The sequence below is a fragment of the Pseudomonas oryzihabitans genome (assembly GCF_014522265.1).
In the GTDB taxonomy this organism is placed as follows: domain Bacteria; phylum Pseudomonadota; class Gammaproteobacteria; order Pseudomonadales; family Pseudomonadaceae; genus Chryseomonas; species Chryseomonas aestiva.
In genome coordinates, this window is the sequence record NZ_CP017024.1 from 114301 (window position 1) to 227768 (window position 113468).

General features: G+C 66.4%; 97 protein-coding genes and 13 pseudogenes (2 of these 110 only partly in view). 50 read left to right on the top strand and 60 right to left on the bottom strand.

The window, feature by feature from the left end:
• Positions 1 to 319 carry the end of an MFS transporter gene (locus BGI51_RS00550; protein WP_187979993.1) on the top strand. 962 nt of this gene lie to the left of the window's left edge, so 319 of the gene's 1281 nt are visible here — the last part of the coding sequence; the start codon falls outside the window, past its left edge; it ends in the stop codon at positions 317 to 319.
• Here the strand turns inward: BGI51_RS00550 and BGI51_RS00555 are convergent.
• Positions 292 to 1602: an MFS transporter gene (locus BGI51_RS00555; protein ID WP_187979994.1), complete on the bottom strand. Its 1311-nt coding sequence runs from the start codon at positions 1600 to 1602 to the stop codon at positions 292 to 294. The genes BGI51_RS00550 and BGI51_RS00555 overlap by 28 nt on opposite strands.
• Positions 1603 to 1870: 268 nt before the next feature.
• On the opposite strand from BGI51_RS00555, the pseudogene BGI51_RS00560 reads away from it, so the two are divergent.
• The 8 genes and pseudogenes from BGI51_RS00560 (at position 1871) to BGI51_RS00595 (ending at position 11188) form a co-directional block, all read left to right on the top strand.
• Positions 1871 to 2625 (top strand): annotated as a pseudogene (locus BGI51_RS00560) (FadR/GntR family transcriptional regulator).
• A gap of 29 nt (positions 2626 to 2654) precedes the next feature.
• Positions 2655 to 3341, top strand: a complete 687-nt coding sequence (locus tag BGI51_RS00565; RefSeq protein ID WP_133862728.1) for a FadR/GntR family transcriptional regulator — start codon at positions 2655 to 2657, stop codon at positions 3339 to 3341.
• Positions 3342 to 3421: 80 nt separating this feature from the next.
• A complete protein-coding gene (locus BGI51_RS00570) occupies positions 3422 to 4291 on the top strand; it encodes an SMP-30/gluconolactonase/LRE family protein (protein ID WP_187979995.1) in 870 nt (289 codons plus the stop codon).
• Positions 4292 to 4512: 221 nt separating this feature from the next.
• Positions 4513 to 5517, top strand: a complete 1005-nt coding sequence (locus BGI51_RS00575) for a substrate-binding domain-containing protein (RefSeq protein WP_187979996.1) — start codon at positions 4513 to 4515, stop codon at positions 5515 to 5517.
• Positions 5518 to 5576: 59 nt separating this feature from the next.
• Complete coding sequence (gene araG / locus BGI51_RS00580; protein ID WP_133862725.1) at positions 5577 to 7103, top strand: L-arabinose ABC transporter ATP-binding protein AraG; 1527 nt, start codon at positions 5577 to 5579, stop codon at positions 7101 to 7103.
• Positions 7104 to 7129: 26 nt separating this feature from the next.
• Positions 7130 to 8098, top strand: a complete 969-nt coding sequence (gene araH, locus BGI51_RS00585) for an L-arabinose ABC transporter permease AraH (RefSeq protein ID WP_166655940.1) — start codon at positions 7130 to 7132, stop codon at positions 8096 to 8098.
• Positions 8099 to 8179: 81 nt separating this feature from the next.
• A pseudogene (locus tag BGI51_RS00590) lies at positions 8180 to 9918 on the top strand (IlvD/Edd family dehydratase).
• A 122-nt stretch (positions 9919 to 10040) separates the two neighbouring features.
• Positions 10041 to 11188: pseudogene (locus BGI51_RS00595) on the top strand (aldose epimerase family protein).
• A 360-nt stretch (positions 11189 to 11548) separates the two neighbouring features.
• Here the strand turns inward: BGI51_RS00595 and BGI51_RS00600 are convergent.
• Together BGI51_RS00600 and araD1 are read right to left on the bottom strand one after the other, a co-directional pair.
• Positions 11549 to 13126, bottom strand: coding sequence for an aldehyde dehydrogenase (NADP(+)) (locus BGI51_RS00600; protein ID WP_187979997.1), 1578 nt, complete (start codon positions 13124 to 13126; stop codon positions 11549 to 11551).
• 151 nt (positions 13127 to 13277) lie between these two features.
• Positions 13278 to 14273, bottom strand: a complete 996-nt coding sequence (gene araD1 / locus BGI51_RS00605; RefSeq protein WP_187979998.1) for an AraD1 family protein — start codon at positions 14271 to 14273, stop codon at positions 13278 to 13280.
• A gap of 102 nt (positions 14274 to 14375) precedes the next feature.
• On the opposite strand from araD1, the gene BGI51_RS00610 reads away from it, so the two are divergent.
• Entirely contained in the window at positions 14376 to 15299 is a 924-nt protein-coding gene (locus BGI51_RS00610) for a LysR family transcriptional regulator (RefSeq protein ID WP_187979999.1), read from the top strand.
• Between the two features lie 270 nt (positions 15300 to 15569).
• On the opposite strand, the gene cysB is transcribed toward BGI51_RS00610, so the two are convergent.
• From cysB to BGI51_RS00625, 3 genes are all read right to left on the bottom strand, one after another.
• The gene (gene cysB / locus BGI51_RS00615; protein ID WP_007160555.1) at positions 15570 to 16544 is read right to left on the bottom strand and encodes an HTH-type transcriptional regulator CysB; all 975 of its coding nucleotides are present in this window, start codon (positions 16542 to 16544) and stop codon (positions 15570 to 15572) included.
• Between the two features lie 112 nt (positions 16545 to 16656).
• Positions 16657 to 17139: a universal stress protein gene (locus tag BGI51_RS00620; protein ID WP_133862718.1), complete on the bottom strand. Its 483-nt coding sequence runs from the start codon at positions 17137 to 17139 to the stop codon at positions 16657 to 16659.
• A 116-nt stretch (positions 17140 to 17255) separates the two neighbouring features.
• Positions 17256 to 17582 (bottom strand): thioredoxin family protein, encoded by a 327-nt coding sequence (locus BGI51_RS00625; RefSeq protein ID WP_187980000.1) that lies wholly within the window; start codon positions 17580 to 17582, stop codon positions 17256 to 17258.
• A 165-nt stretch (positions 17583 to 17747) separates the two neighbouring features.
• Here BGI51_RS00625 and BGI51_RS00630 point away from each other — a divergent pair, with 165 nt between their 5' ends.
• Positions 17748 to 18827, top strand: coding sequence for a 3-deoxy-7-phosphoheptulonate synthase (locus BGI51_RS00630; protein ID WP_187980001.1), 1080 nt, complete (start codon positions 17748 to 17750; stop codon positions 18825 to 18827).
• A gap of 241 nt (positions 18828 to 19068) precedes the next feature.
• Here the strand turns inward: BGI51_RS00630 and BGI51_RS00635 are convergent, their stop codons facing one another.
• The gene (locus tag BGI51_RS00635) at positions 19069 to 19350 is read right to left on the bottom strand and encodes a GNAT family N-acetyltransferase (protein ID WP_187980002.1); all 282 of its coding nucleotides are present in this window, start codon (positions 19348 to 19350) and stop codon (positions 19069 to 19071) included.
• 444 nt (positions 19351 to 19794) lie between these two features.
• Here BGI51_RS00635 and BGI51_RS00640 point away from each other — a divergent pair, with 444 nt between their 5' ends.
• Complete coding sequence (locus BGI51_RS00640) at positions 19795 to 20046, top strand: Lpp/OprI family alanine-zipper lipoprotein (protein WP_059315705.1); 252 nt, start codon at positions 19795 to 19797, stop codon at positions 20044 to 20046.
• A 122-nt stretch (positions 20047 to 20168) separates the two neighbouring features.
• Here the strand turns inward: BGI51_RS00640 and BGI51_RS00645 are convergent, their stop codons facing one another.
• From BGI51_RS00645 to BGI51_RS00655, 3 genes are all read right to left on the bottom strand, one after another.
• Positions 20169 to 21146 carry a L,D-transpeptidase family protein gene (locus BGI51_RS00645; RefSeq protein WP_133862714.1) on the bottom strand — a complete coding sequence of 326 codons (978 nt, stop codon included), beginning with the start codon at positions 21144 to 21146 and terminating at the stop codon, positions 20169 to 20171.
• Positions 21147 to 21220: 74 nt separating this feature from the next.
• Entirely contained in the window at positions 21221 to 21502 is a 282-nt protein-coding gene (locus BGI51_RS00650) for a hypothetical protein (protein ID WP_007160562.1), read from the bottom strand.
• Between the two features lie 98 nt (positions 21503 to 21600).
• On the bottom strand, positions 21601 to 22155 hold the full coding sequence (locus tag BGI51_RS00655; protein ID WP_178083933.1) for an arylesterase: 555 nt from the start codon (positions 22153 to 22155) through the stop codon (positions 21601 to 21603).
• Between the two features lie 148 nt (positions 22156 to 22303).
• Here BGI51_RS00655 and BGI51_RS00660 point away from each other — a divergent pair, with 148 nt between their 5' ends.
• From BGI51_RS00660 to BGI51_RS00675, 4 genes are all read left to right on the top strand, one after another.
• Positions 22304 to 22978 (top strand): ABC transporter ATP-binding protein, encoded by a 675-nt coding sequence (locus tag BGI51_RS00660; RefSeq protein WP_187980003.1) that lies wholly within the window; start codon positions 22304 to 22306, stop codon positions 22976 to 22978.
• Positions 22975 to 25485: an ABC transporter permease gene (locus tag BGI51_RS00665; RefSeq protein ID WP_187980004.1), complete on the top strand. Its 2511-nt coding sequence runs from the start codon at positions 22975 to 22977 to the stop codon at positions 25483 to 25485. The genes BGI51_RS00660 and BGI51_RS00665 overlap by 4 nt, the downstream gene beginning before the upstream one ends.
• Before the next feature lie 3 nt (positions 25486 to 25488).
• Entirely contained in the window at positions 25489 to 25992 is a 504-nt protein-coding gene (gene greB / locus BGI51_RS00670) for a transcription elongation factor GreB (protein WP_187980005.1), read from the top strand.
• A 167-nt stretch (positions 25993 to 26159) separates the two neighbouring features.
• The gene (locus BGI51_RS00675) at positions 26160 to 27236 is read left to right on the top strand and encodes a GGDEF domain-containing protein (protein WP_187980006.1); all 1077 of its coding nucleotides are present in this window, start codon (positions 26160 to 26162) and stop codon (positions 27234 to 27236) included.
• Here the strand turns inward: BGI51_RS00675 and BGI51_RS00680 are convergent.
• The gene (locus BGI51_RS00680) at positions 27220 to 27525 is read right to left on the bottom strand and encodes a hypothetical protein (protein ID WP_187980007.1); all 306 of its coding nucleotides are present in this window, start codon (positions 27523 to 27525) and stop codon (positions 27220 to 27222) included. The genes BGI51_RS00675 and BGI51_RS00680 overlap by 17 nt on opposite strands.
• Positions 27526 to 27678: 153 nt before the next feature.
• The gene (locus BGI51_RS00685) at positions 27679 to 29109 is read right to left on the bottom strand and encodes a transglycosylase SLT domain-containing protein (RefSeq protein ID WP_187980008.1); all 1431 of its coding nucleotides are present in this window, start codon (positions 29107 to 29109) and stop codon (positions 27679 to 27681) included.
• Between the two features lie 88 nt (positions 29110 to 29197).
• Here BGI51_RS00685 and BGI51_RS00690 point away from each other — a divergent pair, with 88 nt between their 5' ends.
• The 3 genes from BGI51_RS00690 (at position 29198) to BGI51_RS00700 (ending at position 31717) form a co-directional block, all read left to right on the top strand.
• Positions 29198 to 30028 carry a TatD family hydrolase gene (locus BGI51_RS00690; protein WP_187980009.1) on the top strand — a complete coding sequence of 277 codons (831 nt, stop codon included), beginning with the start codon at positions 29198 to 29200 and terminating at the stop codon, positions 30026 to 30028.
• Between the two features lie 160 nt (positions 30029 to 30188).
• Positions 30189 to 31463, top strand: coding sequence for a methyl-accepting chemotaxis protein (locus BGI51_RS00695; protein ID WP_187980010.1), 1275 nt, complete (start codon positions 30189 to 30191; stop codon positions 31461 to 31463).
• Between the two features lie 74 nt (positions 31464 to 31537).
• Positions 31538 to 31717, top strand: a complete 180-nt coding sequence (locus BGI51_RS00700) for a hypothetical protein (RefSeq protein WP_133862705.1) — start codon at positions 31538 to 31540, stop codon at positions 31715 to 31717.
• On the opposite strand, the gene BGI51_RS00705 is transcribed toward BGI51_RS00700, so the two are convergent.
• From BGI51_RS00705 to BGI51_RS00725, 5 genes are all read right to left on the bottom strand, one after another.
• On the bottom strand, positions 31699 to 33708 hold the full coding sequence (locus BGI51_RS00705; RefSeq protein WP_187980011.1) for a transglutaminase TgpA family protein: 2010 nt from the start codon (positions 33706 to 33708) through the stop codon (positions 31699 to 31701). The genes BGI51_RS00700 and BGI51_RS00705 overlap by 19 nt on opposite strands.
• A complete protein-coding gene (locus BGI51_RS00710; RefSeq protein ID WP_187980012.1) occupies positions 33705 to 34661 on the bottom strand; it encodes a DUF58 domain-containing protein in 957 nt (318 codons plus the stop codon). The genes BGI51_RS00705 and BGI51_RS00710 overlap by 4 nt, the downstream gene beginning before the upstream one ends.
• Positions 34658 to 35575: an AAA family ATPase gene (locus tag BGI51_RS00715; protein ID WP_007160574.1), complete on the bottom strand. Its 918-nt coding sequence runs from the start codon at positions 35573 to 35575 to the stop codon at positions 34658 to 34660. Before BGI51_RS00715 ends, BGI51_RS00710 begins: the two co-directional genes overlap by 4 nt.
• A 103-nt stretch (positions 35576 to 35678) precedes the next feature.
• A complete protein-coding gene (gene pyrF / locus BGI51_RS00720; protein ID WP_187980013.1) occupies positions 35679 to 36377 on the bottom strand; it encodes an orotidine-5'-phosphate decarboxylase in 699 nt (232 codons plus the stop codon).
• A 90-nt stretch (positions 36378 to 36467) separates the two neighbouring features.
• A complete protein-coding gene (locus tag BGI51_RS00725; protein WP_187980014.1) occupies positions 36468 to 37343 on the bottom strand; it encodes a LysR family transcriptional regulator in 876 nt (291 codons plus the stop codon).
• 82 nt (positions 37344 to 37425) lie between these two features.
• On the opposite strand from BGI51_RS00725, the gene BGI51_RS00730 reads away from it, so the two are divergent.
• Entirely contained in the window at positions 37426 to 37881 is a 456-nt protein-coding gene (locus BGI51_RS00730) for a multidrug/biocide efflux PACE transporter (RefSeq protein ID WP_187980015.1), read from the top strand.
• Between the two features lie 48 nt (positions 37882 to 37929).
• The gene (locus tag BGI51_RS00735; protein ID WP_007160578.1) at positions 37930 to 38097 is read left to right on the top strand and encodes a DUF2897 family protein; all 168 of its coding nucleotides are present in this window, start codon (positions 37930 to 37932) and stop codon (positions 38095 to 38097) included.
• 61 nt (positions 38098 to 38158) lie between these two features.
• Here the strand turns inward: BGI51_RS00735 and BGI51_RS00740 are convergent, their stop codons facing one another.
• The 5 genes and pseudogenes from BGI51_RS00740 to BGI51_RS00760 form a co-directional block, all read right to left on the bottom strand.
• A complete protein-coding gene (locus BGI51_RS00740; RefSeq protein WP_187980016.1) occupies positions 38159 to 39268 on the bottom strand; it encodes a Gfo/Idh/MocA family protein in 1110 nt (369 codons plus the stop codon).
• Positions 39269 to 39381: 113 nt separating this feature from the next.
• Positions 39382 to 39909, bottom strand: a complete 528-nt coding sequence (locus BGI51_RS00745; protein ID WP_252977182.1) for a hypothetical protein — start codon at positions 39907 to 39909, stop codon at positions 39382 to 39384.
• Between the two features lie 107 nt (positions 39910 to 40016).
• A pseudogene (locus BGI51_RS00750) lies at positions 40017 to 41449 on the bottom strand (PLP-dependent aminotransferase family protein).
• Positions 41450 to 41666: 217 nt separating this feature from the next.
• Positions 41667 to 42596, bottom strand: a complete 930-nt coding sequence (locus BGI51_RS00755; protein WP_133862695.1) for an electron transfer flavoprotein subunit alpha/FixB family protein — start codon at positions 42594 to 42596, stop codon at positions 41667 to 41669.
• Positions 42596 to 43348, bottom strand: a complete 753-nt coding sequence (locus BGI51_RS00760; protein ID WP_187980017.1) for an electron transfer flavoprotein subunit beta/FixA family protein — start codon at positions 43346 to 43348, stop codon at positions 42596 to 42598. The genes BGI51_RS00755 and BGI51_RS00760 overlap by 1 nt, the downstream gene beginning before the upstream one ends.
• Positions 43349 to 43640: 292 nt before the next feature.
• Between BGI51_RS00760 and BGI51_RS00765 the strand changes: the two genes are divergently transcribed.
• Complete coding sequence (locus BGI51_RS00765; protein WP_187980018.1) at positions 43641 to 45290, top strand: electron transfer flavoprotein-ubiquinone oxidoreductase; 1650 nt, start codon at positions 43641 to 43643, stop codon at positions 45288 to 45290.
• Between the two features lie 31 nt (positions 45291 to 45321).
• Here BGI51_RS00765 and BGI51_RS00770 read toward each other — a convergent pair whose 3' ends face one another.
• From BGI51_RS00770 to BGI51_RS00785, 4 genes and pseudogenes are all read right to left on the bottom strand, one after another.
• Entirely contained in the window at positions 45322 to 45882 is a 561-nt protein-coding gene (locus BGI51_RS00770) for a DUF1285 domain-containing protein (RefSeq protein ID WP_187980019.1), read from the bottom strand.
• Positions 45883 to 45893: 11 nt separating this feature from the next.
• Positions 45894 to 46507 (bottom strand): annotated as a pseudogene (locus BGI51_RS00775) (DUF4823 domain-containing protein).
• Between the two features lie 87 nt (positions 46508 to 46594).
• Entirely contained in the window at positions 46595 to 47563 is a 969-nt protein-coding gene (locus BGI51_RS00780; protein ID WP_133862690.1) for a GTP 3',8-cyclase MoaA, read from the bottom strand.
• 65 nt (positions 47564 to 47628) lie between these two features.
• Positions 47629 to 48270 (bottom strand): TetR/AcrR family transcriptional regulator, encoded by a 642-nt coding sequence (locus tag BGI51_RS00785; protein ID WP_007160588.1) that lies wholly within the window; start codon positions 48268 to 48270, stop codon positions 47629 to 47631.
• A gap of 171 nt (positions 48271 to 48441) precedes the next feature.
• Between BGI51_RS00785 and BGI51_RS00790 the strand changes: the two genes are divergently transcribed.
• On the top strand, positions 48442 to 49572 hold the full coding sequence (locus BGI51_RS00790; RefSeq protein WP_187980020.1) for an aminotransferase class V-fold PLP-dependent enzyme: 1131 nt from the start codon (positions 48442 to 48444) through the stop codon (positions 49570 to 49572).
• A 216-nt stretch (positions 49573 to 49788) separates the two neighbouring features.
• Here the strand turns inward: BGI51_RS00790 and BGI51_RS00795 are convergent, their stop codons facing one another.
• The 13 genes from BGI51_RS00795 to BGI51_RS00855 form a co-directional block, all read right to left on the bottom strand.
• Positions 49789 to 50571 carry a TatD family hydrolase gene (locus BGI51_RS00795; protein ID WP_187980021.1) on the bottom strand — a complete coding sequence of 261 codons (783 nt, stop codon included), beginning with the start codon at positions 50569 to 50571 and terminating at the stop codon, positions 49789 to 49791.
• Positions 50572 to 50626: 55 nt separating this feature from the next.
• On the bottom strand, positions 50627 to 50983 hold the full coding sequence (locus BGI51_RS00800) for a PilZ domain-containing protein (protein WP_017641886.1): 357 nt from the start codon (positions 50981 to 50983) through the stop codon (positions 50627 to 50629).
• A gap of 39 nt (positions 50984 to 51022) precedes the next feature.
• Positions 51023 to 52006, bottom strand: a complete 984-nt coding sequence (locus BGI51_RS00805) for a DNA polymerase III subunit delta' (RefSeq protein WP_187980022.1) — start codon at positions 52004 to 52006, stop codon at positions 51023 to 51025.
• Complete coding sequence (tmk, locus tag BGI51_RS00810; RefSeq protein ID WP_133862686.1) at positions 51999 to 52637, bottom strand: dTMP kinase; 639 nt, start codon at positions 52635 to 52637, stop codon at positions 51999 to 52001. Before tmk ends, BGI51_RS00805 begins: the two co-directional genes overlap by 8 nt.
• A complete protein-coding gene (mltG, locus tag BGI51_RS00815) occupies positions 52634 to 53692 on the bottom strand; it encodes an endolytic transglycosylase MltG (RefSeq protein ID WP_187980023.1) in 1059 nt (352 codons plus the stop codon). The genes tmk and mltG overlap by 4 nt, the downstream gene beginning before the upstream one ends.
• A 3-nt stretch (positions 53693 to 53695) precedes the next feature.
• On the bottom strand, positions 53696 to 54508 hold the full coding sequence (gene pabC / locus BGI51_RS00820; RefSeq protein ID WP_187981245.1) for an aminodeoxychorismate lyase: 813 nt from the start codon (positions 54506 to 54508) through the stop codon (positions 53696 to 53698).
• Positions 54508 to 55752 (bottom strand): beta-ketoacyl-ACP synthase II, encoded by a 1245-nt coding sequence (gene fabF / locus BGI51_RS00825; protein WP_183628885.1) that lies wholly within the window; start codon positions 55750 to 55752, stop codon positions 54508 to 54510. The genes pabC and fabF overlap by 1 nt, the downstream gene beginning before the upstream one ends.
• A gap of 137 nt (positions 55753 to 55889) precedes the next feature.
• The gene (gene acpP / locus BGI51_RS00830; RefSeq protein ID WP_007160597.1) at positions 55890 to 56126 is read right to left on the bottom strand and encodes an acyl carrier protein; all 237 of its coding nucleotides are present in this window, start codon (positions 56124 to 56126) and stop codon (positions 55890 to 55892) included.
• Between the two features lie 168 nt (positions 56127 to 56294).
• The gene (fabG, locus tag BGI51_RS00835) at positions 56295 to 57038 is read right to left on the bottom strand and encodes a 3-oxoacyl-ACP reductase FabG (RefSeq protein WP_133862682.1); all 744 of its coding nucleotides are present in this window, start codon (positions 57036 to 57038) and stop codon (positions 56295 to 56297) included.
• Between the two features lie 15 nt (positions 57039 to 57053).
• Positions 57054 to 57989, bottom strand: coding sequence for an ACP S-malonyltransferase (gene fabD, locus BGI51_RS00840; RefSeq protein ID WP_187980024.1), 936 nt, complete (start codon positions 57987 to 57989; stop codon positions 57054 to 57056).
• Between the two features lie 82 nt (positions 57990 to 58071).
• Positions 58072 to 59061, bottom strand: a complete 990-nt coding sequence (gene plsX, locus BGI51_RS00845; RefSeq protein ID WP_437179462.1) for a phosphate acyltransferase PlsX — start codon at positions 59059 to 59061, stop codon at positions 58072 to 58074.
• 6 nt (positions 59062 to 59067) lie between these two features.
• Positions 59068 to 59250 carry a 50S ribosomal protein L32 gene (gene rpmF, locus BGI51_RS00850; RefSeq protein WP_007160601.1) on the bottom strand — a complete coding sequence of 61 codons (183 nt, stop codon included), beginning with the start codon at positions 59248 to 59250 and terminating at the stop codon, positions 59068 to 59070.
• A 10-nt stretch (positions 59251 to 59260) separates the two neighbouring features.
• On the bottom strand, positions 59261 to 59788 hold the full coding sequence (locus BGI51_RS00855) for a YceD family protein (protein WP_133862679.1): 528 nt from the start codon (positions 59786 to 59788) through the stop codon (positions 59261 to 59263).
• A gap of 99 nt (positions 59789 to 59887) precedes the next feature.
• Between BGI51_RS00855 and BGI51_RS00860 the strand changes: the two genes are divergently transcribed.
• Positions 59888 to 60466 carry a Maf family protein gene (locus BGI51_RS00860; RefSeq protein WP_187980026.1) on the top strand — a complete coding sequence of 193 codons (579 nt, stop codon included), beginning with the start codon at positions 59888 to 59890 and terminating at the stop codon, positions 60464 to 60466.
• A 21-nt stretch (positions 60467 to 60487) separates the two neighbouring features.
• On the opposite strand, the gene sppA is transcribed toward BGI51_RS00860, so the two are convergent.
• From sppA to rluC, 3 genes are read right to left on the bottom strand one after another with little or no spacing between them, the layout of a single operon-like run.
• A complete protein-coding gene (sppA, locus tag BGI51_RS00865; RefSeq protein ID WP_133862677.1) occupies positions 60488 to 61480 on the bottom strand; it encodes a signal peptide peptidase SppA in 993 nt (330 codons plus the stop codon).
• Positions 61473 to 62159, bottom strand: coding sequence for an HAD-IA family hydrolase (locus BGI51_RS00870; protein ID WP_187980027.1), 687 nt, complete (start codon positions 62157 to 62159; stop codon positions 61473 to 61475). Before BGI51_RS00870 ends, sppA begins: the two co-directional genes overlap by 8 nt.
• Positions 62152 to 63105 (bottom strand): 23S rRNA pseudouridine(955/2504/2580) synthase RluC, encoded by a 954-nt coding sequence (gene rluC, locus BGI51_RS00875; RefSeq protein ID WP_133862675.1) that lies wholly within the window; start codon positions 63103 to 63105, stop codon positions 62152 to 62154. Before rluC ends, BGI51_RS00870 begins: the two co-directional genes overlap by 8 nt.
• A 704-nt stretch (positions 63106 to 63809) precedes the next feature.
• Between rluC and rne the strand changes: the two genes are divergently transcribed.
• The gene (gene rne, locus BGI51_RS00880) at positions 63810 to 67088 is read left to right on the top strand and encodes a ribonuclease E (RefSeq protein ID WP_187980028.1); all 3279 of its coding nucleotides are present in this window, start codon (positions 63810 to 63812) and stop codon (positions 67086 to 67088) included.
• Positions 67089 to 67657: 569 nt separating this feature from the next.
• Here rne and rpsI read toward each other — a convergent pair.
• The 6 genes and pseudogenes from rpsI to BGI51_RS00910 all read right to left on the bottom strand — a co-directional run bounded on the left by rpsI (position 67658) and on the right by BGI51_RS00910 (position 72523).
• Complete coding sequence (rpsI, locus tag BGI51_RS00885) at positions 67658 to 68050, bottom strand: 30S ribosomal protein S9 (RefSeq protein WP_017640910.1); 393 nt, start codon at positions 68048 to 68050, stop codon at positions 67658 to 67660.
• A gap of 15 nt (positions 68051 to 68065) precedes the next feature.
• Complete coding sequence (rplM, locus tag BGI51_RS00890) at positions 68066 to 68494, bottom strand: 50S ribosomal protein L13 (RefSeq protein WP_007160609.1); 429 nt, start codon at positions 68492 to 68494, stop codon at positions 68066 to 68068.
• Between the two features lie 207 nt (positions 68495 to 68701).
• On the bottom strand, positions 68702 to 69403 hold the full coding sequence (nfi, locus tag BGI51_RS00895) for a deoxyribonuclease V (RefSeq protein WP_187980029.1): 702 nt from the start codon (positions 69401 to 69403) through the stop codon (positions 68702 to 68704).
• A 54-nt stretch (positions 69404 to 69457) separates the two neighbouring features.
• A complete protein-coding gene (gene zapE / locus BGI51_RS00900) occupies positions 69458 to 70588 on the bottom strand; it encodes a cell division protein ZapE (protein ID WP_187980030.1) in 1131 nt (376 codons plus the stop codon).
• Positions 70589 to 70637: 49 nt separating this feature from the next.
• Positions 70638 to 71984: a tryptophan--tRNA ligase gene (locus tag BGI51_RS00905; protein ID WP_187980031.1), complete on the bottom strand. Its 1347-nt coding sequence runs from the start codon at positions 71982 to 71984 to the stop codon at positions 70638 to 70640.
• 33 nt (positions 71985 to 72017) lie between these two features.
• Positions 72018 to 72523: pseudogene (locus BGI51_RS00910) on the bottom strand (alpha/beta hydrolase).
• Positions 72524 to 72837: 314 nt separating this feature from the next.
• On the opposite strand from BGI51_RS00910, the gene BGI51_RS00915 reads away from it, so the two are divergent.
• The 5 genes from BGI51_RS00915 (at position 72838) to BGI51_RS00935 (ending at position 76534) form a co-directional block, all read left to right on the top strand.
• On the top strand, positions 72838 to 73278 hold the full coding sequence (locus BGI51_RS00915; RefSeq protein WP_064307427.1) for a YhcB family protein: 441 nt from the start codon (positions 72838 to 72840) through the stop codon (positions 73276 to 73278).
• 131 nt (positions 73279 to 73409) lie between these two features.
• The gene (locus tag BGI51_RS00920; RefSeq protein WP_133862670.1) at positions 73410 to 73772 is read left to right on the top strand and encodes an ArsC family reductase; all 363 of its coding nucleotides are present in this window, start codon (positions 73410 to 73412) and stop codon (positions 73770 to 73772) included.
• A gap of 73 nt (positions 73773 to 73845) precedes the next feature.
• On the top strand, positions 73846 to 74880 hold the full coding sequence (gene dapD, locus BGI51_RS00925) for a 2,3,4,5-tetrahydropyridine-2,6-dicarboxylate N-succinyltransferase (RefSeq protein ID WP_158892591.1): 1035 nt from the start codon (positions 73846 to 73848) through the stop codon (positions 74878 to 74880).
• Between the two features lie 50 nt (positions 74881 to 74930).
• Positions 74931 to 76139 (top strand): aminotransferase class V-fold PLP-dependent enzyme, encoded by a 1209-nt coding sequence (locus BGI51_RS00930; protein WP_133862668.1) that lies wholly within the window; start codon positions 74931 to 74933, stop codon positions 76137 to 76139.
• Positions 76136 to 76534, top strand: a complete 399-nt coding sequence (locus BGI51_RS00935) for a SufE family protein (protein ID WP_187980032.1) — start codon at positions 76136 to 76138, stop codon at positions 76532 to 76534. The genes BGI51_RS00930 and BGI51_RS00935 overlap by 4 nt, the downstream gene beginning before the upstream one ends.
• Here the strand turns inward: BGI51_RS00935 and tadA are convergent.
• Complete coding sequence (gene tadA / locus BGI51_RS00940) at positions 76531 to 77034, bottom strand: tRNA adenosine(34) deaminase TadA (RefSeq protein ID WP_187980033.1); 504 nt, start codon at positions 77032 to 77034, stop codon at positions 76531 to 76533. The genes BGI51_RS00935 and tadA overlap by 4 nt on opposite strands.
• 251 nt (positions 77035 to 77285) lie before the next feature.
• Here tadA and BGI51_RS00945 point away from each other — a divergent pair, with 251 nt between their 5' ends.
• Entirely contained in the window at positions 77286 to 79508 is a 2223-nt protein-coding gene (locus tag BGI51_RS00945) for an ATP-binding protein (protein ID WP_187980034.1), read from the top strand.
• Between the two features lie 202 nt (positions 79509 to 79710).
• Positions 79711 to 80298: a LysE family translocator gene (locus BGI51_RS00950; protein WP_187980035.1), complete on the top strand. Its 588-nt coding sequence runs from the start codon at positions 79711 to 79713 to the stop codon at positions 80296 to 80298.
• 74 nt (positions 80299 to 80372) lie between these two features.
• On the opposite strand, the pseudogene BGI51_RS00955 reads toward BGI51_RS00950, so the two are convergent.
• A pseudogene (locus BGI51_RS00955) lies at positions 80373 to 81104 on the bottom strand (AraC family ligand binding domain-containing protein); the annotation flags it as partial.
• A 430-nt stretch (positions 81105 to 81534) separates the two neighbouring features.
• Between BGI51_RS00955 and BGI51_RS00965 the strand changes: the two are divergent.
• Both BGI51_RS00965 and mqo read left to right on the top strand, forming a co-directional pair.
• A pseudogene (locus tag BGI51_RS00965) lies at positions 81535 to 82442 on the top strand (AEC family transporter).
• Positions 82443 to 82581: 139 nt separating this feature from the next.
• Positions 82582 to 84091, top strand: a pseudogene (gene mqo / locus BGI51_RS00970) (malate dehydrogenase (quinone)).
• A 41-nt stretch (positions 84092 to 84132) separates the two neighbouring features.
• Here mqo and BGI51_RS00975 read toward each other — a convergent pair.
• The 4 genes from BGI51_RS00975 to BGI51_RS00990 form a co-directional block, all read right to left on the bottom strand.
• Positions 84133 to 85014 (bottom strand): NAD(P)-dependent oxidoreductase, encoded by an 882-nt coding sequence (locus BGI51_RS00975; protein ID WP_187980038.1) that lies wholly within the window; start codon positions 85012 to 85014, stop codon positions 84133 to 84135.
• A gap of 231 nt (positions 85015 to 85245) precedes the next feature.
• On the bottom strand, positions 85246 to 86001 hold the full coding sequence (locus BGI51_RS00980) for a molybdopterin-dependent oxidoreductase (protein WP_187980039.1): 756 nt from the start codon (positions 85999 to 86001) through the stop codon (positions 85246 to 85248).
• A complete protein-coding gene (locus tag BGI51_RS00985; RefSeq protein ID WP_133862660.1) occupies positions 85988 to 86614 on the bottom strand; it encodes a cytochrome b/b6 domain-containing protein in 627 nt (208 codons plus the stop codon). The genes BGI51_RS00980 and BGI51_RS00985 overlap by 14 nt, the downstream gene beginning before the upstream one ends.
• Before the next feature lie 63 nt (positions 86615 to 86677).
• A complete protein-coding gene (locus BGI51_RS00990; protein WP_187980040.1) occupies positions 86678 to 87289 on the bottom strand; it encodes a hypothetical protein in 612 nt (203 codons plus the stop codon).
• Between the two features lie 120 nt (positions 87290 to 87409).
• On the opposite strand from BGI51_RS00990, the gene BGI51_RS00995 reads away from it, so the two are divergent.
• The 3 genes and pseudogenes from BGI51_RS00995 to BGI51_RS01005 all read left to right on the top strand — a co-directional run bounded on the left by BGI51_RS00995 (position 87410) and on the right by BGI51_RS01005 (position 94737).
• Entirely contained in the window at positions 87410 to 88081 is a 672-nt protein-coding gene (locus BGI51_RS00995) for a heavy metal response regulator transcription factor (RefSeq protein WP_093254533.1), read from the top strand.
• Positions 88078 to 89458: pseudogene (locus BGI51_RS01000) on the top strand (heavy metal sensor histidine kinase). The gene BGI51_RS00995 and the pseudogene BGI51_RS01000 overlap by 4 nt, the downstream one beginning before the upstream one ends.
• Before the next feature lie 140 nt (positions 89459 to 89598).
• A complete protein-coding gene (locus BGI51_RS01005) occupies positions 89599 to 94737 on the top strand; it encodes a DUF4011 domain-containing protein (RefSeq protein ID WP_187980041.1) in 5139 nt (1712 codons plus the stop codon).
• A gap of 670 nt (positions 94738 to 95407) precedes the next feature.
• On the opposite strand, the gene BGI51_RS01010 is transcribed toward BGI51_RS01005, so the two are convergent.
• Complete coding sequence (locus BGI51_RS01010; RefSeq protein WP_187980042.1) at positions 95408 to 96763, bottom strand: OprD family porin; 1356 nt, start codon at positions 96761 to 96763, stop codon at positions 95408 to 95410.
• 153 nt (positions 96764 to 96916) lie between these two features.
• Between BGI51_RS01010 and BGI51_RS01015 the strand changes: the two genes are divergently transcribed.
• Positions 96917 to 97855 carry a DNA/RNA non-specific endonuclease gene (locus BGI51_RS01015; protein ID WP_187980043.1) on the top strand — a complete coding sequence of 313 codons (939 nt, stop codon included), beginning with the start codon at positions 96917 to 96919 and terminating at the stop codon, positions 97853 to 97855.
• 139 nt (positions 97856 to 97994) lie between these two features.
• On the opposite strand, the gene BGI51_RS01020 is transcribed toward BGI51_RS01015, so the two are convergent.
• Positions 97995 to 99176, bottom strand: a complete 1182-nt coding sequence (locus BGI51_RS01020; RefSeq protein WP_187980044.1) for an MFS transporter — start codon at positions 99174 to 99176, stop codon at positions 97995 to 97997.
• A gap of 95 nt (positions 99177 to 99271) precedes the next feature.
• Here BGI51_RS01020 and BGI51_RS01025 point away from each other — a divergent pair, with 95 nt between their 5' ends.
• Positions 99272 to 99829, top strand: coding sequence for a TetR/AcrR family transcriptional regulator (locus tag BGI51_RS01025; RefSeq protein WP_187980045.1), 558 nt, complete (start codon positions 99272 to 99274; stop codon positions 99827 to 99829).
• 97 nt (positions 99830 to 99926) lie between these two features.
• Here the strand turns inward: BGI51_RS01025 and BGI51_RS01030 are convergent, their stop codons facing one another.
• Positions 99927 to 100940 (bottom strand): YrzE family protein, encoded by a 1014-nt coding sequence (locus BGI51_RS01030; protein WP_133862652.1) that lies wholly within the window; start codon positions 100938 to 100940, stop codon positions 99927 to 99929.
• Between the two features lie 124 nt (positions 100941 to 101064).
• Entirely contained in the window at positions 101065 to 102411 is a 1347-nt protein-coding gene (locus BGI51_RS01035) for an Nramp family divalent metal transporter (protein ID WP_187980046.1), read from the bottom strand.
• A gap of 218 nt (positions 102412 to 102629) precedes the next feature.
• Here BGI51_RS01035 and mntR point away from each other — a divergent pair, with 218 nt between their 5' ends.
• From mntR to BGI51_RS23930, 3 genes and pseudogenes are all read left to right on the top strand, one after another.
• Positions 102630 to 103079: a manganese-binding transcriptional regulator MntR gene (mntR, locus tag BGI51_RS01040; RefSeq protein WP_017640022.1), complete on the top strand. Its 450-nt coding sequence runs from the start codon at positions 102630 to 102632 to the stop codon at positions 103077 to 103079.
• Between the two features lie 101 nt (positions 103080 to 103180).
• Positions 103181 to 103957 (top strand): annotated as a pseudogene (locus tag BGI51_RS23925) (PAS domain-containing protein); the annotation flags it as partial.
• Positions 103958 to 104056: 99 nt separating this feature from the next.
• Positions 104057 to 104494 (top strand): annotated as a pseudogene (locus BGI51_RS23930) (methyl-accepting chemotaxis protein); the annotation flags it as partial.
• A gap of 20 nt (positions 104495 to 104514) precedes the next feature.
• Here BGI51_RS23930 and BGI51_RS01050 read toward each other — a convergent pair.
• Together BGI51_RS01050 and BGI51_RS01055 are read right to left on the bottom strand one after the other, a co-directional pair.
• A complete protein-coding gene (locus tag BGI51_RS01050) occupies positions 104515 to 105675 on the bottom strand; it encodes an MFS transporter (protein WP_187980048.1) in 1161 nt (386 codons plus the stop codon).
• Positions 105675 to 106208: a GNAT family N-acetyltransferase gene (locus BGI51_RS01055; RefSeq protein WP_187980049.1), complete on the bottom strand. Its 534-nt coding sequence runs from the start codon at positions 106206 to 106208 to the stop codon at positions 105675 to 105677. Before BGI51_RS01055 ends, BGI51_RS01050 begins: the two co-directional genes overlap by 1 nt.
• A gap of 65 nt (positions 106209 to 106273) precedes the next feature.
• Between BGI51_RS01055 and BGI51_RS01060 the strand changes: the two genes are divergently transcribed.
• The 8 genes and pseudogenes from BGI51_RS01060 to BGI51_RS01095 form a co-directional block, all read left to right on the top strand.
• Entirely contained in the window at positions 106274 to 107197 is a 924-nt protein-coding gene (locus BGI51_RS01060; protein WP_187980050.1) for a LysR family transcriptional regulator, read from the top strand.
• A gap of 69 nt (positions 107198 to 107266) precedes the next feature.
• Positions 107267 to 107590, top strand: coding sequence for an ArsR/SmtB family transcription factor (locus BGI51_RS01065; RefSeq protein ID WP_187980051.1), 324 nt, complete (start codon positions 107267 to 107269; stop codon positions 107588 to 107590).
• Positions 107591 to 107674: 84 nt separating this feature from the next.
• The gene (gene arsB, locus BGI51_RS01070; protein ID WP_187981246.1) at positions 107675 to 108721 is read left to right on the top strand and encodes an ACR3 family arsenite efflux transporter; all 1047 of its coding nucleotides are present in this window, start codon (positions 107675 to 107677) and stop codon (positions 108719 to 108721) included.
• Positions 108718 to 109143 carry an arsenate reductase (glutaredoxin) gene (arsC, locus tag BGI51_RS01075; RefSeq protein WP_187980052.1) on the top strand — a complete coding sequence of 142 codons (426 nt, stop codon included), beginning with the start codon at positions 108718 to 108720 and terminating at the stop codon, positions 109141 to 109143. The genes arsB and arsC overlap by 4 nt, the downstream gene beginning before the upstream one ends.
• Before the next feature lie 10 nt (positions 109144 to 109153).
• The gene (gene chrA / locus BGI51_RS01080) at positions 109154 to 110329 is read left to right on the top strand and encodes a chromate efflux transporter (protein WP_187980053.1); all 1176 of its coding nucleotides are present in this window, start codon (positions 109154 to 109156) and stop codon (positions 110327 to 110329) included.
• A gap of 177 nt (positions 110330 to 110506) precedes the next feature.
• Complete coding sequence (locus tag BGI51_RS01085; protein ID WP_187980054.1) at positions 110507 to 111757, top strand: hypothetical protein; 1251 nt, start codon at positions 110507 to 110509, stop codon at positions 111755 to 111757.
• A gap of 146 nt (positions 111758 to 111903) precedes the next feature.
• A complete protein-coding gene (locus tag BGI51_RS01090; RefSeq protein ID WP_187980055.1) occupies positions 111904 to 112581 on the top strand; it encodes a type 1 glutamine amidotransferase domain-containing protein in 678 nt (225 codons plus the stop codon).
• A 413-nt stretch (positions 112582 to 112994) separates the two neighbouring features.
• A pseudogene (locus tag BGI51_RS01095) lies at positions 112995 to 113468 on the top strand (putative bifunctional diguanylate cyclase/phosphodiesterase) (it continues 1472 nt past the right edge of the window).

Sequence of the window (113468 nt, forward strand, 5' to 3'; positions counted from 1 at the left end):
CGGGCCGGGCACCTTCCTGCTGACCCTGGCGGTGCTCTCCGGCCTGCACGGCATGAGTGGCGCCGCCCTGATCGTGCTGCTGGTGGAAAGCTTTCCGCAGCGGGTGCGGGCGACCGGCTTCTCGCTGGTCTATGCGCTGGGGGTGGCGGCCTTCGGCGGCACCGCCCAGATCGTGGTGACCTGGCTGATCGGCGCCACCGGCGACCGTATGGCGCCGGCCGCCTACCTGCTGGTGGCCAACCTGGTGTGTCTCGGCGCCGCCTGGTTCGCCGCCGAGACCTGTCCGGGGCGTCAGCCGGCGGAACGCTCCGCGGCATAACCCTCTTCCCGCCGATTCTTGCGCTCCAGGCGGACGTAGACGAGGCCGGTGAGCAAGAGGCCGAACAGCAGCACCGCGGCCAGCAGATAGAGCCCCGAGGCCAGGGTGCCGGTGGCCGCCTTGAGCGCGCCGATACCATAGGGGCCGAGATAACCGCCGAGATTGCCCACCGAGTTGATCAGGGCGATACCGGCGGCGGCGCTGGCCCCGGCGAAGAAGCGCCCCGGCAGGGTCCAGAACAGCGCGGTGAGGGAAAACAGACAGAAGGCCACCACCGACAGCGCCGCCAGTTGCAGCACGGCAGTGCCGAACCAGGCGCTGCCGGCCATGGCCAGGGCACCCACCCCATAGAGCACGGCCAGGTGGCCATAGCGATCGCCCAGGCGATCGGAACTGCGCGGCACGATGAGCAGGCCGAGAATGCCGAAGGCGTAGGGAATGGCGGAAATGAAGCCCGTGGTGAGATCGCTGCCGCCGAACTGGTGGATCAGCGTCGGCAGCCACAGCCCCAGGCCATAGATGCTCAGGGTCACCGGCAGATAATAGAGCGCCAAGAGCAGCACGCGGCGATCCTTGAGCGCATGCAGGGGATTGCCATGGCGGGTCTGGTCGAAGAGGTGCAGGTCCTTTTCCAGCTCCGTTGCCAGCCAGCGCTTTTCATCGGCGTCCAGCCAGGCGACCTGTTGCGGACCATCCGGCAACCGGGTCAGGGTGGGCCAGGCCAGCAGCACCGCCGGCGCGCCGATGCAGAGGAACAGCCACTGCCAGCCGTGCAGACCGAGTGCGCCATCCAGTTGCAGGAGCATGCCCGATAGCGGTCCCGTCACCAGCATGGCGATGGGCTGGGAGAGGATGAACAGCCCCATGATCTTGCCGCGATGGCGTACCGGGAACCACTGGGTGAGGTAATAGAGCACGCCGGGAAAGAAGCCGGCCTCGGCCGCACCCAGCAGGAAGCGCATGACATAGAAGCTGTTCGGTCCCTGGACGAAGGCCATGCCCATGGTGATGGCACCCCAGGTCACCAGGATGCGGGCGAACCAGCGGCGCGCACCGAAGCGCTCCAGCAGCAGGTTGCTGGGCACCTCGCAGAGGAAATAACCGATGAAGAACAGTCCGGCACCAAGGCCATAGGCGGCATCGCCGATGCCGATGTCGGCGCCCATGTGCAGCTTGGCAAAGCCCACGGCAGAGCGGTCGATGTAGGCGACCAGATAGAGCAATACGAGAAAGGGGACCAGCTTGAGCGTGATCCGACGGATGAGGGCGGATTCAGGGTGCATGGCGTTCTCCGACTTGTTGTTGTTGTGCGGTTGAAGCGCAGATCGCTCAAAATTCTAACGTACTATCATTGAATCGTTAAATACCCTGATCAGGCCATTAATCGGCTCTTAAGGTTATTTTGATAATACTAAAATATTGTTACGAAGTGGGAGATCTTACCTCTTGATTTCCGCTGATCCCCGTTACAGAGCCGCTTGGCCCGCGATAACATCGGTTATCGCGCTGATGGTGTTATAGTGATGGCACGACGACTTCGGATGCCTTTCGATGAATTACAAGACACCGCTGCCGCGCAAAAGCAGACACGCTCGCATCGTTCATGAGCTCGGCACCCAGATCGTGTCCGGGCACTTCCTGCCAGAACAGCGCCTGCCCCCGAGGCGCAGCTGTGCGAAGAGTACGAAGTGAGCCGCCCCGTCCTGCGTGAGGCCACCCGGGTGCTCGTGGCCAAGGGTCTGGTCAGGTCCAAGCCCAAGGTCGGAACCGTAGTCAAACCACGCAACGAGTGGCATCTGCTCGATCCGGACGTGCTCCATTGGCTGCTGGAGAGCGATTCGCGGCACAGCTTCTACGAGACCCTGGTCAAGGTGCGCAACATCATCGAGCCGGAGGTCGCCGCCATGGCGGCTGCCAACGCCCAGCCCGAAGACGTCAAGGCCATCGAGGACGCCTACCAGCGGATGGAGCAGGCGGCGGACATCGCCAACATGGCCGAGCCGGACATGGCCTTCCATCTGTCCATCGCCACGGCCACCCACAACGAATTGCTGACTCACCTCTACAGCATCATGCTGCTGCCGGTGCGGGACTATCTGGAACGCTCCTCGGCGCTGTTCGCCGCCGGAGACAGCCTCAACCTGCTGGTCTCCCGGCACAAGGCGATCCTTACCGCGATCCAGCACCGTGATCCGCTGACCGCCCGCCACGCCGCCATCGCCCAGTTGGCCGGTGTCGATGACATGGTCGCCGAAGCCTTCCGGCCGCAGCCCTTGTCTGAAGGTGAAATTTCGTATGATCATTGAGGGCAAGAACCCACTCGCGGTATGCCCTTATGTCCAGCAGCTACCATGCCTCTACCGTAGAACAACTCGGCCAGCGACTCGCGGCCGGGCAATTTCCACCCGGTAGCGCCCTCAAGGTAGAGGCGGACCTCTGCCAGGAACTGGGTGTCAGTCGCACCATCCTGCGCGAAGCGATCAAGACCCTGGCGGCCAAGGGCATGCTGGAAGTCGGCCCCAAGGTCGGTACCCGGGTCCTGCCGCTCAGTCGCTGGAATCTGTTCGATACCCAGGTGGTGGGCTGGCTGGCCACGGGCGGTCTGCCCGCCCATTTCGTCAAGGACCTGCTGGATCTGCGCCACGCCATCGAGCCGGCAGCAGTGCGCTGGGCCTGCGAAAGGGCCACCCCCGAGCAGGTCCAGGCGATCCAGGTCGCCTACCAGCACCTGGAAGCGTCGCTCGATGGCGGCGACTACAATACCGCCGACCAGCGCTTCCACGAATGCGTCCTGGCGGCCAGCCACAATCAGTTCATCGAGCAGATGGTGCCCGCCCTGGGCGCGCTGCTGGCAGCCTCCTTCACCCTGTCGTCGGCCGATCCCGACGAATTGCGGCGTACCCTCCCCCTGCACAAGACCCTGGCCGACGGCATCGCCTCGCGCGATGCGGCGCGTGCCGTCTGGGCCTGCATGATGCTGATCGACAGCGCGGCGGTGACCCTGGCGCGCTATACCGACTGACGTTTCGGTCGGCAACCTTGGCGTCTCTCCAGGTTCCCATGCCTGGATTTCCCGTCCTGCCACAACAAGAGAGGTGAACGATGGATTGGCAGCCGCTGCTTCCCCAGCGCTTCAAACTGGCCGAAGGTCCCTTCTGGGACCAGGAGACCCAGGCGCTCTACTGGGTAGATATCGCCGGCTTCAAGGCCTGCCGCCTGCGCGGCGAGCAGTATCAGGAATGGCAGCTGGATCGTCCCTGCTCCGCCTTCGTGCCCACGGTCCGCGGCGATGCCCTGGTGACCCTGCCGAACGGCGTCTTCCGCCTGGATCTCGATTCCCCGCTAGAACGTCCCGCGCTGGAACTCTTCTGCGTCGCCGATCCCGATCCGGGCAATCGCGGCAACGAGGCCCGCTGTGACGCCCAGGGGCGTCTGTGGCTGGGCACCATGCAGAACAACCTCGATGCCCAGGGCGGCGACGTGGCCATCGACCGGCACTCGGGCGGTCTGTTTCGCATCGATCCCGACGGCAGCGTCAGCCGGCACGCCAGCGACCTCGGCATCGCCAATACCCTGGTATGGAGCGCGGCGGACAACCACGTCATCAGCGCCGACACCCTCAAGGACACCCTCTATCGCTATCCGCTGGATGCCAGCGGCAACCTGGGTGCACCCACCGTCTGGGCCGGTCCCCACGAGCGCGGCTCGCCGGACGGCTCGGCCATCGACAGCGAAGGCTGCGTATGGAACGCACGCTGGGACGGCAACTGCCTGCTGCGTTTCTCGCCGGAGGGCGAGCTGCTGGAGATCGTCGAGCTGCCAGTGCAGCGGCCCACCAGCTGCGTCTTCGGCGGAGCGGATCTGCGCACCCTCTACGTCACCAGCGCCGCCGCCGACGGTACCCTCGACGGCGCCCTGCTCAAGGCCACCGCGCCGGTCGCCGGCATGCCCTGCCACAGGTTCGCCGGCTGATTCATCCTACCGGCCCAGGCGCCCTTCCGCGGCGCCTTTCCGCTTCGAGCCCTATGTAACAGCTTGGTGACAGAGATGACGAAAAATCTCGTCACCTTTTTCTTGCGCCCGCATCCATCCAATCATAATATCAATGCAGAGCGGCGTCGTCTGACCTCCACGACGGCAGCCCGCCGCCTCGCATTGCCTGGCCACACCAATAAAAACAAGGAGTTCCAGCTATGTTCCGTGTTCCGGGAGTTCGTTCTCTGCTGCGTGCCGCCCTCGCCGCCGGCGCTGTCAGCCTGTCCCTTTCCGCTTTCGCTGCCGATCCGGTCAAGATCGGTTTCCTGGTCAAGCAACCCGAGGAACCCTGGTTCCAGACCGAGTGGGCCTTCGCCGAGAAAGCCGCCAAGGACAAGGGTTTTACCCTGCTCAAGATCGCCGTGCCGGATGGCGAGAAGACCCTCGCCGCCATCGACAGCCTGGCCGCCAACGGCGCCAAGGGCTTCGTGATCTGCCCGCCCGACGTCTCCCTCGGCCCGGCCATCGTGGCCAAGGCCAAGCTCAACGACCTCAAGGTCATGGCCGTGGACGACCGCTTCGTCGACGCCAAGGGCAAATTCATGGAAGACGTGCCCTACCTGGGCATGGCCGCCTTCGAGGTCGGTCAGCAGCAGGGCGCCGCCATGGCCGCCGAAGCCGAGAAGCGTGGCTGGAAGTGGGATGACACCTATGCGGTGATCAACACCTACAACGAGCTGGATACCGGCAAGAAGCGCACCGACGGTTCGGTGGAAGCCCTGAAGAAGGCCGGCCTGCCCGCCGACCACATCATCTTCGCGCCGCAGAAGACCCTGGACGTGCCCGGCAGCATGGACTCCACCACCTCCGCGCTGGTCAAGCTGCCTTCAACCGCCAAGCACCTGATCATCGGCGGCATGAACGACAACACCGTGCTGGGCGGCGTCCGCGCCACCGAAAGCGCCGGCTTCAAGGCCGAGCAGGTGATCGGCATCGGCATCAACGGCACCGATGCCATCGGCGAACTGAAGAAAGCCAACAGCGGCTTCTTCGGCTCCATGCTGCCCAGCCCCCACGAAGAGGGCTACCAGACCGCCAGCATGATGTACGAGTGGGTGACTACCGGTAAGGAACCGCCCAAGTACACCGCGATGGACAAGGTCACCCTCATCACCCGCGCCAATTTCCAGCAAGAGCTGGAAAAGATCGGCCTCTGGAAGTGATGACCCCGGCGGCGCCGGTCCTGGCGCCGCCCTCCTCTTTCGTCTGACAGGAGTGCTTCATGGCAGCCCTGGAACACACCACCGCCCAGAGCGCCGACAGCCTCGGTTTCGTCGGCATCGGCAAGACCTTTCCCGGCGTCAAGGCGCTCGCCGACATCTCCTTCAACGTGCGTCCCGGCTCGGTGCACGCCCTCATGGGCGAGAACGGCGCCGGCAAGTCGACCCTGCTGAAGATCCTCAGCGGCTACCACGCCCCCACCACCGGCCACCTCAACATCGACGGCCAGGAACTGGTGTTCAAGAGCACCGCCGAAGCCATCCGCGCCGGCGTCGCCGTGATCCAGCAGGAACTGCAGCTGGTGCCGGAGATGACCGTCGCCGAAAATCTCTTTCTCGGGCACCTGCCGGCGCGCTACGGCATCGTCAATCGCGGCCACCTGCGCCGCCAGGCCCTGGACCTGCTCAAGGGCCTGGCCGAAGAGATCGACCCCAACACCAAGGTCGGGCGCCTGTCGCTCGGGCAGCGCCAGCTGGTCGAGATCGCCAAGGCGCTCTCCCGTGGCGCCCGCGTCATCGCCTTCGACGAGCCGACCAGCTCGCTGTCCGCCCGCGAGACCGATCGGCTGATGACCATCATCGCCCGGCTGCGCGACGAAGGCCGGGTGGTGCTCTATGTCTCCCACCGCATGGAAGAGGTCTTCCGCATCTGCGACGCGGTGACGGTGTTCAAGGACGGTCGCCACGTGCGCACCATCGAGCGTCTGGCCGACATCACCCCCGACCAGTTGATCACCCTGATGGTCGGCCGCGACCTCGCCGACATCTACGACTACCGCCCGCGCGAAATCGGCGGCGGCTGCCTCAAGGTCGAGGGCCTGCTCGGCCAGGGCCTGCAGCAGCCGGTGGGCTTCGAGGTCTGCCAGGGCGAGATTCTCGGCCTGTTCGGCCTGGTCGGTGCCGGTCGCACCGAGCTGCTGCGCCTGCTGGCGGGCCTGGAAAAGCACAAGGCTGGCAGCCTGAGTCTCAAGGGCGCCCCGATCAGCCTCAGGTCGCCGCGTGACGCCATCGCCGCCGGCATCCTGCTCTGCCCGGAAGATCGCAAGAAGGAAGGCATCGTGCCGCTGGCCAGCGTGGCCGAGAACATCAACATCAGCGCCCGCGCCCATCACGCCAGTCTCGGCTGCCTGATCCAGGGGCGCTGGGAAAAGGCCAACGCCGAAAAGCAGATTCGCGCGCTGAACGTGAAGACGCCCCACGCCGGGCAGAAGATCAAGAACCTTTCCGGCGGCAACCAGCAGAAGGCCATCCTCGGTCGCTGGCTGTCGATGCCCATGCAGGTGCTCCTGCTCGACGAACCCACCCGCGGCATCGACGTGGGCGCCAAGTCGGAGATCTACGCCATCATCCATGACCTCGCCGCCCGCGGCATCGCCGTGGTGGTGGTGTCCAGCGACCTGATGGAAGTCATGGGCGTGGCCGATCGCATCCTGGTGATGAGCGAAGGCGCCATCACCGGCGAGGTGACCCGCGCCGAATTCAACGACGAGCGCCTGCTGCAGCTCGCCCTGCCCCGTACCCGGGCCTGATGAAAACAAGAAAAGAGGTTCAGTCCATGTCCGCCCAACCCCACAGCCTGACCCCGCCGCGCCGCGGCTTCGACATGCGTCGCTTCCTCGACGACTGGGCCATGATGCTGGCCGCCGTCGTCATCTTCACCCTCTGCGCGCTGTTCGTGCAGAACTTCCTCTCCCCACTGAACATGCGCGGTCTGGGCCTGGCGATCTCCACCGTGGGCATCGCCGCCTGCACCATGCTGTTCTGCCTGGCCTCCGGCCACTTCGACCTCTCGGTGGGGTCGGTCATCGCCTGTGCCGGGGTGGTCGCCGCGGTGGTGATGCGCGAATTCGACAGCGTCTTTCTCGGCGTCGCCGCCGCCCTGGCCATGGGCCTGGTGGTCGGCCTGATCAACGGCCTGGTGATCGCCAAGCTCAAGATCAACGCCTTGATCACGACCTTGGCGACCATGCAGATCGTGCGCGGCCTGGGCTACATCTTCTCCGACGGCAAGGCCGTGGGCGTTTCCCAGGAGCAGTTCTTCGTGTTCGGCAACGGCCAGCTGTTCGGCCTGCCGGTGCCCATCGTCATCACCCTGCTGTGCATCCTGTTCTTTGGCTGGCTGCTCAACTACACCACCTTCGGCCGCAACACCATGGCCATCGGCGGCAACGAGGAAGCCGCGCTGCTGGCCGGCGTCCACGTCGATCGCACCAAGATCATCATCTTCGCCATGCACGGGGTGATCGGCGCCCTGGCCGGCGTGGTGCTGGCCTCGCGCATGACCTCCGGCCAGCCGATGATCGGCCAGGGCTTCGAACTCACGGTGATCTCCGCCTGCGTGCTGGGCGGGGTTTCCCTGGCCGGCGGCATCGGCATGATCCGCCACGTGATCGCCGGCGTGCTGATCCTGGCGATCATCGAGAACGCCATGAACCTGAAGAACATCGACACCTTCTACCAGTACGTCATCCGCGGAACCATCCTGCTGCTGGCCGTGGTCATCGACCGCTTCAAGCAGCGCTAAACCCAGACTGTGCCCTCCCCGCGGCGCCACGGGCGCCGTGCCGGGGACCGCTTTGCCCGTGAAATGCCCGAGGACAAGACAATGACCACGCCCAAACGCCCGCTCCGCTCCGCCCAGTGGTTTGGCAGCAACGACAAGAACGGCTTCATGTACCGCAGCTGGATGAAGAATCAGGGCATCCCGGATCACGAATTCCAGGGCAAGCCCGTCATCGGCATCTGCAACACCTGGTCCGAGCTGACCCCCTGCAACGCCCACTTCCGCAAGATCGCCGAACACGTCAAGCGCGGCATCTATGAAGCCGGCGGCTTCCCGGTGGAATTCCCGGTGTTCTCCAATGGCGAATCCAACCTCAGACCCACCGCCATGTTGACCCGCAACCTGGCCAGCATGGACGTGGAGGAAGCCATTCGCGGCAATCCGGTGGACGCCGTGGTGCTGCTCACCGGCTGCGACAAGACCACGCCGGCGCTGCTGATGGGCGCCGCCAGCTGCGACGTGCCGGCCATCGTCGTCACGGGCGGCCCCATGCTCAACGGCAAGCACCACGGCCGCGACATCGGTGCCGGCACCATCGTCTGGCAGATGCACGAAGCCTACAAGGCCGGTGCCATTGACCTCAACGAATTCCTCTCCGCCGAAGCCGGGATGTCGCGCTCGGCCGGTACCTGCAACACCATGGGCACCGCCTCCACCATGGCCTGCATGGCCGAAGCCCTGGGCACCTCGCTGCCGCACAACGCCGCCATTCCGGCGGTGGATTCGCGGCGCTACGTGCTGGCGCACCTGTCCGGCATGCGCATCGTCGAGATGGTGGAAGAAGACCTGCGACTGTCGAAGATCCTCACCAAGGAAGCCTTCGAGAACGCCATTCGCGTCAACGCCGCCATCGGCGGTTCCACCAACGCGGTGATCCACCTCAAGGCCATCGCCGGCCGCATCGGCGTGGACCTGGAGCTGGACGACTGGACCCGGGTCGGCCGCGGCACCCCCACCATCGTCGACCTGCAGCCCTCCGGACGCTTCCTGATGGAAGAGTTCTACTATGCCGGCGGCCTGCCGGCGGTGATCCGCCGCATGGGCGAAGCCAAGCTGCTGCCCCACCCGAGGCCCTGACCGCCAACGGCAAGAGCCTCTGGGCCAACTGCGCCGAGGCGCCCATCTACGGCGACGACGAGGTCATCCGCGCCCTGGACAACCCGCTGCGCGCCGACGGCGGCATCTGCGTGCTGCGCGGCAACCTGGCGCCCAAAGGCGCGGTGCTCAAGCCCTCGGCCGCGACCCCGGCGCTCATGCAGCATCGCGGTCGCGCCGTGGTGTTCGAGAACCTGGAAGACTACAAGGCGCGCATCGTCGACCCGGACCTGGATATCGACGAGACCTGCGTGATGGTGCTGAAGAACTGCGGACCCAAGGGGTATCCGGGCATGGCCGAGGTGGGCAACATGGGCCTGCCGGCCAAGCTGCTGGCCAAGGGCATCACCGACATGGTGCGCATCTCCGACGCCCGCATGAGCGGCACCGCCTACGGCACCGTGGTCCTGCACGTGGCACCCGAGGCCTCGGCCGGTGGCCCCCTGGCAGTGGTCCGCGAAGGCGACATGATCGAACTGGACTGCGCTTCCGGGCGCCTGCACCTGGATATCCCCGACGAAGAACTGGCCGCGCGCCTGGCCGACTGGCAACCGCCGGCCGACCAGCTGCTGGCCGGCGGTTATCGCCGCCTCTACGTCAACCATGTGCTGCAGGCCGACGAAGGCTGCGACTTCGACTTCCTGGTCGGTTGCCGCGGCGCCGAGGTGCCTCGCCACTCCCATTGACCGGCTCTACCCCCTCTCCCACCGGGAGAGGGTCGGGGTGAGGGGCTGGCGCAGCCTCTCTTTCCGGAACTCGGGCCCTCTGCCCCACTCTTGCACAACAACAAACCGAAAAGGTGGTCGAGATGAAACGCACGTTAGCCCTCACCGGACTTGGACTGTCACTCATGATCAGCACCCTTACCGCCCAGGCGGCCGGCCTCAGCAGCCAGCAGTCGAGCTTTGGCAAGCTGCCCGATGGCACCCCCATCGAAAAGTTCGTCCTGACCAACAGCCACGGCATGCAGGCCACCGTCATCACCTACGGCGGCGTGCTGCAGGCGCTCAAGGTGCCCGACCGCAAGGGCCACAGCGAAGACGTGGTCCTGGGCTTCGATGACGTCCAGGGTTATCTCGACAACCCCACCGTATTCTTTGGCGCCACCATCGGCCGCTTCGGCAACCGCATCGCCGAGGGCCGCTTCAGTCTTGACGGCAAGAGCTACCAGATCCCCCAGAACGACAAGACCAACGCCCTGCACGGCGGCCCCAGGGCTTCAATACCAAGGTATGGAAGGCCGAGCCGGCCAAGGGTGACGGCTGGGTCGGCGTGACCCTGAGCTATGTCTCCCCCGATGGCGAGATGGGCTTTCCCGGCACCCTCACCACCCAGGTGACCTACCAGCTGGACGAGCACAACCAGCTGACCCTCAAGTACCGCGCCACCACCGACAAGCCGACGGTGCTCAACCTGACCAACCACAGCTACTTCAACCTGGCCGGCGCCGGCAGTGGCACCGTGCTCAAGCAGGTGGCGATGCTCAATGCCGACAAATACACGCCAGTGACCGCCAAGCTGATCCCCACCGGCGAATTGCCGCCCGTGGCCGGCACGCCGATGGACTTCCGCAAGCCGACCGCCATCGGCAAGCACATCGCCGACGAAAATCAGCAACTGAAGTACGCCGAACCCAAGCAGGGTGGCTATGACTTCAACTGGGTGCTCAACACCGCTGGCGATCTGCAGAAAGCCGCTGCCGTGGTGACCGACCCCGGCTCCGGTCGCACCCTGACCCTCTACACCACCGAACCGGGCGTGCAGTTCTATACCGGCAACTTCCTGGAAGGGAACATCAAGGGCAAGGCCGGCAAGACCTACGGCCACTGGGGCGCCTTCACCCTGGAAACCCAGCACTACCCGGACGCCCCCAACCAGCCGAACTTCCCCACCACCCGCCTGGATCCCGGCCAGACCTACACCCAGACGACGATCTTCAAGTTCGCCGGCAAGTAGGGCCTGCTCCGACTCAAGCAAAGGCCGCTCCCGGGAGCGGCCTTTGCTTTGGTGCTCCCTCACCCCAACCCTCTCCCAGAGGGAGAGGGGCAGCAGCGGTGCGCCTTTCGCCTCCGTGCTCCGTGCTCCGTGCTCCGTGCTCCGTAGCGTGGAAAACGGCGCAGCCTTTTCCACTGTCCTGCCATTGGCCCTTTTCATCACCCAATAAAAAACCCGACGTCTCGCGACACCAGGTCTCTTCACCACTCAAGACCGCGCGATCAGCCTTTTCCACTGTCCTGCCACCGCCCCTTTCCATCACCCAATAAAAAACCCGACGTCTCGCGACGCCGGGTTTTTTACCACCTCAAAGCACTAGGATCAGATCGCGGCCTTGGTGTTCTCGCCGTTCACCAGACGCTGGATACCCAGCGGATTGGCGTTCTGCAGGGCTTCCGGGAGGAAGGCATCCGGATAGTTCTGGTAGCACACCGGACGCAGGAAGCGATCGACGGCCAGGGTACCGACGGAGGTGCCGCGGGCATCGGAGGTCGCCGGATAGGGACCGCCATGGACCATGGCATCGCTGACTTCCACGCCGGTGGGATAGCCGTTGAGCAACAGGCGACCGGCTTTCTGCTCCAGCAGGCCGATGATGGCCTCGAAACGCTGCAGATCGGCCGGCTCGGCCAGCAGGGTGGCGGTCAGCTGACCATGCAGGCCTTGCAGCGCCTGGTGCAGCTGGGCTTCGTCAGCCACCTCGACCACCACCGTGGTGGGACCGAAGACTTCTTCCTGTAGCAGCTCGTCGTTTTCCAGCAGCAGGCTCACATCAGCCTTGAACAGCTGCGGACGCGCCTGATTGCCTTCCTGGTTGGCACCAGCCAGGTGCTGCACACCGGAATGGGCCAGCAGCGCCGCAACGCCCTTCTCGTAGCTCTTCAGGGTGCCCGGATTGAGCATGGTCTGGGGCGCCTGCTCGTTCATGGCACCGGCCAGGCGCTCGAGGAAGCTGCTGAACTCGGGCGAACGCACGCCGATGACCAGACCCGGATTGGTGCAGAACTGGCCGCAGCCCAGGACCACGGAGGCCGCGAGTTCACCGGTGATAGCCTCGCCACGGGCCTTGAGTGCCTCGGGCAGGACCACCACGGGGTTGATGCTGGACATCTCGGCGAACACCGGGATCGGCTGCGGACGGGCCGCGGCCATGTCGCACAGGGCGCGACCGCCGCGCAGCGAGCCGGTGAAGCCCACTGCCTGGATGGCCGGGTGCTTGACCAGCTGCTCGCCCACGCCACCGCCATAGATCATGTTGAACACGCCCTTGGGCATGCCGGTCTTCTCCGCGGCGCGCAGGATGGCATCGGCCACGTATTCGGCGGTGACCATGTGGCCGCTGTGGGCCTTGAACACCACCGGGCAACCGGCGGCCAGGGCCGCGGCGGTGTCGCCACCGGCAGTGGAGAAGGCCAGCGGGAAGTTGCTGGCACCGAACACGGCCACCGGACCCAGGCCGATGCGGTACTGACGCAGGTCAGGACGCGGCAGCGGCTTGCGCTCGGGCAGCGCGGTGTCGATGCGTGCACCGTGGAAGTCACCGCGGCGCAGCACCTTGGCGAACAGGCGCATCTGGCCGCTGGTACGGCCGCGCTCGCCCTGGATACGGCCAGCCGGCAGTGCGGTTTCCTGGCAGACCAGCTGGACGAAATCTTCGCCCAGGCCGTCCAGTTCGTCGGCGATGGCATCGAGGAAGGCCGCGCGCTGCTCGGCGCTCAGCTTGCGGTACAGGGGCGCGGCCTGCTCGGCGGCACGGGCGGCGGCATCGACCTCGGCCGCGGACGCCTGGAAGAATTCGTAGGGCAGCTTTTCGCCAGTCGTGGCGTCGATGCTGTAGACCCGCACCTCGCCCTCGCCGCTGCGAGCGCCACCGATGTAGTTCTTGCCTTGGATCTGCATTGTTCTCGACTCCTTATACCTAGGGGTTCAGGGAAGACCACCCGACTGGGGTAGTCTTCGAAGGGGTGGCACGCTCAGTCTCAGAGCGGCCGGGCCAGCCTGTGCGATACCCACTCTAGCATTCGCATAGTCAGCAGTCATCATACAACTATCAGAGCTGCTGGACCTGCCCGGGCTGGAAGGCTGCCGTGCCGGCCTTGACGCCATTGCTCAGCGGCTCGCCGAATTCCGGCACCGCGATCTCGAATCTGTCGCCCGGCTCGACGCGCACACCGTCGGCGAAGGACAGGGTCGCCGTGCCGAAGAAATGCACATGGACATCGCCCGGCCGCAGGAACTGCGCATACTTGAAGTGGTGATACTCGAGGTTCTCCAGGCTGTGGCACATGTTGTCCTCGCCGGAGAGGAACTCCTTCTCCCAGATCACCTGCTCGCCGCGACGGATCCGGCTGGTGCCCGCCAGATGACGCGGCAGCTCACCGGTACGCAGCGCCGGACCGAAGCTGCAGTAGCGTAGTTTGGAATGGGCCAGATAGAGATAGTTCTTGCGTTCCATCACGTGGTCGGAGAATTCGTTGCCCACCGCATAACCCAGGCGATAGGGCATGCCGTCGTCGCCGATCACGTAGAGACCGGTCAGCTCGGGCTCTTCACCGGCGTCCTCGGCGAATTCCGGCAGCGGGATATCGGCACCGGGACGCACCAGGATGCCGCCGTCGCCCTTGTAGAACCATTCCGGCTGGGCACCGGCGCTACCCGCTGCAGGCCGACCGCCCTCCACGCCCCATTTGAACATGCGCATGGAGTCGGTCAGCTTGGCCTCCTCCTGGCTGTTCTGCTGGTGCATCTTGTCGCGGGTGGCGGCGCTGCCCAGGTGGGTCAGACCGGTCCCGGTGACCAGGCAGTGTGCGGGGTCCTCGTGGTCCAGCGGCGGCAACAGGCGGCCGCCATCGAGCAGCTCGGCATAGGCCGGTCCGGGCTCCAGGCCCAGGGTCTGCACCTGAGACTCCAGCGACACGCCAGCGCGGATGGCCTGCAGCGCCAGGGTCCGGGTGCTGGTCGCACCCCGGACCTGCTGGACTTCGCCGCGCTCGACCACGCCGACGCGGCGCTGGCCCTGTTGGTCTTCGAACTGAATCAGGTGCATGGCATTCTCCTTGTTGGTTATCGCCTGAAGGAGACTTTACTCGGCGCTACGGGGCCTGCCTAATGAGAGCTCCCTATCCCGCGATAACCAACGGTTATTCCCATGCTGCCATCCCTAGGCTCCATCGCCTCCCGTCTGCGCCTGCGGCAACTGCGCCTGCTGATCGCCCTCGACGAGGAAGGCTCGCTGCACAAGGCCGCCGAACGCATCGCCATCTCCCAGCCCGGGGCCACCAAGGCGCTGCACGAAATCGAGAGCACCCTGGGCGCCACCCTCTTCCTGCGCACCCACCAGGGCCTGCAGCCCAACGACCTGGGCCGCTGCGTGATTCGCTATGCGCGGCTGATCGAGAGCGACCTGGCCCATCTGCGCGAAGAGATGCTCGGCATTCTCCAGGGCGAAGGGGGCCGGCTGGCGGTAGGGGTGATCATGGGCGCCGTGCCCCGCCTGATCGCCGCGGTGTCGCGCCTGGGTGCGGCGCAACCCCAGCTGGGGATCGAGATCATCGAGGACACCAGTGTGCGTCTGCTCGACCTGCTCGACGCCGGCCGCATCGAAGTGGCCATCTGCCGCAGCAGCGTCAGCCGCCGGCCGGATGCCTATGACTGTCTGGAGGTGCGCGAAGAGCGGCTGGAGATCGTCTGCCATCCCCGCCATCCACTGGCGGAGTCGGAGACGCTGGGGCTGGCCGAACTGGTCGACAGTCGCTGGATCGTCTATCCGGCCAACCTGCCCATGCGCCTGACCCTGGAACGGGAATTTCGCGCCGCGGAACTGGAGTTTCCCCGCTATCCGGTGGAAACCTCCTCCACCTTCACCCTGCTCGGCCTGCTGCAGGAAGACGCCAATCAGGTGGCCATGCTGCCCAGCGACATCGCCCAGTTCGGCGAAAGACACGGCCTGCTGCGCCGCCTGCCGGTGGTCCAGCGCACCCGCAACGAGCCCTATTCCATTCTGGTGCGCCAGGGCGCGGGATTGTCGGCGGCCGCGCAGCTGCTGCTGGAGCAGTGGCGGCTGGAAGCGTGAAACATCTATCGCGGCCATGGCGGTCCGCCGATGCTGCCGCTCCTATAGATGAAAGCACTACGGCTTGTTGCGATTTCGCCGAGTCTGACGCGACTAAACGCCTACTCGGATAGCCCCCTCTCCCCTCGGGAGAGGGTTGGGGTGAGGGTTGTCCCCTTCAGCGCAGTCTCCAGTGGAAAGGCTACGCCGTTTTCCACGCTACGTACTGCTGCGGCCTGAAATGCATCGGCGGACCGCCATGGCCGCGATAAACCATCAAAAAAACCAACCTCAATACGTCGGCAACGTCACCCCGTGGAAGAGGGTCTCCAGCTCCTGTCGCGAGGGCGTCTGCATCGCTTCGGTGAGGACATCGCGGGTCAGGTGCGGCGCGAAGCGGCCGATGAAGTCGCACATGAAGCCACGCAGGAAGGTGCCGCGGCGCAGGCCGATCTTGGTCACGCTGGCCTCGAAGAGGTGGCTGGCGTCCAGGCAGACCAGGTCGGCATCGGCTTTGTGGTCCACCGCCATGTCGGCGACGATGCCCACGCCCAGGCCGAGGCGGACATAGGTCTTGATGACGTCGGCGTCCGCCGCGGTCAGCACCACATTGGGCTCCAGGCCCTGGCGGGCAAAGGCCTCGTCGAGTTTGGAGCGCCCGGTGAAACCGAAGACGTAGGTCACCAGCGGCTGTTCCGCCAGATGCTCCAGGGTCAGGTGCTCCACCTTGGCCAGGGGATGGCCCTGGGGCACGATGACGCAGCGGTTCCAGCGATAGCAGGGCATCATCACCAGGTCGTTGAAGCGCTCCAGCCCCTCGGTGGCGATGGCGAAGTCGACGGTGCCGTCGGCGGCCATCTCGGCGATCTGGGTCGGCGAACCCTGGTGCATGTGTAGGGCCACGTCCGGATACTGCTTGATGAATTCGCTGATCACGTCCGGCAGCGCATAGCGCGCCTGGGTGTGGGTGGTGGCGATGGACAGGGTGCCCTTGCGCTCGTTGGAGAATTCCTGGGCGATCTGCTTGATGCTCTCGCACTTGCGCAGGATCTCGCCCGCGGTCTGGATGATCCGCTCGCCGGCCGGGGTCACCCGGGTCAGGTGCTTGCCACTGCGGGCAAAGACCTCGACGCCCAGCTCGTCCTCGAGCAGACGGATCTGCTTGCTGATGCCGGGCTGCGAGGTATAGAGACTCTGGGCCGTGGCGGATACGTTCAGATCGTGGTGGGCGACTTCCCAGATATATCTCAACTGTTGCAGCTTCATGCCGGCTCCTCGCTGACCCCGTGCGCAAGCATATAACAGTAATGCAGCCCTTAAGCTTTTTCTAGACCGAAATCGAATTAAGTCGCGAAGGGGCAAGGCTGACGCTTATGGATCAGCCCTGACGCAGCGGAACCAGGTACACCGGGATGCGCGCGGTCTGCAGCAGGCAGCTGGCGGTCCGCCCCAGAGGTGTCACCTGGGCGTCGCCCTGGCTGCGACTGCCGATTACCAGCAGATCCGCGGCGAACTCCTGGGCCTGCCTGAGGATGGCCGCTGGCGGATCGCCCTGCACCACCCGCACGGCACGCACCAACCCCACGGTGGCGGGAGTTTCCAGCAGGTCCTCGCGCAGGGATTCGAACACCTGCTGCTCGATGGTCTCCAGCACCAGATCCAGACCGCCATTGCGCAGGCGGTCCAGGGATTCACCGTCCAGATGTTGCTGCAACAGGGTAGACGCCAGCAGGCCGAGCGGCTCCACCACATGGACGACATACAGCTGGGCCTGATGGATACGGGCGAGATTCAAGGCATGCTGAAAGACGTAGGGCGAACACAGGCCCAGGTCCGTGGCGTAAAGCAGCGAGCGGATCACGATTCCTCCTGGCCAGATCAGCCGATCAGGCCGGTACGACGCGGGATAGCCTCACCAGCGTAGCAGGGGATCACCGATTGCGCTGCAACCCGCGCCTTAGAGCCTGCTCAGGACGCTCAGGGCAGTTCCTCGGACGCGCGCCCATCCGCCGCCTGGATCGCTGCCACCAGGGCCGGCTCGCGTAGCGGCGCCTGTACCGGGCCGAGCAGCTCGCCGTCCCGGACCAGAAACAGCGCCGGCAGATGAAAGACGCCATAGCGCTGCACCAGGCCGCCGCTGCGCTCGGCGTCCACCCAGTACAGTCGGTCGACCGGCAGCCTCGCCGCAGGTAGCACCTGGCGCGCCAACCGGCAGGTGGCGCAACCGACGCTGGTGAAGATCAGCAGCGAGCGCCCGGGCGCCGCCAGCAGGACGGCATCCGCCGTCCCATCGTCCAATTCCATCGCTTCCTCGCCACGCTCATCGCCAAGGCGCGCCCTCAGGCTCGCCAATAGCGTCGTAACCATTGTGACCGGGCGGGACACGCGTTAAGGTGCCCCACCCTCTCCACCGTATTTTGCCTGCACGGGCCCCGTCCTGTCGCAGCGCCGTGACCGACGAGTAGCACCATGGCCGCACAGCCCCGCCTTAACGACCTCAACATCGAAGCCAACGAGCCGCTCATCACGCCCGAGCAGCTCAAGCAGGAGATCCCGCTGAGCGATCTCGCCGCCGACACCGTCGCCCAGGGCCGCCAGGTCATCCGCGATATCCTCGACGGCAAGGACCATCGCCTGTTCGTGGTGATCGGCCCCTGCTCGATCCATGACATCAAGGCTGCCCACGAATACGCCGAGCGGCTCAGGGCACTGGCCGCCCAGGTCAGCGACAGCCTCTATCTGGTCATGCGCGTCTATTTCGAAAAGCCCCGCACTACCGTGGGCTGGAAGGGCCTGATCAACGATCCCTACCTGGATGACTCCTTCAAGATCCAGGACGGCCTGCACATCGGTCGCCAGCTGCTGCTGGACCTGGCGGAAATGGGCCTGCCCACCGCCACCGAGGCACTGGACCCCATCTCCCCGCAGTACCTGCAGGACCTGATCAGCTGGTCGGCGATCGGTGCCCGCACCACCGAATCCCAGACCCACCGGGAAATGGCTTCGGGCCTCTCTTCCGCGGTCGGCTTCAAGAACGGCACCGATGGCAGCCTGACGGTGGCCATCAATGCTCTGCAGTCGGTCTCCAGTCCGCACCGCTTCCTGGGTATCGACCAGCGCGGCCAGGTCTCGGTGGTGATGACCAAGGGCAATGCCTATGGTCATGTGGTCCTGCGCGGCGGCAACGGCAAGCCCAACTACGATTCGGTCAGCGTCACCCTGTGCGAGCAGGCGCTGGTCAAGGCCAAGGTCAAGCCGAACATCATGGTCGACTGCAGCCACGCCAACTCCAACAAGGATGCCGCCCTGCAGCCGCTGGTGATGGACAACGTCGCCAACCAGATCGTCGAGGGCAACAACTCCATCGTCGGCCTGATGGTGGAAAGCCACCTGGGCTTCGGCAGCCAGCCGATTCCGGCGGATCTGTCGCAACTGGAGTACGGCGTCTCGGTGACCGACGCCTGCATCGACTGGGCGATGACCGAGAAGAGCATTCTCGACATGCACCGCAAGCTCAAGGATGTGCTGCCGCGCCGCGCGCGCAGCTGATCCGCCAGCGGATACGAAAACGCCGGGCTCAGCCCGGCGTTTTTCTTCCGCACCAGAGCCTGTTCAAAGTCTCGCGAGCTAGAGACAAACAAGGCGAAGCTGGCTGAGGAAGCAGATCGGACCCGCGCTCGGGTTTACGAATGGTAAATGAGCATTGCGACGGGGCCACCTTGGCCGGGCTGGCGACCCAGGCCAGTTTCAACGCCGTTTGGCCGACGCGCAGCAGACTTAGGACAGGCTCTCAGGCCAGCGGCGTCACCTGGCCACGCCGCTCCAGATAGTGCTCCACATAGGAACAGGACGGTATGACGCTGTAGCCGCGGCTCTCGGCGTAGTTCAAGGCGTGCTCGGCCAGCCTGGCGGCCAGGCCGCGCCCACGCAGGGCATCGGGGACGAAGGTGCGATAGAAATCCATCGTCTGCTTACCCAGATCCATGTAGGCGAGATAGGCGCGTTGACCGTCGACAGAAAGCTGGAATTGATGATTGGCCTCATCGTGTTCCACGTGCAGGGATTCGTTCATGACTACTCCTTGGCGGTTTGGCTCCGCCTTATCCATTGTTATCGATGATACCCGAAGACGAGAACGCACCCTTCCTGTGCGGGACTGAGCCACAGCGCGTCAGACCCCTCCGGAAGAAGCAGGTTCTGACCAGCCGTCGCACCGAGAAATCACACTATATCAGGGCTGTTCACGCGGGAGCAGGCGCGGCTTTGACCTTGACAACTTCCGGTCATCCTCTAACGTTTTGAAACGTTCGTGGCTTTCAGCCATCCAAGCAGTTGCTGGTACCGGGTGCGGGCATTCGGGGACAAACTCGGGGAGCGAAGCAGGATTTCCGCAAAAAATCTTTCTTCAACGGGTTTAGCTCAGTTTACTTACGACCGGTAATGAGTAGTATGTAGCCGCAATTTTCCACCTGGGAAATTGATCTTAAAACAGGATGTCTACCTCAAGGGGTTTACGATGAACAACGCTCTGAAATTCGCCGCCCTGGCTCTGGCCGCTGCTATGGCCACTGGTTGCAGCACCGCTAACAAGGAAAGCGAAGCTCGCCTGACCGCTACCGAAGACGCCGCTGCCCGCGCTCAGGCTCGTGCTGACGAAGCCTACCGTCACGCTGACGAGGCCCTGGCCGCCGCTCAGAAAGCTCAGCAGACCGCTGACGAAGCCAACGAGCGCGCCCTGCGTATGCTGGAAAAAGCCAGCCGCAAGTAAGCGCCTCGGCTGGAAAGGCGAGTGGCAACAGTCGCCTTTCCCGGAGCAAACAAAAAGCCCGCCATCTCAGATGGCGGGCTTTTTGTTTGTCTAACCGGCCGAGTGCGCTCGGCCGGTCGCGATCACAGGGTCTTGGCAGGCGCCTTGGCCACCGTACCGGTAACCATGCCGGCAGGCAGGTCGGCGATTTCCACCGGCAGGCCGTCCTGGCCCTGGACCACGTCCCGTACCGTGTTCCAGTTCACCGCGCTGTTGGCCTGCAGCAGGTCGTCACGCTTGATCAGCGCATTGACCACCGCGGCCTGACGGTCGATATCGGTCGGGTCGCCCTTGAGGTTGACCGGCTGATGAGCTTCCAGATAGAGCTTGCCCTGGCTCACGCCGAACTTGTAGGGCTCGTCGATGATGCGCACCGGCGTGCCGATTGGCAGCATGCCGACCAGTTCGGTGACGTTGAAGTTGTACATGCGGAAGCAGCCATGGCTGACCTGCATGCCGATACCGAACTTCTTGTCCGAGCCGTGGATGAGATAGCCCGGCAGGGTCAGACGGATCTTGTAGGGGCCAAGGGGATTGTCCGGGCCGGGCGGCACCACCTTGGGCAGCGGATCGCCTTCGGCGGCGTGCTCGGCACGGATGGATTCCGGCGGATACCAGGCCGGATCCTTGATCTTGTCCACCACCTTGGCCACGCCGACCGGCGAGCCCCAGCCATCACGACCGATGCCCAGCGGGTAGGTGAACACCGAATGACCACCCTTGGGGTAGTAGTACATGCGGTATTCGGCGATGTTGATGACGATGCCTTCGCGCGGCCCGGGCGGCAGGATGAACCGCGTCGGCAGCACGATCTCGGTGCCGGCGCCCGGCAGCCAGGCATCGACGCCCGGATTGGCGGCCACCATCTCGGTGTAGCCCAGATCGTACTTCTGGCCGAGATCGGCGAAGGTGTCTTCGTAGGCGGCCTTGATGACCTGAACCTCGCCGACCACGTCTTCACCGGGTGGCGGCAGCGGCAACTCCAGTGCCTGCGCCGTACCCGCGCTCAACAGACCAAACAGCGAGAGGGAACCGACCAGGGTCGAAACGCGCGCGGGCATGGGATGAATCCTTGCAAGAAGCAAAAAGGTGACGGCGCGAATTGTACACGCCTCGATCGGCGTCCGGCAGGGCCTCAAAAGACCTGTAAGGGATTCGGCAGGCCTCGTTTGGCACCCTGCAGCCGCTGCATGCAGGCCGGACAGAGGGTCTTGAGGCCGAGCGCCCGGCGATTCAGCGGATGCAAGCGGGGCCGCGCCGGCAACAGGGTGCCGCACAGGGTCCGGTCGGTGGGCGAGCCCAGCTCCAGCTGCCGGGCGACGATATGCACCCGCCCCTCGCGGCAGGCGAACAGGTCGAGCTGGGCATCGGGCTGGATCAGCTGATAGCCGTGCATGGACCGGGAAAGGCGGGACATCGGGATACTCCAGGGGCGGATCCGCCGGGCGGTAGATTGGCCGGACCGGCGGGGCGCGCAACCTTAGCGGAAAGCCCCGCCGGGGAAAAGTCCGACGTTCAGTCGCGCAGCAGCGGCTGCAACTGGGGCCAGGCGTTGTCCAGCAGACGTTGCTGGGCATTGGCCTGAGGATGAATGCCATCCGGCTGCATGAAGGCGGGATCGCCGCCCACTCCTTCGAGCAGGAAGGGCACCAGGGCCACCTGCTGGGCCTTGGCCACGTCGGTATACACCTGGGCGAAGCCGTCGGTATAGCGCGGCCCGTAGTTGGGCGGCAGGCGCATGCCCAGCAGCAGGACACGGGCGCCCCTGGCCTTGGCCTGCTCCACCAGAGCGGTGAGGTTGCGCTCGAACTGGGCCAGCGGCTGGCCCCGCAGGCCGTCGTTGCCGCCCAACTCGATGGCCACCACCGTGGGCTGATGATCGGCCAGCAGCTTTGGCAGGCGCGCCAGGCCACCGGCGGTGGTGTCGCCACTGATGGACGCATTCACCACCTGATAATCGAGCTTCTGCTCCTGCAGGCGCCGCTCCAGCAGCCGCACCCAGCCCTGGCCTTCGGCGAGGCCGTAGCCGGCGCTGATGCTGTCACCCACCACCAGCAGGGTGCGCGCCATGGCCAGGGGCGTCAGGGTCAGGCAAAGCACGGCCAGCAGCCAGGCAATGCCTTGGCGCAAAGGCGCACTGGACTTCGCCCGGCTTTTTGACTCTAACTCGCCACAGCCGCCCGCGTGCGGGCCCTTCGAATACGGCATCGGAATCCTCATGAGCGAAGTCATACTGCTGGCACGCGACCTTAGCAAGGTCGTCACGGGCGCGGAAGGCGCGCTGCCGATCCTCCAGGCGCTGGATCTGCAACTGGAGGCCGGCGACAGTTTGGCCATCGTCGGCAGCTCGGGTTCCGGCAAGTCCACCCTGCTCGGCCTGCTGGCCGGTCTCGACCTGCCCAGCGGCGGCGAGGTCCATCTCGCCGGTCAGCGGCTGGACACCCTCGATGAAGACGCCCGCGCCCGCCTGCGCGCAGAACGGGTGGGCTTCGTCTTCCAGTCCTTCCAGTTGCTGGACAGCCTCACGGCGCTGGAAAACGTCATGCTGCCGCTGGAACTGGAGGGCGTGCGCCAGGCCCGGGAACAGGCGGTGGCCCTGCTGGACCGGGTCGGCCTGGGCGAGCGACTGCGGCACTATCCGCGCCAGCTCTCCGGTGGCGAGCAGCAACGGGTGGCCCTGGCCCGCGCCTTCGCGCCGCGACCCAGCATCCTCTTCGCCGACGAACCCACCGGCAATCTCGACAGCCGCACCGGCGCCCATATCAGCGATCTGCTGTTCGAACTCAATCGCGAGCGGGGCACGACGCTGGTGCTGGTGACCCATGACGAACGCCTGGCCGCGCGCTGCGCCCGCCAACTGCGCCTGGAAGGCGGTCGGCAGGTCGCGGCATGAGGCGCACCGGTCTCCCCTTCGCCCGGCTGTTCGGCCTGGCCTGGCGGCAGAGTCTGAGAGAACTCCGCGCCGGCGAGATCCGCATGCTCTGCCTGGCGCTGGTGATCGCCGTCGCGGCCAGCGTCGCCATCGGCTACTTCACCGCCCGCCTCGGCGCGGGCATGGCAAATCGCGCCAGCGAATTCCTCGCCGCCGACCTGGTGTTGCTGGGCAGCGAACCGCCCCGTCCGGAACAGGTGGACGCCGGCCTGCAGCTCGGCCTCGAACACAGTCGTTCGCTCAACTTCAGCACCATGGCGGCAGGTGCCGAGGCCCTGCAACTGGCCAGCGTCAAGGCGGTCCAGGCCAACTTCCCCCTGCGCGGCGAGGTACGCAGCGCCGCGGTACCGGACGGTCCCGAACAGCCGGGCGGCGCTCCGGCGCCCGGGGAGGCCTGGGTCGAGCCGCGCCTGCTGCTGGCGCTGGATGCCAAGGTCGGCGATCGCCTGGACATCGGCCGCAAGGCCCTCACCATTACCCGGGTGCTCACCTATGAACCCGACCGCGCCGGTGACTTCTACAGCCTGACGCCACGAGTGCTGATCAATCTCGACGACGTGGCCGCCACCGGGGTCATCCAGCCCGGCAGTCGGGTGCGCTATCGCGAACTCTGGCGCGGCGAATCCCAGGCACTGGCCGCCTATCGCCAGGCCCTCACCCCGGCCCTGGCCGCCAACCAGCGCTTCGAGGGACCGGGCGACGGCAATCGGCAACTGGGCAACGCCCTGGAGCGCGCCCAGCGCTATCTCGGTCTGGCCAGTCTGGTGGCGGTGGTGCTGGCCGGTGTAGCGGTGGCGCTGTCGGCCAATCGCTTCGCCGCGCGGCGCTTCGACGCCAGCGCCCTGTTGCGCTGCCTGGGCCTGACCCGGCGCGACGCCCTGATGCTCTACGGCCTGCAACTGGGGCTGCTGGGCCTGGCGGCGAGTCTGCTCGGCGCCCTGCTCGGCTGGCTGGCGCAGCTGGTGCTGTTCGAGCTGCTGCACGGACTCTTGCCGGCGCGCCTGCCGGCCGCCGGGATCGGTCCGGCGCTGGCCGGCATGGGCACCGGGATGGTCGCCCTGGTCGGCTTCGCCCTGCCACCACTGGCCGCCCTGGGGCGGGTCCCGCCACTGCGGGTCCTGCGCAGCGACCTGCAGCCGGTGCCCCTGCGCACCTGGCTGGTCTATGGCTGCGCCCTGTTGGCCCTGGGGCTGATCATGTGGCGACTGTCGCTGGACCTGCGCCTGACCCTGGCGCTGCTGGTGGGCGGCCTGCTCGCCGGGCTGCTGTTCGGCAGCCTGCTGTACCTGGCCCTGCGTGGCCTGCGCCGGGGGATGCAGGGTGCGCCCCTGGCCTGGCGGCTGGGGCTGGGCCAACTGCTGCGCCATCCGCTGGCGGCGGTGGGCCAGACCCTGGCCTTCGGCCTGATCCTGCTGGCCATGAGTCTGGTGCTGCTGCTGCGGGGCGAGTTGCTGGAACGCTGGCAGGCGCAATTGCCGGCCGAGGCACCCAATCACTTCGCCCTCAATGTCCTGCCGGACGAGCGCCAGGCCTTCGCCACGGCGGTGGGCGAGCTCTCGCCCCACGCCAGTCCGCTCTATCCCATCGTGCAGGGGCGGCTGGTCAGCGTGAAGGGGCATCCGGCCCAGGAAGGCCTGGAAGACGACTCCCGCGGTGGCCGTGCCACCCGGCGCGATCTCAATCTGACCTGGTCGGCTGGGTTGCCGGACGGCAACCGTTTGGAAGCCGGTCAGTGGTGGGATGCGCTGCCCGCCGGCGAGCTGCCCGGCGTCTCGCTGGAAAGCGAACTGGCCCGCAGCCTCGGCGTCGGCCTGGGCGACACCCTGGGCTTCATCATCGGTGACCGCCAGATCGAAGCGCGGATCACCAGCCTGCGGCAGGTCAGCTGGGACAACTTTCAGCCGAACTTCTTCGTCATCTTCGCCCCGGGCGCCCTGAAGGACGTGCCCTTCACCTACCTGGGCAGCTTCTACCTGCCGCCCGGCCACGACCGCGAATTGCTGAACCTGGCCCGGCAATTCCCGGCGGTGACCCTGCTGCCCATCGATGCCCTGCTCGACCAGCTGCGCAGCATCCTGCGCCAGGTCAGCGTGGCCGTGGAATTCGTGCTGCTGTTCGTGCTGGCCGCCGGTATCGCCGTGCTGCTGGCCGGCCTGCAGGCGACCCTCGACGAACGCATCCGCCAGGGCGCCCTGCTGCGCGCCCTGGGTGCCCGGCGCGAATTGCTGCAACGGGCGCGGCGCACCGAATTCATCCTGCTCGGCGGTGCCAGTGGCTTGCTCGCGGCGCTCGGTTGCGAGATCGTCAGCGCCCTGCTCTACCGGCTGGCCTTCGACCTGGACTGGCAACCCCACCCCTGGCTGTTGCTCCTGCCGGTGCTGGGCGCGCTGCTGGTCGGCACGGCAGGCCTGCTGGGCACGCGGCGGGCCCTCACCGCCAGTCCGTTACTGATCCTGAGAGAAAGCTGATCCATGAGTCGCTACCGTCCGCCGCGCACCGCCGGCACGCCCCTGATCACCGCCGCCGGCGAAGCCCGGCTGCGCGCCGAACTCCACGAGCTGTGGAACGTGCGCCGGCCCCAGGTCACCCAGGCGGTGAGCGAGGCGGCCGCCCTGGGCGATCGCTCGGAGAACGCCGAGTACATCTATGGCAAGAAGATGCTGCGCGAGATCGACAGCCGAGTGCGCTTCCTGCGCAAGCGGCTGGAGAATCTCAAGGTGATCCGCGAGCGCCCGGCCGATCCGGGCAAGGTCTATTTCGGCGCCTGGGTCACCCTGGAAGACGATGACGGCGCCGAGAAGCGCTATCGCATCGTCGGCCCGGACGAACTGGACCTCCGGCAGAACCTCATCAGCATCGACTCGCCCCTGGCGCGGGCGCTGGTCGGCAAGGCGCTGGACGCGGAAGTCCGCCTGCAGACGCCGGCTGGCGAACAGCGCTGGTACATCGTCGAGATCGAATACCTCGATAACTGATCGAGTCGGCAGATACTCTCGTCCGAAAAACGTGATTTACATCACAAAAATAAGGCAACATCCACGGCGCATACGGCGGAGGACCGCCCCCTTCTCAAGCAAGGATTCGCGGCATGAGAGCGCCGACGCTCTACGCTTTGCCTAATCAGCCTGCACTACGTTGGCTCGTGACCACGCGGAACCCGCTCGACGAAAATCTGCAGCAGCAGCTGCTGGCCGGCCCGTTTTCCTCACGGAGCGCCATGTTCGTCGGCGCTCTGAACAGTCTTTTGATCAGTTGGACCTGCGCCTTCTTGCATCCCACGCCCTTGTTCCTCGGCTGGATGATTCTCGATACCCTGATCTGGCTCACCCGCCTGGTGCTGCTGCACTGCATCCAGCTGATGGACGGCCTGGCGCCGCCATGGCTCAGCGAGGTTTCACTGGTACTCGGGCTGCTCTGGACGGCTACCCTGGGTGTGGGCACGGCCGCCTGCGTTATCAGCGGCGATGGGGTGCTGCAGGTGCTGGGCTGCACCTCGGCAGTGGCCATGAACGGGGCCATCACCATGCGCAACCAGGGCATTCCACGCTATGCCTTCCTGCAGATCCTGCTCACCGACGTCCCGATGAAACTGGCCACCCTGTTCCAGCCCGAGCCCATGCTGCGGCTGTTCCTGCTGCAGGCACCGCTCTATCTCACGGCCAACTGGATACTGCTGGACAGGCTCAATCGCACCCTGGTCCGCGCACTGACGGCCGAACTCGATAGCCGCTGGCATGCCACTCACGACAGCCTGACCGGACTCTACAACCGTGCGGGCATCCTCGCGCTGCTCGAGGGCGCCCTGCACCGACCTCGTTCAGGGTCTGGGCGCGTGGCGGTCTTCTATATCGATCTGGACGACTTCAAGGGTGTTAACGACGCCCAGGGCCATGCCGCCGGCGATCGTTTGCTGCAAACCTGCGGCGAGGTATTGACTCTGAGCGTGCGGCAAAGTGATTTCGCCGGACGCCTGGGCGGCGACGAGTTCCTGCTGGTGGTGCAGGACGCCACCGAAAACGGGGCTCAGGATCTGGCCCGGCGTATCCTCGGCCGTCTGGTGCCTCAGGGTACGAGCGTGAGCATCGGCATCGCCCTGCAGCGGACCACGGAGGACAGTCCGGCCTTGCTGGCGCGGGCGGACCAGGCGCTCTACACCGCCAAGCTGGCCGGCAAGGGAGGCTTCAGTCTGGCTGATGCCCGCGCTAGCGCCGCCGGGTGATCACGCCCTGCCGCGCTACCCGCGTCAATTCCCGCACCAGGGGTGCGAGACCGGCCTGGCCGGGCGACTGCACCACGGCGAAGTCGAAGCTGTCGTCGGCAAAGCCACGCAGCTGTTCGGCGCGGTCGGCGAAGCGAATCTGCAGGGTACGGCTGTGGGGCCAGCGCCTCGGCCAGCCTTCGAGATAGCGCAGCAGGGTGGGCTGATCGGGACCGCCGAGCAGGATGGCGGGATGACTGGCGAGCTTGCCCTGGGTCAGGGGGGTAAGGCGTAGCGGGAGAGGTAGCATGGACGAAATTCCGCCTCGTGGATCCAGCTGGGCGGTAGTACGAGGCCTGTTCCGTCCAACGCTTTAGCGGTATTTGTAAGCGCCCCGCAAGTTGCTGTTTAAATCGGCGCAGGATCATCCTAGGGAGGGCCAGACTGCCCTGTCAAGCGGGCTTCACCCGTCTTCGCGGCGGATCGCCCTGGGGCTCGTCGCCGCCACGGCCGGTGCTTCCAGGCGCGCCCGTTCACGACTGAAGGCCACCCGGTACTTGTTGACGCTGGCCACGTAGTTGACCACCCCGATACCCACCTCCTCGGCGGCGATGCGTTCGACCTGGAAGAACCAGCGATCGCCGTCCAGACCCTGTTTGCGCGCCTTGGCCCGCAGCGCCTGGACGCGCTCCGGGCCGAGGTTGTAGGCCGCCAGGGTAAAGGCGCGGCGCTCGCGCTCGGCAAGCCGCGGACTGGAGAAGAATTCTCGCCGTAGGCGCGCCAGATAGCGGGTGGCGGCCTTGACGTTGTCCTCGGCGGAATGCAGGTTGCGTACCCCGACGCTGCGCGCCGCCCGCGGGGTGATCTGCAGCAGCCCCGCGGCGCGGCCGGCACCGCGGGCATGGGGATCGAGGCCGGATTCCTTGTAGGCCATGGCGGCCAGGGTCAGCCAGTCGAAGTCGTAAGCCTTGGCGTAGCGCTGCAGCAGCGGTCGCACCTGGGCCAGGCGCTTGCGGTCATGGGCCTGTAGCGGATCGCGCACCTGATAGCGGCGCGCATAGGCCTGGCGAAAGGCCTTGTCGTCGTCACGCGCCTGGGGTTGCCGGGCGAAGGCCCGTATCCGCTCGGCGAGCTGGTGCGCCGGGGCACGCAGATACCAGAGCTGCGCCTGGTCATGGGCCACCACCACCCGATCGGCGACCCGCAGGCGCGACAGCACCCGTGTCCAGCGATGCGCCAGGCCGGACTCGACGACGCTGAGCGGATAGATGCCGGCCTGGGTCAGCTCCAGTACGTCTTCCACCGCCAGGGTGGGATCGGCCCACTCGACCTGTACCGGCCGCAGCCTGCGCTTCTCCAGCTGGGCGTTGAGCCGTTCCAGGGCCGGGCCGGCGGCGCTGCCCTGGGGCAGCACCACCCGGCGCCCGGCCAGTTGTTCCAGATGCCGTGGCAGGCGCTGACCACGTCCGCCCACTACCACCAGGCTGGCAGGCGCCGCCACCGACGCGGCGATCAGGGCCGAATGCGGCGGTGGCAGCAGGGTTTCGCCCGGCGCCACCAGATCGCCCTCGCCTCTTTGCAGCGCCGCCAGGAGGTCGTCCTTGGCCTTGGGCACGAAGACCAGGCGCAGCGGCCGGCCGCCGGGCCGCTGCCGCAGGTAGCGGGCGAAGGCCTCCAGGCGCCGATACTCGATGCCCAGCGCCTGGCCGTTCCATTCGCCGGAGCTGTGCCGACTCTGGTTGACCAGGACGCGCAACTCGCCGGTACGCTCGATGGCAGTCAGGTCGCGGGCCGCGACATGCCGTGGTGCTTCGGGTGGCAGCGCGCCGAGCCGTGCCTGGGCGGAACCGGCGAGCAGGCAGCCGAGGATGACAAGGGTGAATCGAAACGGCATCCAGGACTCCTGACCTGGCCGGGACAGCGCCGATAGCACCCGGACTACGGATAGAATGATGGAACAAAGTCTGTAGAAGGTCCGCACCATGCAATTGATCGACATCGGCGTCAACCTCACCCACCCCAGCCTGCTCAAGGAGGTGGATGCGGTGATCGAGCGGGCCCAGGCCGCCGGTGTGATGCAACTGGTGCTGACCGGTACCACCCTGGAAGACAGCGAGAACGCCCTCAATCTCTGCCTGCGCCTGGACGCCGGCGAAGCCCTGTTCAGCACCGCGGGCGTCCATCCCCACGAAGCCTCGACCTGGAACGCAGCCGCGGCCAGGACCCTGCGTGACCTGGCCGGCCAGTCCAAGGTGCGGGCCCTGGGCGAATGCGGCCTGGACTTCAATCGCGACTTCACCCCGCGACCGCAGCAGGAGCGCTGCTTCGAGGAACAGCTGGCCCTGGCCGCCGAATTGCGCCGTCCGGTGTTTCTCCACGAACGCGACGCCAGCGAGCGGATGCTGGCGATCCTGCGCGACTATCGCGACCATCTGCCGGCCGCCGTGGTGCACTGCTTCACCGGCGAGCGCAAGGCGCTCTACGGCTATCTGGATCTCGACCTGCACCTGGGCATCACCGGCTGGATCTGCGACGAGCGCCGTGGCCTGCACCTGCACGAGCTGGTCGGGCAGATCCCGGTCGGTCGGCTGATGCTGGAAACCGATGCCCCCTACCTGCTGCCGCGTACCCTCAGACCCAAGCCGCGCCATGGCCACAACGAACCGGCCTTCCTGCCGGAGATCTTGCGCACCGTGGCGCGCCTGCGCAACGAAACGCCGGAGCAGACCGCCCTGCACACCACCGCCACCGCTCGTGCCTTCTTCGATCTGCCGGAGATCGCCGAGCCAGAGCGGGTGGAGGACTACGACTAGGCGCAGGACGCCGCTGCGCTAAAGTCGCGTAGGCCGGAGCCGTTAACCTCAGGGCTTGTTCCGCGGCGTCACCCTCCTCCCTGCAGGACGTTGACGCCAGTCAAGATCCGGGGCGCGCCGGCCTGCCAGGCTGTGCGGCCCCGCCGACTGGATGCCCCCTATGTTTGCCTGGCTGCGCGATATTTCCCTCAAGTACAAATTCTGGGCGGTCAACGCCGTCGCCTTCGTCACCAGCCTCTTGCTGGTGCTGTTCGCCATGCAGCTGGAAGTCTCCGGTCGCGCCGAACAGCTCAAGGCGGTCAAGGCCGCCGTGGGCGACGCGGCGGCCAGGCTGAGCGCCCCGACCTTCGGCGACATCTTTATCGCCCGGGCGCCGGAATACGCCCTGGCCGTGGGTGTGTTGATGCTGGTGCTGCTGGTGGCCTCGCAGCTCCTGATCCGCTTCATCCTCGGCAATCTGCAGCGCCTCAAGGACACCATGCTGCGGGTGGAGCGCGACGGCGATCTCACCGCCCGGGTCGAGGTGCGCGGGCGTGACGAGGTTGGGCAGATGACCCAGGCCTTCAACGCCATGCAGGACAGCTACACCCGCGTCGTCGGTACCGTGGCCGCCAGCGCCTCGCGCCTGGACGAAGGCGCCGGGCGCCTGGCCAGCGGCATGCAGGGCGTCCGTGGTGGCATGCACGATCAACAGCACGAGACCGACCAGGCCGCCACCGCGATCAACGAGATGAGCGCCACCGTGCAGCAGATCGCCGAGCACGCTGCCGGCACCCGCGACCAGTCCCAGGAGGCCGATCGCCTGGCCGGCGCCGGCCAGCAGGCGGTGGAGCGCGTCGGCCATTCCATCGCCGACCTGTCCCAGGGCGTGCAGCAGACCGCGGTGATGATCCAGGAGCTGGCCGAGAACAGCGAGCGCATCACCAGCGTGGTCAACGTCATCCACGGCATCGCCGAGCAGACCAACCTGCTGGCGCTCAACGCCGCCATCGAGGCGGCCCGCGCCGGCGAGGCCGGCCGTGGCTTCGCCGTGGTGGCCGACGAAGTACGCAACCTGGCCAAGCGTGTCCAGGGCTCCACCGACGAGATCACGCGCATGGTCGACAGCCTCCAGGCTGGCACCCGCGATGCCGTGGAATTCATGCGCGAGAGTTCGCTCAAGGCCGACGATTGCGTGGTCCAGGCCGGCGCCGCCGGGCAGGCCCTGGCCGACATCACCGCCGCCGTGACCCTGATGCGCGACAGCAACACCCAGATCGCCGTGGCAGCGGAGCAGCAGGCCCAGGTGGCGGAAGAGATGAGCAGGTCGGTTGTAGGCATCCGCGATGTCACGGAAAGGACCATGCTGCTGACGCAGGAGTCGGCCAGCACCAGCACCGAACTGGCCGCCCTCGCAGGAACCCTGAATCAGGCGATCCGCCAGTTGCGCCTATAGCCTTCATAGCGAGAGCGCATTCGCGCGGTTGCCCGACAGGCGGCAAGATGCCCGCACGTTTTTGGAGAACCGCCATGCGCTCGGTCACCACCCTCACTTCTGCCGTTCTGTTGTTACTGGGCCTGGGCTGCATCGCCCAGGCACTCGGCAATCCGCATCCGCAACCGCTGATCCTGGCGGCCGTCGTCTGTCTGGTGGCCTTCGCCCTGCAGGAACCCGACGCCCTCCCCGTGCCTCAGTCGTTGCGCGTCTGACGCTCACGCAGCTGGCGTTTCAAGGCTTTAAGCGCCCTCGATAGCGCCGCCGGATCCGCAGGTCGACCAGCATAGCGCTGTGCCTGGAACTCCGCGGAGAACGCCATTATCGCCGCGCGTGCCGCCGGCAATTCGGCCATGGCGCGCCCGGCGAAGCTGCCGGCAGGCTCCCCGCCTTGCCTCTTTATCCCCTGGCGCGCCAGCAGGCGCTCGAACTGGCCGAAGCGCGTCAGCAGGGGATCGCGGGTCCGCTGCCAGGGCTTGAGCACCAGCAGCGCCATCACCCCGAGAACGCCCAGCACCACCACTGCCAACAGCAGTCCCAGCCGTTGCAGCGAGCCCTCGCCGAGCAGTCGCTTGAACAGTTCGCCCTGGGTGTCTTCCTGGTAGTTGAGCACCCAGCGCTGCCAGCCGTAGTTGACGCGGTCCCAGCCCAGACGCAGTTCATCGAGCCAGGCCAGGTTGCGATAGCGATTGGCGGCGAAGGGATTGTCGGCGAGGAATTCACTGGCCGCGCCCTGGGCCGCCAGGGCCTCCTGCAAGCCGCGCTCGATCCGCTCGGGCGCTACCTGGGCGGTGGGATCGACGCTGATCCAGCCGCGCCCTGGCAGCCAGTATTCCACCCAGGCATGGGCATCGAATTGCTGCACCAGCAGATAGCCACCCGCCGCGTTGAATTCGCCGCCCTGGTAGCCCGCCACCACCCGCGCGGGGATGCCCGCCACCCGCAGAGCAAAGGTCATGGCGCCGGCATAGTGGGCGCAGAAACCGCGACGGTTGTCGAAGAGAAAGGCGTCGATGGCATCGACGCTCGCCGTAGGCGGCTGCAGGGTGTAAACGAAGGGCTGCTGGCGGAAATAGGCCAGGATCGCCTGGGCCAGGGCCTCGGGCGTCGACGCCTGGGTCTTGAGCTGGGCTACCCAAGCACGGGTACGCGGTTCGCCGCCACTGGGCAGCTGCAGCGCGCGCCGCTGGCTGGAGGCGGACAGCCGCTCCGGCTCGCGGATGGCCTGCGGCCAGCTGGAAACCCGGTAGAGCAGCGCCTGGTCCACCGGGCGGCGGCGCTGCAGGTGGAAGTCGCTGGCCAGGCGCACGTCGCGCTGATCGCTGCGCGCCACGTCCAGGCCATAGAGCCAGGGCCGACCACTCGGCTCCATGACAACCTGATAATCCAGTTGGAGTCCGCGCGGCGTCCAGGCCGGTTCCGGACTCCAGGCCGTGTCGGGATCGACCGACCAGCGCGCGCCATCGAAGCGTTCGTAGGTGGTGGCCCGCCAGTAGAGGTCACGCTGCGCGGGCCGGTCGCCGGCGAAGCTGACCCGGAACACCCGCTCGGCGGATTGCGACAGCTGGGCGATCTCGCCGGGCGCCATGCTGTCGCCCAGTCCGGTGCGCGCCTGGTCGCCCGGTTGCGGCAGCGACCACAGCGGACCGATGCGCGGAAACACCAGGAACAGCAGCAGCATCAGGGGCACCGCCTGCAGCAGCAGGGTACCGGCGACTTTCAGCGTCGCCAGCGGCCGACTGGCCAGGGCGCTCTGCTGCAGACCGATCAGCGCCGCCACCAAGGCGGTCACCGGCAGCAGGCTGTAGAGCGCGGCGAGCAGGCCGTCCTCGAACAGGTAGGCGATCACCACCGCGAAGAAACCCAGGTAGATCACCACCAGGGCATCGCGGCGACTGTGCATCTCGATCAGCTTGAGGGCGAAGGTCACCAGCAGCAGCACGGCACCGGCGTCCAGGCCGATGAAGGAGCCGCGCGACAGCCAGATGCCGCCCATGGTCAAGAGCAGCAGGCCGCCCTTCTCGATCCGCGTCGGCGCCCGCACCTGCATGCGGAACAGCAGCACCCGCCAGCCGGCGCACAAGGCCCAGAGCAATCCGACCCAGGGCGGCAGATGGGTGAGGTGCGGCAGGATCACCAGGGCCTGGGCCACCAGCAGCCAGATCAGGGCGATGCGCGGAATGGGTTGCGGCACGGCGGTGCTCATGTCGGCCGTCCGAACAGGGCCAGGGCCTGCAGCGCCGCGTCACGCTGGCTCTCGCCGGTGGCCGGCGCCAGCTCCACCCCGGGCAGGCGCAGGCCGAAGCGCAGCTGGCGGGCGCTGCAGTCCAGCACCGCCTGGCACAGCCAGGACAGCCGGGTCTCGGTGTCGCCATCGAGTACGCTGAAATCCAGCCAGAGTTCGCTGCCGGCCAGGGCGGTGAAGTCCTTGACCAGCAGGCCCTGGCCGCGGGAAAAGGCCTTCCAGTCCAGCCGCCGGCGCGAATCGCCGGGCTGATAGGGCCGCAGCCCCTGGAAGTCGTCGGCGCCCTGTCCGGCCTGGCGCTGGCCCTCCTCGCCGCCGGCATCCTGGCCGCTGCGTAGTGGCGTCGTGGTCGCCAGGGGCTGCGGATAGACCAGGGCGCGCACGTCCAGGTCCAGCCAGCTCCAGGCGACGAACAGGCCGAGGGGAAAGCGGCTCTCCACCCGCAGCCGTCCGGGTCTCAGCCAGCCGCGGCTCGGCGCCGGGTGAAAGATCTGCAGGGCGACGCTCTCCTCCGCCGGTACGTCGCTGAGCACCAGCGGCTCGTTACGCCAGCCCAGGGCGATGCCCTGGTGCGCGCGGCCACTGCTCTCCAGGCGCAGGCGAAATCCGGCGACCTCCCCGGCGAACACCGGGCTGGCGCCGCCGCCGACCAGTTGCAGGCCGGCCAGGTTGCGATAGGTGTGCAACATGGCCACCAGCGCTAGGGAAAACAGCAGGAAGGTCAGGCCATAGGCCAGGCTGTTCTGGTAGTTGATACCGGCCAGCAGCATCAGCAGCAAGGCGATGGCGAAGGCGCCGCCCTGGCGGGTGGGCAGGATGAAGATGCGTCGCTGATCGAGGGTGATGCGATTGGCCGGCGGAATCCGCCGTGTCAGCCAGCCGTCTCGATAGCGCTGCCAGGCGCCGCCGGTCACAGCGCCGGGACTTCGCGCAGCAGCCACTGCACCAGGGCGCCGCCACCGTGCCCGGCAGGATCGGCGATGTCGCGCAGGCGATGTCCGGCCACCGCCGGCAGCACCGTCTGGACGTCCTCGGGCAGCACGTGGTCGCGCCCCGCCAGCAGCGCCCAGGCCCGCGCCGCGGCCAGCAGCGCCAGGCTGCCGCGTGGCGACAGGCCGAGGGCGAAGGAGGTCTGGGTGCGGGTGGCCTCCACCAGGCGCAGCACATAATCCACCACCGCCTCGCTGGCGTGGATGCGCGGCACCTCGGCCTGGATCAGCCGCAACTGGGCGTGATCCAGCAGGGGCTCCAGCCGCGGCAGTTGCTCGCGTCCGGAACCGCCGAGCAGCAGCGCCCGCTCGGCGGCGCGCCCGGGATAGCCGAGCGACAGGCGCATCAGGAAGCGATCGAGCTGGGATTCCGGCAGGGCAAAGGTGCCGCCCTGGGAGATGGGATTTTGGGTGGCGATGACAAAGAAGGGATCGGGCAAGGGCCGGGTGGCGCCCTCGATGGTCACCTGCCCCTCCTCCATGGCTTCCAGCAGCGCGCTCTGGCTCTTGGGCGTGGCGCGATTGATCTCGTCGGCCAGCAGCAATTCGGCGAACACCGGCCCGGGATGGAAGACGAACTGCCCGCTGTCGCGATCGAACACCGAGGTGCCGAGGATATCGCCGGGCAGCAGATCCGAGGTGAACTGGATGCGCTGGAAGGACAGCCCCAGCACCTTGGCCAGGGCATGGCTGAGGGTGGTCTTGCCCATCCCGGGCAGGTCCTCGATCAGCAGGTGACCCCGCGCCAGCAGGCAGGCCAGCGCCAGCCTGACCTGGGTTTCCTTGCCCAACAAAACGCCGTCTACCGCCTTGAGACAGGCGTTCAACCTATCGTGCATGCCCTGAGGTCTCTCGCCTTGCGCCGACCCGAGAAGGGGTCGGCCTGCAGAACGAGAATAGCAGCACCTTTTGCCGGCGACCGCCGTCCCGGAGGTTTACCGCTTATTTCAGGGTGGCGAGGATCTCTTCCACGGCGCGGGCCGGATCGGCGGCGCGGGCGATGGGCCGGCCGATCACCAGGTAGTCGGAGCCGGCATCCAGGGCTTCGCGCGGGGTGAGGATGCGGCGCTGGTCGTCCAGGGCACTGCCGGCCGGCCGGATGCCGGGGGTGACCAGTTGCAGCGCCGGCTGCGCGGCCTTGAGCGCCGAGGCCTCCTGGGCCGAGCAGACCAGCCCGTCCAGGCCGGCGCGAGCGGCCAGACCGGCCAGGCGCAGGACCTGCTCCTGGGGATCCACGTCCAGGCCGATGTCGGCCAGGTCCTCGCGCTCCATGCTGGTCAGCACGGTGACACCGATCAGCAGCGGCTTGGGACCGCTCATGGCCTCCAGGGTCTCGCGGCAGGCGGTCATCATGCGCAGGCCGCCCGAGCAGTGGACATTGACCATCCAGACGCCCATCTCCGCCGCGGCCTTGACCGCCATGGCGGTGGTGTTGGGGATGTCGTGGAATTTCAGGTCGAGGAAGACTTCGAAGCCGCGCGTGCGCAAGGCTTCCACCACGCCGGCGGCGCTGGCGGTGAACAGCTCCTTGCCGACCTTGACCCGACAGGTGGCGGGGTCGAGGCGGTCGGCCAGCGCCAGGGCGGCGGACGACGAAGGGAAATCCAGGGCGACGATGATGGGGGACTGGCAGGCGGACATGGGAGCTCTCGGCAAAACGGCAAAGGCCGGCATTTTCGCAGAAAAGCGCCGCCCCGGCACTTGGCCGCTGTCGGCATGCGCTCCCCTCCTTTAACTCGGCTTGAGCAATCGCTCGCGCAGCCAGTTGCCCGCCGGACCCAGTGGCCGCCGCCGCGACCAGACCACATCCACCGCTACCCGCTGCGGCCAGCCGGGAACGGCCAGTTCCACCAGCCGTCCTTGGCCGAACGTAGCCACCAGCCAAAGCGGCAGCTCAGCCCAGCCGAACCCCTGCACCGCCATGTCCAGCAGCAGCAGATAGTCGGGCGCCGACCAGCAGCGACCGCGGGTGTCCGGCAGGCGACTGACCTGCTGGGAGGCTTCGGTCACGGTGCTCAGGCGCAGCAGGCGATAGGGCGCCAGGTCGGCGGGTGTGACCCTTTCCAGCGCCGCCAGCGGGTGATCGGCAGCCACGTACAGGCCAAAGGTCACCAGGCCATCCAGGGTTGCCGCCTCGATGTCCGCCGGATAAGGCGGCTGACCCGCCAGCAAGCCCAGGTCCGCCCGCCCCTGTACCAGGTTGAGCACATCGGCGTCTTCGGCGATCAGGCATTCGAATTCGAGATCCGGATAGCGCTGGTCCAGCTCGGCCAGGAGCGCCTCATAGCGGGTGGGCTGGTAGGTATCGGAAATCACCAGGGTCAGGCGCGGCTCCACCCCGGCCGCGAGCTGGGTGGCGCGATTGGCCAGGCGGTCATGGGCCGAGAGTACGGCGCGGGCCTGGTCGAGCAGTTGCTCGCCGGCAGCCGTCAGCACCGGGTAGCGGCCCTGGCGATCGAACAGCGGCACCCCTAGTTCGTCCTCCAGCCGGGCGATGCTCTCGCTGATACTGGACTGCCGCTTGCCCAACACCCGGGCCGCCGCACTGAAGGAGCCTGTCGCGGCTGCCTCGACGAAGGCCTCGAGGGCTTCGGCATTGGGATACATATCGGCTCAGCCTATGGATTCCATTTTGATCTCCCCAGCTTAACCGATGAGACTAAGGGCCTGTCCATTGTGGAGTCGTCTCATGTCCATTCCGCTCACCCAGCGTCCTGCGAGTGCTCGCGTGCTGCATGCCCTGCTTTTCGAAGGCCTCGCGGTGCTGCTCGCCACCCCGACCCTGGCCTGGCTGCTGGATCGCTCCCTAGGGCACATGGGCCTGCTCACCGCGGCCTTTTCCGCTATCGCCATGCTCTGGAATCTGGTCTTCAACCTGGGCTTCGATCGACTGCAGGAGCGCCTGGGCTTCACCCGTGGCCTGGGTGTGCGGCTGCTGCACGCCCTCGGCTTCGAAGGGGGATTAATCGTTGTGCTGGTGCCCCTGGCCGCCTGGTGGCTGTCCATCGGTCTCTGGCAGGCGCTGCTGCTGGACCTGGGACTGATCCTGTTCTTCCTGCCCTATACCCTGGCGTTCAATTGGCTCTACGACCTGGGTTACGCCGCCTGGGTCAGGCGCACGAATGCGAGCTGCCGGGCGCACTGACGGCCTCTCCCGTGGTCGAAGCGATATAGCCATTCAAGGAGAAGAAAGATGCCCTGGTATGCCTGGTTGATCCTGCTGGTTGCCATCGGCTCGGTGGTCGGCAGCCTGCTCATGCTCAAGGACACGGCGCGCAAGGTGCCCTTGACCGACGAACAGAAAACCAAGATCCGGCAGCGCAATGCCGAGATGGATGCCAAGGAGGCCCAGGACCGCTGATGGCGCTCCGGGTTGTCCAGACGAAGCCCTGCCGCGTCTCGTGCGGCAGGGCTTCATAGTCTCAGGACTCCAGCGGGACCTTGGTGTTGACGTATTCCGGCACTTCCGCCAGTGGCAGGCTGCGCACCTGCTCGCGGGTCGGTCCCTGGCGCTTGGGTAGCGGCTCCAGGGATTGCGGCTGACCGCTCTGCAGAGCGCGCTCGATGGCCGCCAGCACGCGCACGTCGCGCCAGCCCTCCTCCCCGTCCATCTCCGGCTGACGATCCTCGAGGATGCAATCGGAGAAATAGGCCGTCTCACCGCCGAAGTGATCCACCACCGGCGCCTTGAACTCTTCTGTCTCCCCATCCACCGTCAGGCGATAGCCAATGGCGACGCCTTCGCCGAAACCGAAGCACGGCGAGGCCTCGATCGCGCCCTTGCGGCCCACCAGCTGGAAGCGCTCGGTGTTGGGGCCGCTGAAGCTGACGGAGAACGTCGCCAGCCGCTCCTCGGGAAAGCGCAAGGTCACGGTCACGGCATCCCAGGTGGTGATGTCGCGCCCGGGCGTCTGCACCCCGACGGCACTGACCTCGATGGGCTCGTCACCAAAGAGCGCCCGCACGGCGTTGAGTGGATAGGGCCCCATGTCGGTGACGGGACCGGCCCAGAAGCCGCTCTGGGCACGGTGGTTGGCCGTGTCGACCGGCTGGGTGAAGGTCGAGGTAAACAGGCGCGGATCGCCGATCTCGCCGTTGCGCACCCGCTCGATCATCTCCACCGTGCCCGGCTCGCAGTGCAGTCGATAGGCGATCATCAGCTTGGCTCCGGAGCGCTCAGCCGCCGCGTTAATCGCCTGGCATTCTTCCTCGCTGATCGCCATGGGCTTTTCCAGCAGGACGTGAATGCCGGCGTCCAGCGCCGGTACGGCGAATTCCAGATGGCGAAAATTGGGCGTGGCCAGGTAGATCGCATCGATCTCGCCGGAAGACAACAGCGCCGGGAATTCTTCGTAGGTATAGCTCTTGAGACCGTACTTGGCGGCCAGATCCCGCGCCTTGACGGGATCGCCGGTGACCAGGGCGGTCATCTCGGAATTGCGGGTCTGGCCGACCCCGGGCATGAAGGCGCCCTGGGAAATCCAGCCACCGCCTACCACCGCATAACGAATCTTGCCTGTCGCACTGGGCATGGAACGCTCCCGAATCCGGGCAGACGTTGTGTCCGCCACCTGAACTGTCGGCAAGCGTTGCGGCGATGAAGTTCCGGGCCGATGTTCAGCACCGACCACCTGGCAGCCTCGGACTAGCGCCGAAAGCGCAATTCGACCTCCGCCCCTTCGAAGTCGTCGCTGCGATCCCGACTGATTACCCGACCGCCCAGTTCGAAACGACCGGGGTCGCCTTCCTTGCGAAACAGCTGCGGCAGCAGACCCGCCTCGGCGACGCTGTTGTCGGCCTTGCCCGAGCCCAGGCGACGAGCGCTCACCGACGGGGACGCCGCTTCACCGGGCACGCTGAGGTCGAGCGGATGGGCGACAGCCGGCGTCGGCTTGGGCACGGCAGGCTTCTTGAGCTGGCTGTTCCTGGCCAGGTCCTGTTTCTTGGGTGGCGGTGCAGGCAGCACGAAGGCCCTGGTCGGGAGCGGGTCCAGGCGGTAGGCGCGCAGATCGGCGGCGCTGCCCTGGGGCTCGGTTGCCACCGATGACTTCGGCGCCTCTGGCGCTGGCGCCGCTGCCGGAGGCGCCTTGGCCGTAGCGGGCGGTGACTTGTTATCGCAGCCCGCCAGCAGCAGGGTCACGGCCAGCACCGTCGTTGCCAGGTATCCACGCATAGGCTCACCACACTCAAGATATCGCCCCCGGAGCGAGGCACCAGGCGCGACAGGGCGAAGTCTCTACAACCGACTCTGCTGTCCCGTGGCGGGTTCCAGGCGTGCCGCTAGGCGGCCAGGCTTTCCTGGCAGAGCTGACGGGCGAGCAACCCGAGGATCATCAGCGCCCGTTGAGCGTCGCGCCCCCAGGGCAGACCGCAATTGAGACGGATGCAGTGATTGAACTGGTCAGTGTTGCTGAAGATCATGCCCGGCGCGATGCTCACCCCCTGATCCAGGGCACGCTGGTGCAGCAGGCGGGTGTCCACCCGCACCGGCAGGCTGACCCAGAGGATGAAGCCGCCATTGGGCCGACTCATCTGGGTGCCTTCGGGAAAGTGCTCCTGGATCGCCAGCTGGAAGGCGGTCATGTTGCGCCGGTATTCCTGGCGGATGGCTCGCAGGTGGCGGTCATAGCCGCCGTTCTCCAGATAGGCGGAGACCCCCATCTGGGTCACGCTGCAGGCGGAATGGGTGGTAAAGGTCTGCAGGCGGCAGATGTCTTCCTGGTAGGGCCCGGCCACCACCCAGCCGATGCGAACACCGGGCGAAAGGGTCTTGGAAAAGCTCGAGCAGTAGATGACCCGACTCTGCTTGTCGAGCGCCTTGAGCGCCTTGGAGCCGCTGTCGTAGGTCAGCTCGCCATAGATATCGTCCTCGACGATGGCGATGTTGCGCTCGGCCGCCAGCCTCAGCAGCTGCTTCTGCCGCGCCTCCGGCATGCTGCCCCCAGGGGATTGCTCAGCCGCGCGGCCACCACCAGGGCCTTGACCGGCCACTGGCTCGCGGCCAGCTGCAGCGCCTCCACGCTGAGCCCGGTCTCGGGATCGCAGGGGATCTCGATCACCTTGAGGCCCAGCACCTCGGCCAGCTGCAGCAGCCCGTAGTAGGACGGCGATTCGGTAGCGATCAGGTCGCCCGGCTTGGTCAGCACCCGCAGCGACATCTGCAGCGCATCCACGCAGCCATGGGTGATCACCACCTCTTCCGGACCCACCACCACCCCCGCATCGCGCAGGCGGATGGCCACCTGGCGGCGCAGGGGCTCGTAGCCCGGACTGTGCAGATAGGAAAAGGCCGCGCGGGCCTGGAAACGGGTCACCTTGGACAGTTGCTGGTGCAGGGCCCGCAAGGGCAGGTAGTCGGGCTGGGGGACCGCCATGCCGAGGGGCACCACGCCTTCCCGCCGCGATTCCGCCAGCACCTGGTTGATGATGCCCGCGCGGGTCACTAGGCTGGGCCGCTCCACCGTGGCGATGTCCGGCGTCGGCGCGGTCAGCGCCGGGGTCTGGTGCACATAGAAGCCCGATTGCGGCCGGGCCCGGATCAGCCCCTGGTCTTCCAGGGTGGCATAGGCCTGCAGCACGCTGGCATGGCTGACGCCCAACTGCTGACTCAGCTTGCGCACCGAAGGCACCCGTTCGCCGGGCTTGTAGACCCCCGTGCGGATGTCGTTCGCCAGTTGCTGGGCGATGCGCTGGTAGAGCAACAGATTGGTCATGGCGTCTTCCTGGACGAAAGCGGAACAGTAGCAGGCTACCCTGAAGGTATACCGGTACAGCTAGGCCTGACCTTAACCCTTCCCTTCCCGAGGCGGCAATGTCCAAAAACGACAAGGAACCGGCGCACCCCGCCTTGACGTCAGGGGCTCTGCCAGAGGCCTTGCCGCGCCCATGAAAAAGCCCGCCAAAGGGCGGGCTCTTGCACGGGGGTGGGCCTCAGATGGCCTTTTCCAGCTCGGGGATCAATTCGAACAGGTCACCCACCAAGCCGTAGTCGGCCACCTGGAAGATCGGCGCCTCCTCGTCCTTATTGATGGCGACGATCACCTTGGAATCCTTCATGCCCGCCAGGTGCTGGATGGCCCCGGAGATGCCGACGGCGATGTACAGCTGCGGCGCGACGATCTTGCCGGTCTGGCCGACCTGCATGTCGTTGGGCACGAAGCCGGCGTCCACCGCAGCGCGCGAGGCACCCACCGCCGCGCCCAGCTTGTCGGCCAGGGCGTAGAGGATCTTGAAGTTGTCACCGTTCTGCAGACCGCGACCACCGGAGACCACCACCTTGGCGGCGCCCAGCTCGGGACGGTCGGACTTGGCCAGCTCTTCGCCGACAAAGCTGGAGATGCCGGCATCCTTGACCAGGCTCACGGCTTCGATGGCGGCGGAACCGCCCTCGGCGGCGACCGGATCGAAACCGGTGGCGCGCACGGTGATCACCTTGACCGGCGCCGTGGAGCGCACGGTGGCGATGGCGTTGCCGGCATAGATCGGCCGCTTGAAGGTGTCGGCGGATTCGACGGCGATGATCTCGGAGATCTGGTCGACGTCCAGCAGCGCGGCGACGCGCGGCAGGAAGTTCTTGCCATTGGTGCTGGCAGCGGCCAGTACGTGGCTGTAGTTGGCGGCCAGCTCGACCACCAGCGGCGCGACGTTTTCCGGCAACTGGTGCGCGTAGGCGGCGTTGTCGGCCAGCAGCACCTTGCCGACGCCGGCGAGCTTGGCGGCGGCGTCGGCGACCGGCTGGGCGTTCTGCCCGGCGACCAGCACATGGATGTCGCCGCCGATGGCCTGGGCCGCGGCAACGGTGTTCAGGGTAGCGCCGAAGAGGTTGGCGTTGTCGTGGTCGGCAATGACGAGAATGGCCATCAGATCACCTTAGCTTCGTTCTTGAGTTTTTCGACCAGCTCGGCCACGGACTTGACCTTGATGCCCGCCTGACGACCCGCCGGGGCTTCCACCTTGACCACCTCGTAGGAGGCTTTCACCGCCACGCCCAGAGCGTCCGGGGTCAGGGTTTCCAGCGGCTTCTTCTTGGCCTTCATGATGTTGGGCAGCGAGGCGTAGCGCGGTTCGTTGAGGCGCAGGTCGGTGGTCACCACCGCCGGCAGCTTGAGCGCCACGGTCTGCAGACCGCCATCGATCTCGCGGGTCACGTTGAGGCCGTCAGCGGCCTGCTCCACCTTGGAGGCGAAGGTGCCCTGGGCGAAGCCGGTCAGAGCGGCCAGCATCTGGCCGGTCTGGTTGTTGTCGCTGTCGATGGCCTGCTTGCCGAGGATCACCAGCTGCGGCTGTTCCTTTTCCACCACGGCCTTGAGCAGCTTGGCGGTGGTCAGCGACGACAGCTCGGCGGTACCGGTGTCGATCAGCACGGCGCGATCGGCGCCCAGTGCCAGGGCGGTACGCAGTTGTTCCTGCGCCTGGGCGGGACCCGCGGTCACGACCACAATCTCGCTGGCGATACCCTTTTCCTTCAGGCGCACCGCTTCTTCCACGGCGATCTCGCAGAAGGGGTTCATGGACATCTTGACGTTGGCCAGGTCGACACCGGTCTGGTCGGCCTTGACGCGGACCTTGACGTTGTAGTCCACCACGCGTTTGACAGCTACGAGAACCTTCATGAATCCCTCGATTTATTCTGGTGAATAAACAGGACGCCAAGGCGACCTTGCGTTGGACACGACCCCTGCCGCTCCAAGCTTGTTGCAAATTCTTCTTATGTTGACCTCCACGGCAGCAGGGGTCAACGCGACAGTCCGTCAGGGGCTGGTAACTCCCGAGTCTAACAGGCTTGCAGAAAATTTAAACAAACGTTTGAATGGGTACCAGGGAGCACGCCGGATATAATGAAGTCTTTTGTTGCATCCCTACATAAATAACCAGATCGTGAGTTTTGCCTGAGGAGAGTGAGCCGTGGAACGCGAATACATGGAATTCGACGTGGTGATCGTCGGGGCCGGCCCCGCGGGCCTGTCCGCGGCCTGTCGCCTCAAGCAGCAGGCGGCCGAAAACGGCCAGGAGATCAGTGTCTGCGTGGTCGAGAAAGGCTCCGAGGTCGGTGCCCACATTCTCTCCGGCGCGGTCTTCGAACCCCGCGCCCTGGACGAGCTCTTTCCCAACTGGAAGGAACTCGGCGCGCCCCTGAACACCCCGGTCAAGCGCGACGACATCTACCTGCTCAAGGATGATCACCAGGCGACCAAGGTGCCGAATTTCTTCGTGCCCAAGCCCATGCACAACGAAGGCAACTACATCATCTCCCTGGGCAATCTCTGCCGCTGGCTCGGCCAGCAGGCCGAAGCCCTGGGCGTGGAGATCTATCCGGGCTTCGCCGCCCAGGAGCCGCTGATCGATGAGCAGGGCGTGGTGCGCGGCATCATCACCGGCGATCTGGGCGTGGATCGCGAAGGTCAGCCCAAGGAGGGGGTCTACACCCCCGGCATGGAGCTGCGCGGCAAGTACACCCTGTTCGCCGAAGGCTGCCGTGGCCATCTGGGCAAGCAGCTGGGCCAGAGATTCAAGCTCGGCGAAGGCGCCGATCCGCAGCACTACGGCATCGGCATCAAGGAGCTGTGGGAGATCGATCCGGCCAAGCACGAGCAGGGTCTGGTGATCCACACCTCCGGCTGGCCGCTGGACAAGGAAAACCCGGGCGGTTCCTTCCTCTATCACCTGGAAGACAACCAGGTGGTGGTCGGCCTGATCGTCGACCTGGCCTACAGCAATCCGCACCTCTCGCCCTATGATGAATTCCAGCGCTACAAGCACCACCCGGTGGTGGCCCAGTACCTGGAAGGCGGCAAGCGCGTCTCCTACGGCGCCCGTGCCCTGGTCAAGGGCGGCCTGAATTCCCTGCCGAAGATGGTCTTCCCCGGTGGCGCCCTGATCGGCTGCGACCTGGGCACCCTCAATCCGGCCAAGATCAAGGGCAGCCACACCGCCATGAAGTCCGGCATGCTCGCCGCCGACGCCATCGTCGCCGCCCTGGCGGCCGGTCGCGAAGGCGACGAACTCCAGGGTTACGTCGACGGCTTCAAGGGCAGCTGGGTGCAGGAAGAGCTGCACGCCAGCCGCAACTTCGGTCCGGCCATGCACAAGTTCGGTCCGCTACTGGGCCCGGCCTTCGCCTTCGTCGAGCACAACCTGCTGGGTGGCGCCCTGCCCTTCACCCTGCACGATCGGCGCATGGACCACACCTGCCTGAAGAAGGCCGACGAGGCGCCGCGCATCAGCTATCCCAAGCCGGATGGCAAGCTGAGCTTCGACAAGCTGTCCTCGGTGTTCCTCTCCAACACCAACCACGAGGAAGACCAGCCGGTTCACCTGAAGCTCAGGGATCCCTCGATTCCCATCGCGCAGAACCTGCCGCTGTACGATGAACCCGCCCAGCGCTACTGCCCGGCCGGGGTCTACGAGGTGGTCCGCGATGGCGGCGAGCCGCGCTTCCAGATCAATGCCCAGAACTGCGTCCACTGCAAGACCTGCGACATCAAGGACCCGGCGCAGAACATCACCTGGGTAGCGCCGGAAGGCAGCGGTGGTCCCAACTACCCCAACATGTAAGCGTAAAAAAGGGCCCTGCGGGGCCCTTTCGCTATTCAGCGGGCGCGACGGGAAAGAAGCTGCCGCGACTCCAGAGGCCGAGCCAGGAGCGGCCCTCATGGGTGCCTTCCTCGACCCTCTCCATCAGCCGATAGAACACCGCCCGATTGATCCGCGCCTCCAGCCCGCCGCGCACCCGGACATAAGGTGCAGGCTGGTCATCCTGTTCTTCGAATCGCAGCGGGTGCTGGGCGCCCGCTGCGACTCGATCCCCGACGTTGGTGAGGAAATCCAGGGCCTGCTCCCTGCCGCTGCCGCTCCATTCGACATCCACGGCCAGAAAGGGCACATCCTCGACCTGGATGCCCACGCACTCCACCGGCGTCACCAGTACATAGCGCTCGGGATCGCGCCTCAGGATGGTGGAGAACAGCCGGACCATGGCCGGGCGGGTGATGGGCGTGCCCTGGTGATACCAGGTACCGTCCCGGGCGACGCGCAGGTCGATGTCGCCGCAGAACGGCGGGTGCCAGAGCTCCACGGGCGGCAGCTTGCCGTCCTCGGCGGCTGGCAGCTGCGCCAGCAGATTCCGCGTCACGTCAACCTGGGTCACGCCCTTCTCCTCTATCGGGAGCCCAAACCGAGTAGGCGTTGGGCATATTCATTAAGCGCCGGCCCGAGCAGGTCTTCCGGGCGCTCGTCATAGAACGTCAGGAAGCCGCCACGACTGCGAATCCGCGCCGTGTCCACCAGACGGAAGGTAGCGGTCTCCACCAGCATCATCTGCACGACGCTGCGATCGCGCCCGACCCTCCCGATGTCGTCCTGATCTTCCCATTCCTCCCAGGTGCCGATGCGATCGTCCGCGCCGGCGAAGCGGGTATAGAGCACATAGTGAGCACCCAGCTGCCGGGCCTTGGCCATGGCCTCGTCGAAACCCTCAGGTTTGTCTGCCCGCCTTACCCGCGGGAAGTATTCCACAAAGCCTTTGAAGGCCTCTTCCGCTACCACGTTTGGACGGGCATAGGGATGGCCCACCGGCACGAAGGCCCCTGGGCTATGTAGATGTAGGAGTCGGCCTGTAGCCGAAAGTTGTTCAGCCGCTGGGTCCTGCTGTAGTCGAGCAGCCCCGCGTCGCGCAGGTGGTACTCGACACCGGACGCCATGTCGCTGACGTTCATGCAGCCACCCAGGCAGGCCAGCAGCACGGAAATGAAGAGAAAACGCAGTTTGACCATGAAGAGCAGACCCCTGTCCGGCGCCAAGTTGTCGTCGATACAGGGGCCTTAGCAGCTTTCGCGCCAGTTCGAGGCGCAGCTGCTAGATCAGCCGCCGATGATCTTCATGACGGTCACGCCCCCCGAGAAGGCCACCTCCTGCTTGTCGCCCAATGCCTTGACCAGCAGCCGCTGCAGCGCTGGCAATGCCAGGTGACGCGGCTTGTCCAGCAGATCGCCGACATAGTGGCGGTTGCTCGACGACAGGCAGCCATGCAGCCAGCCGGTGGACGACAGGCGCAGTCGCGAGCAGGTCCGGCAGAAGGGCACGCTTTCGTTGGCGATGACACCGAAGTGGCCGCCCGACTCGACGCGATAGCGCAGCGCCGTGGAATCCACCGGGGCATCGGCCTGCACATAGGCATGGCGCGAACCTATGATCTCCAGCAATTCGGCCAGGGGTACCAGCTGGTTGTTGAAGGTCGCGGGATTCTTGGCCAGGTGCCCCATGCGCATCAGCTCGATGAATCTGAGCTCGAAACCCCGCTCCAGGCAATAGTCCAGCAGCGGCAGCACCTGGTCGAGATTCTGGCCGCGCAGGGGCACCATGTTGAGCTTGATCTTGAGACCAGCGGCCCGCGCCGCTTCCAGTCCGGCCAGCACCGTGGCCAGATCGCCCCCCCGCGCCAGACGCGGGAAGGCTTCGGCATCGAGGGTGTCGAGGGAAACGTTGAGGCGACGGATACCGTGGTCGATGAGGAAGTCCAGCTTGCGCGGCAGCAGCTGACCGTTGGTGGTCAGGCTGATGTCCTTGAGGCCGAGCTGGGAGACACGGGCGAGAAAGGGTTCCAGCCGCGGCGTGACCAGGGGTTCGCCCCCGGTGATGCGCAGCCGTTCGATACCGGCGGCATCGATGAGGTATTCCACACCCCGGGCCATGGTTTCGGCACTGAGTTCGTCCTGCGCCGCCACGAGCCGCTTGCCGTCGGGCACGCAGTACGTACAGGCATAGTTGCAGGCCGCCGTGAGGCTGATCCGCAAGTTGCGAAACGCCCTACCCTGGCGGTCAACGATCATCTTGGGGGTACTCCAGTGGGACAAGAGAAAAGGGATGGCGCGGCATCCCTTGCCTCTATCGGACCCTAGGATCGGACAGGCGTTTCGACGTCTCGCTTGCGGCGGTTGCCCATGCGCACGCCGATCTCCATGAGGAACTGGAAGAAACCTTCCTGATCCTCCAGCACGTCGCGCCAGAAGGGCGAATGGTAAAGGGCCACGGCCCCGTGCACCAGCGCCCAGGCGGCGCAGTAATGGAAATAGGGCGGGACGTCCTCGAGCTTGCCTTCGTCGATCCGGCCTTCGATCAGGCTGGTCAGCCGCTGGAAGTTGGAAGTGCGGATGCTGTGCAGCTGCTCGACCAGTTCGGGCACCTGACGCGTCTTGACCACCTTCTCCTCGAGTCGATCGAACAGGCGGTAGCGCTGCGGATCGCTCATGCGGAATTCGAAATAGGCGCGGGAGAGCGCTTCGCGGTCACGGGCGACGTTGTCCGACTGGAACAGCTCGGCCAGGTCCCGCTCGTAATCCAGCATCAGGCGCAGATAGATCTCGGCCTTGGAATTGAAGTGCTTGTAGATGGTGCCTTTGCCGATACCGACCGCCTCGGCGATCATCTCGACGGTGACGCTGTCTTCTCCTTCGGAGAGAAACAGCTGCAGGGCGGTATCGAGGATTTCCTGTTCGCGGCGACGGAACTCGCGGACTTTGCGGGATTCTTTCTGCATGGCAGCCCACTTGTTGTTTTGAAAAGGGATAGGGCCTTCGAATCGCCAGTCACCCCTCGGCATACCGGCACTTCGTCACACCTTGGGCGAGCTGCACCGAAAGCATCGGTGAACCGCGCGGGCGCGCCCCTTATTATGCCCCATCACACCCAGATTGTACGGATCGAGTCAATGTCTTCCTGGAAGCACGAATTCCCTCAGGCCTACGCCATGAGATACCTCAACCACGCGGCCGTGGCCCCGTGGCCCAAGCGCGCTGCGCAGGCCGTCACCGAATTCGCCGCCGAAAACTGCCAATACGGTGCGCGCAACTATCCGACCTGGCTGGTCATGGAACAGCGCCTGCGCGATCGCCTGACCCGCCTGCTCAATGCGCCGTCCAGCAGCGACATCGCCCTGGTGAAGAACACCTCGGAAGCGCTCTCCTTCGTCGCCTTCGGCCTGGATTGGCAGAGCGGCGACCAGGTAGTGATCAGCGACGAGGAGTTCCCCTCCAACCGGGTGGTCTGGGAAGCCCTGGCCCGCTTTGGCGTCGAGGTGGTGGAAGTCAGCCTGGGTGACACCCCCGAGGTTAATCTGCTAGCGGCCTGCGGCCCGCGCACCCGACTCATGGCCATCAGCGCCGTGCAATACGCCAGCGGCCTGCGCCTGGACCTGCCCCAGCTGGGCCAGGGCTGCGACGCCAAGGGCGTGCTGCTGTGCGTCGACGCCATCCAGCAACTGGGCGCCCTGCCCTTCGATGCCCAGGCCTGCAACTGCGCCTTCGCCATGGCCGACGGTCACAAGTGGATGCTCGGCCCGGAAGGCCTGGGGGTGTTCTATTGCCGCGCCGATCTGCGCGAGCAGCTGAAGCTGCACGAGTACGGCTGGCACATGCTGGACAACGCCGGCGACTACAGCCAGCGCGAATGGCAACCGGCCAGGACGGCGATGCGCTTCGAGTGCGGCAGCCCGAACATGCTCGGTGCGGTGGCCCTGGAGGCGAGTCTGTCGCTGCTGGAGGATGCCGGCATGGAACAGGTGGGCAAGGACCTGCTGGCGCGGATCGAGCTGCTCGACAGTCATATCCGCCGCTTACCCGGTGCCGTCCTGCATTCGCCGGGCAACGTCGAGCGGCGCTCGGGCATCCTCACCTTCTCGCTCGAAGGCTGGGACAACCGCCAACTGTTCGAACGTCTCAAGACCGCCGACGTGGTCTGCGCCCAGCGGGGTCCGGGCATCCGCCTGTCGCCACACTTCTATACCAGCGAGCACGTCCTGGAACAGACGCTGGATCTGGTCGGGGCGCTGGCGCGCTTCTGATGGCCTGAAAGGCCCGGCATAGCCAGTGTCGGGGCAGCGCTATTCCAAAACTGTTTAAAAAACGTCCAATCCCGACTGGACCTTTCTCCGAGCTGACCAATACTCAAGTGACTGGCCGCGTCGACCCCCGCGGCGCGGGCCAGGGAGGCGGCTCTCCGTCCAGGCGAACCGCTGGTCCGGCCCGGGTATCCCTGGATACCCGGGCCATTTTTTTGCCTAGAGGGTGGCGCGGGGAAACAGCCGCCGGAAGTTGGCCGTGGTCTGCTCGGCCAGGGTCTCCAGACTGACGCTTCGCACGTCGGCCAGGCACTGGGCGACCTCGACCACGAATTGCGGCAGATTGGCCTTGCCGCGGTGGGGCACCGGAGCCAGATAGGGCGAATCGGTTTCTACCAGCAGGCGATCGGCCGGCACCTGGCGCGCGACGTCGCGCAGGTCGGCGGCATTGCGGAAGGTCAGGATGCCGGAAAAGGAAATGTAGAAGCCCAGGTCCAGCGCCGCCTTGGCCGTCGCCCAATCCTCGGTGAAGCAGTGCAGCACCCCGGCGCCTGGCAGGTCGGCGGCGCCCAGCATGGCCAGGGTGTCGGCCCGCGCCTCGCGGGTATGGATCACCAGGGGCAGCGCCGTGCGGCGGGCCGCCTCCAGGTGCAGGGCGAAGGACCGCTGCTGGATCTCGGCGGTGTCCGGCTGATAGTGATAGTCCAGCCCGGTCTCGCCGATGGCGGCGACGCGGGGATGGGCCAGCCGCGCGAGCAGCCAGTCGAGATCGATGGCACTGCCCTGGGCCGCATCCAGCGGGTGGATACCCACGGCGCAGTGGACGTCGGCATAGCGTTCGGCCAGGGCCTGCACCGTGGGGGCGTTGCCGGCATCGACGCCGATGCAGAGGAACTGGCTGACACCCCGGGCGCGCGCGGCATCCAGCGCTGCGTCCAGGGAGCCGTCGTGAAGGGAAAGATCGAGTCGATCCAGGTGACAGTGGGAGTCGACGAAGTGCACGAGAAATAGCCTTGAATCAGCAGCGACGCCCCGCCCCAGCGGGACGGCGCAGGCATCACATGGTATGGGTGGGACGGTCCGACTTCAGCGAGCCGGCCAGATAGGTTTCGATCTTGTTGCGCGCGGTATTGTCGCCTTCGTTGAACTGCACGCCGACCCCGGCGGCTCTATTGCCCTGGGCGCCCTTGGGGGTGATCCAGACCACCTTGCCGGCGACCGGGATCTTGTCCGGCTCGTCCATCAGGTTGAGCAGCATGAAGACCTCGTCGCCGAGCTTGTAGGTCTTGCCCGTCGGAATGAACAGGCCACCGTTGCGGATGAAGGGCATGTAGGCGGCATAGAGCACCGACTTGTCCTTGATGGTGAGGGACAGGATGCCATTACGGGGGCCCAGGTTCTGCGGCAAACTCATGAGATTCTCTCGAGACAGGCAAGACGAACGCGCGGATCGCTAGCGTCCGGGCACCAGGCCGGCCCAGCGGATCAACAGCGATTCCAGCAACAATACGCGGTTGAGGTTGGCTTTGCCCAGCACCTTCTGCCGCTCGGCATGCAGCCATTCCTGCAGGGTCAGCACCGCCTGCGGCGCGCTCTTCTCGGCCAGATAACCCAGCACCTTGACCATGTCCGGTGCGGCTTCGGCATCGGCTCCACCCCACTGCTGGCGGAGGACGCCATGGGTCCACTCGCAGAACCAGTCGAGCAGCAACGGCAGCGGCACGGCGTTCCAGCTCTCGGCCAGCTGACTGGGCGCCGCCTGGCGCTTGAGCAGGCGCTTCACCCCCTCCACCACCAGGGCCCGGCGGGCGAGCACGTCCTCGCCATGCAGGCGCAGGGCCGCCAGCGGCGAGCCGCCGGCCAGCACCAGCAACTGGATGCGGATCTCTTCCTCAAGCTCCGGCAGGCGCTCGCCCAGCCAGGCGAGACTCTCGGCGCGCGAGGGCACCGGACAGGCCTGCTGCACGCAGCGGCTGCGCACGGTGGGCAGCAGGCGACTCGGCTGGTGACTCACCAGCAGCAGCACCGTTGCGCCCGAGGGCTCCTCCAGACTCTTGAGCAGGGCGTTGGCGGCATTGAGGTTCATCGCCTCGACCGGCTCCAGCAGGATCAGCTTGCGCCCGCCCAGCTGGGCGGTCTGGGTAACGAAGTCCACCAGCCCGCGGATCTGGTCGACGCGGATAGGCTTCTCGGCCTCTTCCGGCTGGATCACGCAGTAATCGGGGTGGGTCCCGGCCCTGAGCAGGGAACAGGCCTTGCACTGGCCGCAGGCGGCATCCCCCTGGGGCGCCTGGCACAGCAGCAGGGCGGCCAGGCGTTCGGCCAGATCACGCTTGCCGATGCCGCGCGGGCCATGCAGCAGATAGGCATGGGGATGCTGCCGCCGGGGCGAGATCCGCGCCCAGAGGTCCTGCTGCCAGGGATAGACGTCAGCCACCAAACGTTGACTCCAGGGTGGCGACCAGGGCGCGCAGATCCGTCTGCACCTCGGCGAGGCTGCGCGAGGCATCGATCAGGCGATAGCGCGCCGGCACGGCCCGGGCGCGATCCAGATAGGTCTGGCGCACTGCCTCGAAGAAGGCGCGCTGCTCCTGCTCGAATCTGTCCAGGGCACCACGGCGGGCGGCACGGGCCAGGCCGATGTCCACCGGCAGGTCGAACACCAGGGTCAGATCGGGTTGCAGATCGCCCAGCACGAAGGCTTCCAGGGTGGCGATGCGCTCGACGGGTACGCCGCGGCCGCCGCCCTGGTAGGCATAGGTCGCATCGACGAAGCGATCGCAGAGCACCAGGGCGCCACGCGCCAGGGCGGGCCGGATGACCTGGGCCAGGTGCTGGGCGCGGGCGGCGAACATCAGCAGCAATTCGGTATCCACGGCCATGGGCTCGGCCGCCGGCGCCAGCAGGATCTCGCGGATGCGCTCGGCCAGCGGCGTGCCACCCGGCTCGCGGGTCAGCACCACCTCACGCCCGCTGGCGCCGAAAAGTTCGGCGAGATAGTCGCGGTTGGTGCTCTTGCCCGCGCCCTCGGGGCCTTCGAGGGTGATGAACAGGCCGTTTGCCGTCATGGGGTTTCCTTGGTTTCGGGCGTCTGCGGAGCGGGACTGGAGCGATAGTCGGAGCGCCGCTTGAGCTGGAAGTCGCGGACCGCCTGGTTGTGCGCTTCCAGGTCCCTGGAAAAGACATGGCTGCCATCACCACGGGCGACGAAATACAGGCTGTCGCCGTCCTTGGGATGCAGCGCCGCATGGATGGCCTCGCGACCGGGCATGGCGATCGGCGTGGGGGGCAGTCCCGCGTTGAGATAGGTGTTGTAGGGCGAGGGCTCGCGTAGATCGGCGCGGGTGATCCGGCCGTTATAGCGCTCGCCCATGCCGTAGATCACCGTGGGATCGGTCTGCAGCAGCATGCCGGCCGCCAGGCGCCGGACAAAGACCCCGGCGATTTCGTCGCGCTCCTCGGGGACGCCCGTTTCCTTTTCCACCAGCGAGGCCATGATCAGCGCCTGGTAGGCGTCCTTGTAGGGCACCGCGGGATCCCGCGCCTGCCATTCCTGATCGAGCACGGACTGCAGGCGCTGGTTGGCCTGGCGCAACAGGTCGGATTCGCGCTGGCCCTTCACATAGCGATAGGTATCGGGGAAGAAGCGCCCCTCGGGGTGCTGGCCGTCCAGCCCCAGGCGTTTCATCAGGGCGGCATCGTCCAGCTCGGCGGTGTCGTGCTCGAGCTTGGGCTGGCGCGCCAGCGCAGCGCGGACCTGGTGGATATTCCAGCCTTCCACCAGGGTGAGGCCGTATTGCACCACCTCGCCCTTGCGCCAGAGGCTGAACAATTGCTCCACCGTCATGCCCGGGGTCAGGCGGTATTCGCCACTGTGCAGCGTCTGCCCGGCCAGATTGAAGCGCCAGTACAGGCGCAGCCAGAAGGCGCCATCGAGCACGCCCTGCTCTTCCAGGCGCAGCAGACTGCCGCCCGGGGTCCCGCCCTTGGGGATCTCGATCAGTTGCTCGCCATCGACTTTCAACGGCTGAATCAGTGCCTGGTGCTGGCGCCAACCGGCCAGGACCAGCAGCAGGCCACCGGCGGCCAAGACCGCCGTAAGCAGAGCTCTCGCCTTGCGCATCGGCTATTCCAGAATCTCGTTTATCGAACCTTGCAGTTTACGGGTCACCGGCCCCACGGACCAGTTCGCGGCTGCGTACCGGCGCACGGGCCAGATACCGTACTGGCTGTTGCAGAGGAAAACTTCGTCGGCACCGAGCAGTTCGTCCAGCGCCAGCGGCCGGACCTCGCTCGGGATGCCTGCCTGAGCGGCGAGGTCGAGCAACAGACCGCGCAATACCCCGGCCACGCCACAGCGATCGAGCGCGGGGGTCTGCAGCCGCCCCGCGCAGACCAGGAACAGGTTGCTGAACACCCCTTCGATCGGCCGGCCATCCTGATCCAGCATCAGGCCTTCGGCATAGTCGGTGCTGGTCCATTCCCCACGCGCCAGGACCTGTTCGAGTCGATTCAGGTGCTTGAGCCCGGCCAGCAACGGCTGGGTAGCCAGGCGCGTCGTGCAGGGATGGAGGGCGATACCCTCGGTCGCGTGAGCCGGTGGATAGGCCGGCGTGGGCGAGCCCAGCAGCAGGCGCCGCACCGCGGGTTCGGCCGGCGGGGCGTAACCGCGTAGGCCATCGCCGCGGGTGAGCAGCAGCTTGGCCACGCCCTCCCCCAGCAGCGCCGCATAGGCGCGAATCTCGGCGTCCAGCTGGGCGATGTCGCAGGGAATACGCAGTCGCTGGCAACCGGTGGCCAGCCGCTGCAGATGACGGTCGAGCAGACGCGGCTGGCCCCGGCGTACGGCGATGGTCTCGAACAGCCCATCGCCATAGGCCAGACCCCGATCGCGTTGCAGACCGGGGTCCAGCGGTTGGCCGTTGAGCCAGTCCTGGATCAAGCGTCGAAGCGCCGGAACACCAGACTGCCGTTGGTGCCACCGAAGCCGAACGAATTGGACAGGGCCACTTCGATGGGCCGCTGCCGTGCCTCGTGGGGCACGAAGTCCAGATCGCAGCCGTCGCTGGGATTGTCCAGATTGATGGTGGGCGGCGCCACCTGGTCGCGCAGGGCGAGCACCGTGAAGATGGCTTCCACCGCGCCTGCGGCGCCCAGCAGGTGACCGGTCATGGACTTGGTGGAGCTCACACTCAGACGCTTGGCCTGCTCGCCGAACACCTGCTTCAAGGCCGCCACTTCGGCCAGGTCGCCGGCTGGCGTGGAGGTGCCATGGGCGTTGACGTAGTCGACCGCTTCCGGCGCGATACCGGCATCCTTGAGCGTCGCTCTCATGCAGCGAGCAGCACCCGCGCCATCTTCCGGCGGGGCGGTCATGTGGAAGGCGTCCGCGCTCATGCCGAAGCCGATCAGCTCGGCATAGATACGGGCGCCCCGCGCCTTGGCGTGCTCGTAGTCTTCCAGCACCAGGGCGCCGGCACCGTCGGACAGCACGAAGCCATCGCGATCGCGATCCCAGGGACGGCTGGCGCGGGTCGGATCGTCATTGCGGGTCGACAGGGCACGCGCCGCGCCGAAGCCACCCAGACCCAGACCCGAGGTCGCCATCTCCGAACCGCCGGCGACCATGACGTCGGCTTCGCCATAGGCGATGTTGCGCGCCGCCATGCCGATGCAGTGCGTTGCCGTGGTACAGGCAGTGGCGATGGCGTAATTGGGGCCCTGCAGACCCAAGTGGATCGACAGGAAGCCGGACACCATGTTGATGATGGAGCCCGGTACGAAAAAGGGGGAAATACGGCGGGGACCCTGGGCGAGCAGCGACTGGCAATTCGCCTCGATATTGGTCAGTCCACCGATGCCGGAACCCATGGCGACACCCATGCGCTCGCGATTGCCATCGTTGACCTCGAGACCGCTGTCACGCATGGCCTGGAAGCTGGCGGCGAGACCGTATTGGATGAACAGATCCAGCTTGCGGGCTTCCTTCGCGGACAGGTACTGCTCCACGTCGAATCCCTTGACCGATCCGCCGATCCGCGTGCTGAAGGCAGAGACGTCCATATGCTCGATCGGCGCGATACCGCTGCGACCGGCCAGGATGCCTTCCCAGCTGCTCGCCACATCGGCGCCAAGCGGCGATACCATGCCCATACCCGTGATCACGACACGTCTACGCGACACACCCAACTCCTCTTGTCCTTCCGGGGCGGCCACCCCTCTTAAAAACAGCCGATTGCATCGATCTTGACCCTGGACCTAAAGAAAAGCCGCACGCCCTACAGGACGTGCGGCTTCTTTTGTCCGAAACTGGCGACTACTTATTGCTGGTGAGCAACGATGTAGTCGATAGCTTCCTGGACGGTGGTGATCTTCTCAGCCTGCTCGTCCGGGATTTCGGTCTCGAATTCCTCTTCCAGAGCCATCACCAGTTCGACGGTGTCAAGGGAGTCGGCGCCCAGATCCTCGACGAAGGAAGCGCTGTTGGTAACTTCCTCTTCCTTCACGCCGAGCTGCTCAGCGACGATCTTCTTAACGCGTTCTTCGATGGTGCTCATACCGTGTTCTCACTCCTAAAGGAAAAATCCGCACAACGGATTGCGCGTAAGTGTATAGAAAGGGATTTCCGTATTTCAAGCTGACGCGACATCAAGACGTATGCGCGGCCATTGCTGGTCCGACAGTTTACCAGCTTAGCGCAATAGCCGCGCGGGGGGTAACGTCGGTCAGCTCATGTACATTCCGCCATTCACGGGGATCGTGGCGCCGGTCACATAGGCCGCGCCCTCGCCCGCCAGGAAGCCGACCACCTTGGCGATCTCGTCGGCCTGACCGAGGCGGCCGGCCGGGATCTGGGTCAGCAGCGCGGTGCGCTGGGCTTCGGGCAGCTCACGGGTCATGTCGGTATCGATGAACCCCGGGGCCACGGCATTGACGGTGATGTTGCGCGAACCCACCTCGCGGGCCAGCGCCCGGGTAAAGCCCTCGAGGCCGGCCTTGGCGGCGGCATAGTTAGCCTGACCGGCGTTGCCCATGGCGCCGACCACCGAGCCGATGCTGATGATACGACCCCAGCGACCCTTGGTCATGCCCTTGAGCACGGCCTTGGAGAGACGGAACAGGCTGTTGAGGTTGGTATCGATCACGTCGAACCACTCATCGTCCTTCATCCGCAGCATCAGGTTGTCGCGGGTGATACCGGCGTTGTTGACCAGGATCGACGGCGCGCCGAATTGCGTCTGGACCTGCTCGAGGGCAGCCGCGACGGAGGCGTTGTCGGACACGTTGAGCACCAGACCGGTACCTTCGATGCCATTGGCCTTGAGCGACTCGGCGATGCGCTGGGCACCCGCCTCGCTGGTCGCGGTGCCGATCACGGTGGCGCCGAGCCGACCCAGTTCCAGGGCGATGGCTTGACCGATACCACGCGTGGCGCCCGTGACCAGGGCGACCTTACCTTGCAGACTCATCTCGTTTTCCTCGATTCAAAAAGCCGCGCGCGCGGCGGCGAAGGCGTCGGGGGTGTCCAGGGCCAGTGTTTCCACGCCCTTGACGCATCTCTTGTTCAGACCGGCCAGTACCTTGCCGGGGCCGCACTCCATTAGGTGGGTGACGCCCTGGGCAGCCAGGTACTGCACGGACTCGACCCAGCGCACCGGACTGTACAGCTGGGCCAGCAGATCCTGCTGGAGGCTGGCCAGATCGGTGTTGACGCCGGCATTGACGTTCTGCACCACCGGAATTTCCGGCTGGCTCCAGGTGCAGCCACGCACGTCCTCGGCGAAGCGCTCGGCCGCCGGACGCATCAGGTCGCAGTGAGAGGGCACGCTGACCGGCAGCGCCACGGCGCGCTTGGCACCCAGGGCCTTGCAGGCCTCGATGGCGCGCTCCACCGCAGCGGCGGCACCGGCGATCACCACCTGGCCCGGAGCGTTGAAGTTGACCGCGCTCACCACTTCACCCTGGGCGGCTTCGGCACAGGCGGCCAGCACCTGGGCATCTTCCAGACCCAGGATGGCGGCCATACCGCCCTGCCCGGCGGGGACGGCTTCCTGCATCAGCTCACCGCGGCGCGCCACCAGGCGTACCGCCTCGGCGAACGGCAGGCTGCCCGCGGCGACCAGCGCCGAATATTCGCCCAGGCTGTGACCGGCGACATAGGCCGGCTTGGCGCCGCCTTCGGCCAGCCACAGACGCCACAATGCGATGGAGGCGGCCAGGATGGCGGGCTGGGTGCGGTCGGTCTGGTTGAGCGACTCCTGCGGGCCCTGCTGGGTCAGCGCCCAGAGGTCATAGCCGAGGACAGCGGACGCTTCGGCGAAGGTTTCGCCGATCAGCGCGTGGTGCGTGGCCAGCTCACCCAGCATGCCCAGGGCCTGGGAACCCTGACCGGGAAAGACGAAAGCGAGAGAGGCGGACATAGGCAGGTCTCTTGTAGGTCCATTGCCGGCGAAACCACGGTTCCGCCACTGACAGACTGAGATGTCGGTGTCGACCGGTCGGTCACACCGCTTTCAGAACCGCCAAGTTTAACCGGATCCGCCCGGGGAGATCAGTCTCCACATCGCGCAGGGCACGCTCGATGGCCTGAACGAGACCAACTTCGCCTGCCGCGCCATGGCTTTTCACCACCACCGCATTCAGGCCGAGAAAGCTCGCGCCATTGCGCAACTCCGGATCCCAGTGGCGGAAACGCCGGGCCAGCCAGGGCTGCAGCAACTGACGCTCGAGCCAGGAAGCCGTGCCGCTGCGCTCGACCAGCAGGCGCAGCAGCGCCTCTCCGGACTTGAGCACGGCATTGCCGGTGAAGCCATCGCAGACCACCACATCCGCCACCGCCGCATAGAGATCGCTGCCCTCGACGAAGCCGATGAAGTCGAAAGCCTGACTCTCGGCGAGGCGCCGTGCGGCGTCCTGGATCACCGGCGTGCCCTTGCCCGGTTCGCGACCGACATTCAGCAGCGCGACCCTGGGCCGCGCCAGGCCCCGGGCTTGGGCCGCACCTGCCCCCAGATAGGCGAATTGCACCAGCTGTTCGGCGGTGGTGTCGAGATTGGCGCCAAGATCCAGCAGCAGCGTCTGATGCCTGCCCTGCCCGGGCAGTGCCGACATCATGGCCGGGCGATCGATGCCCGGCAGCGTCCCGAGCAGCAGGCGCGCAAGCGCCATCCAGGCCCCGGTATTGCCGGCGCTCAGGCAGCCCTGGGCGCGGCCTTGCCGCACCGCTTCGAGCGCGGCGTGCATGGACGTACGGGTGCGACTGCGCACCACACTGGCGGGTCGCTCATCGGGCCCGACGAGGCCATCGACGTATTCGAACTGCAGGCGAGCGGCAAGAGAGGCAGGCGGTGACCAGGCCGACAGAGCGTCGCGCTGACCACAGAGAAGGAGGTGTAAGGCAGGGAAACGCTCGAGAGCGTCGAATGAAGCAGGAACAATGCAGCGGGGGCCGAAGTCCCCGCCCATTGCATCGATCGCGATGACGATTTCGATCGAGGATTACTCGTCGGAACCCTTGTCGATCACTTTGCGACCGCGGTAGAAACCGTCGGGCGACACGTGGTGGCGCAGGTGAACTTCACCGGTGCTTTTTTCCACGGACAGAGCGTTCGCTTCGAGGGCGTCGTGCGAACGACGCATGTCGCGAGCGGAACGGGATTTTTTGTTCTGCTGAACAGCCATGATTTAACTCCTAAACGTTTGGGTCACGCTTCAACTGCGCAAGTACACTGAACGGGTTGGGTCGCTTTTCCTCGTCCGCCGGCTCTTCGGGCGCCTCGAAACCTTCCGGATGCTGGCAAGCACCTTCTGGATGCACGGGAATGATCGGCAGCGCGAGCAGCAGCTCTTCTTCGATCAGACTATGCAGATCCAGGGGCTCTTCACCAACCTCCAGGGCATCGTAACCCTGTGGCAAGGCATCGGCCGACTTCCCTTCCCAGAGCACGGCGAAATCGAATTCGCTGCTAATGGGAAGCACTGCCGGCTCCAGACAACGCTGGCAAATCATCTCGACCTTGGTATCCAGGACACCATGGATGACGAATTGCTTTTGTTGATCACGCCCGAAGTCGAGGACGACGGCAACCGCGCCTTCGGACTTCACGAGCTGCTCGCCGACACGCCGCATGTTCGCGAGAGGCAGCTCACCCTTGAGGGTTACGCCGCGATCCGCCAATTTGCGAGGATCGACCTGAGGTGGAATTGGCCCATTCAACATAAGCGCGCCATTATAGGGACGGCCTTACGGCTGTCAAAGGAAATTAACCCCGAAGCGACTCCGACCGACCTTTGGTCGACCTCGCCCGAGAACAAACTGATGCCTCTCATTCTACTCGCTTCCAGCTCGCCTTACCGCCGCCAATTGCTGGAAAGGCTGCAGCTGCCCTTCGCCCACCAGTCGCCGGACATCGACGAGACGCCGCTACCCGGCGAGAGCCCGCGGGCGCTGGTAGAACGCCTGGCCCGCGCCAAGGCCGCCGCCCTGGCCGATCAGCGGGAGCCGACACTTATCATCGGCTCGGATCAGGCGACCGCCGTCGACGGCGAGATTCTTGGCAAGCCCCTGACTCATGAACGGGCTCATCAGCAACTGGCCCGGGCCAGCGGTCGCACCCTGGTGTTCCATACCGGCCTGACCGTACTGGACAGTCGAACCGGCGAGTGCCGCAGCGAGGTGGTGGATTTCCAGGTGCGCTTTCGCCCGCTGGATGCTGCGACGATCGATCGCTATCTGCGGGCGGAGCAACCCTATGATTGCGCCGGCAGCTTCAAGGCCGAAGGCCTCGGCATCGCCCTGTTCGAAGCCATGCAGGGAGAGGATCCGACCAGTCTGATCGGCCTCCCGCTGATCCGCCTGGCCGCATTGCTGCGCCAGGCAGGAGTGCAGGTGCCCTAGGCCACCTGCAGCTGGCACCAATTAACGCAGCGCCGGACCCTGCCAGCCCATATAGAGCGCCAGACGCTCGGCAACGCTGGCACCCAGGCGCTTGGCGAAGCGATCAAAGGGCGAGTCCTCCTGGGTAAAGTCCACCAGGCGCTCCTCCTTGACCACATCCCGTGCCACGTAGCTGGCACTGCCGAGCCCATCGATCAACCCCAGGGAAAGCGCCTGCTCGCCGGACCACACCAGTCCGGAGAACAACTCGGGATGACCCTCGACCTTGAGTCGATCGCCGCGGCCTTTCTTGACGCTGTCGATGAACTGCTGATGGGTGGTATCCAGCACCTGCTGCCAGAAGCGGGTCTCTTCGGGCTTCTGCGGCTGGAAGGGATCCAGGAAGGCCTTGTGTTCGCCGGAGGTATAGACCCGCCGCTCCACGCCCAGCTTTTCCATGGTGCCGACGAAACCGAAGGAAGCCGCGGTCACGCCGATGGAGCCGACCAGACTGGCCTTGTCGGCATAGATGGCATCGGCCGCACTGGCCACGTAGTAGGCGCCCGAGGCACCCAGGTCGGTGATCACCGCGTACAGCTTGATGTCCGGGTGCAGACCGCGCAGACGCTTGATCTCGTCATAGATGTAGCCGGATTGCACCGGACTGCCGCCTGGGCTGTTTATACGCAGCACCACACCGCGGGTGTTGCTGTCGTCAAAGGCCTTGCGCAGCGCCGTCACGACATTGTCGGCACTGGCCTTCTCATCGTCGGCGATCACGCCCTTGAGTTCGATGAGCGCGGTATGGGCGCCGGACTCGGTTACCCCGCCCTTCTTGCCCAGGGACAGCAGGGGCGTGAACAGCACCAGCATGACAATCAGGTAGGCGAAGGTCAGCAACTTGAAAAAGATGCCCCAGCGCCGCGCTCGCCGTTGCTCGCGCACGCTGGCGAGCATGGTCTTCTCGATCAGAGCCCAGGTCTTGTCGTCCGCCGGACGCGTACGTCCGCTGTCTTCCTTCCACTCGTCAGCCATGCCCGCTATCACTCCTGCACACCACATTGTCACCCAGCCATAGCGCCAGGTCCGCGAAAGCTTCGATCACCAGGCGCGGTCCGAAATCCCTGAGGACCTCAGCCGGCTGGGCACCATAGGCGACCCCGACCGCAGCAACCCCAGCGCGTCGCGCCATTTCCAGGTCGAAGACCGCATCTCCTACCAGGAGGGCCCGCTCCGGCGCCACGCCACAGTGGGCGAGAATCTCCTGCACCATCTGCGGATCGGGCTTGCCGGCGGCCTCGTCGGCGCAACGGGTGATGTCGAAGAAATCGTTCAGGCCATGCTGCTGCAGCGAACGGGCCAGGCCGCGACGGCTCTTGCCTGTCGCCACGGCCAGCTGATAGCCCTGGGCGCGAAAGCGCTGCAGCCCGCTCAGCACATCGGGAAACAGCGGCGAGGCCGCCTGCTCCTGACGGACAAATTCGGCGCTGTAGGCATCGCGAAAGCCCTCGATCTGCGCCGGGGTCACCAGCTGCGGATAGAGGGTCTGGATCGCTGCGACCAGTTCCAGGCCGATGATGCCCTTGATGGCCACGTCGCTGCGCGGCGGCAACCCCAACTGCTCGGCCGCCACGTGCATGACCTCGACGATCCGGCCGATGGAATCCGCCAGGGTACCGTCCCAATCGAAGATCAGCAGCTGGTAGTCAGGCATCCAGACGCTCCAGCGTCTGACTCCAGGTGCTGTCGACCGGCGCTTCCAGGCGCAGCTCACCGCCTTCGGGCAAGGGGATCACCAGACTCGCGGAGTGCAGGAACAGTCGCTTGCCACCGAGCTCGCGGATCTCCTGGGAAAAGGCTTCGTCGCCGTACTTGGGATCGCCGGCGATGGCGTGCCCCGCATGGCGCGCATGGACGCGGATCTGGTGGGTCCGCCCGGTCACCGGCCGTGCCTCGACCAGGGTGGCGAATTCGCCATAGCGCCGCAGCACCCGGAATTCGGTGAGTGCCTCCTTGCCCTCGTCATTGACCTCGACCATGCGCTCGCCGGACCTGAGGGTGTTCTTCAGCAGCGGCGCGCTGATCTTCTTCTTGGCCGCCGGCCAATGGCCGCGCACCAGGGCGTGATAGCGCTTGTCCACACCGTCGCCGCGCAAGGCTTCGTGCAGGAAGCGCAGCATGCTGCGCTTCTTGGCGATCATCAGCAGGCCCGAGGTATCCCGATCGAGACGATGGACCAGCTCGATGTCGCGGGCGTCGGGACGCAGCTGGCGAAAGACCTCGATGACCCCGCCGGACAGGCCACTGCCGCCGTGCACGGCGATGCCGGCCGGCTTGTTGATGACGATGAGGGTCTTGTCCTCGTGGACGATGGAGTCTTCCAGGCGCTCAAGCAGTCCCTTGGCCAGGGGTGCTGGCTCGTCGGGTTCGGACAGGCGCAGTGGCGGTACGCGGATCTGGTCGCCGGCCTGCAGTCGGTAGTCGGGCTTGATGCGCCCCTTGTTCACCCGTACTTCGCCCTTGCGCAGGATGCGATAGATGAGGGTCTTGGGCGCGCCCTTGAGCTGGGTACGCAGGAAGTTGTCGATACGCTGGCCGGCATAGTCGGCGGGCACATCGAGCAGTTGAACGCCGGTGCTGGGAGAAGGAGGCTTAGTCATCGGCAGATGATAGCAATTTTCCCTTATTTGAAGCACTTAAAGCTTGCTGCTATAGTCCGGAGGCGGTTATCAGTCCTGTCTGGATGGCACCGCTCGCGAGGCCGTAGATTCCGCCCGCGAATAATAGGCTGCAAATGCAATAGTCACTGGACGTCTGGCCGTCCAGCAGACCGCCGACTCTGCCCAAGGGGGTGAGTGGCGAGCTGCGATCCGCCTGGTAACCAAGGCAGCGGCACCCAGGGTGTCAGCTGTAAAACGACAACCGCTCCGGACCTTGCGGGCGGCACCAGATTCCTGAAGATTGTGTGCAGGATGGAGATGCACAACCAGCGTATCGCGTAGCCTGACAGTACGCCTGCAGCCCGCTTCGCGCCCAGCTTCGGCCAAGGTGACGATCGCAGGTGGAAGCCTCAAGGCCAACGGCCGATGCTCCAACCGCGACACCTGACACGAATCCCGCGACGACCCGGCTGCCCGAGCCTTTCGGCTGTCACGCCCGCACCATGCCTGGTTGATTCCTCCTCTTGTGGAGCTGCAACGGCAGTCGCTCAAGCGCCTGCAGGAGACGTAGTCGCGGCACGCCCCCGGGCCTGCTGCTGGACACGAAGGCCGGCTTGGACCGGCTTCGATACGACCCCGTGCACCCTTCTCCTGAATCCTGTTGCCACCACGCGGGCCGAGAGCCTGGAACGTAGTGGTATTACATGAAAAGAATGCTCATCAACGCGACCCAGCCCGAGGAATTGCGGGTTGCCCTGGTCGACGGTCAACGTCTGTTCGATCTGGACATCGAGTCCGGAGCCCGCGAACAGAAAAAGGCCAACATCTACAAAGGCCGCATCACCCGCATCGAGCCCAGCCTGGAAGCCGCTTTCGTCGACTTCGGCGCCGACCGCCACGGCTTCCTCCCGCTGAAGGAAATCTCCCGGGAATACTTCAAGAAGAACCCGGAAGGCCGCGTTAACATCAAGGAAGTGCTCTCCGAAGGCCAGGAAGTAGTCGTCCAGGTCGAAAAGGAAGAGCGCGGCAACAAGGGCGCCGCCCTGACCACCTTCATCAGCCTCGCCGGTCGCTACCTGGTGCTGATGCCCAACAATCCCCGCGCGGGCGGCATCTCCCGTCGCATCGAGGGTGAAGAGCGCAACGAACTGCGCGAAGCCCTGAACGGCCTGAACGCCCCGGGCGACATGGGTCTGATCGTGCGCACCGCCGGTCTCGGTCGCAGCACCGAAGAACTGCAGTGGGACCTCGACTACCTGCTGCAACTCTGGTCCGCCATCAACGAAGCCTCGGGCGAGCGCAAGGGCCCCTTCCTGATCTACCAGGAAAGCAACGTCATCATTCGCGCCATCCGCGACTACCTGCGCCAGGACATCGGCGAGGTGCTGGTCGACAGCGTCGAAGCCCAGGAAGAAGCCCTGAGCTTCATCCGCCAGGTGATGCCGCAGTACGCCAGCAAGATCAAGCTGTACCAGGACAGCGTCCCGCTGTTCAATCGCTTCCAGATCGAAAGCCAGATCGAGACCGCCTTCCAGCGTGAAGTGAAGCTACCCTCGGGCGGCTCCATCGTCATCGACCCCACCGAAGCCCTGGTGTCCATCGACATCAACTCGGCGCGCGCCACCAAGGGTGGCGACATCGAAGAAACCGCCCTGCAGACCAACCTGGAAGCGGCTGAGGAAATCGCCCGCCAGCTGCGCCTGCGCGACATCGGCGGCCTGATCGTCATCGACTTCATCGACATGACCCCGGTCAAGAACCAGCGCGCCGTGGAAGATCGCGTCCGCGAAGCCCTGGAAGCCGACCGCGCCCGCGTGCAGATCGGTCGCATCTCCCGCTTCGGCCTGCTGGAAATGTCCCGCCAGCGCCTGCGCCCTTCCCTGCGCGAAACCAGCGGTATCGTCTGCCCCCGTTGCAACGGCCAGGGCATCATCCGCGACGTGGAATCCCTGTCGCTGGCCATCCTGCGCCTGATCGAGGAAGAAGCCCTCAAGGATCGCACCGCCGAGGTTCGTGCCCACGTACCCATCCAGGTCGCGTCCTTCCTGCTCAACGAGAAGCGCAACAGCATCACCAAGATCGAGCTGCGCACCCGCGTGCGCATCATCATCCTGCCGGACGATCACATCGAGACCCCGCACTTCGAAGTGCAGCGTCTGCGTGACGACAATCCCGAGCTGCTGAACAGCCAGTCCAGCTACGAGATGGCCAACACCGAAGCCGAAGAGGTGCAGCCGGTCAGCTCCACCCGCACCCTGGTGCGCCAGGAAGCGGCAGTGAAGGTTGCGCCCGAGCGCGCACCGGCCCCCACCCCGGTCACGGCCGAAGTCGTGGCGCCCGTCGCCCCCGCAGCCAAGGCCACCGCCGAGCCCAATCTGTTCAAGGGCCTGGTCAAGTCCCTGGTCAGCCTGTTCGCCGGCAAGACCGAAGAGCAGCCCATGGCCGACAAGGCCGTTGCCGCGCCGGTCGCCGCCAAGAGCAGCGACGAGCAGCGCAGCCAGGACGAGCGCCGCAACGGCCGTCAGCAGAATCGCCGCCGCGAAGGTCGTCGTGACGACGAGCGCAAGCCGCGCGAAGAGCGTCAGCCCCGCGCCGATCGTGGCGAGCGCAGCGAGCGCCCGGCCCGTGAAGAGCGCAAGCCGCGGGAAGAGCGTCAGCCCCGCGAGGAGCGTCAGGCCCGTGAAGACCGCCCGGCTCGCGAGGAGCGTCAGCCCCGCGAAGAGCGCGCCACTCGCGAAGAGCGTCAACCGCGCGAAGACCGCCAGCCGCGCGAAGACCGCCCGGCTCGCGAAGAGCGTCAGCCCCGTGAGGAGCGCGCCTCTCGCGAAGAGCGTCAGCCGCGTGAAGAGCGTCAACCCCGTGAAGAGCGCCAGCCGCGCGAAGAGCGCGTGAGTGCCGAAGAGCGTCCGGCTCGCGAAGAGCGCCAGCCGCGTGAGGAGCGTCAGCCTCGCGAGGAACGCAAGCCACGTGAAGAGCGTCAGCCCCGCGAGGAGCGCAAGGCTCGCGAAGAGCGTCAGGAAGCGGCCAGTGCCGAAGAGCTGAACGAAGAAGAAGTACTGGAAGGCAATGACGAGCTGGAAGAAGGCGAAGAGCGTCCGCGTCGCCGTTCCCGCGGTCAGCGTCGCCGCAGCAACCGTCGTGAGCGTCAGCGCGATGCCAATGGCAACTTCATCGAAGACGAAGAGCCGGGTACCGATGCCCCTGTAGCGCCCGCCGCCATAGCTCTGGGCACCGCTGTCGTGGTGAGCGAGAGCGTGACTGCCGCCGCCACCCAGGAAGCGGCTCGTGAGGCTCATCAGCAGGAGCCAGTGGCTGCTGCCGACACCCCTGTCGCTGAAGTCACCCGGGAAACCGCGGTGGAGCAGCCTGCCGCCGAAGCGCCGGCTCAGCCGGAGATCCTCACGCCCGACGTGAGCCAGCTGCAGGACGAGCGTGCGCCGCACCAGGAAGTGGAAATTGCCGCACCTGCCGCCGAGCAGATCGCCCCGGTCGCGACCCCTGCCGCCATTCCTACCGCACCGGTCGAAGCTGAAACCGCAGAGTCGGCCGCAGGCCGCGCCTCCAACGACCCGCGCGAGCGTCGTCGCCGTGAGCGCATGGCTCGTGAAGCTGAAGCCGCTCGCGCCAGCCAGCCCGAGCAGCAGGCCGAGGCACCCGCGCTGGGCGCCATAGCCGAAACCGAGGAAACCTTCGCTACCGCAGCGGTAGGCACCGTGGAGCCGCAGCAGGCGCCCGAGGTCCAGCCCACCCAGGCGACCGAGGAGCTGCCCGCAGCCGAGGCCGAGTCGGCACCGATCGTGATGGAAGAGCCCGTCGAGGTCGTACCCAGCCCTGCCCAGGAAGAAGCGGCCAGTGTCGCCCTGACCGGTCAGGACAGTGTCACTGACGAAGCGCCCAAGGCCGATGCCGTGAAAGAGGACGAGGCCACTCAGGCCGAACTCGATCGCAAGCTCAAGGACTCCCGGGAAAATCATCCCGGCTGATCTCAGCCACCCATGAAAAGGGGCGCCTAGGCGCCTCTTTTTTTATGCCTGGAATCCGTACAGGCGCCGGTACGCGCTCGACGCCACCCTGGACATGCCATAGCAGCCTCGCGAAGGCGAGCACTGAGCCAGAAGCAGGGGAAGATGACCTTCGTGCCAACCCCCACGCCGGGGCTGCCTCAACCCACCTACGGCCCCCTGCATACTGTGTAGGTTGATGCTGAGCGCGGCGAAGCCCAACGCTGGCGCGATAGCAGGACTGTTGGGCTTCGGCGATGGAGCCGCCTCAACCCAACCTACGGTGCTCCGACATAGCCGGTAGGTTGGCGCTGAGTGCGGCGAAGCCCATCGCTGGGAGGAATGGCCGGACTGCTGGGCTTCGGCGGTGGAGCTGCCTCAGCCCAACCTACCATGCCTCAGCATACCGGGTAGGCTGGCATTGAGCGCAGCGAAGCCCAACGCCGGGCGAAATAGCCTGTCTGCCGGAGGCTCCAGCGCCCATGCGGGAAAAATCCTGGGCATAAAAAAACCCAGCCATTGGCTGGGTTTTTCGAGCGTATCCCGAAGGATTAACGCTTGGAGTATTGCGGACGCTTACGCGCTTTGCGCAGACCGACTTTCTTACGCTCGACTTCACGGGCGTCACGAGTGACGTAACCGGCTTTGCGCAGGGAGCTGCGGTAGCCTTCGTCGTACTCGATCAGAGCGCGGGTAATGCCGTGACGGATAGCACCGGCCTGACCGCTCACACCACCGCCAGCGACGGTAACGTAGATGTCGAACTTCTCCAGGGTCTCGGTCAGCTCTAGGGGCTGACGCACGACCATGCGCGCGGTTTCGCGGCCGAAGAAGGTGTCCAGAGCGCGATCGTTGATGGAGATCTTGCCAGTGCCCGGACGAAGGAAGACACGAGCGGTGGCAGTCTTACGACGGCCGGTACCGTAATTTTGAGTTGCCGACATGTTGTACTATCCCGATTAAAACTTGAGTTCTTGGGGCTGCTGAGCGGTGTGCGGATGGTTCGCACCCTTGTACACCTTGAGCTTGCGATACATGTCGCGGCCCAGCGGGTTCTTCGGCAGCATACCCTTGACGGCGGTCTCGATGACGCGCTCGGGAGCACGGGCGATCAGCTTTTCGAAGTTGATCGACTTGATGCCACCCGGGAAACCGGAGTGATGGTAGTACATCTTGTCGGTAGTCTTGGCACCGGTCACACGAACCTGCTCGGCGTTGATGACGACGATGTAGTCGCCGGTGTCAACGTGAGGGGTGTATTCGGGCTTGTGCTTGCCACGCAGGCGAGTGGCAATTTCAGTAGCCAGACGACCCAGAGTCTGGCCAGCAGCGTCGACGACGTACCAGTCGCGCTTAACGGTTTCCGGTTTTGCGGTGAAAGTTTTCATTCTCTATGGCCTCAGAGGCCGCCCTGGTAAAAAGACGGCAAATTCTACACAACAGTGCAACCCCAGACAAGTCGGGGGCAGCCGGAAACAGACGCTCTTCGGGGGCTCGGGTCGGCGTCCGCTACGGCGATCTCGGCAGGCTTAGGCATCCCCCGCCAAGAAAGCTGCGGCATGATACCCGCTCAGGGTAAAAAAGCAAGCAGAGAATCAGAAGGAAAATAGCGCCTGGGTAGCCGCCGAACCCTGACGGCGTGAGGCCAGGTGGTCTGCCAGTCGCGTAGGTTCCGGCAGGCGGTGACGCCTTACGCAGGCCATGACCAGCGCGGGTGCAGTGGCCAGACCGACCCGGTGCCCGGGCGACACGACCAGCGGCCTGACCCGATCCTTGCTGCGCAGCACCGTACCTATCACCCCACCCTCGCGATCCAGCAAGTCGACCTGGCTGCCGCGTGTCTCGGCGAGTTCGCCGTGGTGGCCGGTAAGGATTTTCTTGGCCACACCGATCGTCGGCAGACCGGTGACCACACCCAGATGAGCGGCGATGCCCAGCCGGCGAGGATGGGCGATGCCGTGGCCATCGCAGAACACCAGATCGGGAGTCTCCGGCAATTCCGCCAGCGCCTGGAGCAGTGCAGGGAGTTCCCGAAAGGACAGCAGTCCCGGGACATAGGGCATCACCGTGGGGATGCGCGCGACGGCATGGGCCAGTGGCTGGAGAGTCTCGGCATCGAGCAGGACGGCCACCGCACGGGTGATCTCGCCGCCCTCTTCGAAACCTACATCGACACCGGCGTAACGCCGCGGCGAGCCGAAGTCGTCGTGCAGCAGGACCTGCCTGGCGAGTTGCCTTTGCAGGATGCGCGCCTGAGTGGGCGAGCCATCCCAATCGGCGAAGGGATCGGAATTCACGCGTACCTCCCGAAAACCTGGGTCAAGGGGTTGATCCCTCAACCCAGGCAGGGTTCACGGCTTGTGCGGACGCGCCAGGTATTCGTGGGACTGCATTTCCAGCAGGCGACTGAGGGTGCGCTGGAATTCGAACTCCAGGCGGCCACCGGAATAGAGGTCCTTGAGCTCGACCTCGGCGGACAGGATCAGCTTGACCTGGCGATCGTAGAATTCATCGACCAGGTTGATGAAGCGTCGTGCCATGTCGTCCTTGAGCGCATCCATCTGCTCGACATTGCTGACCAGTACCGTCTGGAAGATCTTGCCCAGCTCGATGTAGTCGTTCTGGCTGCGCGGACCGTCGCAAAGGGCGCGGAAATCGAACCAGGCGACATCTTCACAGGTGCGGCGGGCGCGGATCTCGCGATTCTCGATCATCAGCGGCACGTCTTCGCAGAGGTCGTTGCACTCGACGGTGAGCGAACGGAAGCTCTTGGCCATCGCCGCCTCGACGGCTTCGCTCAGCGGATAGTGAAACAGCTGGGCCTGCTCCAGGGCGCGCAGGCGATAGTCCACGCCGCTGTCGACGTTGACGATCTCGGTATGCTCCTTGAGCAGCGCGATGGCCGGCAGGAAGCGCGCGCGCTGCAGGCCGTCCTTGTAGAGGCCGTCGGGTACGATGTTCGAGGTGGCGACCAGACTTACGCCGTTCTTGAACAGCTCTTCGAGCAGGGTCGCCAGGATCATGGCGTCGGTGATGTCGGAAACGAAGAATTCGTCGAAGCAGATCACCCGCGCCTCGTCGGCGAAGCGCCGGGCGATGATGGTCAGGGGATTCTTCTCGCCCTTGAGGGTGCGCAGCTCTTCATGCACGCGCTTCATGAAGCGGTGGAAGTGGGTGCGCATCTTCTGCTTGAACGGCAGGGCGTCATAGAAGGTATCGACCAGGTAGGTCTTGCCACGCCCTACCCCACCCCAGAAATACAGCCCCTTGACCGGCGTGACCGTCTTGCGCCCGAGCAGCTTGCCGAACAGGCCACCCTTGGACGCGGGCTCGACGAGCAATTCGTCATAGAGGCGCTGCAGATGGCGGACGGCCTCTTCCTGGGCAGCATCGTAGAAAAACTCCGGGCGCTTGAGGTCGGCCTGGTAACGCTCGAGGGGGTCATGGCGGCTTCTGGTCGGGTGGAAAAAAAGGGTGGTCACTGTAATGGCGGTCCCTGGCGTTGACAACGCCGGGGACCACGGGTGCCCTTTAGGACTCGGCCAGTTGTGCGAGCGCGGCCCTAGTGCGCTCGATCAGGGCATCGCGCGCGGCGGGGGAATCGCTGGCGACGCCCTCAGCCATCACCTGATCGTCCAGCAGCAGCTGGAAGCCGTTGCCCTCGCCTGCCACGACACTGGCCGGCGTCGCGACCAGCTGCTTGCTGGTGATGCCGGCGGTCTTGGCTTCGGCGAAGGGGATCGACAGCGCCAGTTCAGTGCCGTCGGCGTCGAGCAGGCGGAACCGGAAGCTATCGCCTTCACGGAAGCTGACGAAGCGAGCGGTCTTGCTGGCCTTCTTCTTGGTGCTGCCGGCAGCGACCTGGGTCTTGAGCGAGCGCAGGCCCACGGCTTCGCGCAGTTCGCCGAGGAAGGGCGTGGCATCGCGGCGGGCCTTGGCGGCGCCGGCCAGCAGGATGTCTTCCAGATCGTCGGGACGGGCGATCAGCGCCGCATAGCGCTCGCGGGCTTCGCCCAGCTCGGCATCCAGTACCTCGAACAGCTGACCCTTGGCTTCGCCCCAGGCCAGGCCATCCTGCAGGGCCGCGCGGAAGGCCGCGCTCTGCTCGGGGGTAGCGAAGGCCTGGTAGAGGGCGAAGAGATGGGCGCTGTCAGGATCCTTGGGCTCGCCGGGCAGGCGCGAGTCGGTGACGATCCGGGCGATGGCGTCCTTGAGCTGCTTGGCGCTGCCGAACAGCGGGATGGTGTTGTCGTAGCTCTTCGACATCTTGCGGCCATCGAGACCGGGCAAGGTGGAGACGCTTTCCTCGATGACCGCCTCGGGCAGGGCGAAATAGTCGCGCCCGTTGCCGAACAGGTGATTGAAGCGCTGACCGATGTCGCGGGCCATCTCCACGTGCTGGATCTGGTCACGCCCGACCGGCACGCGCAGGGCATTGAACATGAGGATGTCCGCGGCCATCAGCACCGGGTAGCTGTAGAGGCCCATGGTCACGCCCGCGTCGGGGTCTTCGCCCTGTTCCAGGTTGCGGTCGACCGCGGCCTTGTAGGCATGGGCGCGATTGAGCAGGCCCTTGCCCGCGACGCAGGTGAGCAGCCAGGTCAGTTCGGGGATCTCGGGGATGTCGGACTGGCGATAGAAGGTCACCCGCTCCGGATCCAGGCCGCTGGCCAGCCAGGTGGCGGCGATCTCCAGGCGCGAACGCTGGATGCGCGCGGGGTCGTCGCACTTGATCAGGGCATGGTAGTCGGCGAGGAAATAGAAGGAGTCGGCATCGGCGGCCAGACTGGCGCGGATGGCGGGACGGATGGCCCCGGCGTAGTTGCCCAGGTGCGGGGTGCCGGTGGTGGTGATGCCAGTGAGAATGCGAGTGGTCATGGAGGCGGTGGGAATCCGAGAGACTAACGAGGGTCAGGCCTGCAGGCGCGGCAGGACCAGATCTTTGAGTTCGACGAGTTTGCCATGGAAGAAATGACTGCACTCGGCGACGCGAAGCAATTCGTGCGGCTGTTCGAGCGCGGCGGACCAGACGTAGACCCGCTCGGGGTCACCACCTCGTCGGCTTCGGGCTGGATCACCGTGAGGCGCGCCCGCTGTGGCAGGCGACCGTCGACCGCGAAACGCTCCACCGGCGGCGCCAGCATGAACAGCCGTTCCACCGCCACGCCTTCGCCTTCCAGGCGGCCGCCCAGGCAGGCGGCGACACAGGAACCGAAGGAGAAACCGCAGAGGGTCAGCGGCAGGTCGGGGTGGCGGTCGCGCAACCAGGCCACAGCGGCCGCGGCATCGTCGATCTCGCCTTCACCGCCGGCATGCACGCCGGTGCTGGCGCCGACGCCACGAAAGTTGAATCTGAGGGTCGCCTGGCCGGCGTCCCGGGCGATGCGCTGCAGGGTGGCGACCACCTTGTTCTGCATGGCGCCGCCATGGAGCGGATGGGGATGACAGAGCAGGACCGCGCCGGTGGCGGCATCCGGGCTCTGGTACAGCGCTTCCAGAGTGCCGGCGGGGCCCTCCAGCAGCAGGGTTTGTTCACGGGCTGACACGCTTGACTCCGTGATCCCGGACGAACAGTGCTCATCCAAGGAGTTGATTTTGATAGGGTCGATCCTGCGCGATGCCTGACTGCGGGGTATGATGACGCCCAGCGAATGGCAGATGACGCAACCCAGTGTACAGGCTCGCCGGTCTGCCGTTACCGTAAAGCAAAGCCGCTCATAGAGGAAGTTTCGTGGAACAGTCGCTCACTACCTGGTTGTTGCCCCTGATCGCGCTGCTGATCGGGGTCGGGATAGGTTTTCTGCTGGCGCGCCTGGTGCCGGGTGCCGCGCCGAGCCGCGTGCAGCGCCAGCTGGATGACCTGCAGAAGAAGTTCGACGACTACCAGCACGAGGTCACCAGCCACTTCAGCACCACCGCCGGCCTGGTGCGCAAGCTCACCCAGACCTACCAGGACATGCAGTCGCACCTGTCCGAAGGCGCCGAGCGTCTGGCCCAGGACGAGCTGACCCGTCAGCACCTGCTGGCCTCGCTGCACAGCGCCGAGCAGCGTTACCCCTCCAGTCGCGAGCGCATCGACGGTCCGACCGAAGCGCCGCGGGACTATGCGCCCAAGGGTGACGGCACCCCGGGCACCCTCGACGAAACCTACGGCGTGAAAAGCCGCGGTTGATCGCCAAGGCCGGGGACTCCCCGGCCTTCTGCTTTCCGGCGCCTGCCCTCGTCACTCGGGGCGCGACGCCCGGCCCTTTTCCGGCCCGTCATGGCATAATCTGCGGTTGCAGTCTTTCGCAGGAGAACGCCATGCCCGCAGCGGCCAGTGGCCTGAGCCTCTACGGCATCAAGGCCTGTGACACCATGAAGAAGGCCCGCCAATGGCTCGATGAGCATGGCCAGGCCTATCACTTCCATGACTACAAACAGAGCGGCATCGACCGCGAACGGCTGGCGGCCTGGTGCGCGGAACATGGCTGGGACAAGGTGCTCAATCGCGCCGGCACCACCTTCCGCAAGCTCGACGACGCCCAGAAGGCCGACCTCGATACCGCCAGGGCCATCGACCTGATGCTGGCGCAGCCTTCGATGATCAAGCGACCCGTGCTCGATCTCGGCGACCGTACCCTGCTGGGCTTCAAGCCCGAGCTCTATGCCGCGGCCCTGAACTGACTCCGCGGCCACCGCCCCCACTACCGCACATCTCGCACCGACCGGATCGGTGCCTTTGCAAAGGAACAGTCACATGTCGAATGCCCTCTTCAGTATCGCCTTCGGTGTCGGCACCCAGAATCGCCAGGACGCCTGGCTGGAAGTCTTCTATGCACAGCCTCTGCTGAATCCCCCGGCAGCGCTGGTCGAGGCGGTCGCGCCACTGCTGGAGTACCAGGGTGGCAACCAGGCCATCGCCTTCGCTCCGGCCCAGGCCCGCGGTCTGGCCGAAGCCCTCAAGGGCATCGATGCCGTGCAGTCGGCGCTGCTGACCCGCCTGGCGGAAAGCAACAAGCCGCTGGTGGCCACCCTGCTGGCCGAAGACGCCGCACCCGCTTCTACCCCCGAGGCCTACCTGAAGCTGCATCTGCTGTCCCATCGCCTGGTCAAGCCCCATGGGCTGAACCTGACCGGCATCTTCGCCCTGCTGCCCAACGTGGCCTGGACCAACCAGGGCGCCGTGGACCTGGCCGAGCTGCCGGCCGAGCAGCTGGAAGCCCGTCTGCGCGGCAAGCTGCTGGAAGTCTTCTCGGTGGATAAATTCCCCAAGATGACCGACTACGTGGTGCCGGCCGGCGTGCGTATCGCCGATACCGCCCGCGTGCGCCTGGGTGCCTATGTGGGTGAAGGCACCACGGTGATGCACGAAGGCTTCGTCAACTTCAACGCCGGTACCGCCGGCCCGGGCATGATCGAAGGCCGCGTCTCCGCGGGCGTCTTCGTCGGCAAGGGCTCGGACCTGGGCGGCGGCTGCTCGACCATGGGCACCCTGTCGGGCGGTGGCAACATCATCATCAGCGTCGGCGAAGGCTGCCTGATCGGGGCCAACGCCGGCATTGGCATCCCGCTGGGCGATCGCTGCACCGTGGAATCCGGCCTCTATGTGACCGCGGGTACCAAGGTCGCCGTACTGGATGACCAGAACCAGCTGGTACGGGTGGTCAAGGCGCGCGAACTGGCCGGTCAGAGCGACCTGCTGCTGCGCCGCAATTCGGAAACCGGCGCGGTCGAGTGCAAGACCAACAAGACCGCCATCGAACTCAACGAAGCGCTGCACGCGCACAACTGAGTCCACAACCGGGCAGCCCGCCTCACGCGGGCTACCCCGGAGCTGTCGCCATGTCGCTACCCTCTCCCTGGAGAGCCGAGTTTCCGGCTTTCACCGCCTTCGCCGCCGACGGCATCACCTACCTCGACAGCGCCGCCACGGCGCAGAAGCCCCAGGTGGTGCTGGATGCCCTGCTGGCCAGCTACAGCCTGGGTGCAGCCAATGTGCACCGCGCCCAGCACTGGGCCGCCGAGCGGACCACCGCTGCCTACGAAGGCGCCCGTGGACGGATCGCCGCCTGGCTGGGCGCGGCCGCGCCGCACGAGGTGGTGCTGACCCGCGGCGCGACCGAAGCCCTCAATCTGCTGGCCTATGGGCTGGAAGACGCCTGCGCGGCGGGTGACGAGATTCTCATCAGCGCCCTCGAGCACCATGCCAATCTGCTGCCCTGGCAGCAGCTGGCCCGGCGTCGGGGCCTTGAACTCAGGGTCATCCCGCTGACCCCGAGCGGTCATCTGGACCTGGAAGCCGCCGAGCGGCTGCTGGGCCCACGAACGCGCGTGGTCGCGGTCAGCCAGCTGTCCAATGTGCTCGGCACCTGGCAGCCACTGGCGGAACTCGCGGCCCTGGTACGGGCGCGCTCGCCGGCCTGGCTGGTGGTGGACGGCGCCCAGGGCGCGGTCCATGGCCGTCATCGCCCGGGCGACTTCGACGCCGACTTCTATGTCTTTTCCGGGCACAAGCTCTATGCCCCCGAGGCCATTGGCGTGCTCTGGGGCAAGGCCGCTGGCCTGGCGCGGCTCAAGCCCTGGCAGTTCGGCGGCGAGATGGTGCAGCACACCACCTTCACCGACGCCCGCTTCCATGCCGCGCCCATGGGCTTCGAAGCCGGGACGCCGCCCATAGGCGCGGCCATCGCCCTGGGCGCCGCGGTCGACTGGCTACAGGGTCAGGACGAGACGCTGATCCGCGGTCACGAGCAGGCGCTCAGTCTGAAGCTCCTGGCCGGGCTGGCCGCCCGCGACGGCGTCCAGGTGCTGGGTGAACCCCAGATCGCCCTGGCCAGCTTCCAGGTCGCGGGCATCGATGTCGGCGACCTCTCTCACCTGCTGGGTGAACAGGGCATAGCGGTGCGCGCCGGTCAGCACTGCGCCATGCCGCTGTTCCAGACCCTGCAGACCCCCGGTGCGCTGCGGGTCTCCCTTGGCCTGTACAACGATGCCGAGGACCTGCAGCGCTTTTTCACTGCCCTCGACAACGCCCTGGAGCTGCTGCGATGAATCTGCTTCCCGATGCGGCGGAAGCCCGCCGCGCCTTCATCATCGCCAAGGGCTGGGAAGCGCGCTCGCGACTGCTGCTGCAGTGGGCCGAGCGCCTGCCGGCGGTGCTCGCGGAACGCGACGAGGATCTGGTGCAAGGCTGCGAGAGTCGGGTGCGCCTGACCCATGAAGCCCAGGGTGATCGTCATTTCTTTCGCGCCAGCAGCGAATCCCGGGTGCTCAAGGGACTGCTCGCCGTGGTGCTGGTGCGCGCCAATGGCCTGACCCGCGAAGAGCTGGGCCGCCTCGACATCCACGGCTGGCTGAGCGAACTCGGGCTGGAACGGCAGCTGTCGCAATCGCGCAGCAACGGCCTGAACGCCGTGCTCACGCGGATGCGCGAACTGGCGGCCTAGCCTTCGCTGGCCGCGGGATTGCGCCGCGCGCGGAAGAATTCGGTCAGTACCTGGCCACAGGCCTCGGCCAGTACCCCGCCGTCCACCAGGACCCGGTGATTGAGAAAGTCCTGCTCGAAGAAGCGCCCGCGACTCTGGGCCATGCCGGCGCGTGGCTCGCTGGCGCCATAGACCAGCCGCTGGATGCGACTGTGGACGATGAGGCCGGCGCACATGCTGCAGGGCTCAAGCGTCACATAGAGCGTCGCGCCGGGCAGCCGGTAATTGGCCAGACGCGTGGCGGCATCGCGGATGGCCTCCATCTCGGCATGGGCGCTGGGATCGTGAGCACCGATGGGCCGATTGAAACCGCGGCCGATGACCTCTCCGTCGAGCACCACCACGGCTCCGACCGGCACCTCGCCCTGCCCGGCGCCCTGCTCTGCCAGGACCAGGGCCTCGCGCATGAACAGGTCATCCCGGCTGCGATCGATGATGGGCAAGGGGCGGAAGCGGGCCATGACTGAACTCTGCGCAAAGCGCCATGATACCGCCGTCAGCCCGGGAGGCCAGCCATGGGATCCGACACCAAGAATGAATCCTTCGGCAAAAAATGATCGCAATAATGGTTATCGGATACAGCCGATGCGAAACTGGTGCGAGGTCTGGGAGCCGTGCGTGATCGGCATCACATTCACAGCCATTCGGTGCTAAAGCTTTAACAGGACCGCCTTGGTGCGGTCCTATTCAAGAGTTCATCTGAGACAGTCGCATGATTGCTGCACCTTCCGGTCAGTCGCTGCAAAGCTGCGAAAGCGAGCCGATCCGCATTCCAGGCGCCATCCAGGCACACGGTTACCTCATCGCCTTCGATGAGGCGGAGTGGCTGACCAAGCATGTCAGCCGCAATCTGCCCGAGTTGCTGGGCAAGCCGCAGGTCGAGCTGCTGGGTCGGCCACTGCAGCAGGTGCTGCCGCTCGAGCTGTTCGAGCAGGTGCGGCAGGCGTTGACCCTGGAGCATCTGGAAGAAGCCAATCCGCTGAGCTGGACACGTCCGGTCCGCGACATGGACGTGATCCTGCATCGCAGCCGCGGCCTGGTGTTTCTGGAATTCGAGCCGGACGACCATGGCGGTGTCGAGCCCGCCGGGCTGGCGCGCGCCCTGGCCCGCCTGCAGCAGGCTCGCACCCTGCCTGAGCTGTGCGAAGGTGCGGTGCGCGAGGTGCGTGCCCTCACCGGCTTCGATCGGGTGGTGGTCTATCGCTTCGATGACGGCGGCGATGGCCAGGTGGTGACCGAGGACCGGGTCGACGACATCGACAGCTATCTGGGCATGCACTTTCCGGCGGCCGATATTCCTGCCCAGGCCCGCGCGCTCTATCACGAGAACTGGATTCGCAACATCCCCGACGCTCAGTACGAGGCGGTCCCGCTGGTACCGGCCTTTCTGCATGGCACCGGGCGGGATCCGATCGACCTCACCCACGCCGTGCTGCGCAGCGTATCGCCCATCCATTGTCAGTACGTGCGCAACCAGGGCCTGCGTGCGTCCATGAGCGTATCGCTGATCAGCGACGACAAGCTCTGGGGGCTGATCAGCTGTGGCCATCGCGAACCGCTCTATCTGCCCTTCCGTACCCGGATGGCCTGCCGCTCGGTCGGGGTGCTGGTGTCGCTGATGATTCGCGCGCTGGAAAACCGCCAGGTGCAACGCGAGATCGATGCGCGCGAGGCGCAACTGGCGGCGCTGATCCAGGGCATGTGCGACAGCCGTGGCGAGGTACTCAGTGGCCTCAGCGAAAGACCCACCGATCTCCTGGAGCTGGTGAATGCCGCCGGTGTCGCGGTGCTGGTGGAGGATGAGCTCAGCACCCTGGGCGAATGCCCGAGCGCGGAAGACATTCGCATCCTCGCCGCCTGGGTGACGGCCGAGATGGATGCCTCGGGCATCTATGCGACCCGCTGCCTGGCCGACGAACTGCCCGAGGCCCGTCGCTACAGCGATCGGGTCAGCGGCGTCCTGGCACTGGCGCTGCCCAAGCCGGTGCGCAATCTGGTGCTCTGGTTCCGCCCGGAGATCGTCACAACCGTGGTCTGGAGTGGTAATCCGGCCAAGCTTGAAGCCACGTCGCCCACGCCGGGCCCGGGGCTCAACTATCCGCATCCGCGGCGTTCCTTCGATGCCTGGAAGGAACTGGTCCGCCTGCGCTCGGAGCGCTGGCGCCCGGCTGATCTGTTTGCCGCCAAGGACCTGCGCCGCTCGGCCATCGAGCTGGACCTGGCGCGCCAGGTCGAACGCGAACGCCAGGCGGTGCGCCTGCGCGACGAGATCGTCGCGGCGGTTTCCCATGACCTGCGCAGCCCCATCACCATCATCCTGATGAAGGTCGGGATGCTGCAGCGCCAACTGGAAAAGCTGGCGCTGGGCGATGACCGCCTGCCCAGTTCGCTGCAGGTGATAGAGACCGCGGCCAACCGCATGAACGCCCTGATCAGCGACCTGCTGGACCTGTCGAAGATCGAGTCGGATCGCCTGGCACTGAACCTCAACCCGGCGCGCCTGGCGGACGTCTGCGCGCAACCCATCCTGCTGTCGCGGCCACTGGCGGAGATCAAGAACATCAGTCTGGAATACGCCGCCGATCCGGATCTCCAGGTGCTGGTGGAAGCCGAGCGCATCTTCCAGGTGCTGATGAACCTGCTGGGCAATGCCATCAAGTTCACCGCGCCAGGTGGTCTGGTGCAACTCAGCATGCGCCAGATCGGCAACCTGGCCGAGATCAGCGTGACCGACAACGGCCGCGGCATGAATCAGGCGCAACAGGCACGGGTATTCGAGCGCTTCTGGCACGTGCAGGAAGACAATCCCACCGGTCACGGCCTGGGACTGTACATCGCCAAGGGCATCGTCGAGGCCCACGGCGGTGAGTTGAGCGTCACCAGCGCCTTGGGTCAGGGCAGCACCTTCAGATTTACCCTGCCTATCGCACCCTAGCGCGCCAGGATCCGAGAAGAGAAAGCCCCGGTGGCCGACAGCGACGTTGAAACCACCGGGGGAGCGCTAAGCTCGCTGTAATGGACGTCAGCGAAACGCTGCGAATTCCCGCCTTTCGTCGGGTCGGAAGGGTCATTTTCTTCAATACCGCCAGGGGTCGCCCTCGCTAGGTTCAGGTCTCCACAACTGTCGAGACCTTGCGATGACCCTGATCCTGTCCATGGCCGCCTTTGCCCTGGTGGCATCCCTTTCTCCTGGCCCGGTCAATCTGGTGGGCTTCAATACCGGCCTTGTCCATGGCTGGCGACCGGCCCTGTGGCATGTCGCCGGCGCCACCCTGGGCTTCGTCGTCCTGCTGCTGGCGGTCGGCCTCGGCCTGCACCAGATACTGGCCGCCTGGCCGGCGCTGCTGTGGATCCTGCGCGTGGCCGGCGCGCTCTTCCTGCTGTACCTGGCGTGGAAACTGGCACGGGCCGCGGGAGACCTGGGCAGTGGCGCGGTGGCCGCCTGCCCGGGCTTTCGCGACGGCGCCCTGCTGCAGTGGCTCAATCCCAAGGCCTGGCTCGCCGCCGCGGCCGGGGTGGCGCTGTTCGTCGGCGAAGATCGCGGGCGCCTGATGCTGTTCGCCGGTCTTTACCTGGTGATCTGCTTCGCCTCCCTGGCCTGCTGGGCCGTGGCCGGCCAATGGCTGCGCGGCCATTCACCGTCGGCGGCCCGCCTGCGCCTGCTCAATCGCGCCCTCGCGGCGCTGCTGGTGCTGTGCGCCGCTTCGCTGCTATGGGAGGGCTGACGCGGCGCGGTACTGACCGGGGTGGCCGCCACCAGGCGCTTGAAGGTGCGCTGCAGATGGGCCTGGTCAGCGAAGCCGGTGGCCAGGGCGACCTCGGCCAGGCCATCGCCCTGACGCAGGTGTTGCCGTGCCAGGCGAATGCGCCGGTCGATAAGGTAGGCATGGGGCGTCAGGCCATAGCGCCGGCGAAAGCTGCGAATCAGCTGGGTGGGCGAGAGATCCGCCACCTGGCTGAGCTGATCCAGGCTGACACCCTCGCTGCAGTGGGCATCGAGAAATTCGGCGGCGCGCCTCAGGCGGCGATCCTCGCGGGCCCGCGCTGCCGCGACCGGGGTACGCCCCAGGCGCGCCAGTACGGCCTCGAAATACAGCAGCGCCTGACTCTGGCGCTGCAGGGTGAGGCTATCCGGGTCGATCAGGCAGGCATGCAGGGCTTCCAGACCGGCGTACAGCTGGCCGTCACGGGACAGCTGTACGGCCAGCGGCTGGAAGTCGTCAGCCCCCGGGCGCTGCAGCTCGGCCAGCCAGCCGGCGTCCACGTGCAGCATGCGATAGCGCCAGGCGTCCTCGCCCTGCGGATTGCAGGCATGGACGTCACCGGGATTCATCAGCACCAGGGTGCCCGCCCCCACCAGTTCGCGGGTCGAGCCGTTGTGATAGCGACTGCGCCCACCCAGCACGGTACCTATGGAGAAGGTCTCGTGGGAATGCGGGGCATAGCAGAGCGCGCGGCCGTCCTGGATGGAACGGGCTTCGAGGAAGGGCAGCGCGGGATCGCGCCAGAAGCGTGAGGTGGTCGCTGTCATGCCGTCTCCTTGCACCGGGTATTTCCGCTGGACACCAGTATCCGGCCAGGCCAGCCAGCTTAGCGGACGCTCGCTTGCGCTGCACCCGGCTGGGCGGGTGGTCTTGCGCCGAATTCGGCGAATACATGACGCGACCGCCTAGGGAATCCGACAAAGGTCTATATGCGACAAAATGTCGCACTAACAGATATAAACAAACGTTTCACTTTGCCCTCAGAGAAAGGGTAAACCCGCATTACAGAGCCCTTCAGGCGTAACGGCTGGTATCTCGAAGCTGGCGCTACCCGGAAAGAGGCCGCGATGAATCTATCAATCGAAGACCCGCATCTGGGCGGGCACAGGAGTTTCGGATGCCTTGCTGTTCATTCGATGATCCAACGCCATTCAGCCAGTCTTTCGCCGTGTCCCCGGCTCTCATGGGGCCTCGCTCATGATCGAGACCATTTCCGAGGCACTCGCCCCTATCATCTTCGTTACCTTACTGGGCTGGGGCGCCGGCCGCTGGAAGGTGCTGCCGCAGACGGCAAGCAAGCCCCTGGCAACCTTCGTGGTCACCTTCGCCCTGCCTATCGCTCTGTTCCTCGCCGCCGCCCACACCCGCCCGAGCAGATCCTCAACCTGCCTTATGTCGCGACCCTGGCTACCGGACTCATCGGCGTCTGGCTGCTGGGCTTGCTACTGGGTCGCTACCGCGGTGGGCGGACGTGGCGTGAAGGAGCCATGCGAGGCATCACGGTGGCCTTTCCCAACATGGCCTATTGCGGGCCGCCGGTGCTGACCGCCGCCATCGGCCCCTCCGCCGTGCTGGCGGTGATCGTCGGCAACCTGATCTTCACCCTGGTGGTCATCCCGCTGTCGCTGCTGTTGTTGAGCGGCGGCGGGGCCCGCCAGGCGCTCGGCAAGGCGCTGCGCCAGCCGCTGGTGATCCTGCCGCTGCTGGGATTGCTCTGTGCGCTGCTGGGTATCCGCCTGCCCCAGTTGCTGGTGACGGCGACGGACGAGATAGGTCGGGCAGCCGGTGGCGTCGCGCTGTTCACCCTGGGCCTGATTCTGTCCGGCATCCAACCGCGTCTTGATCGCGACATCGGGCTCAATGTGGCCCTGAAGAACCTGCTGCAACCGCTGGTGATGCTGGGCGTCGGCCTGGCCGTGGGCCTGCAGGGCGGGCTGCTCCAGCAGGTATTCCTGCTCGGCGTACTGCCGGCGGCCACGGCGGCGCCCACGTTGGCGATGGCCCACGGCGTCTACACCGAGGACGCCGCGCGGAGCGTGCTGTTCAGCACCCTGGTCGCCATCCCGGGTATCGCCCTGGGTATCGCCTTGACCACCCTGCTCTAGCCCGTCGGGGGCTCGCGAGGCGCAAGCCGTGAGCCCCGGCAAATCAGAGCGGTTGCAGGAGCGCGCCATGGCCTGTTGGCCGCTCGGCCGCCCAGTCGTATTGCGCCACCATCAAACCCCTGACCGCGAGGAACCTGGCATGTCGTTATCTTCCACGGATTCACCCGACGTCGTGTTGATCGGCGCCGGCATCATGAGCGCCACCCTGGGCACCCTGCTCAAGGAGCTCGACCCCAGCCTGAGCGTGACCCTGTTCGAGAGTCTGCACGATTGCGCCCAGGAGAGCTCCCAGGGCTGGAACAACGCCGGGACCGGCCATGCCGCCAACTGCGAGCTGAACTACACCCCACAGCGCGACGACGGCAGCGTCGACATCGCCAAAGCGCTCAAGGTGAACACCCAGTTCGATCTCTCGCGCCAGCTGTGGGCCCAACTGGTTCGCAAGGGCGCCATCCCCGATCCGCAGGCCTTCATCCATGCCTGCCCGCACCTGAGTTTCGTCTGGGGGCGGAAAACGTTGCCTTCTTGCGTGAGCGCTATCGGACGATGAGCGCCCATCACTGCTATCACGGCATGGAATACAGCGAGGACGGAGCCCAGATCGCCCAGTGGGCACCGCTGATCATGGAAGGACGCGGTGCCGACGAGCCGGTGGCCGCCACGCGCATGGTGACCGGGACGGACGTCGACTATGGCGCCCTCACCCACCTGCTGGTGCGCCAGCTCAGTCAGCAATCCGGTTTCGCCGTGCACTATCACCAGCGGGTGGTGGACCTGGCGCGTACCGACAGCGGTCGCTGGCGGGTGACGGTGGAGGACGTCGAGCACGGCGGACGGACGGAGGTCACCGCCCGGTTCGTCTTCATCGGCGCCGGTGGCGGCTCGCTGCCGCTGCTACAGAAGTCTGGCATTCCGGAAGGCCACGGTTTTGGCGGATTTCCCATCTCCGGCATCTGGCTGCGCTGTGATATCCCGGCGCTGGCCGAACGGCACCAGGCCAAGGTCTATGGCAAGGCGCCCTCGGGGTCGCCGCCCATGTCGGTGCCACACCTGGATACCCGTATCGTCGGCGGCCAGCGCTCGCTGCTGTTCGGGCCCTATGCGGGCTTTTCCTCGCGCTTTCTCAAGCACGGTGCCCTGACCGATCTCTTCACCTCGCTACGCCACGACAACATCCTGCCATTGCTGAACGTGGCCAAGGACAATGTGGACCTGACCGAATACCTGATTGGACAGATCTTCCAGAGCTCCAACCAGCAGTTCGCCATGCTGCAGCAATTCTTCCCCTGGCGCTGAAGCGCGACTGGCAGGAAGCCGTGGCCGGGCAGCGGGTGCAGACCATCAAGCCCACCGGTCAGCACGGCCTGCTGAGCAAGAAGGGTGAACTGGAATTCGGCACCGAACTGGTGAGCGCCGCGGACAGATCCATCGCCGCACTGCTCGGCGCCTCGCCCGGTGCCTCGACGGCAGCAGCCATCGCCCTGGAAGTGCTGGAAACCTGCTTCCCGGAGCGTCTCACCGAAGACGCCTGGCTGCCGGCGCTGCGGCGCATTCTGCCGACCTATGGCATCGACCTGAAGTTCGATGCGGCAGCCTGCCGGCAGAGTCGCGCCGAAACCGCCAGGGTCCTGGGGATCGCTGACGTCTGAGGCGCCCCTGGGCCGCACGCCTGGGCATGCGGCTAAGTCCGTCAGCGGCTGGCGGCGTCTTCGGCTTCTTCCAGCAGGATGTCGGCGGTGATCAGGTAATCGGCATCCGGATGCAGCTCGGCGCCCAGCGCCAGTTGCTGCGCCGCGGCGGCCAGGGTCGGCGCGCCCTGGAAGGTGGCGTTGAGTTCGGCCAGCAGGAGGCCCATGTCCTTGTGCATCAGCGCGGCCGGGAATTGCGGGGCGAAGTCGCCGTCGCGCAGGGCCGCCAGCTTGCGCTGGTGATGGGGCGAGAGCACCGCCAGGTCGCCGAACACCTCGAACAGCACCTCGGCATCCAGGCCGGCGCGGGTGGCATAGGCCAGCGCCTCGGCCAGGGCGGCGAGCCCGGCGCCCATCAGGCCGTTGATGGCCAGCTTGATGGCCGCGCCCTGCCCGGTCGGACCGACGTGGTGCACGGTCTTGCCCAGGACTTCGAGGATCGGCCGCGCCCGCTCCACCGCTTCGGGCTCGCCGGCGGCCAGGACCACCAGCTGCGCCTTTTCCGCTTCGGGCGTGCTACCGGACACCGGCGCCTCGACCACGGCGATACCGCGGGCCCGGCCGGCCGCTTCCAGACGCAGCGACAGCGCGGGCGAATTGGTGCTGGTGTTGATCAGCAGCCGACCGCTTTCCAGACGGGCGAGGACGCCGTCGGGGCCGAGCAGCACCTGTTCGAGAATGGCGTCGTTGGGCAGGGAGACGATCACTGCCTCGGCCTGGGGCAGCAGGGTCGCCAGGGACTCCATCGGCGTGCCATGGCGCTCGCCGTCCTGCTGGTGTTCGGCATAGGCGCTGACCGTATAACCGGCCTCGCGCAGGTTGGCGCCCATGCGCTGGGCCATGGCGCCGAAGCCGATGAAACCGATCGAGGGATGAGCGGACATGAGGGGAGCTCCCGGTAGAGGATGGTGGTATCTCGACTCTACCTCCAGGCCGGGGTTCCGCCATCAGAAGCTTAGGCAACGTCTCGCGAGCTAGAGCCAGACCAGGCGAGAAGACCTGAGGAAGCGCAGTTTGAGAGTGGTAAATGAGCCTTCCGCAGGGACCGCCTAGGCCGGGCTGGCGACCCAGGGTCTTTTCAACGCAGTTCGGCCGACGCGCAGCAGAGGTTGTCCCTAGATGCCGCTGAACCAGTTGTAGCCCTGGTCTTCCCAGTAGCCACCGGGATAGTCGTTGGTCACGAACAGCGCCTGGATGTGCTTGGGATTCTTGAAGCCGAGCTTGGTGGGTACCCGCAGCCGCAGCGGATAGCCGTAGTCCGGCGGCAGGGCCACGTCGCCGAAGTCCAGCGCCAGCAGGGTCTGGGGGTGCAGCGCCGAGGCCATGTCGATGCTGGAGTAATAGCGGTCGGCGCACTTGAAGCCGACGTACTTGGCGCTGGTGTCGGCGCCGATGCGTTCGAGGAAGGTGCGCAGGGGCACCCCGCCCCACTGGCCGATGGCGCTCCAGCCCTCGATGCAGATGAAGCGGGTAATGTCGGCGCGTTGCGGCAGGCGGCGCAGGTCTTCCAGGGTCCAGGCCTGCTTGTTGGCGACCAGGCCGGAGACCTCCAGGCGATAGTCGCTGAGGTCCACTTCCGGAACGTTGTATTCGGGGTAGAAGGCGTTGAAGGGGAAGGGATTGGTGATCTGGCTGGCGGCATAGGTCGGCGCCAGGCGCTCACGGCCGAACAGCCAGGCCTGCACCCGGTCGTTGAAGCGCGACATGGACCAGAGCACCTTGTCGACGCTGTCGCCGTCCTGCAGGTTGCAGCCGCTGAGCATGGCTAGGGCGCCCACCGTCAGACCCTGCTTGAGCAGCAGGCGTCGTTGCAGATTTTCCACCTGCCGCTGTTGCGCCGGCTCCAGGCGCAGGCGTTCACGCCGACTCATCGTTAACCTCCTCATGCGCCCGACCGGTGATCATCGGCGGCAGGGTGCGGGGTACCAGGATGACCAGGGCCAGGTGCACGACGACGAAGGCGCCGATGCCGGCCATGGCGAAGAAGTGCACGTAGCGGGCGGTGTCGAAACCGCCGAGCAGAGCGGCCAATCCCTGCAGCTGCACGGGTTTCCAGATGGCCAGGCCCGAGAGCACTACCAGCACCCCAAGGGCCAGCACGCCCCAGTAGAGCAGGCGTTGCACGGCGTTGTAGGTGCCCAGCCGATGACCCAGGCGCAGCCGTGCGGCGGCGACGAAATCGCGGCCGATGGCGCGTGGCGACAGCGGCAGGAAATCGCGCCGGAAGTGGCCGCTGAAAAGGCCATAGAGCAGATAGATCAGGCCATTCACCAGCAGCAGCCAAAAGACCGCCAGGTGCCAGGCGATGGCGCCGCCCAGCCAGCCGCCAAGGGTTGCCCAGGCGGGAAAGGTGAAGGGGAAAAGCGGCGAGGCGTTGTAGATCGCCCAGCCGCTCATGAACATGCAGGGCATCGCCAGGGCGTTGAGCCAATGGGTGAGGCGCACCGGCCAGCGGTGCACCAGACGCCGTCGCGAGGTGGTCATGACATTTCCCTCTTCACCGCGAGATGGAGGCGGTCGCCGTCAAACCAGGCGACCGCGTGGGGCTTACATGGGCGGGGTGAAACCGTCTTTACCGACAGCCACGCCCTTGGCGTGCTTGCCGTCTTCGGCGGGGAACAGCACCACCTTGGCGCCGGGCTTGAGCAGGCTGCGGTCGCCCTTCTCGACATAGGCGATGGGCACGTCTTCCGGCACCACCAGCTGCTTCTCGCCGCCCTTGTACTGCACGGTAAGGGTGCGGCCGTTGGCCTTCTTGAGTTCGCCCACGGTGCCGTTGGTCATGGTGCCGGTGCTGCCATCGGCGTTTTCCCAGCCGTAGTGGCCTTCGCCGGAGCCGCGCAGACTGGCCTCGAACACCGTCACTTCCAGCGCCTTGAGGGTGCCGTCCGGCTGCGGCGTGGCGGCCGAACCGATGAAGCTGTTGGCTTCGATGCGGTCCAGATTGGCCTTGGACACGGCGCGGTAGCTGGTCTTGTCATCCAGCATCAGGGTCTGGTGGGCACCGTTGCGGGTGGTGTAGGCCAGGGTGTCGCCCTGGACGCTGTCCACGGTGCCACGCATGGGCTTGACGGTGGGCATGGGCGCGGCCTGGGCCAACAGGGCGCTGCTGGCGAGCAGCAGGGCAAGGGAACCGCGGAGCAGAGTCTGGGTACGCATGAAACCTCCTGGGATAGGGAATCGCCCCGCCACAGTGCGACGCGTGGGGGGTCAGCAAGATGACCGGCGAATGACAAAAATGTCACCCAGCGAAGCGACCGGAGGCCCTACCATAACGTCATGCATATTCTCCTCATCGAAGACGACCAGAAGACCGGCGAGTACCTGAAAAAGGGCCTCGGCGAATCCGGCTACGCGGTCGACTGGACCCAGCACGGCGCCGACGGCCTGCACCTGGCGCTGGACGGCCGTTACGACCTGGTCATCCTCGATGTGATGCTGCCCGGCATCGACGGTTGGCAGATCATGGAAGTCCTGCGCAAGAAGCTCGACGTGCCAGTGCTCTTTCTCACCGCCCGCGACGGTCTGCAGGATCGCATCCGCGGCCTGGAGCTGGGCGCGGACGACTACCTGGTCAAACCCTTCTCCTTCGTCGAGCTGCTGCTGCGCATCCGCACCCTGCTGCGCCGTGGCGTGGTGCGCGAGCCCGAGCACTTCCACCTGGCCGACCTGCAGCTGGACCTCCTGCGGCGACGGGTGACCCGCGGTGACGACCTCATCGTGCTGACCAACAAGGAATTCGCCCTGCTGCACCTGCTGCTGCGCCGTGAAGGCGAGGTGCTGTCGCGCACCCTGATCGCCGCCGAGGTCTGGGACATGAATTTCGACAGCGACACCAATGTGGTGGACGTGGCCATCAAGCGGCTGCGCGCCAAGGTCGACAACCCCTACCCGGTCAAGCTGATCCATACCGTGCGCGGCATCGGCTACGTCTGCGAGGTGCGGCCTTGAGCGCGCGGTCACCCTCGCTGATCCTGCGCGCCACCCTGGGTTTCGCCCTGGTGGCGCTGCTCGCCGTGGGCGGCGCGGGGCCTTTCTCTACCACAGCCTGGAACGTACCGTGCTGGAGCGCGCCGACTACGCCCTGCTCGGCCGGCTCGCGCATTTTCGCAGCCTGCTCAGCGCCGACCTGTCGCTGGAAACCCTGGGCCGCAGTCCGCAGCTGTTCGCCAACATGCTGGGCAACGAGCAGGACGTCTTTCTCATCGGCACGCCGGGCGCCAAGCCGGTGATCGCCTCCAATCCGCTGCAGATCGCCCTCCCCGACCTGGCCGTGGTGCCACAGACACGACGACCGACACGGGCCGATCTGCGCGAAGGCCAGTTGGCCGACGGGACCCGCTGGCGCGCGGCGCGGGTCGCGGTCAACACCCCGAAGGCCCGGTGGAACTGACCGCCGCCCATGTGCTGCGCAACGAGGACACCACCCTGGCCGATTTCCGGCTGGGGCTGCTCGGCGCCGTGACCCTGGCCTTCCTCGCCACCGCCGGGCTCGGCTATCTGCTGCTGCGGCGCGGCCTGGCGCCGCTGCGGCGCATCGCCCGCCATGCCGGCGGCATCACCCCGACCCGACTGGCCGCGCCCCTGGAGCTGGCCGATGCCCCGCGTGAACTGCAGCCGCTGGTGGAAAACTACAATGCCATGCTGGCGCGGCTGGCCGACGGCTATGGCCGGCTGGTGCAGTTTTCCGCCGACCTCGCCCACGAGATCCGCACCCCGATCAATGCCCTCATGGGCCATACCGAGGTCGCCCTGCGTCAGGTGCGCAGCAGCGAGGACTACCAGACGCTGCTGGCGTCCAACCTGGAAGAGCTGGAGCGCATCTCGCGGCTGGTGGAGAGCATCCTCTTCCTCGCCCGCGCCGACGACGCCCAGGCGGTGCTGACCCCGCAGCCGCTGCAACTGGACGAAGAGCTGGCGCGCATCGCCGACTATTTCGAAGGCCCGGCCGACGAGCGCGGCCTGCGCCTGGTGGTGGCCGGTGGCGGCCAGGTGGTCGCCGATCCGCTGATGCTGCGCCGCGCCCTGAGCAACCTGGTGGCCAATGCCATCCGCTACGCCGAACCGGATGGCGAGATCCGCCTGCAAGCGGAGGGCGAGCGTATTCGCGTCAGCAACACCGGCCCCGCCCTGGCGCCGGCGCATCTGCAACGGCTGTTCGACCGCTTCTATCGCGCCGATCCCTCCCGCCATCAACCCCATGATTCCAACGGCCTGGGCCTGGCCATCGTCGCGGCGATCATGCGTCTGCATGGCGGTCGTGCCGAGGTCGAGCAGAATGAACGGGGCATCCATTTCAGCCTGGTCTTCCCGACCCCGGCAGCCTGAACCGCGACCTATCGCTCAAACCACGCAACCGCCCGTCACCAAAGGACTTTTTCCGCTTGCCCAGGCGGGCTATGGGCTGCATCGACCCGCCCACTACTGTACATTCATCTACCTTAGGCAATAAGCAAGGGTGGTAGGCGATGAGCGTGGATGTCGAACTGGTGCTGGCCGGCAAGATCGGCTTCGCGGCGCACCAGAACGCGGTGCCCGTGCTGCGCGAATTGCGCCTCACCCACAGTGGCCAGGAAGCCCTCGCCGACCTCAGTCTGACGGTCACGGCCGAGCCGGCCTTCGTGGTCCCGCGCACCTGGCACCTGGAGCGCCTCGATCCCCAGGGCACCCTCTACCTCGATGATCGCGACCTCGAATTCGACGCCGCGCTGCTTGGCAGCCTGCAGGAGAGCCTGGTCGCCCAGCTGACCTTCACGGTGCGCCAGGGCGAGACGATCCTGCAGACGCGGCGCTATCCGGTCGAGTTGCTGGCACGCAACCAATGGGGTGGCGTGGACAGCATGCCGGAACTGGCGGCGGCCTTCGTCATGCCCAATGATCCGGCGGTGGATCGCCTGCTGGGCGCAGCCGCCGAGGTCTTGCGTCGCGCCGGCAAGTCCACGGCGCTGGACGGGTACGAGAGCGGCTCGCGGCGGCGCGTCTGGGAACTGGGCTCGGCGCTCTGGTCGGCGCTGTGCGGTCTGCAGCTGACCTATGCGGTGCCGCCCGCCAGCTTCGAGCGCCAGGGCCAGAAGATCCGCACGCCAGGCAGCATCCTCGACGGTGGCCTGGCCACCTGCCTGGATCTCGCCCTGCTCGCGTGCGCGGCGCTGGAACAGGCCGGCCTCAATCCACTGCTGGTCATCACCCGCGGCCATGCCTTCGCCGGGGTCTGGCTGCAACCCCAGGAATTCGCCCAGCTGCTCACCGACGACGCCGAGCCGGTGCGCAAGCGGGTGGCGCTCAAGGACCTGCTGGTCTTCGAGACCACCCAGGCCACCGCTTCGCCGCCGCCGTCCTTCAGTCAGGCCATGCAACTGGCCGAGCGGCAGCTGGACGACGAGACCTTCGTACTGGCCCTGGACGTCCGCCGTGCCCGCCTGCAACGCATCCGCCCGCTGGCGGTGCCCGGCCAGCCGGCCAGCAACGCGGACGGTCTGCTGCTGCCGGGCGAGACCCTGGAAGAGGCCCCGCCGCTGCCGGCCTTCGACGTGGACGTCGAGGCGGCGCCGACCACCCCGGTCGGGCGCCTGGCGCTGTGGCAGCGCAAGCTGCTCGACCTCACCACCCGCAATCGCCTGCTGCACGTGCCGGACAACGCCCGCAGCGTGCCCCTGCTCTGCCCCGAGCCGGCCGCGCTGGAAGATCGCCTGGCCGAGGGCCGCGCGCTGCGCCTGGTGCCGCTGCCAGACCTGGCGGTGAGCGGCCGCGACGCCGTGCTGCACGAGGCCCGCGAACACGAGAATCTCGACGACGAATACGCCCGCGGCGCCCTGGCCCGCGGCGAGGTGGTCGCCCCCCTGGATGCGACCAGGCTGGACGCGGCGCTGGTGGAACTCTATCGCCGCGCCCGCAGCGATCTCGACGAGGGCGGCGCCAACACCCTCTACCTGGCGCTGGGCTTCCTGCGCTGGAAAAAGGCCGCCGACGATCCCAAGCACTACCGCGCGCCGCTGATCCTGCTGCCGGTGCGCCTGGAACGGCAGAGCGCCGCCAGCGGCATTACCCTGCACCTGTTCGAGGACGAGCCGCGCTTCAACCTGACCCTGCTGGAGCTCCTGCGCCACGACTTCGACCTGGACATCCCCGGGCTTGACGGCCCGCTGCCCGGCGATGGCAACGGCATCGACGTGGACGGCATCTGGACCAGGGTGCGGCGTGCGGTGCGCGACCTGCCCGGCTTCGAGGTCAGCAGCGAATTGCTGCTGGGCCAGTTCTCCTTCGCCAAGTACCTGATGTGGAAGGACCTCACCGAACGCAGCGACCAGCTGCTGGAAAGCCCGCTGGTGCGCCACCTGCTGGAACGTACCGCGGAATCCGGCGCCTACCTGGGCGGCGGCAGCTTTCCCCGCGAGCGCGAGCTGGATCGCCAGGTCACCCCGGCCGAACTCTTCACCCCGCTGCCGGCGGATTCCTCGCAGCTGGCGGCGGTGCTGGCCTCGGCCGGTGGCCAGGATTTCGTGCTAGACGGCCCACCCGGCACCGGCAAGTCCCAGACCATCGCCAATATGATCGCCCACAACCTGGCGCTGGGTCGGCGGGTGCTGTTCGTCGCCGAGAAGCGCGCGGCGCTGGACGTGGTGTATCGCCGCCTGGAGGCCCAGGGGCTTGGCGAGTTCTGCCTGGAACTGCATTCGAGCAAGGCCTCCAAGGCCGAGGTGCTCAAGCAGCTGGAGCGCGCCTGGGATACCCGCGACGGCCTCGACGAAGAGGAATGGCTGGTCGAGGCCGCCGAGGTGGAACGCCTGCGCGATCGCCTCAATGCCGTGGTCGAGCGCCTGCACCGGCGCTGGCCCAACGGCCTGACCCTGCAACAGAGCATCGGTCGGGTACTGCGCGACGCCGCCCCCGATACCCCGCGCCTCGCCTGGTCCCAGGCCGACGCCCACGACGCCGAGGGCCTGGCCGAGTTGCGCAACGCCGTGCGGCGCCTGGCCCTGCACGCCGAGACCGGCCGCAGCCTGGCGGCGGATTTCGCGCTCTTGCCGGCCCATCCCTGGTCCAACGCCTGGCAGGATGCCCTGGTCAGCGCCGCCGAACGGCTGCGCGACACCCAACAGGCATTGCAGCAGGCGCGGCAACGCCTGCGCGATGTCCTCGGTCTGCCACTGGCGGACCAGGTGGCACCCCGTCGCCTGCTGGACTTCGCCGAGTTGCTGCAGAACGCCGCTGGCCAGGACCTGGCCTTCGCCTTCGGGCCTGGCGCTGCCGAGCGTCAGCGCCAGCTGGGGCGCGCCCTGGAGGTGCTGCGCGACTACCAGATGCTGGAGCGCGAGCTGTCGGTACCCTATGCCGCCGAAGCCTGTCGCCGTGTCGCCCTGACCCAGCTGGAAACCGCCTGGGACGCCGCCGGGCAGCGCTTCTGGATCTTCGCCAGCCGCGCCCAGCGACAGGTCACCCAGGATCTCGCCCGCCAGGGCGAAACCCAGGGTCAGCCCGATGTGGCTGCCGATCTGCCGCGGCTGCGGCGTCAGCGCACCCTGCTCACCGAACTGGACGAGTTGACGCCCACCCTGGCCGGCATCAGTGGCTGGCAGGGTGTCACCAGCGATCTCGACGCCCTGCTCGCGCGCCGCGTCCTGGCGGAAAGACTGAGCGCGGCGCTGCCGACCCTGGCGGAAACGCCCGAGCAGCTGCTGGCCCTGCGCCAGGCGGCAGCGCGCCGGTTGCAGCATCCCGAGGATCAGCCGGTGGACACCACCCTGGCCCCGGCCAGCGGCGCCTTCGCCGAGGCCCTCGACGCGGCCGAAGCCGCCCGCCAGGCATTCGCCACTCAGGCGGGATTGGCCGGTGACACCGCTGCCGCCGAGCTGGTGCGTACCGCTGCCGCGCTGCTGCGTCAGCCGGGTCGGCTCAAGGCCTGGTGCGACTGGCAGCGGGTCCGCGAAGAAGCCGATGCCCTCGGCCTGGCAACACTGATCGCGCGCGCCACGGCCGCTTCGGTCGAGGACCTGGCAGCCCTGTTCGAGACCGCCTATGCCCGCTGGTTCGCCGCCACCGCGCTGGACGCCGAGCCGCTGCTGCGCGATTTCGTCCCGGCCGAGCACGAGAGCGATATCCAGGCCTATCGCCGGCTGGACGATCGCCTGCAGACCCTGGCCGTGCGCCATATCCGCGCCCTGCTCTGCCACGGCCTGCCAGCGAAGAACGACGCGGCGCGTCAGGGCGGCGGCTTCGCCGTGCTCAAGCACGAACTGCAGAAGCAGCGCCGACACAAGCCGCTGCGCCAGCTGGCCCTGGAAATGGGCGACGCCCTGGCGCGACTGGCGCCCTGCATGCTGATGAGTCCGCTGTCCATCGCCCAGTACCTGCCGCCGGACGGTGGTCTGTTCGACCTGGTGATCTTCGACGAAGCCTCGCAGATCGCGCCCTGGGACGCGGTGGGTGCCATCGCCCGCGGCGTGCAGGTGGTGATCGCCGGCGACCCCCGGCAGATGCCGCCAACGCGCTTCTTCGACCGCGCCGCCGGCGAGGACGACACCGCCGAGGACCTGGAAAGCATCCTCGACGAATGCCTGGGCGCCGGCATCTACAGCCACAGTCTCAACTGGCACTACCGCAGTCGCCACGAGAGCCTGATCGCCTTTTCCAACCACCACTACTACGACGGCAAGCTCATCACCTTTCCTGCACCGGAGATCCGTCCGAGCGCGGTGGAATGGCGGCGGGTGGACGGCGTCTACGCCAAGGGCAAGGGCCGCCACAATGCCATCGAGGCCCAGGCCATGGTCGCCGAAGCGGTCAAGCGCCTGCTCGATCCGGCCTTTGCCGGCCTCAGCCTGGGCATCATCACCCTCAACAGCGAACAGCAGCGGCTGGTCACCGACCTGCTCGACCGCGCGCGCCAGCAGCACCCGGAGATCGAGGCGCACTTCGCCGAAGACCTGGCCGAGCCGGTGGTGGTGAAGAACCTGGAAACGGTCCAGGGCGACGAGCGCGACCTGATCATGCTCGGCATCGGCTTCGGCCCCACCGAGCCCGGCGCCAATACGATGTCGATGAACTTCGGTCCGCTGAACAAGGACGGTGGCTGGCGGCGCCTCAACGTCGCCGTGACCCGGGCGCGGCGGGAGATGCTGGTGTTCTCCTCCTTCGATCCGGGGCTGATCGACCTCAATCGCACCAATGCCCGCGCCGTGCGCGATCTCAAGCTGTTCCTGGAATTCGCCCAGCGCGGCCCCCAGGCCCTGGCGGCGGCGGTCAAGGGTTCACTGGGTGGGCACGACTCGCCCTTCGAGGAAGCCGTGGCCCAGGCGCTGCAGGCCAAGGGCTGGCAGGTGGTGCCGCAGATCGGCGTGTCGCGTTTCCGCATCGACCTGGGCATCGTCCATCCCGACCGCCCGGGCGACTACCTGGTCGGTATCGAATGCGACGGCGCCACCTACCACAGCGCCGCCACCGCCCGTGACCGCGACAAGACCCGCAGCGCCATCCTCCAGGGCCTCGGCTGGACGCTCCTGCGCGTCTGGTCCACCGAATGGTGGATCGACCGCGCGGGCGCGACCGAACGATTGCATGGGGAGATCGAGCGGCTGCTGGAGGCGTCGCGGACGAAGGGTTTAGGGTGAGGTCTGTTGGGCTTCGCTGCGCTCAACCCAACCTACCAGGCCCACACCCGTAGGTTGGGTTGAGGCGGCCTTATCGCCGAAGCCCAACGATCCGCGCTCGACCCTGGCGCCGTTGGTGGGGGCAACCCTCACCCCAGCCCTCTCCCGGAGGGAGAGGGGGCGATTGGGTCCGGCGCAGGTGGTGGCTTGCCCCCTGGTATCACGCTGCCAGGGCGTCCGTAGCGTGGAAAACCGCGCCGCGTTTTCCACTGATCAACGCACCTGAACGTGGATAAGGCTGCGCCGTTATCGACTCTACGCGACTACCCCCTCTCCCCTTGGGAGAGGGCTGGAGTGAGGGTATCCCGGACATGCCGATGGCCAAAGGACTGTTGGGCTTCGCTGCGCTCAACCAACCTACGAGATACCTGCTCACACCGAACTAACCCCCCTCTCCCCTTGGGAGAGGGCTGGAGTGAGGGTATCCCGGACATGCCGATGGCCAATGGACTGTTGGGCTTCGCTGCGCTCAACCCAACCTACCAGGCACCTGCTCACACCGAACTACCCCCTCTCCCCTTGGGAGAGGGCTGGGGTGAGGGCATTCCCGGGCATGCCGATGGCCAATGGACTGTTCGGCTTCGCGACGCTCAACCCAACCTAAAAGGCCCAACCTACGGAGCGCGATCAATTACAGGATATTCAGCGGGTACTCGGTGATCAGCCGGGTCTCGGCCACGGTGCCGCCGGTGCTCTGGCTGCCGGAATGCCAGGCCTGGCGCAGGCGGAAGCTCAAGTCCTTGGCCGGGCCGTTCTGCAGCACGTACTTGGCCTCCAGATCGGTCTCGTGTTCCTTGTCGCCGTCGCCATAGAGGCCGGCATAGGCCGAATCGGCGGCCACGTGGCTGCCGTCGATGCCGCTGCCGCGGGTATGCCGCACCATCAGGCTCAGGCCCGGCACGCCGTAGCTTTCCATGTCCAGGTCATAGCGGGCCTGCCAGCTGCGCTCGCCCGGACCGTTGAAGTCGGAGAACTGCATCGAGTTGCCGAGCAGGATGGAGTCACCGAAGGACCCCGGCACCGGCGCGCCGAAGACCGCGTAGTCGAAAGGCTGGTCGCCATGGATACGCTGGTGGATCAGGGTGAAGGTGTGGGCGCCGGTCTGGAAGGCGGCGGCCAGCGAGCCGGCGGTGTTGGCGATGCTGCCGGCCTTGGCGCTGCCGGCGTCCAGGGTGCGATAGAGGTTGGCGTCGAAGGTCAGGCTCTGCTCGGCCGCCAGCGGTACAACATAGTTGAGGTTGCCGTAGTACTGGTCCCAGACGTCTTCGAAGTGCCCGGCGTAGAGCGAGGCGCTGAGGTGATCGCTGAACTTGTAGACGCCCCCGGCATAGCTGGCCGAGGCCGCCTCGACACCCGCGTAGCCGGCGAAGATGCCACCGTCCGAGCCAGTGGTGCGCGGCGCCGTGGCGGCGGTGAAGTGACCACCTTCGAGCATCAGATGATCGACTTCCTGACTCACCAGGCTCCAGCCACGGGCGGTCTGGGGAAACAGCCAGTTGCCGCCCGCCGCCAGCACCGGCGCTGTGGGTTGCTGGTCACCGTACTTGAGCACGGTGTTGGAGACGCGCAGCTTGACCGCCGCCCCGCCCTTGCTGAATTCGCTGCGCTGGCTGCCGTCGCCGTCCACCGGCATGTTCGGGGTATTGGCGTGGCCATCACCGCCATCCAGCTTGAGGCCCAGGTAGCCATAGGCATCCACGCCCACGCCCACGGTGCCCTGGGTGAAGCCCGAGGTGTAATTGAGCAGGAAGGCCTGGGTCCAGCTGCGCGGATCGCGACTGTTGCGCGCGGCGGCGCCATGACCGTCGCCTTCGTTCTGGCGCAGGTAGTAGTAGTTGCGCAGCAGCAGGGTCAGGTCACCGTCTTCGACGAAGCCCTTGGCATCGGACTGCTGACTGGCCAGGGCGGCGCCGCTGAGGAGCAGGCCGGGCACGCCGAGCAGCCAGGTACGCCGACGGGCAAGGGGGGAAAACAGCGATAGCTTCATGGGCGGTTCACTCGGGGATCTCGGTGGGAATCGTTAGGTCGCGAACGAGTTTGCCAGCTAGCGCCGGCGCATACCACTTCGCTGACCGTGGTCATCGTCCGGTCACCTTCCTGTGCTGCGCTGACGGTTCGTCCTCTGCGCCCGAGATAACTCATGCCCAGCCAGCCCTTTGCCGTCGATCTCGCCTATCGCCCGCGCCTCGCCGACCTGCGTCCCCTGTTGCCGGCGCAACCCGCCGGTTTGAGAAGCACCGAGCCGCGCATCACCCCCGCCGCCAGCCTGGCGGATCGCCAGGGTTACCAGGCCGACTTCCTGGGCGCCTTCCAGGTCCCCTGGCCCCGTCCGAGCGCGGCCCTGGCCGGCGACGTCTATCCGCTGCCCGCCTCCGGCGATCGCCTGGACTACACCCACTTCTCGGTCACGCTCTCGCGCAGCCGGCGAATGGCGCTCTGGGTCGGCGTCAATATCGACGGCGACCAGCACGTCGAGGTGCCCCGTAGCCGCGATGCCTGGGCCTACGACGGCCGGGTGCCGCTAGAGGCTCAGCTCGGCGAGGCGCTCTATGCCGACAACCTGCTCGACCGCGGCCACCTGGTGCGCCGCCAGGACCCCAACTGGGGCGCCGCCGCCACCCAGGCCAACCGCGACACCTTCCACTTCACCAACTGCGCACCACAGATGGCCGCCTTCAACCAGCGGACCTGGCTGGAGCTGGAGGACTATCTGCTCGAAAACACCCAGCGCTGGCAGGCGTGCATCACCGTCTTCAGCGGCCCGGTCCTGCGCGCGGATGACCGCTCCTACCGCGAGGCCCGGATTCCCGAGGCCTTCTGGAAGGTGGTGGCCTTTCTCGGTGACGACGGCAAGCCCTCCGCCAGCGCCTATCTGATCGACCAGCGCCGCGAACTCGACGAGCTGTCCATCACCTTCGGCCGCCTGCGCACCTATCAATGCAGCGTCCTGCGTATCGAGCAACTGACCGGCATCGACTTCGGCCCGCTGCGCGACCACGACGGCTTTTCCAATGAAGAGCGGGCCACCGGCAGCCCCGTCGAGCGGGCCATTTTCGGTCCTACCGACATCCTGCTCTAAGGCTTGTCTGTAAAGTCGCCGAGCGAAGGTCAGGCAAGGCAAAAATCCGTGAGGAAGCGGAGTTTACGAATGGTAAATGAGCATTCCGAACGGATTTTTAACGCCGCATGACCAAGCGCAGGCACTTTTCAGACAAAGCCTATCCCGGCTGCACGCAGGCGCGCGGCAGGCTGTTGCGCACGCCCAGCGCCGCCAGCAGGATCACCCCGCCCAGATAGAGTTCGGCGGCGCCGGCCAGGCCCAGCAGCGGCACCAGGGCGCTGACCGCCAGGGCGGGCAGGCAGAACGCCAGGTAACTGAGCACATAGAAGGCGGCCAGCAACCCGGCGCGCTGGGTCGGTTCGGCCAGCGGCAGCAGACTGCGGGTGGCGCCGAGAAAACCGCTGCCAAAGCCGACGCCGGTCACCAGGGTACCCAGGGCGAAGAAACCCAGCTGACCGCTGGCCACCGCCAACCAGAGCACGGCCGGACCGGCCACCAGGGTGACCGCGCCCAGGCGCAGCAGGCGCATGGGCGGCCAGCCACGCAGGCCGTGCAGACAGGCCGCACCGGTGAGCGTCAGACCGGCCACCACCACCCCGCCGACCAGGATCGACGTCGTACCGGTCGCCGCCTTGACCAGCCCCGGCATCAACGACAGATAAAAGCCGCCCACCGCCCAGACCGCCAGTTCCAGCGGCAATACCCGCCAGAGCATGACGCGAGCCTGGGGCGGCACCGCCAGCTGGGGACGCAAGGCGGCGAGCAGGCCCGGCCGGCGCGGTACGCGATCGGGCAGGCGCAGCAGCGCCAGGCCCTGCAACACGAACAGCAGCAGGAACAGCCGATAGACCAGTTGCAGCGGCGCCGGCGCGAATTCCACCAGCAGACCGCAACCCAGCGCGCCGACCGCCATGCCGAGCAGGGGCGTCAGGCTGTTCAACGAGGGGCCGCGCTCGGCATCCACGTCCAGCAGCGCCGCACCCAGGGCACTGGTGGCGATCCCGGTCGCCAGGCCCTGCAGGGCGCGGGCAAGGACCAGATCAGCCAGACCGTGGGCCTGATGGAACAGCAGCATGGAGCCCGCTTCCAGCACCAGCGCCGCCAGGATCACCGGCTGGCGCCCTAGGTGATCGGACAGCCGCCCGCCCACCAGCAAGGCGGCCAGCAGGGCAAAGGCATAGACGGCGAACACCAGCGTCAGCCAGAAGGTGGAAAAGTCCCAGGCCTGCTGGTAGCTGGCATAAAGGGGGGTCGGCGCGCTGGACGCGGCGAGGAAGGTCAGCAGCACCGAGCCCAGCAGCGCCAGGCGTGCGGAGGAAGAGCCGTTCAGTGAAGACATGCCCACACCTTAAAGCTAATTAATTGCTTTAAAGCCTGAACCCTTCCTGCAGCAAAAGCAATGCGTTTGCGTTAAGAGCCGGGTATCCTGTCAGCATGACCAACAAGCAAGCCCGCCCCGGCGGCCGCAGTGCCCGCGTTCAGCAAGCCATCCACGAGGCCGTCCTGGCGCTCCTGCAGGAGCAGCCCCGGGAAGCCCTCACCGTCCCCCTGATCGCCGCGCGCGCCGGGGTCACGCCTTCGACCCTCTATCGTCGCTGGGGCAACCTGCCCAGCCTGCTGGCCGACGTCGACCTACAGCGCCTGCGCCCGGACCAGCCGCCGGAAGACACCGGTAGCCTGAAAGGCGATCTCGAACGCTGGCTGGAACACTATGTCGACGACCTTGCCTCCACCCCTGGCCAGGCCATGCTCAGGGACGCCTTGGCCGCCACCGATCCGGGATGCGCGGTGCGCTGCACCGAGCCGACCCGAGAGCGCCTGGAGCTGCTGCTCGAACGCGCCCACCGACGTGGCGAGCCGGCACCGCCCCTGGACGCCCTGCTCGACGGCCTGGTCGCTCCGCTGATCTATCGCACCCTGTTCGGCGCCGAACGCCCCGACCTGGCGCTGTGCCTGCAGCTGCTCGCCCGGGTACTGCGGCCAGACCGCTAGGAAAAGCACCGGCCCCTAAACGACGAGGCCCGGACTGTCGCCAGTCCGGGCCTCGTGCCTTGTCAGCGGGTCCCAGGGGATCCGCCAGAGGTTGCGCTTAGGCGGCGACCACCTTGTTGGCCGGCTGGGTACGACGACCCAGGGCACCACCGATGGCACCGACGATGCCACCGATCACCAGGCTGATCAGCAGGACCCAGCTGGCCTGGGAGACCTTGCGGGCAGCCACGTCAGCCGCTTCGCGGGCCTTCTGCTCGGCCTGGGCCTTGAGCTCCTGGTACTTGGCATAGGCCTGCTGGTAGGTCTGCTGGGCCTTGTCGACGATGGCATTGGCCTCGGCGTCGCTCTTGCCGGTGCGGGCCTTGATCAGGTTCACCAGAGCCTGACGGTCAGCGGCGTTCCAGGCCTGGTCGCCACGCTGCTTCAGACGATCCAGCAGGGCACCCAGCTGGTCATCGGTCTGCTGCGGATTGTTGGCGCTGTTCTGGGCAGTGTTCTTGGCATCCTGTTCGGCGCCCTGAGCCTGCTGCTGCAGATTCTCCGGCTGCAGCTCGGTCTTGCCGGTCTGGCGCAGCGCGGTTTCCAGTTCGTTCTGCAGATCACCCAGGTCGAGCTGGATGCCCTGCTGACGCAGTTGGTCCTGAACCTGGTTGGTCAGGGCCGGTGCCGCCTGGGACAGGCCGCTGCCGACCATCGACAGGCCACTGCCCGCCACGTTCAGACCGGTACGCACCACGCCGCTCACGGCACTGGACACCAGATAGACGCTGACCAGGGTCACGCTGGCCCAGACCAGGATGCCGTGCAGGGCGCCTTCGCGCTGCGCCAGGCGACCGGCGATCCAGGCGCCGACGAAGACCGAGACCACGGCGCTGACGCCGACCCAGATACCGGTGCCCTTGCCCAGGCCGGACAGCGGATTGGCTTCCTGTTGCGGATCGATGGAAGCCGAGCCGATGGCGGTGCCGAGCAGGCTCAGCAGCAGCGAAACGGTCAGGGCGATGACCACGCCGGCGATGATCGAACTCCAGGAAATGCGCTTCAGCAGAGGCGCGGTGGCGGTGGCCGTGGTGGCTGCATAGGCTGGGGTGTGACGGGCGTCATAGGACATGGCAAGTGCTCCGGGTGGTGATGGGAAGAACTTATTGTGGTAACGGATTGATACCGTCACGCTTTCGGAAGTTCCAAGACCCTTGTTCCAGAGCCCTCAGAGGTCGTAGGACCTCAGTTGTCCGCTATCCGAGCAGGATGTCGGCCAGCAGCTTCACATTGAGCACCACGATCAGCCCGGCGATCGCCCAGGCCAGCACCTGCGTGACCCGACCGATCACGAAGCTGCCCATCAGCTGGCGGTCCGAGACGAAGCGTACCAGCGGGATCACCGCGAAGGGCAGTTGCATGGACAGCACCACTTGGCTCAGCACCAGCAGCTTGGCCGTACCGCTCTCGCCATAGAGGCCGGTCACCACCACCACCGGGATCACGGCGATGCCCCGGGTGATCAGCCGCCGCGCCCAGTCGGGAATGCGCAGCGACAGGAAGCCCTCCATGACGATCTGGCCGGCCAGGGTCGCGGTGACGGTGGAGTTGATGCCCGACGCCAGCAGCGCCACCGCGAACAGCAGCGAGGCGATGCCGACGCCCAGCATCGGCGACAGCAGGTGGTAGGCGTCCTGGATCTCGGCCACGTCGGTGCGCCCGGCGCTGTGGAACACCGCCGCGGCGGTGATCAGGATGGCGGCGTTGACGAACAGCGCCAGCATCAGCGCCAGGGTACTGTCGGCCACCGCCCAGCGCAGGCCCATTCGCCGCCCGGCCTCGGTGCGCGGATAGGCGCGGGTCTGCACGATGGACGAATGCAGATAGAGGTTATGGGGCATCACGGTGGCACCGATGATGCCGATGGCCAGGTACAGCGCGGCCGGATTGGTGACGATCTCCGCCTTGGGCAGGAAGCCGTCGGCAATCGCCGCCAGTGACGGCTGGGCCAGCACCATCTGCACGCCGAAGCAGACGAAGATCAGCGTCAGCAGGGCGATGACGAAGGCTTCCAGCCAGCGAAAGCCGCGATTCATCAGCAACAGGATGAGAAAGACGTCCAGCGCCGTGAGGATGGCGCCCCACATCAGCGGGATGCCGAACAGCAGATTCAGCGCGATGGCGGTGCCGATCACCTCGGCCAGGTCGCAGGCGATGATGGCGATCTCGCAGGCGATCCACAACAGCAGGCTCACCGGCCGCGAATAGCGCGCGCGGCAGGCCTGGGCCAGGTCCAGCCCGGTAGCGATGCCCAGGCGTGCGGCCAGGGCCTGCAGCAGGATGGCCATGAGATTGGAGAGCAGGATCACCGACAGCAGCAGGTAGCCGAATTGCGAGCCACCGGCCAGGTCCGTGGCCCAGTTGCCCGGATCCATGTAGCCCACCGAGACCATGTAGCCGGGGCCGATGAAGGCCAGCAGCCGGCGCAGCCAGCTGCCGCCTTCGGGCACCGGCACGCTGGCATTCATCCGCCCCAGGCTGGGCCGGGCGGACGGCGCAGGCTCCTGCCAGGCAGGCTCGACGTAGCTGGCGGACTCTTTCATGGCGGACTCGTGCGGCAAGGTAGGACTACCCTTTGGAGAATTTAGCCTAGGCTAAAATTCACACATCCAGCAATAAAAAATCTCTATCTCATCCGTCGATAACGCCCATTGGCGAAGGAATCTTTGGTATTCGCTCGCAACTCGGTCAAAATGGCGCCCGCACGCGTCCTCTCGACGCGCCTCAGGTCTTTGCGGAGAAGGTCATTCAGGTGGGCAACATGACAAAGGACGACGAACTGCTGAATCGGTTGGTCGATCCATCCATTCATATGGAAGGTTTTCAACAGGTCCGCGAAGCCCATCGTCAGGAGCTGATCGAGGACTATGTCGAGCTCATTTCCGACCTCATCCGGGACGGCGGTGAAGCCCGTCAGGTGGATATCGCCGCGCGCATCGGCGTCGCCCAGCCGACCGTGGCCAAGATGCTCAAGCGCCTGGCCGCCGCCGGCCTGATCGTGCAGCGTCCCTATCGCGGCGTCTTCCTCACCCCCGAAGGCGAAGCCCTGGCCGAAGCCAGTCGCGCGCGCCACCACGTGGTGGAGACCTTCCTACTGACCCTGGGCGTGGACGCCGATACCGCACGGCGCGATGCCGAGGGCATGGAGCACCATGTCAGCGAGGCCACCCTGGCCGTCTTCCGCCGTTTCATCGCCAGCCGTCAGGCCTGACGCCTGCGGCTTTAGTCGAAAGTCGCTCAGCTTCCCTTAAGAAAATCCCGGCACCGTCGAAGTAGTGGAAGTCATACTTTCACTCCTCTCGGTGCCCTGCCATGTTCAATCGCCCCCTCAAGACCGAACTCGCCCAACTGCGTGCCGAAGTCGCCGAATTGCGTCAGTTGCACGCGGGCTTCGAAAGCCAGGCGCTCAGTCTTACCGTGGATGACCGTGGCAACATCGAGAAGGTCAACGAGCGCTTCTGCCGCGAGATGGGCTATCGCGCCGAGAACGTGGTGGGGCGTCCGCTGGATGCCTTCATTCCCGAATACGTCAAACAACTGCCCTGCTATCGCGATCTCAAGAGCGCGCTCAGCCAGGGCCAGCAGACCAGCGGCATGTATCGCCTGCTGCGGGCCAACGGCCAGGAAGCCTGGCTCTATGCCACCTGGCAGCCGCTGCGTGACGCCGATGGCCGCATCCACAAGACCATCTGCTACGGCAACGACCGTACCGAACAGGTGGAGACCTCCACCGAGCACTCCGGCCTGATCAACGCCCTGCTGAGATCCACCGCGGTCATCGAATTCAACCTGGCCGGCGAGGTGCTCACCGCCAACGACCGCTTCCTGCAGGGCATGGGCTATTCGCTCAAGCAGATCCAGGGCAAGCACCACCGCATGTTCTGCACCAGCGAAGAGAGTCACTCCGCCGACTACCAGGCGTTCTGGGCACGGCTGAATCGCGGCGAATTCATCGCCAGCCGCTTCAAGCGCATCGACAGCCACGGTCGCACCGTCTGGCTGGAAGCCTCCTACAACCCGGTGCTCAACACCCGTGGCGAGCTGTACAAAGTGGTGAAATTCGCCACCGTCATCACCGCCCAGGTGGAACAGGAACAGGCGGTGGCCGAGGCGGCCAAGGTGGCCTTCGACATCTCCCAGCAGACCGATGAAAGCGCCCGTGAAGGCGCCGAGGTGGTGCAGGACACCGTCGCGGTGATGCGCAAGATCGCCGAGGAATTGCAGGTCGCGTCCAACGGCATCGAGGCCCTGGGCGAGCAGTCGCTGGTGATCAGCACCATCGTCAAGACCATCAGCGGGATCGCCGAACAGACCAACCTGCTGGCGCTCAACGCCGCCATCGAGGCGGCACGGGCCGGCGAACAGGGCCGCGGTTTCGCCGTGGTGGCCGACGAGGTCCGCCAACTGGCCGGCCGCACCAGCAAGGCCACCGAGGAGATCGTCGGCGTGGTGCAGCAGAACCAGCAACTGGCGCAGACCGCCGTGGCCAACATGGCGGCGAGCAAGCACCAGGCGGAACAGGGCCTGCAACTGGCCAACGCCGCGGGCACCCGCATCACCGAGATCCAGGACGGCGCCCAGCGCGTGGTCGGGGCGGTGGGGCAGTTCGCCCGCCGCCTGAACTAGCCCACGGACCGGCGCCCGCCTCAGGCCGGCGCCGGACGCCGCCACCCGAGCAGCCCCAGCGCCGCCAGGGTCACCCCCAGGCTGACCAGCAGGCACAGCCCGAGCAGGCCACGGTCACCCCAGCTCTCCCGGGCCAGGGCATAGCACCAGGGCGCGGCCGCCGAGAGCAGGAAGCTCGGCGCCAGCAGCTTGCCGGTCAGGCGCGCATAGAGCGCCCGATCGAACAACTCCAGCGGCAGGCTGGCCCGCAGCACCGCCACCAGGCCGTTGAGGGCGCCATAGAGAAAGACGAAGCCGGCGGTGAGACCAAGATGGCCTTCGCTCGCCAGCGCCAGGGCGAAACTCAGTGGCAGGCCGAGCCCCAGCACCAGATTGAGCTGACGCGCCGAAAGCCGCTGGCCGGAAGCCAGCTCCGCCAGCCGCGCGCAGACCTGGCCGATCCCCCACAGCGCCGCTACCCCCACCGGCACCCCGCGTTCGGCCAGCAGCGCCGGCAGATGGGCCGACAGCCCCGCCGACAGAAAGCCGATCAACGCCATCCCGGTGGCGAACAGCACGCCGGCCAGGCGCGGCGAGCCGCCCCCTGCCGCGGGTGGCAATTCGGCGCTGGGCAGGCGCCCACGCACGTTGGGCAGCGGCAAGAGCAGCAGCATGCCGGCCAGGGCGATGCCGGCATAGACCACCAGCCCCAGGCGCCAGCCCAGCACCTCCAGCAGCCAGTGCCCCAGCGGCCAGAACACCGCCGAGGCCAGCCCGCCGAGCAGGGTGATGCGCACCATCACCGCCCGCGAGCGCTCGCCGGCCAGGCGCGCCAGGGTGGCGAAGGCAGCGTCGTACAGCGACAGGCGCATGCCCACGCCCAGGGTCACCCAGGCCAGGTAGAACAGCGGCGCCGACTGGGCCGCCGCCAGGCCCAGGCAACCCAGGGCATCGAGCACCAGGCCGAGTTGCAGGGTACGACAGCCGCCCAGGCGTTCGATCACCGCGCCGCTGAAGGGCGAGACCAGCCCCATGGTCAGCATCGCCAGGGAAAAGCCGCCATAGACCCAGCGCGCGTCCCAGCCCAGTCCCGCGGCCATCGCCGGGCCGTAGACACCCGGCAGATAGAAGGCCAGCCCCCAGGCCAGCAACTGCATCAGCCCCAGTTGCCAGATGGCGCGATCGCTCGGCATCGGCGTCATCAGCGCGTACCCGGGGTCCGCTCGCCCTCACCCAGGCTGCGCTGCATGAGGACCGTATCCACCCAGCGGCCATGCTTGAAACCCACCGCCTCGAAGATGCCAACGGTGCGAAACCCCAGGCGCTGGTGCAGGGCGATGGAGCCCTGGTTGGCGCTGTCACCGATCACCGCCACCAGTTGGCGAAAGCCCGCCGCCGTGCAGGCCGCGACGATCTCTTCCAGCAGCCGCCGGCCGATACCCTGGCCACCCAGGCCGTCGCGTACATACACCGAGTCTTCCGCGGTATGGCGATAGGCCGGTCGCGGGCGATAGAGCACCGCATAGGCATAGCCCACCACCGCGCCGTCCCGTTCGGCCACCCGGTAAGGCAGCCCGGCCTGGCGCACCGCTGCCAGCCGGCGCTCCAGCTCGGCCAGGTCCGGCGGCTCCAGCTCGAAACTGGCGCAGCTGCGCAGCACGTGTTCAGCATAGATGGCCTGGATGGCCGGCAGATCGGCGGGGGTCGCATCGCGCAACTGCAGAGCGGTGTTCACGGGAGAGGTCCATTCGCGAGGTCGATGAAGCGATCATGCCGGGACGGCCAGCCAAAGATAAAGCTATGCTCGGTTATCACCGGTATAAGCGAAACCTTGGCATGGCCGACCTCAATCTCATCCAGCTGCAGACCTTCGTCCAGGTCGTCGCCACCGGCAGCTTTTCCGCCGCGGCCGATCGCCTGGGGCTGAGCCAGCCGGCGGTCAGCCTGCAGATTCGCCAGCTGGAACGGCGCCTGGGTCTCAAGCTGCTGGAGCGCCTGGGGCGCGGACTCAAGCCCACCGCCGCGGGCAGTCTGCTGCTGGACCACGCCGAACAGATCCAGACGGCGGTGGACCAGGCCCTGCAGGCCCTGGCCAGCCATGGCGAGACGGTCAGCGGACGGGTCGCCATCGGCACCGGCGCCACCGCCTGTATCCATCTCCTGCCGCCGCTGCTGGGCCAGTTGCGCCAGCGCTTTCCCCAGCTGGACGTGCGGGTCAGCACCGGCAACACCCTGGACGTCTTGCGGGCGGTGGAAGACAACCGCCTCGACCTGGGCCTGGTCACCCTGCCCGCCAGTGGCCGCAACCTGCAGGTGGAGCCGCTGCTGGAGGATGCCTTCGTCGCCCTGCTGCCGCCTGCCAGTCTGTTACCGACAGGTGCGCTGGACCCGGCGGAACTGGCCGAGGCGCCGCTGCTGGCCTTCGAGACCGGCAGCAGCACCCGGTTGCTGATCGACGACTGGTTTCGCCGCGCCGGCCAGGCCAGCCGGCCGGTGATGGAGCTGGGCAGCATCGAGGCGCTCAAGGAACTGGTGGCCGCCGGCCTCGGCTACAGCCTGGTGCCCGGCATCGCCGTGGCCACCGAGCACCATCGCCACGGCCTGAGGGTCCAGCCGCTGGCGCCGCCCCTGACCCGCACCCTGGCCCTGGTGCTGCGCCGCGACAAACCCCTGAGCCGCCCGCTGCAGCAGGTGCTGGAAGCGCTCCGGCGGTTGCGTCGCTGAGCAGGGCTCGACCAGGCGGCCGCCACGCCTTATGACTCAATTATTCAACGATCATTGAATTATCGAATCATGCAGGAAGAACTCGCCGTATCCGCCCTCGCCGCCCTGGCCCATGCCCAGCGCCTGAGGGTCTTCCGCGCCCTGGTGGTCGCCGGCACCGCCGGCCTCATGCCCAGCCAGTTGGCCGACCAGCTCGAGGTGGCCCGCAGCAACCTCTCCTTCCACCTCAAGGAACTGGCCAATGCTGGTCTCGTCACGGTGGAGTCCCAGGGACGCAACCTGATCTATCGGGCGGCCTACGCGCACATGAATGCGCTGCTCGGCTATCTGACCGAGCACTGTTGCGCCGGCGGCGACTGCGTGGTCAGCGAATCGCCGCGCTGTGCCTGCTGATCCGCTGACCCGCACCCATCCACCGATCATCCGACCAGGCCCGCCATGCACAGTCCCCACGCCTGCCCACCGGCAGCACCCGCCATGAACACCTTCGAGCGTTACCTCAGCCTCTGGGTGGCGCTCTGCATCGTCGCCGGCATCGCGCTCGGCCAGCTGGCACCGGGCCTGTTCCGCTTCATCGGCCGGATCGAGCTGGCCCAGGTCAATCTTCCGGTCGGCCTGCTGATCTGGATCATGATCGTGCCGATGCTGCTCAAGGTGGATTTCAGCGCCCTCGGTCAGGTCCGCCAGCACTGGCGCGGGATCGGCGTCACCCTGTTCGTCAACTGGGCGGTCAAGCCCTTCTCCATGGCGCTGCTCGCCTGGCTGTTCATTCGGGAGCTCTTCGCGCCCTGGCTGCCGACCGAGCAGCTGGATAGCTACATCGCCGGACTCATCCTGCTGGCGGCGGCGCCCTGCACGGCCATGGTCTTCGTCTGGAGTCGACTCACCCAGGGCGATCCGCTGTTCACCCTGTCCCAGGTCGCACTGAACGACACCCTCATGGTGTTCGCCTTCGCCCCCATCGTCGGTCTGTTGCTGGGTCTGTCGTCGATCGCCGTGCCCTGGGCCACCCTGCTGCTTTCGGTGATCCTCTACCTGGTGCTGCCGGTGATCCTCGCCCAGCTCTGGCGGCGCACGCTGCTGCGCCAGGGCCAGGCCGCCTTCGACAGCACCCTGGCCCGCCTGGGGCCCTTCTCGATGGGTGCCCTGCTGGCCACCCTGGTGCTGCTGTTCGCCTTCCAGGGCGAGGTGATCCTGGCGCAGCCGCTGGTGATCGCCCTGCTGGCCGTGCCCATCCTGATCCAGGTGCTGTTCAATTCGGCCCTGGCCTACTGGCTCAATCGCCTGGTGGGCGAGAGCCACAGCGTCGCCTGTCCGTCGGCGCTGATCGGCGCCAGCAACTTCTTCGAACTGGCGGTGGCCGCCGCCATCAGCCTGTTCGGCTTCCACTCGGGCGCCGCCCTGGCTACCGTGGTGGGGGTCCTTATCGAGGTACCGCTGATGCTGCTGGTCGTGCGCCTGGTGAACGGCTCGCGCGGCTGGTACGAACGCGGCGCCCTTTCCTCCCGTCGAGATCGCCCATGAACGACGCCGTCACGATCTACCACAACCCCGCCTGCGGCACCTCGCGCAACGTGCTGGGCCTGATTCGCAACAGCGGCGTCGAGCCGACGGTCATCCACTACCTGGAGACACCGCCCAACCAGGCGCAGCTGGAGCGGCTGATCGCCGACCTGGGCATGCCGGTACGGGAGCTGCTGCGCCAGCAGGGTACGCCCTACGCCGAGTTGGGCCTGGACGATCCGCGGCTGGATGACGCGGCCCTGATCGCCGCCATGCTCCAGCACCCTATCCTGATCAATCGGCCCATCGTGGTGACCGCCCTGGGTACCCGGCTCTGCCGCCCCTCGGAACGGGTGCTGGAGATCCTGCCCGAGCCGCAGCGCGGACCCTTCGTCAAGGAAGACGGCGAGGTGGTGGCTCCTTCTGCGACGCCGCGCGGCTGATCGGGCCGCCATGCGCGACATCGCCCGCGATAAGGACAGCGCCTGGCAGGTCTTCATGATCTTTCTGCGCCTGGGCTGCACCAGCTTTGGCGGGCCCATCGCCCACCTGGGCTATTTCCGCCAGGCCTTCGTCACCCGCCGCCAATGGCTGGATGAAGCCGCCTATGCCGAGCTGGTCGCGCTCTGCCAGCTGCTGCCCGGTCCGACCAGCAGCCAGGTCGGCATGGCCCTGGGACTGGGGCGCGCCGGCGGCTGGGGTCTGCTGGCAGCCTGGCTCGGCTTCACCCTGCCCTCCGCCCTGCTGCTGATCCTGTTCGCCCTGGGCCTTGGCCACTTTCCGGGATTGGCCGACTCGGGCGCGGTGCATGGCCTCAAGGTCTTCGCCGTGGCCGTGGTGGCCCAGGCGGTCTGGAGTATGGGCCGCAGCCTGTGCCCGGATACGCCGCGTCGCGTCCTGGCGCTGGTCGCCGCCGGCCTGGCGCTCTGGCTGCCCGGTTCGGCGGGGCAACTGCTGGGGCTGGGCCTGGCCGCCCTGGTCGGTCGCCTGGCACTGGCGCCGACCGCCACGCCGCCGGCCCTGGTCCTGCGAACCGGACTCTCCCGGCACCTTGGGGTCGTCGCCCTGCTGCTGTTCCTGCTGCCGCTGCTGCTATTGCCCGCCTGGAGCCACCTGGCCGAGGGTGTCTATCGAGCGGGGGCCCTGGTCTTCGGCGGCGGCCATGTGGTGCTGCCGCTGCTGCAGGCGGTGGTGGTGCCCGGCGGCCTGGTCAGCGATGGTCAGGTCATGGCCGGCTACGGCCTGGCCCAGGCGGTGCCCGGACCGCTGTTCACCTTTGCCGCCTACCTGGGTGCCCTGGTGCCCGCCACCCTGCCCGCCTGGCTCAATGGCCTGCTCTGGACCCTGCTGATCTTTCTGCCCGGCGCGCTCATCCTGCTCGCCGCCCTGCCCTTCTGGCAGACCCTGCGCCAGCACCCCGGCTGGCAACGCGCCCTGACCGGACTCAACGCGGGGGTGGTCGGCCTGCTGCTGGCGGCCCTCTACGATCCGGTCTGGACGGGAGGCATCCGCGGCCCGCTGGACGTCGCGCTGGCCGCGCTGGCCCTGGTGCTGCTCCTGAGCACCCGCTGGTCGCCCGTGCTGATCGCGCTATTGGTCGTTCTGGCCGCCTGGTTGTTGAACTTTTAGCGCACTACCGTTTAGCGGCGTGCCACTAGTGGCCCGATGAAATTGCGGCGTGGTTCGCTGTAGCTCCGTGGAAAGCTAGGCACTGTCGGCGTGACGTTCAGCTGTATGAAACGTCTTGCCCTGCGCGAGAACGTGTCCAGCGAGCGCTCGGCCTGACCTGCATTAAGGATGACCGCCATGACCTACAAGAATCCCCTGGACACCACCGCCCCCCTGTTCACCGCTGCCCTTGCCAAGGCGCCCCTGGCCGCCGCGCCCGCCAAGCCGGCCGGCACCTTTGATGGCGTTACCTACTACGCCTTCCAGAGCCAGCCGCGCCTTACCCTGGATATCAATGCCGCGCCCGAATACGTCGGCTTCGCCAAGACCTTCGACGCCAAGGGCCCGCACTATGCGGCCGGCTCGACCCTGAACGAACTGACTTTGACCGGTCATTGGGAAGACCAGATCACCCGCCTCGAAGGCCATACTCGCGGCGCCACCACCAGCGACAGCACCCTGGATTCGAGCATCGCCAAGCTGACCGTCAGCCTCACCGACGTGCCGACCAATCAGTTCAATGAAGGCGACATCATCACCCTGGACAACTTCGATGGCCTGCAGACCTTCGACGGCTCTACTTCCACTGCCGGCCTGTCGATTGACTTCCTGCATGGCTACACCGAAGGCCATGACTACACCTATGCCAGCCAGAGCGCCTTCCTGAAGAGCGTGATCACCGGCAGCGGCAAGGACTCGGTGAGTGTCAGCACCATCGCCGCCGCGGAACTGGATAGCGTCGCCTCCCTCGCCCACTCGCGGGTCAAGGCCATCACCGTCGATACCGGCGCCGGTAGCGATCAGATCAGCGCCCATATCCAGCAGGCTGATGTCACCATCAACGCCGGCGCTGGCAACGATTACGTGGACCTGCTGTTCACCAAAGGCGTGGCCGCCCACAACGCCAACCTGAGCGGCAGCTACGGTCACGGGGCCACCATTACTCTGGGCGAAGGGCCCGATTACCTGAGCCTCGAACCCAGTCTGGTCAACTTCGATGGCAGTAGCAGCGCCGCCGCCAACCGTTCCCTGGCCGCCAACCATGTGACGGTCACCGACTACAACGCGAACGATGACCACATCATCTTCGGCTTCGCGGTGTACGACGAGAAAGCCGTGGTCACCATCCAGGACGCCGCTTTGGCGAAGGCGACCAGCCTGTTCGCCGCGCTCAACACCGTGACCCAGTCCACCACCGGCCTGGTTAATGCCGCCGTCTTCCACTACGGCCAGGACACCTATGTCTTCCGGGACGCAGGCTACGAAGGCCAGGTCGACAACTTGGACTCGCTGATCAAACTGGTAGGCGTTCATAACCTCGATGACGTCGCCAGCACCGTCTCCGCTCGTGAGCGCTATGAGCCGGGCGGCACGCTTGGCTGGGGTTGATCGCCCCTGAATGCCACGGCCGCCCCAACCGGGCGGCTCGCCGGCCGCTTCTGTGAGGTACTCGTGTCTTACCACAAGAGCCGGGCACTCACGGCAGGAACCCAGGGTCTGTCTAGCGATACCCTTCCGAACACGAGGAACGCGCGATGAAGATCCTGATGGTCCTGACCTCCCACGACCAGCTCGGCGACACCGGCAAGAAAACCGGTTTCTGGCTGGAAGAATTCGCTGCCCCCTACTACGTCTTCAAGGATGCCGGTGCCGAGATCACCCTGGCCTCCCCCGCCGGTGGTCAACCGCCGCTGGACCCCAAAAGCGACGCCCCCGACGCCCAGACCGAGTCCACCGAGCGCTTCAAGAATGATCCCGAGGCGCAGCAGGCGCTGGCCAATACCGTCAAGCTCGCCAAGGTAGAGGCCGAGGACTACGACAGCCTCTTCTATCCCGGCGGCCACGGCCCGCTCTGGGACCTCGCCGAATCCCGCGACTCCATTGCCCTGCTCGAAGCCTTCGCCCAGGCCAACAAGCCCTTCGGCCTGGTCTGCCACGCCCCTGGCGTGCTGCGCCACGTCAAGGCCGCCGATGGCACGCCGCTGGTCAAGGGCCGCACCGTCACCGGTTTCACCAACAGCGAAGAAGCCGGCGTGCAACTCACCGACGTGGTGCCCTTCCTGGTGGAGGACGAGCTGAAGAAGCTTGGCGCCCGCTACGAGAAGGGCCCGGACTGGGGCGAGTTCGTAGTGGAGGACGGCAACCTGGTCACCGGCCAGAATCCGGCCAGTTCGGAAGCGGCGGCGGATGCCCTGTTGACCAAGCTGGGCTGAGCGTCCCGAACCTGAAAAAGCCCGCCTAATGGCGGGCTTTTCGTTGAGGTCCATCACCACCGACCTGGCCGCTCCTGCGCGGGAGAGCTGAGCACAAGGCTGCGTCCCGCTCCCGACTACTCAGGCGGACCGGCCAGGCGCCCCTGTCTTCACTGCTGAACGACCACTGGAGGTCTACGCCAAGCGTTTGGTCGCCGGCAATCGTCCAGGCTGTTCACCGGCGCTCGCCTCGCCTATAACTATGACGATTGGCAACTCGAACAAGATCAAAGTGCCATTAGTCGCCAAGGTTGCAGAAATCCAAGCGCCAGCCGACACCCTCCCATGAGCGCAGCCTTCAACCCTGCTCCGCCCAGGCTGGAAAGGATATCCGTGCAGTTGGTTACCTGGTCGTATTTTCAGAGCATTGCCCGATGAAGAGAATCCTGCTCGGCGTGCGCGTCCTGATGTCCGTGCCCAAGGACAATCCCGGCCTGGTCAAGGCGCAATACCTCGCGCTGTCGCGCCAGCTGCCGATGATGTACTTCATCCTGCTGACCAACACCCTGATGCTGGCCGGCACCCACTACGCCGTGGCGCCACGCTGGCTGGTGCTCTACTGCCCGTTGATCATGACCCTCTTCGGCGTGATCCGGGCGGCCGAATGGTTCCGCACGCGCAATCAGCCACGCAGTCCGGCGCAGATGCTGACGGCCTTGAAGCGCACCAACAGGCTCGCGCCCATCGTGGCCTCGGCCTTCACCGCCTGGGCGCTGGCACTGTTTCCCTATGGCGACAGCTATACCCAGGCGCATGTGGGCTTCTACATGGCGATCACCGTGATCGGCTGCATCTTCTGCATGATGCACCTGCTGCCTGCGGCCCTGGCCACCACCGCCGTGGTCAAC

Bases quoted from the DNA above. Each gene is read 5' to 3' on its own strand.
- BGI51_RS00555 (WP_187979994.1), bottom strand. From the start codon at position 1,602: ATGCACCCTGAATCCGCCCTCATCCGTCGGATCACGCTCAAGCTGGTC.
- BGI51_RS00565 (WP_133862728.1), top strand. From the start codon at position 2,655: ATGTCCAGCAGCTACCATGCCTCTACCGTAGAACAACTCGGCCAGCGA.
- BGI51_RS00570 (WP_187979995.1), top strand. From the start codon at position 3,422: ATGGATTGGCAGCCGCTGCTTCCCCAGCGCTTCAAACTGGCCGAAGGT.
- BGI51_RS00575 (WP_187979996.1), top strand. From the start codon at position 4,513: ATGTTCCGTGTTCCGGGAGTTCGTTCTCTGCTGCGTGCCGCCCTCGCC.
- araG (WP_133862725.1), top strand. From the start codon at position 5,577: ATGGCAGCCCTGGAACACACCACCGCCCAGAGCGCCGACAGCCTCGGT.
- araH (WP_166655940.1), top strand. From the start codon at position 7,130: ATGTCCGCCCAACCCCACAGCCTGACCCCGCCGCGCCGCGGCTTCGAC.
- BGI51_RS00600 (WP_187979997.1), bottom strand. From the start codon at position 13,126: ATGCAGATCCAAGGCAAGAACTACATCGGTGGCGCTCGCAGCGGCGAG.
- araD1 (WP_187979998.1), bottom strand. From the start codon at position 14,273: ATGCACCTGATTCAGTTCGAAGACCAACAGGGCCAGCGCCGCGTCGGC.
- BGI51_RS00610 (WP_187979999.1), top strand. From the start codon at position 14,376: ATGCTGCCATCCCTAGGCTCCATCGCCTCCCGTCTGCGCCTGCGGCAA.
- cysB (WP_007160555.1), bottom strand. From the start codon at position 16,544: ATGAAGCTGCAACAGTTGAGATATATCTGGGAAGTCGCCCACCACGAT.
- BGI51_RS00625 (WP_187980000.1), bottom strand. From the start codon at position 17,582: ATGGAATTGGACGATGGGACGGCGGATGCCGTCCTGCTGGCGGCGCCC.
- BGI51_RS00630 (WP_187980001.1), top strand. From the start codon at position 17,748: ATGGCCGCACAGCCCCGCCTTAACGACCTCAACATCGAAGCCAACGAG.
- BGI51_RS00635 (WP_187980002.1), bottom strand. From the start codon at position 19,350: ATGAACGAATCCCTGCACGTGGAACACGATGAGGCCAATCATCAATTC.
- BGI51_RS00640 (WP_059315705.1), top strand. From the start codon at position 19,795: ATGAACAACGCTCTGAAATTCGCCGCCCTGGCTCTGGCCGCTGCTATG.
- BGI51_RS00645 (WP_133862714.1), bottom strand. From the start codon at position 21,146: ATGCCCGCGCGCGTTTCGACCCTGGTCGGTTCCCTCTCGCTGTTTGGT.
- BGI51_RS00650 (WP_007160562.1), bottom strand. From the start codon at position 21,502: ATGTCCCGCCTTTCCCGGTCCATGCACGGCTATCAGCTGATCCAGCCC.
- BGI51_RS00655 (WP_178083933.1), bottom strand. From the start codon at position 22,155: ATGGCGCGCACCCTGCTGGTGGTGGGTGACAGCATCAGCGCCGGCTAC.
- BGI51_RS00660 (WP_187980003.1), top strand. From the start codon at position 22,304: ATGAGCGAAGTCATACTGCTGGCACGCGACCTTAGCAAGGTCGTCACG.
- BGI51_RS00665 (WP_187980004.1), top strand. From the start codon at position 22,975: ATGAGGCGCACCGGTCTCCCCTTCGCCCGGCTGTTCGGCCTGGCCTGG.
- greB (WP_187980005.1), top strand. From the start codon at position 25,489: ATGAGTCGCTACCGTCCGCCGCGCACCGCCGGCACGCCCCTGATCACC.
- BGI51_RS00680 (WP_187980007.1), bottom strand. From the start codon at position 27,525: ATGCTACCTCTCCCGCTACGCCTTACCCCCCTGACCCAGGGCAAGCTC.
- BGI51_RS00685 (WP_187980008.1), bottom strand. From the start codon at position 29,109: ATGCCGTTTCGATTCACCCTTGTCATCCTCGGCTGCCTGCTCGCCGGT.
- BGI51_RS00690 (WP_187980009.1), top strand. From the start codon at position 29,198: ATGCAATTGATCGACATCGGCGTCAACCTCACCCACCCCAGCCTGCTC.
- BGI51_RS00695 (WP_187980010.1), top strand. From the start codon at position 30,189: ATGTTTGCCTGGCTGCGCGATATTTCCCTCAAGTACAAATTCTGGGCG.
- BGI51_RS00700 (WP_133862705.1), top strand. From the start codon at position 31,538: ATGCGCTCGGTCACCACCCTCACTTCTGCCGTTCTGTTGTTACTGGGC.
- BGI51_RS00705 (WP_187980011.1), bottom strand. From the start codon at position 33,708: ATGAGCACCGCCGTGCCGCAACCCATTCCGCGCATCGCCCTGATCTGG.
- BGI51_RS00715 (WP_007160574.1), bottom strand. From the start codon at position 35,575: ATGCACGATAGGTTGAACGCCTGTCTCAAGGCGGTAGACGGCGTTTTG.
- pyrF (WP_187980013.1), bottom strand. From the start codon at position 36,377: ATGTCCGCCTGCCAGTCCCCCATCATCGTCGCCCTGGATTTCCCTTCG.
- BGI51_RS00725 (WP_187980014.1), bottom strand. From the start codon at position 37,343: ATGTATCCCAATGCCGAAGCCCTCGAGGCCTTCGTCGAGGCAGCCGCG.
- BGI51_RS00730 (WP_187980015.1), top strand. From the start codon at position 37,426: ATGTCCATTCCGCTCACCCAGCGTCCTGCGAGTGCTCGCGTGCTGCAT.
- BGI51_RS00735 (WP_007160578.1), top strand. From the start codon at position 37,930: ATGCCCTGGTATGCCTGGTTGATCCTGCTGGTTGCCATCGGCTCGGTG.
- BGI51_RS00740 (WP_187980016.1), bottom strand. From the start codon at position 39,268: ATGCCCAGTGCGACAGGCAAGATTCGTTATGCGGTGGTAGGCGGTGGC.
- BGI51_RS00745 (WP_252977182.1), bottom strand. From the start codon at position 39,909: ATGCGTGGATACCTGGCAACGACGGTGCTGGCCGTGACCCTGCTGCTG.
- BGI51_RS00755 (WP_133862695.1), bottom strand. From the start codon at position 42,596: ATGGCCATTCTCGTCATTGCCGACCACGACAACGCCAACCTCTTCGGC.
- BGI51_RS00760 (WP_187980017.1), bottom strand. From the start codon at position 43,348: ATGAAGGTTCTCGTAGCTGTCAAACGCGTGGTGGACTACAACGTCAAG.
- BGI51_RS00780 (WP_133862690.1), bottom strand. From the start codon at position 47,563: ATGATCGTTGACCGCCAGGGTAGGGCGTTTCGCAACTTGCGGATCAGC.
- BGI51_RS00785 (WP_007160588.1), bottom strand. From the start codon at position 48,270: ATGCAGAAAGAATCCCGCAAAGTCCGCGAGTTCCGTCGCCGCGAACAG.
- BGI51_RS00790 (WP_187980020.1), top strand. From the start codon at position 48,442: ATGTCTTCCTGGAAGCACGAATTCCCTCAGGCCTACGCCATGAGATAC.
- BGI51_RS00800 (WP_017641886.1), bottom strand. From the start codon at position 50,983: ATGAGTTTGCCGCAGAACCTGGGCCCCCGTAATGGCATCCTGTCCCTC.
- tmk (WP_133862686.1), bottom strand. From the start codon at position 52,637: ATGACGGCAAACGGCCTGTTCATCACCCTCGAAGGCCCCGAGGGCGCG.
- mltG (WP_187980023.1), bottom strand. From the start codon at position 53,692: ATGCGCAAGGCGAGAGCTCTGCTTACGGCGGTCTTGGCCGCCGGTGGC.
- acpP (WP_007160597.1), bottom strand. From the start codon at position 56,126: ATGAGCACCATCGAAGAACGCGTTAAGAAGATCGTCGCTGAGCAGCTC.
- fabG (WP_133862682.1), bottom strand. From the start codon at position 57,038: ATGAGTCTGCAAGGTAAGGTCGCCCTGGTCACGGGCGCCACGCGTGGT.
- fabD (WP_187980024.1), bottom strand. From the start codon at position 57,989: ATGTCCGCCTCTCTCGCTTTCGTCTTTCCCGGTCAGGGTTCCCAGGCC.
- rpmF (WP_007160601.1), bottom strand. From the start codon at position 59,250: ATGGCTGTTCAGCAGAACAAAAAATCCCGTTCCGCTCGCGACATGCGT.
- BGI51_RS00855 (WP_133862679.1), bottom strand. From the start codon at position 59,788: ATGTTGAATGGGCCAATTCCACCTCAGGTCGATCCTCGCAAATTGGCG.
- BGI51_RS00860 (WP_187980026.1), top strand. From the start codon at position 59,888: ATGCCTCTCATTCTACTCGCTTCCAGCTCGCCTTACCGCCGCCAATTG.
- sppA (WP_133862677.1), bottom strand. From the start codon at position 61,480: ATGGCTGACGAGTGGAAGGAAGACAGCGGACGTACGCGTCCGGCGGAC.
- BGI51_RS00870 (WP_187980027.1), bottom strand. From the start codon at position 62,159: ATGCCTGACTACCAGCTGCTGATCTTCGATTGGGACGGTACCCTGGCG.
- rluC (WP_133862675.1), bottom strand. From the start codon at position 63,105: ATGACTAAGCCTCCTTCTCCCAGCACCGGCGTTCAACTGCTCGATGTG.
- rne (WP_187980028.1), top strand. From the start codon at position 63,810: ATGAAAAGAATGCTCATCAACGCGACCCAGCCCGAGGAATTGCGGGTT.
- rpsI (WP_017640910.1), bottom strand. From the start codon at position 68,050: ATGTCGGCAACTCAAAATTACGGTACCGGCCGTCGTAAGACTGCCACC.
- rplM (WP_007160609.1), bottom strand. From the start codon at position 68,494: ATGAAAACTTTCACCGCAAAACCGGAAACCGTTAAGCGCGACTGGTAC.
- BGI51_RS00905 (WP_187980031.1), bottom strand. From the start codon at position 71,984: ATGACCACTCGCATTCTCACTGGCATCACCACCACCGGCACCCCGCAC.
- BGI51_RS00920 (WP_133862670.1), top strand. From the start codon at position 73,410: ATGCCCGCAGCGGCCAGTGGCCTGAGCCTCTACGGCATCAAGGCCTGT.
- dapD (WP_158892591.1), top strand. From the start codon at position 73,846: ATGTCGAATGCCCTCTTCAGTATCGCCTTCGGTGTCGGCACCCAGAAT.
- BGI51_RS00930 (WP_133862668.1), top strand. From the start codon at position 74,931: ATGTCGCTACCCTCTCCCTGGAGAGCCGAGTTTCCGGCTTTCACCGCC.
- BGI51_RS00935 (WP_187980032.1), top strand. From the start codon at position 76,136: ATGAATCTGCTTCCCGATGCGGCGGAAGCCCGCCGCGCCTTCATCATC.
- tadA (WP_187980033.1), bottom strand. From the start codon at position 77,034: ATGGCCCGCTTCCGCCCCTTGCCCATCATCGATCGCAGCCGGGATGAC.
- BGI51_RS00945 (WP_187980034.1), top strand. From the start codon at position 77,286: ATGATTGCTGCACCTTCCGGTCAGTCGCTGCAAAGCTGCGAAAGCGAG.
- BGI51_RS00950 (WP_187980035.1), top strand. From the start codon at position 79,711: ATGACCCTGATCCTGTCCATGGCCGCCTTTGCCCTGGTGGCATCCCTT.
- BGI51_RS00975 (WP_187980038.1), bottom strand. From the start codon at position 85,014: ATGTCCGCTCATCCCTCGATCGGTTTCATCGGCTTCGGCGCCATGGCC.
- BGI51_RS00980 (WP_187980039.1), bottom strand. From the start codon at position 86,001: ATGAGTCGGCGTGAACGCCTGCGCCTGGAGCCGGCGCAACAGCGGCAG.
- BGI51_RS00985 (WP_133862660.1), bottom strand. From the start codon at position 86,614: ATGACCACCTCGCGACGGCGTCTGGTGCACCGCTGGCCGGTGCGCCTC.
- BGI51_RS00990 (WP_187980040.1), bottom strand. From the start codon at position 87,289: ATGCGTACCCAGACTCTGCTCCGCGGTTCCCTTGCCCTGCTGCTCGCC.
- BGI51_RS00995 (WP_093254533.1), top strand. From the start codon at position 87,410: ATGCATATTCTCCTCATCGAAGACGACCAGAAGACCGGCGAGTACCTG.
- BGI51_RS01005 (WP_187980041.1), top strand. From the start codon at position 89,599: ATGAGCGTGGATGTCGAACTGGTGCTGGCCGGCAAGATCGGCTTCGCG.
- BGI51_RS01010 (WP_187980042.1), bottom strand. From the start codon at position 96,763: ATGAAGCTATCGCTGTTTTCCCCCCTTGCCCGTCGGCGTACCTGGCTG.
- BGI51_RS01015 (WP_187980043.1), top strand. From the start codon at position 96,917: ATGCCCAGCCAGCCCTTTGCCGTCGATCTCGCCTATCGCCCGCGCCTC.
- BGI51_RS01020 (WP_187980044.1), bottom strand. From the start codon at position 99,176: ATGTCTTCACTGAACGGCTCTTCCTCCGCACGCCTGGCGCTGCTGGGC.
- BGI51_RS01025 (WP_187980045.1), top strand. From the start codon at position 99,272: ATGACCAACAAGCAAGCCCGCCCCGGCGGCCGCAGTGCCCGCGTTCAG.
- BGI51_RS01030 (WP_133862652.1), bottom strand. From the start codon at position 100,940: ATGTCCTATGACGCCCGTCACACCCCAGCCTATGCAGCCACCACGGCC.
- BGI51_RS01035 (WP_187980046.1), bottom strand. From the start codon at position 102,411: ATGAAAGAGTCCGCCAGCTACGTCGAGCCTGCCTGGCAGGAGCCTGCG.
- mntR (WP_017640022.1), top strand. From the start codon at position 102,630: ATGACAAAGGACGACGAACTGCTGAATCGGTTGGTCGATCCATCCATT.
- BGI51_RS01050 (WP_187980048.1), bottom strand. From the start codon at position 105,675: ATGACGCCGATGCCGAGCGATCGCGCCATCTGGCAACTGGGGCTGATG.
- BGI51_RS01060 (WP_187980050.1), top strand. From the start codon at position 106,274: ATGCTCGGTTATCACCGGTATAAGCGAAACCTTGGCATGGCCGACCTC.
- BGI51_RS01065 (WP_187980051.1), top strand. From the start codon at position 107,267: ATGCAGGAAGAACTCGCCGTATCCGCCCTCGCCGCCCTGGCCCATGCC.
- arsB (WP_187981246.1), top strand. From the start codon at position 107,675: ATGAACACCTTCGAGCGTTACCTCAGCCTCTGGGTGGCGCTCTGCATC.
- arsC (WP_187980052.1), top strand. From the start codon at position 108,718: ATGAACGACGCCGTCACGATCTACCACAACCCCGCCTGCGGCACCTCG.
- chrA (WP_187980053.1), top strand. From the start codon at position 109,154: ATGCGCGACATCGCCCGCGATAAGGACAGCGCCTGGCAGGTCTTCATG.
- BGI51_RS01085 (WP_187980054.1), top strand. From the start codon at position 110,507: ATGACCTACAAGAATCCCCTGGACACCACCGCCCCCCTGTTCACCGCT.
- BGI51_RS01090 (WP_187980055.1), top strand. From the start codon at position 111,904: ATGAAGATCCTGATGGTCCTGACCTCCCACGACCAGCTCGGCGACACC.